General features: G+C 69.4%; 107 protein-coding genes and 1 pseudogene (1 of these 108 running past the window's edge). 62 read left to right on the forward strand and 46 right to left on the reverse strand.

All coding sequences use genetic code 11. The annotated features are described in order from the left end of the window. From KXR53_RS05310 to queC, 13 genes and pseudogenes are all read left to right on the forward strand, one after another. Nucleotides 1–270, forward strand: a pseudogene (locus KXR53_RS05310) (succinate--CoA ligase subunit alpha); the annotation flags it as partial. A 306-nt stretch (nucleotides 271–576) separates the two neighbouring features. Continuing rightward, nucleotides 577–3,483: a 2-oxoglutarate dehydrogenase E1 component gene (locus KXR53_RS05315; protein ID WP_437374374.1), complete on the forward strand. Its 2,907-nt coding sequence runs from the start codon at nucleotides 577–579 to the stop codon at nucleotides 3,481–3,483. 66 nt (nucleotides 3,484–3,549) lie between these two features. After that, nucleotides 3,550–4,815, forward strand: a complete 1,266-nt coding sequence (gene odhB, locus KXR53_RS05320) for a 2-oxoglutarate dehydrogenase complex dihydrolipoyllysine-residue succinyltransferase (RefSeq protein WP_437374057.1) — start codon at nucleotides 3,550–3,552, stop codon at nucleotides 4,813–4,815. Nucleotides 4,816–4,860: 45 nt separating this feature from the next. After that, on the forward strand, nucleotides 4,861–5,370 hold the full coding sequence (locus tag KXR53_RS05325) for a hypothetical protein (protein WP_437374058.1): 510 nt from the start codon (nucleotides 4,861–4,863) through the stop codon (nucleotides 5,368–5,370). Nucleotides 5,371–5,380: 10 nt separating this feature from the next. Continuing rightward, nucleotides 5,381–6,226, forward strand: coding sequence for a nucleotidyltransferase domain-containing protein (locus KXR53_RS05330; RefSeq protein WP_437374059.1), 846 nt, complete (start codon nucleotides 5,381–5,383; stop codon nucleotides 6,224–6,226). Between the two features lie 81 nt (nucleotides 6,227–6,307). Beyond that, nucleotides 6,308–6,889 carry a TetR/AcrR family transcriptional regulator gene (locus tag KXR53_RS05335; protein ID WP_437374060.1) on the forward strand — a complete coding sequence of 194 codons (582 nt, stop codon included), beginning with the start codon at nucleotides 6,308–6,310 and terminating at the stop codon, nucleotides 6,887–6,889. Between the two features lie 125 nt (nucleotides 6,890–7,014). After that, on the forward strand, nucleotides 7,015–7,470 hold the full coding sequence (locus KXR53_RS05340) for a (2Fe-2S)-binding protein (protein ID WP_437374061.1): 456 nt from the start codon (nucleotides 7,015–7,017) through the stop codon (nucleotides 7,468–7,470). A 17-nt stretch (nucleotides 7,471–7,487) separates the two neighbouring features. Further along, nucleotides 7,488–9,692, forward strand: a complete 2,205-nt coding sequence (locus tag KXR53_RS05345; RefSeq protein WP_437374062.1) for a molybdopterin cofactor-binding domain-containing protein — start codon at nucleotides 7,488–7,490, stop codon at nucleotides 9,690–9,692. Between the two features lie 157 nt (nucleotides 9,693–9,849). Further along, a complete protein-coding gene (locus KXR53_RS05350; RefSeq protein ID WP_437374063.1) occupies nucleotides 9,850–10,935 on the forward strand; it encodes a multicopper oxidase domain-containing protein in 1,086 nt (361 codons plus the stop codon). Next, the gene (locus tag KXR53_RS05355) at nucleotides 10,932–12,080 is read left to right on the forward strand and encodes a ZIP family metal transporter (protein WP_437374064.1); all 1,149 of its coding nucleotides are present in this window, start codon (nucleotides 10,932–10,934) and stop codon (nucleotides 12,078–12,080) included. The genes KXR53_RS05350 and KXR53_RS05355 overlap by 4 nt, the downstream gene beginning before the upstream one ends. A 110-nt stretch (nucleotides 12,081–12,190) precedes the next feature. Further along, nucleotides 12,191–12,823: a 7-carboxy-7-deazaguanine synthase gene (gene queE / locus KXR53_RS05360; RefSeq protein ID WP_437374065.1), complete on the forward strand. Its 633-nt coding sequence runs from the start codon at nucleotides 12,191–12,193 to the stop codon at nucleotides 12,821–12,823. Nucleotides 12,824–12,836: 13 nt separating this feature from the next. Further along, the gene (gene queD, locus KXR53_RS05365; protein ID WP_026872988.1) at nucleotides 12,837–13,193 is read left to right on the forward strand and encodes a 6-carboxytetrahydropterin synthase QueD; all 357 of its coding nucleotides are present in this window, start codon (nucleotides 12,837–12,839) and stop codon (nucleotides 13,191–13,193) included. A gap of 13 nt (nucleotides 13,194–13,206) precedes the next feature. Continuing rightward, the gene (queC, locus tag KXR53_RS05370; protein ID WP_437374066.1) at nucleotides 13,207–13,902 is read left to right on the forward strand and encodes a 7-cyano-7-deazaguanine synthase QueC; all 696 of its coding nucleotides are present in this window, start codon (nucleotides 13,207–13,209) and stop codon (nucleotides 13,900–13,902) included. On the opposite strand, the gene KXR53_RS05375 is transcribed toward queC, so the two are convergent. Further along, a complete protein-coding gene (locus KXR53_RS05375) occupies nucleotides 13,899–14,825 on the reverse strand; it encodes a choline sulfate utilization transcriptional regulator (RefSeq protein WP_437374067.1) in 927 nt (308 codons plus the stop codon). The two genes, queC and KXR53_RS05375, sit on opposite strands and share 4 nt — an antisense overlap. A gap of 116 nt (nucleotides 14,826–14,941) precedes the next feature. Between KXR53_RS05375 and betC the strand changes: the two genes are divergently transcribed. Together betC and KXR53_RS05385 are read left to right on the forward strand one after the other, a co-directional pair. Then, on the forward strand, nucleotides 14,942–16,531 hold the full coding sequence (gene betC, locus KXR53_RS05380) for a choline-sulfatase (protein ID WP_437374068.1): 1,590 nt from the start codon (nucleotides 14,942–14,944) through the stop codon (nucleotides 16,529–16,531). Then, nucleotides 16,498–17,445: a choline ABC transporter substrate-binding protein gene (locus KXR53_RS05385; RefSeq protein ID WP_437374069.1), complete on the forward strand. Its 948-nt coding sequence runs from the start codon at nucleotides 16,498–16,500 to the stop codon at nucleotides 17,443–17,445. The genes betC and KXR53_RS05385 overlap by 34 nt, the downstream gene beginning before the upstream one ends. Nucleotides 17,446–17,710: 265 nt before the next feature. On the opposite strand, the gene KXR53_RS05390 is transcribed toward KXR53_RS05385, so the two are convergent. Further along, complete coding sequence (locus tag KXR53_RS05390; protein ID WP_437374070.1) at nucleotides 17,711–18,550, reverse strand: alpha/beta fold hydrolase; 840 nt, start codon at nucleotides 18,548–18,550, stop codon at nucleotides 17,711–17,713. Between the two features lie 292 nt (nucleotides 18,551–18,842). Between KXR53_RS05390 and KXR53_RS05395 the strand changes: the two genes are divergently transcribed. The 4 genes from KXR53_RS05395 (at nucleotide 18,843) to thpR (ending at nucleotide 22,433) form a co-directional block, all read left to right on the forward strand. Further along, nucleotides 18,843–19,325 (forward strand): MarR family winged helix-turn-helix transcriptional regulator, encoded by a 483-nt coding sequence (locus KXR53_RS05395; protein WP_437374071.1) that lies wholly within the window; start codon nucleotides 18,843–18,845, stop codon nucleotides 19,323–19,325. A gap of 104 nt (nucleotides 19,326–19,429) precedes the next feature. Beyond that, the gene (lpdA, locus tag KXR53_RS05400; RefSeq protein WP_437374072.1) at nucleotides 19,430–20,830 is read left to right on the forward strand and encodes a dihydrolipoyl dehydrogenase; all 1,401 of its coding nucleotides are present in this window, start codon (nucleotides 19,430–19,432) and stop codon (nucleotides 20,828–20,830) included. Between the two features lie 71 nt (nucleotides 20,831–20,901). After that, nucleotides 20,902–21,876 carry a transcriptional regulator FtrA gene (ftrA, locus tag KXR53_RS05405; protein ID WP_437374073.1) on the forward strand — a complete coding sequence of 325 codons (975 nt, stop codon included), beginning with the start codon at nucleotides 20,902–20,904 and terminating at the stop codon, nucleotides 21,874–21,876. 11 nt (nucleotides 21,877–21,887) lie between these two features. After that, nucleotides 21,888–22,433 carry an RNA 2',3'-cyclic phosphodiesterase gene (gene thpR, locus KXR53_RS05410; RefSeq protein WP_437374074.1) on the forward strand — a complete coding sequence of 182 codons (546 nt, stop codon included), beginning with the start codon at nucleotides 21,888–21,890 and terminating at the stop codon, nucleotides 22,431–22,433. 150 nt (nucleotides 22,434–22,583) lie between these two features. Here thpR and KXR53_RS05415 read toward each other — a convergent pair whose 3' ends face one another. Next, nucleotides 22,584–23,900, reverse strand: a complete 1,317-nt coding sequence (locus tag KXR53_RS05415) for a UbiH/UbiF/VisC/COQ6 family ubiquinone biosynthesis hydroxylase (protein ID WP_437374075.1) — start codon at nucleotides 23,898–23,900, stop codon at nucleotides 22,584–22,586. Between KXR53_RS05415 and KXR53_RS05420 the strand changes: the two genes are divergently transcribed. The 5 genes from KXR53_RS05420 (at nucleotide 23,899) to KXR53_RS05440 (ending at nucleotide 29,471) form a co-directional block, all read left to right on the forward strand. Next, entirely contained in the window at nucleotides 23,899–24,045 is a 147-nt protein-coding gene (locus KXR53_RS05420; protein WP_437374076.1) for a hypothetical protein, read from the forward strand. The genes KXR53_RS05415 and KXR53_RS05420 overlap by 2 nt on opposite strands. Nucleotides 24,046–24,311: 266 nt before the next feature. Continuing rightward, nucleotides 24,312–25,538, forward strand: a complete 1,227-nt coding sequence (locus tag KXR53_RS05425) for an aminotransferase class I/II-fold pyridoxal phosphate-dependent enzyme (protein ID WP_437374077.1) — start codon at nucleotides 24,312–24,314, stop codon at nucleotides 25,536–25,538. Continuing rightward, nucleotides 25,535–28,186 carry a DNA translocase FtsK gene (locus tag KXR53_RS05430; protein WP_437374078.1) on the forward strand — a complete coding sequence of 884 codons (2,652 nt, stop codon included), beginning with the start codon at nucleotides 25,535–25,537 and terminating at the stop codon, nucleotides 28,184–28,186. The genes KXR53_RS05425 and KXR53_RS05430 overlap by 4 nt, the downstream gene beginning before the upstream one ends. A 290-nt stretch (nucleotides 28,187–28,476) precedes the next feature. After that, on the forward strand, nucleotides 28,477–28,719 hold the full coding sequence (locus KXR53_RS05435) for a hypothetical protein (protein ID WP_437374079.1): 243 nt from the start codon (nucleotides 28,477–28,479) through the stop codon (nucleotides 28,717–28,719). A gap of 281 nt (nucleotides 28,720–29,000) precedes the next feature. Further along, nucleotides 29,001–29,471 carry a hypothetical protein gene (locus tag KXR53_RS05440; protein WP_437374080.1) on the forward strand — a complete coding sequence of 157 codons (471 nt, stop codon included), beginning with the start codon at nucleotides 29,001–29,003 and terminating at the stop codon, nucleotides 29,469–29,471. A gap of 72 nt (nucleotides 29,472–29,543) precedes the next feature. On the opposite strand, the gene KXR53_RS05445 is transcribed toward KXR53_RS05440, so the two are convergent. Beyond that, nucleotides 29,544–30,452, reverse strand: a complete 909-nt coding sequence (locus KXR53_RS05445; protein ID WP_437374081.1) for a LysR substrate-binding domain-containing protein — start codon at nucleotides 30,450–30,452, stop codon at nucleotides 29,544–29,546. A 107-nt stretch (nucleotides 30,453–30,559) separates the two neighbouring features. Between KXR53_RS05445 and KXR53_RS05450 the strand changes: the two genes are divergently transcribed. The 6 genes from KXR53_RS05450 (at nucleotide 30,560) to KXR53_RS05475 (ending at nucleotide 36,928) form a co-directional block, all read left to right on the forward strand. Then, complete coding sequence (locus KXR53_RS05450; protein ID WP_437374082.1) at nucleotides 30,560–31,849, forward strand: CitMHS family transporter; 1,290 nt, start codon at nucleotides 30,560–30,562, stop codon at nucleotides 31,847–31,849. Continuing rightward, nucleotides 31,850–33,178, forward strand: a complete 1,329-nt coding sequence (locus KXR53_RS05455) for an acyclic terpene utilization AtuA family protein (RefSeq protein ID WP_437374083.1) — start codon at nucleotides 31,850–31,852, stop codon at nucleotides 33,176–33,178. Continuing rightward, nucleotides 33,175–33,507 carry an AtuA-related protein gene (locus KXR53_RS05460; protein WP_437374084.1) on the forward strand — a complete coding sequence of 111 codons (333 nt, stop codon included), beginning with the start codon at nucleotides 33,175–33,177 and terminating at the stop codon, nucleotides 33,505–33,507. Before KXR53_RS05455 ends, KXR53_RS05460 begins: the two co-directional genes overlap by 4 nt. Nucleotides 33,508–33,535: 28 nt before the next feature. After that, nucleotides 33,536–35,536 carry an alpha/beta hydrolase domain-containing protein gene (locus tag KXR53_RS05465; protein WP_437374085.1) on the forward strand — a complete coding sequence of 667 codons (2,001 nt, stop codon included), beginning with the start codon at nucleotides 33,536–33,538 and terminating at the stop codon, nucleotides 35,534–35,536. Nucleotides 35,537–35,751: 215 nt separating this feature from the next. Continuing rightward, nucleotides 35,752–36,378 carry a LolA family protein gene (locus KXR53_RS05470; protein WP_437374086.1) on the forward strand — a complete coding sequence of 209 codons (627 nt, stop codon included), beginning with the start codon at nucleotides 35,752–35,754 and terminating at the stop codon, nucleotides 36,376–36,378. A gap of 148 nt (nucleotides 36,379–36,526) precedes the next feature. Further along, nucleotides 36,527–36,928, forward strand: coding sequence for a GNAT family N-acetyltransferase (locus KXR53_RS05475; RefSeq protein ID WP_437374087.1), 402 nt, complete (start codon nucleotides 36,527–36,529; stop codon nucleotides 36,926–36,928). 22 nt (nucleotides 36,929–36,950) lie between these two features. On the opposite strand, the gene KXR53_RS05480 is transcribed toward KXR53_RS05475, so the two are convergent. Next, the gene (locus KXR53_RS05480; protein ID WP_437374088.1) at nucleotides 36,951–37,847 is read right to left on the reverse strand and encodes a hypothetical protein; all 897 of its coding nucleotides are present in this window, start codon (nucleotides 37,845–37,847) and stop codon (nucleotides 36,951–36,953) included. Nucleotides 37,848–38,835: 988 nt separating this feature from the next. Here KXR53_RS05480 and KXR53_RS05485 point away from each other — a divergent pair. The 4 genes from KXR53_RS05485 to KXR53_RS05500 all read left to right on the forward strand — a co-directional run bounded on the left by KXR53_RS05485 (nucleotide 38,836) and on the right by KXR53_RS05500 (nucleotide 42,968). Continuing rightward, complete coding sequence (locus KXR53_RS05485) at nucleotides 38,836–40,827, forward strand: hypothetical protein (RefSeq protein WP_437374089.1); 1,992 nt, start codon at nucleotides 38,836–38,838, stop codon at nucleotides 40,825–40,827. A 349-nt stretch (nucleotides 40,828–41,176) separates the two neighbouring features. Then, complete coding sequence (locus KXR53_RS05490; RefSeq protein WP_437374090.1) at nucleotides 41,177–41,560, forward strand: hypothetical protein; 384 nt, start codon at nucleotides 41,177–41,179, stop codon at nucleotides 41,558–41,560. An 86-nt stretch (nucleotides 41,561–41,646) separates the two neighbouring features. After that, nucleotides 41,647–42,141: a GNAT family N-acetyltransferase gene (locus tag KXR53_RS05495; protein ID WP_437374091.1), complete on the forward strand. Its 495-nt coding sequence runs from the start codon at nucleotides 41,647–41,649 to the stop codon at nucleotides 42,139–42,141. A 69-nt stretch (nucleotides 42,142–42,210) separates the two neighbouring features. Continuing rightward, nucleotides 42,211–42,968, forward strand: a protein-coding gene (locus tag KXR53_RS05500; RefSeq protein WP_437374092.1) for an IS5 family transposase whose coding sequence is annotated in 2 segments (ribosomal slippage) — nucleotides 42,211–42,544 and nucleotides 42,544–42,968 — 759 coding nt in all. Because the reading frame shifts where the segments join, the coding sequence is not laid out codon by codon here. Here KXR53_RS05500 and KXR53_RS05505 read toward each other — a convergent pair. The 6 genes from KXR53_RS05505 to KXR53_RS05530 all read right to left on the reverse strand — a co-directional run bounded on the left by KXR53_RS05505 (nucleotide 42,952) and on the right by KXR53_RS05530 (nucleotide 47,899). Continuing rightward, the gene (locus KXR53_RS05505) at nucleotides 42,952–43,872 is read right to left on the reverse strand and encodes a phenylacetaldoxime dehydratase family protein (RefSeq protein WP_437374093.1); all 921 of its coding nucleotides are present in this window, start codon (nucleotides 43,870–43,872) and stop codon (nucleotides 42,952–42,954) included. The two genes, KXR53_RS05500 and KXR53_RS05505, sit on opposite strands and share 17 nt — an antisense overlap. A 171-nt stretch (nucleotides 43,873–44,043) precedes the next feature. After that, nucleotides 44,044–45,564, reverse strand: a complete 1,521-nt coding sequence (locus KXR53_RS05510) for an FAD/NAD(P)-binding protein (protein ID WP_437374094.1) — start codon at nucleotides 45,562–45,564, stop codon at nucleotides 44,044–44,046. Between the two features lie 414 nt (nucleotides 45,565–45,978). After that, a complete protein-coding gene (locus tag KXR53_RS05515) occupies nucleotides 45,979–46,320 on the reverse strand; it encodes a hypothetical protein (protein WP_437374095.1) in 342 nt (113 codons plus the stop codon). A 427-nt stretch (nucleotides 46,321–46,747) separates the two neighbouring features. After that, nucleotides 46,748–47,239, reverse strand: a complete 492-nt coding sequence (locus KXR53_RS05520; protein ID WP_437374096.1) for a GNAT family N-acetyltransferase — start codon at nucleotides 47,237–47,239, stop codon at nucleotides 46,748–46,750. Continuing rightward, a complete protein-coding gene (locus KXR53_RS05525; RefSeq protein WP_437374097.1) occupies nucleotides 47,236–47,637 on the reverse strand; it encodes an SET domain-containing protein in 402 nt (133 codons plus the stop codon). The genes KXR53_RS05520 and KXR53_RS05525 overlap by 4 nt, the downstream gene beginning before the upstream one ends. 133 nt (nucleotides 47,638–47,770) lie before the next feature. Continuing rightward, nucleotides 47,771–47,899, reverse strand: coding sequence for a hypothetical protein (locus tag KXR53_RS05530; RefSeq protein ID WP_281171505.1), 129 nt, complete (start codon nucleotides 47,897–47,899; stop codon nucleotides 47,771–47,773). Between the two features lie 71 nt (nucleotides 47,900–47,970). Between KXR53_RS05530 and KXR53_RS05535 the strand changes: the two genes are divergently transcribed. Further along, nucleotides 47,971–48,750, forward strand: coding sequence for a gamma-glutamyl-gamma-aminobutyrate hydrolase family protein (locus KXR53_RS05535; RefSeq protein WP_437374098.1), 780 nt, complete (start codon nucleotides 47,971–47,973; stop codon nucleotides 48,748–48,750). Between the two features lie 98 nt (nucleotides 48,751–48,848). Here KXR53_RS05535 and KXR53_RS05540 read toward each other — a convergent pair whose 3' ends face one another. Then, nucleotides 48,849–50,684 carry a chloride channel protein gene (locus tag KXR53_RS05540; protein ID WP_437374099.1) on the reverse strand — a complete coding sequence of 612 codons (1,836 nt, stop codon included), beginning with the start codon at nucleotides 50,682–50,684 and terminating at the stop codon, nucleotides 48,849–48,851. 248 nt (nucleotides 50,685–50,932) lie between these two features. Here KXR53_RS05540 and KXR53_RS05545 point away from each other — a divergent pair, with 248 nt between their 5' ends. Both KXR53_RS05545 and KXR53_RS05550 read left to right on the forward strand, forming a co-directional pair. Then, nucleotides 50,933–51,349 (forward strand): MarR family winged helix-turn-helix transcriptional regulator, encoded by a 417-nt coding sequence (locus KXR53_RS05545; RefSeq protein ID WP_437374100.1) that lies wholly within the window; start codon nucleotides 50,933–50,935, stop codon nucleotides 51,347–51,349. 105 nt (nucleotides 51,350–51,454) lie between these two features. Beyond that, nucleotides 51,455–52,735, forward strand: a complete 1,281-nt coding sequence (locus tag KXR53_RS05550; RefSeq protein ID WP_437374101.1) for an adenylate/guanylate cyclase domain-containing protein — start codon at nucleotides 51,455–51,457, stop codon at nucleotides 52,733–52,735. A 31-nt stretch (nucleotides 52,736–52,766) separates the two neighbouring features. Here KXR53_RS05550 and KXR53_RS05555 read toward each other — a convergent pair whose 3' ends face one another. Next, entirely contained in the window at nucleotides 52,767–53,063 is a 297-nt protein-coding gene (locus KXR53_RS05555) for a GYD domain-containing protein (RefSeq protein WP_437374102.1), read from the reverse strand. A gap of 382 nt (nucleotides 53,064–53,445) precedes the next feature. Further along, nucleotides 53,446–53,985 (reverse strand): glutathione peroxidase, encoded by a 540-nt coding sequence (locus KXR53_RS05560; RefSeq protein ID WP_437374103.1) that lies wholly within the window; start codon nucleotides 53,983–53,985, stop codon nucleotides 53,446–53,448. A 128-nt stretch (nucleotides 53,986–54,113) separates the two neighbouring features. Between KXR53_RS05560 and KXR53_RS05565 the strand changes: the two genes are divergently transcribed. Together KXR53_RS05565 and KXR53_RS05570 are read left to right on the forward strand one after the other, a co-directional pair. Continuing rightward, entirely contained in the window at nucleotides 54,114–55,058 is a 945-nt protein-coding gene (locus KXR53_RS05565; protein WP_437374104.1) for a 2-hydroxyacid dehydrogenase, read from the forward strand. A gap of 42 nt (nucleotides 55,059–55,100) precedes the next feature. Further along, on the forward strand, nucleotides 55,101–55,799 hold the full coding sequence (locus KXR53_RS05570) for a haloacid dehalogenase type II (RefSeq protein ID WP_437374105.1): 699 nt from the start codon (nucleotides 55,101–55,103) through the stop codon (nucleotides 55,797–55,799). A gap of 7 nt (nucleotides 55,800–55,806) precedes the next feature. Here the strand turns inward: KXR53_RS05570 and KXR53_RS05575 are convergent, their stop codons facing one another. Both KXR53_RS05575 and KXR53_RS05580 read right to left on the reverse strand, forming a co-directional pair. Further along, a complete protein-coding gene (locus KXR53_RS05575) occupies nucleotides 55,807–56,097 on the reverse strand; it encodes a hypothetical protein (RefSeq protein ID WP_437374106.1) in 291 nt (96 codons plus the stop codon). A gap of 65 nt (nucleotides 56,098–56,162) precedes the next feature. Beyond that, the gene (locus KXR53_RS05580; protein ID WP_437374107.1) at nucleotides 56,163–57,263 is read right to left on the reverse strand and encodes a LacI family DNA-binding transcriptional regulator; all 1,101 of its coding nucleotides are present in this window, start codon (nucleotides 57,261–57,263) and stop codon (nucleotides 56,163–56,165) included. Between the two features lie 108 nt (nucleotides 57,264–57,371). On the opposite strand from KXR53_RS05580, the gene KXR53_RS05585 reads away from it, so the two are divergent. After that, a complete protein-coding gene (locus KXR53_RS05585) occupies nucleotides 57,372–57,590 on the forward strand; it encodes a hypothetical protein (RefSeq protein ID WP_437374108.1) in 219 nt (72 codons plus the stop codon). Between the two features lie 168 nt (nucleotides 57,591–57,758). Here the strand turns inward: KXR53_RS05585 and KXR53_RS05590 are convergent, their stop codons facing one another. The 4 genes from KXR53_RS05590 to KXR53_RS05605 are packed head-to-tail and all read right to left on the reverse strand — an operon-like array spanning nucleotide 57,759 to nucleotide 62,770. Then, nucleotides 57,759–58,805, reverse strand: coding sequence for an adenylate/guanylate cyclase domain-containing protein (locus tag KXR53_RS05590; protein ID WP_437374109.1), 1,047 nt, complete (start codon nucleotides 58,803–58,805; stop codon nucleotides 57,759–57,761). Next, the gene (locus tag KXR53_RS05595) at nucleotides 58,798–59,178 is read right to left on the reverse strand and encodes a response regulator (RefSeq protein WP_437374110.1); all 381 of its coding nucleotides are present in this window, start codon (nucleotides 59,176–59,178) and stop codon (nucleotides 58,798–58,800) included. Before KXR53_RS05595 ends, KXR53_RS05590 begins: the two co-directional genes overlap by 8 nt. Before the next feature lie 2 nt (nucleotides 59,179–59,180). Then, a complete protein-coding gene (locus KXR53_RS05600; protein ID WP_437374111.1) occupies nucleotides 59,181–61,949 on the reverse strand; it encodes a response regulator in 2,769 nt (922 codons plus the stop codon). 38 nt (nucleotides 61,950–61,987) lie between these two features. Next, nucleotides 61,988–62,770, reverse strand: coding sequence for a Tll0287-like domain-containing protein (locus tag KXR53_RS05605; RefSeq protein WP_437374112.1), 783 nt, complete (start codon nucleotides 62,768–62,770; stop codon nucleotides 61,988–61,990). A gap of 374 nt (nucleotides 62,771–63,144) precedes the next feature. Here KXR53_RS05605 and KXR53_RS05610 point away from each other — a divergent pair, with 374 nt between their 5' ends. From KXR53_RS05610 to KXR53_RS05620, 3 genes are all read left to right on the forward strand, one after another. Then, the gene (locus tag KXR53_RS05610) at nucleotides 63,145–64,365 is read left to right on the forward strand and encodes a PLP-dependent aminotransferase family protein (protein ID WP_437374113.1); all 1,221 of its coding nucleotides are present in this window, start codon (nucleotides 63,145–63,147) and stop codon (nucleotides 64,363–64,365) included. A gap of 92 nt (nucleotides 64,366–64,457) precedes the next feature. Continuing rightward, entirely contained in the window at nucleotides 64,458–64,910 is a 453-nt protein-coding gene (locus tag KXR53_RS05615; RefSeq protein ID WP_437374114.1) for a very short patch repair endonuclease, read from the forward strand. Then, nucleotides 64,901–65,491 carry an aspartate/glutamate racemase family protein gene (locus KXR53_RS05620; protein WP_437374115.1) on the forward strand — a complete coding sequence of 197 codons (591 nt, stop codon included), beginning with the start codon at nucleotides 64,901–64,903 and terminating at the stop codon, nucleotides 65,489–65,491. The genes KXR53_RS05615 and KXR53_RS05620 overlap by 10 nt, the downstream gene beginning before the upstream one ends. Here KXR53_RS05620 and KXR53_RS05625 read toward each other — a convergent pair. Further along, nucleotides 65,461–65,712, reverse strand: coding sequence for a DUF3297 family protein (locus tag KXR53_RS05625; RefSeq protein ID WP_437374116.1), 252 nt, complete (start codon nucleotides 65,710–65,712; stop codon nucleotides 65,461–65,463). The two genes, KXR53_RS05620 and KXR53_RS05625, sit on opposite strands and share 31 nt — an antisense overlap. 125 nt (nucleotides 65,713–65,837) lie before the next feature. Here KXR53_RS05625 and KXR53_RS05630 point away from each other — a divergent pair, with 125 nt between their 5' ends. Continuing rightward, complete coding sequence (locus KXR53_RS05630; protein WP_437374117.1) at nucleotides 65,838–66,932, forward strand: lactonase family protein; 1,095 nt, start codon at nucleotides 65,838–65,840, stop codon at nucleotides 66,930–66,932. Between the two features lie 13 nt (nucleotides 66,933–66,945). Here KXR53_RS05630 and KXR53_RS05635 read toward each other — a convergent pair whose 3' ends face one another. Together KXR53_RS05635 and KXR53_RS05640 are read right to left on the reverse strand one after the other, a co-directional pair. Then, complete coding sequence (locus tag KXR53_RS05635) at nucleotides 66,946–67,395, reverse strand: DUF4279 domain-containing protein (protein WP_437374118.1); 450 nt, start codon at nucleotides 67,393–67,395, stop codon at nucleotides 66,946–66,948. Between the two features lie 177 nt (nucleotides 67,396–67,572). Further along, the gene (locus tag KXR53_RS05640) at nucleotides 67,573–68,346 is read right to left on the reverse strand and encodes an SDR family NAD(P)-dependent oxidoreductase (protein ID WP_437374119.1); all 774 of its coding nucleotides are present in this window, start codon (nucleotides 68,344–68,346) and stop codon (nucleotides 67,573–67,575) included. A 149-nt stretch (nucleotides 68,347–68,495) separates the two neighbouring features. On the opposite strand from KXR53_RS05640, the gene KXR53_RS05645 reads away from it, so the two are divergent. Then, complete coding sequence (locus tag KXR53_RS05645; protein ID WP_437374120.1) at nucleotides 68,496–68,816, forward strand: hypothetical protein; 321 nt, start codon at nucleotides 68,496–68,498, stop codon at nucleotides 68,814–68,816. A 72-nt stretch (nucleotides 68,817–68,888) separates the two neighbouring features. Here the strand turns inward: KXR53_RS05645 and KXR53_RS05650 are convergent, their stop codons facing one another. Beyond that, the gene (locus KXR53_RS05650) at nucleotides 68,889–69,794 is read right to left on the reverse strand and encodes a GNAT family N-acetyltransferase (protein WP_437374121.1); all 906 of its coding nucleotides are present in this window, start codon (nucleotides 69,792–69,794) and stop codon (nucleotides 68,889–68,891) included. A gap of 29 nt (nucleotides 69,795–69,823) precedes the next feature. Beyond that, a complete protein-coding gene (locus KXR53_RS05655) occupies nucleotides 69,824–70,831 on the reverse strand; it encodes a response regulator transcription factor (RefSeq protein ID WP_437374122.1) in 1,008 nt (335 codons plus the stop codon). Between the two features lie 154 nt (nucleotides 70,832–70,985). Between KXR53_RS05655 and KXR53_RS05660 the strand changes: the two genes are divergently transcribed. From KXR53_RS05660 to KXR53_RS05670, 3 genes are read left to right on the forward strand one after another with little or no spacing between them, the layout of a single operon-like run. Continuing rightward, on the forward strand, nucleotides 70,986–72,083 hold the full coding sequence (locus tag KXR53_RS05660; RefSeq protein WP_437374123.1) for a class II histone deacetylase: 1,098 nt from the start codon (nucleotides 70,986–70,988) through the stop codon (nucleotides 72,081–72,083). 50 nt (nucleotides 72,084–72,133) lie between these two features. After that, nucleotides 72,134–72,337 (forward strand): hypothetical protein, encoded by a 204-nt coding sequence (locus KXR53_RS05665; protein WP_437374124.1) that lies wholly within the window; start codon nucleotides 72,134–72,136, stop codon nucleotides 72,335–72,337. Nucleotides 72,338–72,340: 3 nt separating this feature from the next. Next, nucleotides 72,341–73,867 (forward strand): sodium:solute symporter family protein, encoded by a 1,527-nt coding sequence (locus tag KXR53_RS05670; protein ID WP_437374125.1) that lies wholly within the window; start codon nucleotides 72,341–72,343, stop codon nucleotides 73,865–73,867. Here KXR53_RS05670 and KXR53_RS05675 read toward each other — a convergent pair. Then, the gene (locus KXR53_RS05675) at nucleotides 73,864–74,142 is read right to left on the reverse strand and encodes a BolA family protein (RefSeq protein WP_437374126.1); all 279 of its coding nucleotides are present in this window, start codon (nucleotides 74,140–74,142) and stop codon (nucleotides 73,864–73,866) included. The two genes, KXR53_RS05670 and KXR53_RS05675, sit on opposite strands and share 4 nt — an antisense overlap. Nucleotides 74,143–74,311: 169 nt before the next feature. On the opposite strand from KXR53_RS05675, the gene KXR53_RS05680 reads away from it, so the two are divergent. From KXR53_RS05680 to KXR53_RS05705, 6 genes are all read left to right on the forward strand, one after another. Continuing rightward, a complete protein-coding gene (locus tag KXR53_RS05680) occupies nucleotides 74,312–74,893 on the forward strand; it encodes a J domain-containing protein (RefSeq protein ID WP_437374127.1) in 582 nt (193 codons plus the stop codon). Nucleotides 74,894–74,926: 33 nt separating this feature from the next. Then, nucleotides 74,927–75,907, forward strand: coding sequence for a cobaltochelatase subunit CobS (gene cobS, locus KXR53_RS05685; RefSeq protein WP_437374128.1), 981 nt, complete (start codon nucleotides 74,927–74,929; stop codon nucleotides 75,905–75,907). Between the two features lie 141 nt (nucleotides 75,908–76,048). Next, on the forward strand, nucleotides 76,049–77,902 hold the full coding sequence (gene cobT, locus KXR53_RS05690) for a cobaltochelatase subunit CobT (protein ID WP_437374129.1): 1,854 nt from the start codon (nucleotides 76,049–76,051) through the stop codon (nucleotides 77,900–77,902). Nucleotides 77,903–78,264: 362 nt separating this feature from the next. Continuing rightward, a complete protein-coding gene (locus tag KXR53_RS05695; protein ID WP_437374130.1) occupies nucleotides 78,265–79,440 on the forward strand; it encodes a helix-turn-helix transcriptional regulator in 1,176 nt (391 codons plus the stop codon). A 65-nt stretch (nucleotides 79,441–79,505) separates the two neighbouring features. Then, complete coding sequence (locus tag KXR53_RS05700; protein WP_437374131.1) at nucleotides 79,506–80,066, forward strand: GNAT family N-acetyltransferase; 561 nt, start codon at nucleotides 79,506–79,508, stop codon at nucleotides 80,064–80,066. After that, complete coding sequence (locus tag KXR53_RS05705; RefSeq protein WP_437374132.1) at nucleotides 80,063–80,509, forward strand: acetyltransferase; 447 nt, start codon at nucleotides 80,063–80,065, stop codon at nucleotides 80,507–80,509. Before KXR53_RS05700 ends, KXR53_RS05705 begins: the two co-directional genes overlap by 4 nt. A gap of 142 nt (nucleotides 80,510–80,651) precedes the next feature. On the opposite strand, the gene KXR53_RS05710 is transcribed toward KXR53_RS05705, so the two are convergent. The 3 genes from KXR53_RS05710 to KXR53_RS05720 form a co-directional block, all read right to left on the reverse strand. After that, on the reverse strand, nucleotides 80,652–81,140 hold the full coding sequence (locus tag KXR53_RS05710; protein WP_437374133.1) for an N-acetyltransferase family protein: 489 nt from the start codon (nucleotides 81,138–81,140) through the stop codon (nucleotides 80,652–80,654). Between the two features lie 207 nt (nucleotides 81,141–81,347). Next, nucleotides 81,348–81,947, reverse strand: a complete 600-nt coding sequence (gene wrbA / locus KXR53_RS05715) for an NAD(P)H:quinone oxidoreductase (protein ID WP_437374134.1) — start codon at nucleotides 81,945–81,947, stop codon at nucleotides 81,348–81,350. A gap of 123 nt (nucleotides 81,948–82,070) precedes the next feature. Next, entirely contained in the window at nucleotides 82,071–82,970 is a 900-nt protein-coding gene (locus KXR53_RS05720) for a LysR substrate-binding domain-containing protein (protein WP_437374135.1), read from the reverse strand. 118 nt (nucleotides 82,971–83,088) lie between these two features. Between KXR53_RS05720 and KXR53_RS05725 the strand changes: the two genes are divergently transcribed. Then, complete coding sequence (locus KXR53_RS05725) at nucleotides 83,089–83,598, forward strand: DUF2165 family protein (RefSeq protein WP_437374136.1); 510 nt, start codon at nucleotides 83,089–83,091, stop codon at nucleotides 83,596–83,598. Nucleotides 83,599–83,632: 34 nt separating this feature from the next. Here KXR53_RS05725 and KXR53_RS05730 read toward each other — a convergent pair whose 3' ends face one another. Genes KXR53_RS05730 through KXR53_RS05740 form a run of 3 tightly spaced genes read right to left on the reverse strand, consistent with a single transcriptional unit; the run spans nucleotide 83,633 to nucleotide 84,986 of the window. Beyond that, the gene (locus tag KXR53_RS05730; protein ID WP_437374137.1) at nucleotides 83,633–84,151 is read right to left on the reverse strand and encodes a hypothetical protein; all 519 of its coding nucleotides are present in this window, start codon (nucleotides 84,149–84,151) and stop codon (nucleotides 83,633–83,635) included. Nucleotides 84,152–84,204: 53 nt separating this feature from the next. Further along, a complete protein-coding gene (locus KXR53_RS05735; protein ID WP_437374138.1) occupies nucleotides 84,205–84,657 on the reverse strand; it encodes an SRPBCC family protein in 453 nt (150 codons plus the stop codon). Continuing rightward, nucleotides 84,654–84,986, reverse strand: coding sequence for an ArsR/SmtB family transcription factor (locus KXR53_RS05740; protein ID WP_437374139.1), 333 nt, complete (start codon nucleotides 84,984–84,986; stop codon nucleotides 84,654–84,656). Before KXR53_RS05740 ends, KXR53_RS05735 begins: the two co-directional genes overlap by 4 nt. 113 nt (nucleotides 84,987–85,099) lie before the next feature. Between KXR53_RS05740 and KXR53_RS05745 the strand changes: the two genes are divergently transcribed. Further along, nucleotides 85,100–86,014: a glutamate racemase gene (locus KXR53_RS05745; protein WP_437374140.1), complete on the forward strand. Its 915-nt coding sequence runs from the start codon at nucleotides 85,100–85,102 to the stop codon at nucleotides 86,012–86,014. Nucleotides 86,015–86,038: 24 nt separating this feature from the next. Here the strand turns inward: KXR53_RS05745 and KXR53_RS05750 are convergent, their stop codons facing one another. Beyond that, nucleotides 86,039–86,614 carry a dihydrofolate reductase family protein gene (locus tag KXR53_RS05750; protein WP_437374141.1) on the reverse strand — a complete coding sequence of 192 codons (576 nt, stop codon included), beginning with the start codon at nucleotides 86,612–86,614 and terminating at the stop codon, nucleotides 86,039–86,041. A 117-nt stretch (nucleotides 86,615–86,731) separates the two neighbouring features. On the opposite strand from KXR53_RS05750, the gene KXR53_RS05755 reads away from it, so the two are divergent. After that, on the forward strand, nucleotides 86,732–87,781 hold the full coding sequence (locus tag KXR53_RS05755; protein ID WP_437374142.1) for a LacI family DNA-binding transcriptional regulator: 1,050 nt from the start codon (nucleotides 86,732–86,734) through the stop codon (nucleotides 87,779–87,781). Here the strand turns inward: KXR53_RS05755 and KXR53_RS05760 are convergent. The 4 genes from KXR53_RS05760 to KXR53_RS05775 form a co-directional block, all read right to left on the reverse strand. Next, a complete protein-coding gene (locus KXR53_RS05760; RefSeq protein ID WP_437374143.1) occupies nucleotides 87,728–88,195 on the reverse strand; it encodes a fosfomycin resistance glutathione transferase in 468 nt (155 codons plus the stop codon). The genes KXR53_RS05755 and KXR53_RS05760 overlap by 54 nt on opposite strands. Nucleotides 88,196–88,208: 13 nt before the next feature. Next, nucleotides 88,209–89,132 carry an SMP-30/gluconolactonase/LRE family protein gene (locus tag KXR53_RS05765; RefSeq protein WP_437374144.1) on the reverse strand — a complete coding sequence of 308 codons (924 nt, stop codon included), beginning with the start codon at nucleotides 89,130–89,132 and terminating at the stop codon, nucleotides 88,209–88,211. A gap of 101 nt (nucleotides 89,133–89,233) precedes the next feature. Further along, nucleotides 89,234–90,133: an SDR family oxidoreductase gene (locus KXR53_RS05770; protein WP_437374145.1), complete on the reverse strand. Its 900-nt coding sequence runs from the start codon at nucleotides 90,131–90,133 to the stop codon at nucleotides 89,234–89,236. Nucleotides 90,134–90,161: 28 nt separating this feature from the next. Then, nucleotides 90,162–90,917: an SDR family oxidoreductase gene (locus tag KXR53_RS05775; RefSeq protein ID WP_437374146.1), complete on the reverse strand. Its 756-nt coding sequence runs from the start codon at nucleotides 90,915–90,917 to the stop codon at nucleotides 90,162–90,164. A gap of 112 nt (nucleotides 90,918–91,029) precedes the next feature. Here KXR53_RS05775 and KXR53_RS05780 point away from each other — a divergent pair, with 112 nt between their 5' ends. Continuing rightward, nucleotides 91,030–91,938 carry a LysR family transcriptional regulator gene (locus KXR53_RS05780; RefSeq protein ID WP_437374147.1) on the forward strand — a complete coding sequence of 303 codons (909 nt, stop codon included), beginning with the start codon at nucleotides 91,030–91,032 and terminating at the stop codon, nucleotides 91,936–91,938. An 18-nt stretch (nucleotides 91,939–91,956) separates the two neighbouring features. Here the strand turns inward: KXR53_RS05780 and KXR53_RS05785 are convergent, their stop codons facing one another. The 4 genes from KXR53_RS05785 to KXR53_RS05800 all read right to left on the reverse strand — a co-directional run bounded on the left by KXR53_RS05785 (nucleotide 91,957) and on the right by KXR53_RS05800 (nucleotide 95,836). Further along, entirely contained in the window at nucleotides 91,957–93,753 is a 1,797-nt protein-coding gene (locus KXR53_RS05785; RefSeq protein WP_437374148.1) for an ABC transporter ATP-binding protein, read from the reverse strand. A 416-nt stretch (nucleotides 93,754–94,169) separates the two neighbouring features. Continuing rightward, complete coding sequence (locus tag KXR53_RS05790; protein WP_437374149.1) at nucleotides 94,170–94,775, reverse strand: hypothetical protein; 606 nt, start codon at nucleotides 94,773–94,775, stop codon at nucleotides 94,170–94,172. 140 nt (nucleotides 94,776–94,915) lie between these two features. Next, the gene (locus KXR53_RS05795) at nucleotides 94,916–95,161 is read right to left on the reverse strand and encodes a hypothetical protein (protein ID WP_437374150.1); all 246 of its coding nucleotides are present in this window, start codon (nucleotides 95,159–95,161) and stop codon (nucleotides 94,916–94,918) included. 21 nt (nucleotides 95,162–95,182) lie between these two features. Next, entirely contained in the window at nucleotides 95,183–95,836 is a 654-nt protein-coding gene (locus KXR53_RS05800; RefSeq protein WP_437374151.1) for a peroxiredoxin, read from the reverse strand. Between the two features lie 151 nt (nucleotides 95,837–95,987). On the opposite strand from KXR53_RS05800, the gene KXR53_RS05805 reads away from it, so the two are divergent. Next, nucleotides 95,988–96,545, forward strand: a complete 558-nt coding sequence (locus tag KXR53_RS05805) for an ankyrin repeat domain-containing protein (RefSeq protein WP_437374152.1) — start codon at nucleotides 95,988–95,990, stop codon at nucleotides 96,543–96,545. 121 nt (nucleotides 96,546–96,666) lie between these two features. Here the strand turns inward: KXR53_RS05805 and KXR53_RS05810 are convergent, their stop codons facing one another. After that, complete coding sequence (locus KXR53_RS05810; RefSeq protein WP_437374153.1) at nucleotides 96,667–99,813, reverse strand: efflux RND transporter permease subunit; 3,147 nt, start codon at nucleotides 99,811–99,813, stop codon at nucleotides 96,667–96,669. Then, the gene (locus KXR53_RS05815) at nucleotides 99,810–100,838 is read right to left on the reverse strand and encodes an efflux RND transporter periplasmic adaptor subunit (RefSeq protein ID WP_437374154.1); all 1,029 of its coding nucleotides are present in this window, start codon (nucleotides 100,836–100,838) and stop codon (nucleotides 99,810–99,812) included. Before KXR53_RS05815 ends, KXR53_RS05810 begins: the two co-directional genes overlap by 4 nt. Nucleotides 100,839–101,420: 582 nt before the next feature. On the opposite strand from KXR53_RS05815, the gene KXR53_RS05820 reads away from it, so the two are divergent. The 3 genes from KXR53_RS05820 (at nucleotide 101,421) to KXR53_RS05830 (ending at nucleotide 106,754) form a co-directional block, all read left to right on the forward strand. After that, nucleotides 101,421–102,056 (forward strand): TetR family transcriptional regulator, encoded by a 636-nt coding sequence (locus KXR53_RS05820; protein ID WP_026872501.1) that lies wholly within the window; start codon nucleotides 101,421–101,423, stop codon nucleotides 102,054–102,056. Between the two features lie 205 nt (nucleotides 102,057–102,261). Continuing rightward, complete coding sequence (locus KXR53_RS05825) at nucleotides 102,262–104,508, forward strand: adenylate/guanylate cyclase domain-containing protein (protein ID WP_437374155.1); 2,247 nt, start codon at nucleotides 102,262–102,264, stop codon at nucleotides 104,506–104,508. An 11-nt stretch (nucleotides 104,509–104,519) separates the two neighbouring features. Continuing rightward, complete coding sequence (locus KXR53_RS05830; RefSeq protein WP_437374156.1) at nucleotides 104,520–106,754, forward strand: adenylate/guanylate cyclase domain-containing protein; 2,235 nt, start codon at nucleotides 104,520–104,522, stop codon at nucleotides 106,752–106,754. A 31-nt stretch (nucleotides 106,755–106,785) separates the two neighbouring features. Here KXR53_RS05830 and KXR53_RS05835 read toward each other — a convergent pair whose 3' ends face one another. The 3 genes from KXR53_RS05835 to KXR53_RS05845 all read right to left on the reverse strand — a co-directional run. After that, nucleotides 106,786–107,901, reverse strand: coding sequence for a glycosyltransferase (locus KXR53_RS05835; protein ID WP_437374375.1), 1,116 nt, complete (start codon nucleotides 107,899–107,901; stop codon nucleotides 106,786–106,788). Further along, nucleotides 107,901–109,511: a glycosyltransferase family 39 protein gene (locus KXR53_RS05840; protein ID WP_437374157.1), complete on the reverse strand. Its 1,611-nt coding sequence runs from the start codon at nucleotides 109,509–109,511 to the stop codon at nucleotides 107,901–107,903. Before KXR53_RS05840 ends, KXR53_RS05835 begins: the two co-directional genes overlap by 1 nt. 135 nt (nucleotides 109,512–109,646) lie before the next feature. Continuing rightward, nucleotides 109,647–110,219, reverse strand: the 3' portion of a protein-coding gene (locus KXR53_RS05845) for a 4-(cytidine 5'-diphospho)-2-C-methyl-D-erythritol kinase (protein ID WP_437374158.1). 291 nt of this gene lie beyond the right edge of the window; the window shows 573 of its 864 coding nt (coding positions 292–864); its start codon lies off the right edge, out of view; the stop codon is at nucleotides 109,647–109,649.

Here is a 110,219-nt window from a genome sequence, read left to right on the forward strand (position 1 = left end):
GGCATCATCATGATCGGCGAGATCGGCGGCGACGCCGAGGTGATGGGCGCCGAGTTCCTCCGCGCGAGCGGCACCAAGAAGCCGGTGGTCGGCTTCATCGCCGGCCGCACCGCGCCGCCCGGCCGCCGCATGGGCCATGCCGGCGCCGTGATCTCCGGCGGCCACGACACCGCCGACCACAAGATCGACGCCCTCAAGGCCGCCGGCATCACCGTCGCCGACTCCCCCGCCGCGCTCGGCCAGACCATGCTCGCGGCGATGAAGGGCTGATCCCTTCCGCGGACGATGCGAAGCCCCGACCGGTGCTGCCGGTCGGGGCTTTTTCATGTCCGGATACCGCCGATTCGGACCGTCCGTTTCCGTTCTGATGTCGCGTTTGCGTTCTTTGCGTGGGAGATCTGTCGTAATGGCGTCGGAAATTGCTCGTTTCGCGCCCGACATATCTTTCATCTCTTGGACTTTCGGCGTAGGTTGCGCGCGCCAAATTGGACCCCGTCCCGCGAGGGACCGCCCGGCCGCGGCGTCACGCGGCCGCCGACCGCCAGGGAAACGGCCGGAGACCGGCCGTTGAGAATGATGGGTAGCCCGTCGGAACAGAGTTCCTTCCTGTTCGCCCCGAATGCCGATTTCATCGCCGAGCTGCACGAGCGTTACCGGGCTGATCCAGCCTCGGTCGACGAGAGCTGGCGCGCCTTCTTCGCCGGACTCGGCGACGGCGAGGCGGAGGCCGAGACCGGCCCGTCCTGGAGCCCGCAGAACGGCGCCGTCGCCGCGGTCCGGCTGAACGGCCTGGGCGAGGCCTTCGGCCTCGAGGCGCCGGCCGAGGCGCCCGCCAAGGGCGCGAAGCCCGGCAAGGCGCCGGCCACGCCCGCCGCCGTCGATGCGGACGCGATCCGGCGCGCCGCCCATGACACGCTGCGGGCGATGCAGCTGATCCGCGCCTACCGCGTGCGCGGGCATCTACTGGCCGATCTCGACCCGCTCGGCCTGACCGTCCACAAGTCGCACCCCGACCTCGACCCCGCCACCTACGGCTTCACCGAAGCCGACATGGACCGGCCGATCTACGTCGCCGGGCAGCTTGGCCTCGACACGCCGACGCTGCGCCAGATCGTGGCCCGACTGCGCGCCACCTATTGCGGCCATATCGGCGTCGAATACATGCACATCCAGGATCCGGCGATCCGCGCCTGGATCCAGGAGCGGATCGAGACGATCGAGAACCGCACCGAGTTCACCCCGGAAGGCAAGCGCGCCATCTATGAGCGGCTGACCGCGGCCGAGACCTTCGAGCGCTTCCTCAACGTCAAATACACCGGCACCAAGCGCTTCGGCCTGGACGGCGGCGAGGCGATGATCCCGGCGCTGGAGCAGGTGCTGAAGCGCGGCGGCCAGCTGGGTCTCGAGGAGATCGTGATCGGCATGGCCCATCGCGGCCGCCTGAACACGCTGGCCAACTTCCTGGGCAAGCCCTTCGCCGCGATCTTCTCGGAGTTCCAGGGCAATCCGGCCAATCCGGACGACGTCCAGGGCTCGGCCGACGTCAAGTACCATCTCGGCACCTCGTCGGACCGCGAGTTCGACGGCCACACCGTGCACCTGTCGCTGACCGCGAACCCGTCGCATCTCGAATGCGTCAACCCGGTCGTGATCGGCAAGGTCCGCGCCAAGCAGACCCAGCGGCGCGACGAGGACCGCAGCAAGGTCCTGCCGCTGCTGATCCACGGCGACGCCGCCTTCGCCGGCCAGGGCGTGGTGGCCGAGACGCTGATGATGTCCGACCTCAAGGGCTATCGGGTCGGCGGCACCGTCCATTTCGTCATCAACAACCAGATCGGCTTCACCACCGCGCCGGTCTATTCCCGATCGGGCCCCTACTGCACCGACGTGGCCCGGACCGTCCAGGCGCCGGTCTTCCACGTCAACGGCGACGACGCCGAGGCGGTGGTGCATGTCTCGCGCATCGCCATCGAGTTCCGGCAGCGCTTCGGCCACGACGTGGTGGTCGACATGTTCTGCTACCGCCGCTTCGGCCACAACGAGGGCGACGAGCCGGCCTTCACCCAACCGCTGATGTACAAGACCATCGCCAAGCACCCGCCGGTACGCGAGCTCTATGCCAATCAGCTGGTCGGCGAAGGCCTGCTGACGGCCGAGCAGGCCGACGGCGTCGTGCGCGATTTCCAGAAGCATCTGGAAGAGGCGTTCGAGGGCTCGACCACCTACAAGCCGAACAAGGCGGACTGGCTGGGCGGCGCCTGGTCGGGCCTGGTCCCGGCCGAGGGCGAGGAGCGCCGCGGCACCACTGCGGCGCCGGAGGCGCTGCTGCACGAGGTCGGCCGTGCCATCAGCACCGTGCCGCAGGGCATCAACGTCAATTCCAAGGTCGTGCGCCAGCTCAAGGCCAAGGCGCAGATGCTCGAGACCGGCCGCGACATCGACTGGGCCACGGCCGAGGCGCTGGCCTTCGGCACGCTGGTGGCCGAGGGCATCCCGGTGCGGCTGTCCGGTCAGGATTCCGGCCGCGGCACCTTCAGCCAGCGCCATTCGGTGATCGTCGACCAGGAGACCGAGGAGCGCTACGTCCCGTTGAACCACGTCCGCGACGGCCAGGCGCCCTTCGAGGTGCATGACAGCCCGCTGTCGGAATTCGCGGTGCTGGGCTTCGAATACGGCTATTCGCTGGCCGAGCCGCGGGCCCTGACGCTGTGGGAGGCGCAGTTCGGCGACTTCGCCAACGGCGCCCAGACCATCATCGACCAGTTCATCTCCTCCGGTGAGCAGAAGTGGCTGCGCATGTCCGGCCTGGTGATGCTGCTGCCGCACGGCTATGAGGGCCAGGGGCCGGAGCATTCCTCGGCCCGCATCGAGCGCTATCTGCAGCAATCGGCCGAAGACAACTGGCAGGTGGTGAACCTGACCACCCCGGCCAACTACTTCCACGCGCTGCGGCGGCAGATCCACCGCGACTTCCGCAAGCCGCTGGTGGTGTTCACGCCGAAGTCGCTGCTGCGCCACAAGGAGTGCGTCTCGACCCTGGCCGACTTCACCAACGGCTCGACCTTCCACCGCGTGCTGCCGGAGACGGCTGAGCTGGTGGCGGGCGAAGCGGTGCGGCGGGTCGTGATCTGCTCCGGCAAGGTCTATTACGACCTGAAGAAGGAGCGCGAGGAGCGCGGCCTGAAGGACGTCGCCATCATCCGGCTGGAGCAGATGTTCCCGTTCCCGCGCAAGACGCTGGGCGCGGAGCTGGCGAAGTATCCGAACGCCGAGATGGTGTGGTGCCAGGAGGAGCCCGAGAACCAGGGCGCCTGGTACTTCGTCGACCGCAAGATCGAGGCGACGCTGGCCGAGATCGGCCACCGCAGCACCCGGCCGCGCTATGCCGGCCGGCCCGAGGCCGCGGCCCCGGCCACTGGCCTGCTGCGCCGTCACAACCAAGAACAGGCCAAGCTGGTCGACGAGGCCCTGTCGGCCGGCTGATTCCCGGCCAACCTATTCCAAAGGGGCCGAGCCCGCACGGACAGGCCGGAAGGAAATGGAGACTCTATGAGCGTCGAGATCAAGGTGCCCGCGCTGGGCGAATCGGTGACCGAGGCCACCGTCGCCCGCTGGCTGAAGAAGCCGGGAGAGGCCGTGGCCCTGGATGAACCGCTGGTCGAGCTCGAGACCGACAAGGTGACGCTCGAGGTCAACGCCACCGCGGCCGGCGTGCTGGAATCGGTGGTGGCCGAGGAAGGCGCCAATGTCGAGGTCGGCGCGCTGCTGGGCAGCATCGGCGAGGGCGCCGGCGCCCCCGCCGCCAAGCCGGCGGCCAAGGCCGAGGCCCCGGCGGCGAAGCCGGCCGAACCCGCCGCGGCCGCGCTGACCCCTGCCGCCAAGGCCGGCAATGGCGAGGCGCCGATCGCCATGCCGTCGGCGGCCAAGATCATCGCCGAGAACAATCTCGACGCCAGTGCCATCGCCGGCAGCGGCAAGGGCGGGCGCATCCTGAAGGAGGACGCGCAGGCCGCCCTGGCCGGCGGCGTCAAGCCGGCCGCCGCCCCCGCCGGCGGTGCCGCGGTGATCGAGATCCCCGCCTTCACCCGTCCCGAGACCGGCCCGCGGCCGAAGAAGGACCGGGAGGAGCGGGTGCGCATGACCAAGCTGCGCAAGACCATCGCCACCCGGCTGAAGCAGGCGCAGAACAACGCCGCCATGCTGACGACCTTCAACGAGGTCGACATGTCGGCGCTGATGGCGCTGCGCAACCAGTACAAGGACAGCTTCGAGAAGAAGCACGGCGTGAAGCTGGGCTTCATGTCCTTCTTCGTGAAGGCCTGCATCGTCGCGCTGAAGGAGCTGCCGGCGGTCAACGCCGAGATCGATGGCGACGATCTGGTCTACAAGAACTATTACGACATTGGCGTCGCGGTCGGCACGCCGACGGGCCTGGTCGTGCCGGTGGTGCGAGACGCCGACATGCTGTCCTTCGCCGAGGTCGAGAAGACGATTGGCGAGCTCGGCCGCAAGGCGCGCGACGGCAAGCTGTCGATGGCCGAGCTGACCGGCGGCACCTTCACCATCTCGAACGGCGGCGTCTACGGCTCGCTGATGTCGACGCCGATCCTGAACCCGCCGCAGTCGGGTATCCTGGGCATGCACAAGATCCAGGAGCGGCCGGTGGCGGTCGGCGGCAAGGTCGAGATCCGGCCGATGATGTATCTGGCCCTGTCCTACGACCACCGCATCATCGACGGGCGCGAGGCCGTGACCTTCCTGGTCCGGGTCAAGGAGTGCCTGGAGGACCCGCAGCGCATCCTGCTCGACATGTGATCGACCCGAAGGGCGCGGCAACGCGCCCTTCTTCGCTTCCGGACGATGCCGCCGATCCGCCCCGCCCTTCTCGCCCTGCCGCTCCTCCTCGCCGCTGCCGCCCCGGCCGGGGCGCAGGAGGCTGAGGGCTGGGGCACCGGCACCCACATGGGCACCGACTATGCCGGGCTGACCAACCCCGACGGCGCCCATCTCGGCGTCTACTGCGCCGAGAACATCGGACCGCAGGGCAGCGCGCCCCGCATCGGCCCCTATGTGCTGTTCTCGGTGCCGCGCAAGCTGAACCTGCCGGCGCTGACTGCCACCGTGACCTTCACCGTCGACGGCAAGGCCACGCCGGTGCCAATGACGGTCGAGATCGGCGAGGCCACGACCGGATTCGAGTGGCGCCCGGGCCGGGACTTCCCCACCGAGAAGATGAAGGTGCTGGTCGAGGCGATGCGCCGCGGCAAGGCGCTGACCGTCGGCCTGGCGGATCCGGCGATCTCCGAGCCCTTCACCCTCGCCGGCTCCGGCGCCGCACTCGAGAACATCTTCGACTGCGGCAAGCGCTGACCGGGCCGCCATGAACGACGCCATCCTCGACCGGCTCACCAACGCCCTGCGGCCGGTCGGCGGGCTGGCCGCCCTCGTCCTCGGCGGCTCCCGGGCCCGGGGCACCGCCGGCCCCGAGTCCGACTACGATCTGGGCCTGTACTACGAGGCCGATGCGCCGCTGGACATCGGCCAGCTGGCGGCGGCGGTCGCGTCGGTGGTCGATGATCCCGCAACCACCTCGGTGACGCGGTTGGGCGAATGGGGACCCTGGATCAATGGCGGCGGCTGGCTCACCGTCGCCGGGCGAAAGGTCGACCTCCTGTACCGCGATCTGGCGCGGATCCGCGCCGTCACCGCCGACTGCGCGGCGGGACGGATCTCGATGGACTATCAGCCGGGCCATCCGCACGGCTTCTGTTCGGCCATCTGGATGGGCGAGATCGCGCTGTGCCGGCCGATCCTCGATCCCCGCGGCGTGATCGCCGGCCTCAAGGCGCGGACCTCGCCCTTCCCGCTGGCCCTCCGGGCCGCGCTGATCGCCCGGTTCCATTGGGAGGTGGCGTTCAGCATCGAGATCGCCGAGAAGGCGCTCGCCCGCGGCGATCAGACCTATATTGCCGGCTGCGCCTACCGGGCGCTGTGCTGCGTCGCCCAGGTCCTGTTCGCCTTGAACGACCGATACCTGATCAACGAGAAGGGCGCGCTGGCCGAGGCGGAGACCTTCCCGATCACCATCCCCGAGGCCAGCCGGACGGCCGGGCTGATCTGGGCCGATATCGGGGCGGCGAAATATCGGTCCGCCTTTCAGCGCCTGCGGGCCATGGCCGGATCGCTGGACGACATCGTCCGACGGGCGGGAGCCTCCCCCGCGTGAACCGGCCCTGGGCCGGCGGTCATCCTTGACAGCCCCACCCCGCGCCCGATATTAGAACGAACGTTCGATCGAGTTCGGTTCGTGTTTCCAGACGTCGACAGCAAGCGGTGCGCGATCCTGAAGGCCACGCTGGAGCTGGTGGCGGAGCGCGGCTTCCACGATACGCCCATGTCCCAGATCGCCAAGCGGTCGGGCGCCAGCCCCGGCGTGATCTATCACTATTTCGCCAGCAAGGAAGAGTTGATCCGCGATCTCTACAAGGAGGTCAAGGCAGTGAAGGCCAGGGCCATGCTGCAGGGCGATTTCGACGGCGCGTCTCCCAAGGAGGCGTTCAAGCGCACCTGGTGCAACGCCTATCACTTCTACCGGACCCATCGGCTGGAGGCGCGGTTCCTCGAGCAGTACGAGAACTCGCCCTATCACTGCCCGACCGACCTGCAGGAACTGGCCAAGGAGGACCAGAACTTCGCCGTCCTGGCCCGGCGGTTGGGCTTCGTCGACGGCGGCAGCCCGTTCAAGCCGCTGCCGACGGAGATCGTCTACGACCTGTCCTTCGGCGTCGCCGCACGGCTGGCACGACGGGCCCCGGATACGCCGCTGGACGATGCGACGCTGGACGACATCGCCGAGGGGTGCTGGCGCGCCGTCGCCCGCCATCCCTAAATTTTTGATCGAATTAGATCGAACATTCGATCTAGACCCGAGATCCTAGATCCGTGGCCAACGCGGACGTCGTTCCCGGCGCGGTGCCCGGTTCCCCGCACCGCATCCAAATTGGGACATCGACCATGGTGAAGCTGAACATCAACGGCGCGGAGCACGAGCTCGACATCGATCCGCAGATGCCGCTGCTCTGGGCACTGCGCGACCATCTCAACCTGACCGGCACCAAGTTCGGCTGTGGCCAGGCGCTGTGCGGCGCCTGCACCGTGCATCTCGACGGCCAGCCGGTGCGGTCCTGCCAGACCTTCGTCGGCGATGTCGGCGACAGCAAGATCACCACGATCGAGGGCGTGTCCGGCAAGGTCGCCGAGGCGGTACGGGCCGCCTGGACCAAACTGGACGTGGTGCAGTGCGGCTACTGCCAGTCCGGCCAGATCATGTCGGCGATCGGCCTTTTGAGCCAGACGCCGAAGCCGACCGACGACGACATCGTCGCCGCCATGGACGGCAACATCTGCCGCTGCGGCACCTATCAGCGCATCCGCGCCGCGATCCGCGACGCCGCGACGTCGCTGGCCTGAACCGGAGAGACGACCCCATGTTTGCTCAGCCAATCGTCGCCCCCGTCGCGTCCGGGACTGCCGACGGTCTCGCCAGGCCGAACCGCCGATCCTTCCTGAAGGGCGCCGGCGCCCTGGGCGGCGCGCTGGTGATCGCCGCGCATCTGCCCCTCGCTCGCCGCGCCATGGCCGCGGCCGGGGACCTCGCCCCCAACGCCTTCGTCCGCGTCGCCCCCGACGACACCGTCACCGTGCTGATCAAGCACTGCGAGATGGGCCAGGGCGTGACCACCGGCCTGACCACCATCGTGGCCGAGGAGCTGGACGCCGACTGGGGCCAGATGCGTTTCGAATTCGCCCCGGCCGACGCCAAGATCTACAACAATCTCGCCTTCGGCCCGATCCAGGGCACCGGCGGGTCGACCTCGATCGCCAATTCCTGGGATCAGCTGCGCCGCGCCGGCGCCACGGCCCGGGCCATGCTGGTGCAGGCGGCCGCCGCGGAATGGCAGGTCCCGGCCGGCGAGATCACGGTCGACAAGGGCGTGCTGCGCCACGCCTCCGGCAAGTCCGCCCGCTTCGGTGACCTCGCGGCCAATGCGGCGGCGCTGACGCCGCCCGCCGAGGTGGTGCTGAAGGACCCGAAGGCCTTCACCCTGGTCGGCGCGCATGTGCCGCGGCTGGACACGCCGGCCAAAATCACCGGCAAGGCCGGCTTCTCGATCGATGTCCGCCGGCCCGGCCAGCTGACCGCGCTGGTCGCCCATCCGCCGCGCTTCGGCGGCGCGGTGAAGAGCGTCGACGCCGCCGCGGCGAAGCAGGTGCCGGGCGTGGTCGACGTGGTCACCATCCCGACCGGCGTCGCCGTCGTGGCCCGCGACACCTGGTCGGCGATCAAGGGCCGCGAGGCCCTCCAGGTTGAGTGGGACTTCGGCAAGGCCGAGAGCCAGTCCAGCGACGCGCTGATGGCCGGCTACAAGGCCACGGCGCAGACATCCGGCCTGACCGCGGCCAAGCGCGGCGACGCCGCGGCGGCGCTGCAGAAGGCGGCCAAGCTGGTGGAGGCGGAGTTCGAGTTCCCCTACCTGGCCCATGCGCCGATGGAGCCGCTGAACGGCGTGCTGGAGCCGACGGCCGATGGCGCCGTGTGGTGGGCCGGGTCGCAGTTCCAGACCATCGAGCAGGCGACCATCGCCGCCATCCTAGGCCTGAAGCCGGAGCAGGTGACGATCAACTCGGCCTACACCGGCGGCTCCTTCGGCCGGCGCGCCACGCCGAACGCCGACTATGCGGCCGAGGCGGCGATGATCCTCAAGGCCACCGGCATGAAGGCGCCGATCCACCTGATGCGGACCCGCGAGGACGACATGAAGGCCGGCTACTACCGGCCGATGGTCTACCACAAGGTCCGCGCCGGGCTGGACGCGGCCGGCAAGGTCAGCGGCTGGGAGCATGTGGTGGTTGCCAAGTCGCTGCTGATCGGCACGCCCTTCGAGGCCTTCGCCGTGAAGGACGGCATCGACGCCTCCAGCATCGAGGGCGCCTCCGACACCGCTTATGCGGTGCCTGACCTGACCGCGACGGTGCACAACGCCAAGGAGGGCGTGCCGGTGCTGTGGTGGCGCTCGGTCGGCCACACCCACACCGCCCATGCGATGGAGACGGTGATCGACGAGCTGGCCCATGCCGCCGGCCAGGACCCGGTCGCCTTCCGCCTGGCGCTGCTGCGCGACCAGCCGCGCCATACCGGTGTGCTGTCGCTGGTGGCGGAGAAGGCGGGCTGGGGCCAGCCCCTGCCGGCCGGCAGGGGCCGCGGCGTCGCCGTGCACAAGTCGTTCGAGACCTATGTCGCCACCGTGGCCGAGGTCTCGGTCGAGGGCGGCGCACTGAAGGTCGACCGGGTGGTGGCGGCGGTCGATTGCGGCATCGCGGTCAACCCCGACGTGATCCGGGCCCAGGTCGAGGGGTCGGTCGGCTTCGCCCTCTCCGTCGTCCTGCGAAACAAGATCACGCTCCAGGACGGCGAGGTGGAGCAGGCCAATTTCGATACCTATGAGCCGACCCGGATGTCGGAGATGCCGAAGGTCGAGGTGCATATCGTGCCGTCGGCCGAGCCGCCGACCGGCATCGGCGAGCCAGGCGTGCCCGGGCTGGCGCCGGCGATCGGCAACGCGGTCTTCGCCGCGACCGGCCAGCGCCTGCGCTCGCTGCCGCTCGACCTGTCGAAACTGACCAGCACCTGAGTCGCATTTTGGCGGACGCACATCGGCTTCGCCTCGGCGAGCCCGATGTGCGGCCCGGACCGAAAGAAGAGGGAGGCTGGCGCCCAGATTGTAGCTTGTGCTAAACTCTGACGCTGGACGTCAATGAATGGGCACGGGCTCAAAGCCTGGAGGATTGATGAAATTCCCAGGTGACGGCGCCATCACGCGTCGGGACGTGATCGTCGGAAGCGCAGCGCTGGGGAGCACGGCGCTGGCGCAGCTGGATGTCGCCCAAGCCGATCAGCCGCACGCCGGACACGGGACGTCGGCGACGCATGGCGATCACGGCGGCATGACCACGGTCGGGACCGTCGACAGCGCTCGGAACGGGTTCGATCCCCACGCCATGCTGACCGACTGGGACACCGGCACGGTCAGCCGGGACGGCGCCGGCCGCACCGTGCGCGAGTTCCAGGTCACCGCCGAGGACAAGGAGATCGAGATCGCCCCGGGACTGATGTTCCCGGCCTGGACCTATAACGGCCGCGTGCCGGGCCCGGCGCTCCGGGTCACCGAGGGCGACCGCGTGCGGATCCGGTTCCTGAACCGCGGCTCGCATCCGCACACCATGCATTTCCACGGCATCCATTCGGCGCGGATGGACGGGGTCCCCGGCGCGGGCGTGGCCCAGCCCGGCGGCGAGTTCGTCTACGAGTTCGACGCCTTCCCCTTCGGCTGCCATCTCTATCACTGCCATTTCGTTCCGCTGCGCCGCCACATCCACAAGGGCATGTACGGCGCCTTCGTCATCGACCCAGATCCGGCCCGGCATCCCGACCAGGCCGAAGCCGCGCGCGGCCGGCTGCTCGGCACGCCCGAGAACGCCGGTTGGCAGGAGCTGGTGATGGTGATGAACGCCTTCGACACCAATTTCGACGACGAGAACGAGGTCTACGCCGTCAACACGGTGGCGCACGCCTATGCCAAGCGGCCCATCCCGATCGACCGCGCCAGGCCGGTGCGGGTCTATCTCGTCAACATCACCGAATTCGACCCGATCAACTCCTTCCACCTGCACGCGAACTTCTTCGACTACTACGACCATGGCACGACACTGACCCCGACGCTGCGAATGGTCGACACGATCATGCAGTGCCAGGCCCAGCGCGGGATCATCGAGTTCAGCTTCAAGGACCACGAGCCGGGCCTCTACATGTTCCACGCCCACCAGTCCGAGTTCGCCGAGCTCGGCTGGATGGGCAACTTCGAGGTGCGGGCATGATGCGCGCCCTGAGCTGGACGGTGCTGCCGCTGCTGCTGATTGCGGCCGTCGCCGCCGCGTTCCTCGCCGCCGATCCGCTGCGGAGCTTCTCCGCAGGCGTGCCGCCGGCCGAACAGCTGACGGTCGAACGCACGGTGCTCGACGGCGGCGGCCTCTCGGTCCTGGTCCGCGCCGGCGGGACCGAGCCGATGGAGATCGCGCAGATCCAGGTCGACGGCGCCTATTGGAGCTTCACGCAGGATCCGCCGGGGCCGATCGACCGCCTCGGCACCGCCCGGCTGCGGATCCCCTATCCCTGGGTGCTGGGCGAGACGCACCATCTCACCCTCCTCACCCGCACCGGCATCGCCTTCGAGCACACCATCGATATCGCCGTCGCCACGCCCCCGGCCTCCGCAGGCATGCTCGGCCGGTTCGGGCTGATCGGCCTGTTCGTCGGCGTCGTGCCGGTCGCGCTGGGGATGCTGTTCTTCCCCGCCCTCAGGGCCGGCGGCGCCCGCGGGCTGACCTTCGCGCTGGCGCTGACGGTCGGCCTGCTGGTGTTCCTGCTGGTCGACACGATCGGCGAGGCCTTGGAGCTGGCCGCGCAGTCGGCGCCCGAGCTGCACGCGCCCGTGCTGGTGTGGCTGATCGCCGGCCTGACCTTCGCCCTCCTGATGGCCATCGGCCGGCGCGGCGGCCGCAGGCTCGGCGGCGTCGGCCTGGCCGCGTCGATCGCGCTGGGCATCGGCCTGCACAATCTCGGCGAGGGGCTGGCGATCGGTTCGGCCTTCGCCACCGGCGCGGCCGCCCTCGGCTCCTTCCTCGTGCTCGGCTTCACCCTGCACAACATCACCGAAGGGGTCGGCATCGTCGCGCCGCTGCTGGACCGCCGGCCCGGCTGGCTGCTCCTCTCCGGCCTGGCGCTGTTGGCTGGCCTGCCGGCCGTGCTGGGCATCTGGATCGGCAGCTACGCCTATGCGGCGCATTGGGCGGCCTTCGCCCTGGCGGTGGGCGCTGGTGCCATCCTGCAGGTGGTCGTCGAGGTGACCTTGCTGATGCTGCGGCGGGCGGACGAGGGAACGCATGCCCGGGCAACGGCGATGGCCGGCATGATCGCCGGGATCGCCGTGATGTACGGGACAGCCTTGCTGGTGCAGGCCTAGGGCCGCCCGCGGCAATTCGCACCTGACCGGCGCGGCAAAAAGGTCTAAAACCGCGCCGCGCGGCAACGGCCCACCCATGGGACCGCCGGGAGCCGCGCCGGACCAGCGTGATGGGCTACGTCGTCAAAGAGATCTTCAAGACCCTGCAGGGCGAAGGACGCCATGCCGGGCGTACCTCGGTGTTCTGCCGTTTCGTCGGCTGCAACCTGTGGAGCGGCCGCGAGCAGGACCGCGCCGAGGCGGTCTGCCAGTTCTGCGATACCGACTTCCTGGGCACGGACGGGCCGGGCGGCGGCCGCTTCGACACGGCGGAGGCGCTGGCCGCGGCGATCGAGGCGTGCTGGGCCGGCACGGCCGCGGACCGCTTCGTCGTCTTCACCGGCGGCGAGCCGCTGCTGCAGCTGGACTGCGCCCTGCTGGACGCCGTGCATGCGCGCGGCTTCACCGCGGCGGTCGAAACCAACGGCACGATCGAGCCGCCGGCGGAGCTGGACTGGGTCTGCGTCAGCCCGAAGGCCGGCGCCCCCCTGGTCGCACGGCGGGGCGACGAGCTGAAGCTGGTCTACCCGCAGCCCGAGCTGCCGCCCGAGGCGGTGGCGGATCTCGACTTCACCCATTTCTGGCTGCAGCCGATGGACGGGCCGGACCGCATCGCCAACACCGAGGCCGCGGTCGCCTATTGCCTGTCCCACCCGAAATGGCGGCTGAGCCTGCAGACCCACAAGCTGATTGGCATTCCATGAAAGTTGTCTGGCCATGAGGATCACCCAGGCCTTCACCTTCGAGGCGGCGCACCGACTGCCGAACGTGCCGGCGACGCATCGCTGCCACCGGATGCACGGCCATTCCTACCGCGTCGAGCTGCGGCTCGAGGGCCCGGTCGACCCCGAGACCGGCTTCGTGGTCGACTTCTTCGACGTCGAGGCCGCCTTCGCCCCGATCCTGGCCCGGCTGGACCATTACTGCCTGAACGAGGTCGAGGGGCTGGAGAACCCGACGGCCGAGCACATCGCCGTCTGGATCTGGGACCGGGTCCGGCCGGCGCTGCCGCTGCTGGCCGCCGTCACGGTGTACGAGACCCCGAACTGCTGGGCCGAGTACGATGGCCGCTGAAAAAGGGGCCGCGATGGACGGTACGCTGGTGCTGTTCTCCGGCGGGCAGGATTCGACCACCTGCCTGGCCTGGGCGCTGGACCGCTTCGAAAGGGTCGAGACGGTCGGCTTCGACTACGGCCAGCGGCACCGGGTCGAGCTCGATGTCCGCCCGCGCATCCTGGACGCGGTCCGCGACCGCTTCCCGGCCTGGGCCAGGCGGCTCGGTGCCGACCACATGCTCGACCTCGCCGTGCTCGGCCAGGTCAGCGAGACGGCGCTGACCCGCGACGTCGAGATCGCGATGCAGGACAACGGCCTGCCGAACACCTTCGTGCCCGGCCGCAACCTGGTGTTCGTGACCTTCGCCGCCGCCCTGGCCTATCGCCGCGGCCTGCGCCACCTGGTCGCCGGCGTCTGCGAGACCGACTATTCCGGCTATCCGGACTGCCGCGACGACACGATGAAGGCGATGCAGCTGGCGCTCAATCTCGGCATGGAGAGCCGCTTCGTCGTGCACACCCCGCTGATGTGGATCGACAAGGCCGAGACCTGGCGCCTGGCCGCGTCGCTGGGCGGCGAGGCGCTGGTCGAGCTGATCCGTGACGAGACCCACAGCTGCTACCGCGGCGACCGCGGCCAGTCCCATGAGTGGGGTTACGGCTGCGGCGAATGCCCGGCCTGCGCCCTGCGCGCCGAGGGCTGGCGCCGGTTCCGGGACGCCGGCTAACCACCACGGGCGCCGCGCCCCGCGGCCTCGGCCACCAGCCAGTCGCGGAAGGCGGCGCGCAGCGGGTCGGGCCGGTCGGCCAGCGGCTGCGCCAGGAAATAGCCGCGTTGGGTGCGGAAGGGCGTGGGCAGGCAGGCGACGAGCTGGCCGGCGGCGAGCAGATCGTCGACCAGCGGCCGCCAGCCCAGCGCCACACCCTGCCCGGCGAGGGCCGCCTGCAGCACCAGCGGATAGTTGTTGAAGCGCAGCGACCGGCCGCGCGGCGCCCCCTCCACCCCCTGGCCGCGGAACCAGCCGGCCCAGTCGAGCCAGCGCGCCGGATCCGGGCTGTCGAGATGCAGGAGCGGCTGGTCCAGCAGGTCGGCCGGCGCGGCCAGCCGGGGGAGGCGCGCCGCCATCTCCGGGCTGCAGATCGGCAGCACGCTTTCCGGGAACAGCCGGTCGACGGTGCAGCCCGGCCAGCGCCCGGCCCCGAAGGCGATCACCGCGTCGACAGCGCGGTCGCGCGGGTCCAGCACATCCTGGCTGGCCAGGATGCGGATCTCGACCCCGCCCAGCGCCGCCCGCAGCCGCGCCAGCCGCGGCAGCAGCCAGTAGGTGGCGAAGCCGAAATCGGTGGCGACGGTCAGCCCGCCCGGGTCGCGCGCCTGGCGGATTTCCGCCGCCGTGTCGGCGATGGCGTCGAGCGACCGGGTCACCACCTGCAGCAGCCGCTCACCCTCTGGCGTCAGGGCGACGCCGCGGTGCAGCCGCCGGAACAGGGCGGTGCCCAGCCGCGCCTCCAATGCGGCGATCTGATGGGAAACGGCCGGCTGGGTGGCCCCGAGCTCACGCGCCGCGGCGCTGAAATTCGACAGCCGCCCCGCGGCCTCGAAGGCCAGGAGTGCCGGCATCGGCGGCAGGTCGCGACGGCGGGTTGCCATAAACCGGGATAATACCTCCATGAACGGCGCCGGTCTTCACGATCCTGCCGGCTACGCCCCACCCTGTTGTTGAACCGAGGCACGGTGCCCGTCGTTGCACAGGGGAGAGGCTGATCGTGAAGACCGAGGCGCGGCGCCCGAACATCCTGATCCTGATGGCGGACCAGCTGACGCCTTTCGCCCTGCCGGCCTATGGCAACGCGGTGGTGCAGGCGCCGGTGATGACGGCGCTGGCGCGGGACGGGGTGGTGTTCGACGCCGCCTACTGCAACAGCCCTCTGTGCGGGCCCTCCCGCGCCGTGTTCATGTCGGGCCGGCTGCCCTCGGCGATCGGCGCCTATGACAACGCCGCCGAGTTCCCCGCCGACGTGCCGACCTTCGCCCATGTGCTGCGTGCGCTGGGCTACCGCACCATCCTGGCCGGCAAGATGCATTTCTGTGGCCCCGACCAGCTGCACGGCTTCGAGGAGCGGCTGACCACCGACATCTACCCGGCGGATTTCGGCTGGACCCCGGACTGGGACCGGCCGGAGGCGCGGCCGAGCTGGTACCACAACATGTCGTCGGTGATCGATGCCGGCCCCTGCATCCGCACCAACCAGCTCGACTTCGACGACGAGGTGGTGTTCGCGGCCGAGCGCCGGCTGTACGACCTGGCGCGCGGCAGCGGCGCTGCCGACGGCCGGCCCTTCTGCCTGACCGTGTCGCTGACTCATCCGCACGACCCCTTCGCCGTGCCGGAGCGGTACTGGAACCTGTACCGCGACGAGGACATCCCGCTGCCCGAGGACACGCCGGCCGACGACCCGCATTCGCGCCGGCTGCGCCGGGTGTGCGAGCTGGACCGCACGCCGGTGACGGCGGAGCAGACCCGCCGGGCCCGCCGGGCCTATTACGGCGCCATCGCCTATGTCGACGAGCAGTTCGGCCGGGTGATGGCGGCGCTGCGCCACGCCGGCCTGGCCGAGGACACGGTCACCATCCTCCTGTCCGACCACGGCGAGTTCCTGGGCGAGCGCGGCCTCTGGTACAAGATGAGCTTCCTGGAAGGCGGCTGCCGCATACCGCTGGTGGTGCACGCCCCCGGCCGCTTCGCCCCGCGCCGGGTCGGCGCCGCCGTGTCCTCCGCCGACCTGCTGCCGACCCTGGTCGACCTCGCAGCGACGGAGGGCGCGCCGCCGCACCCGACGCCGCTGGACGGGCGCAGCCTGCTGCCACATCTGACCGGGGCGGGCGGGCACGACCTGGTCCTGGGCGAATACCTGGCCGAGGGCGCGGTGGCGCCGATCGTGATGATCCGCCGCGGCCCCTGGAAGTTCATCCACAGCCCGGCCGACCCGGACCAGCTCTACGATCTCTCGACCGATCCGGGCGAGCGGGTGAACCGCGCGGCGGACTCGGCCGAGGCCGCGCGCGTCGCCGCCTTCCGGGCAGAGGTGGCGGCACGCTGGGACCTGCCGCGGCTGCGCGAGCAGGTGCTCGAAAGCCAGCGGCGGCGGCGCTTCGTGGATGCGGCGTTGCGCCAGGGCGAACCGCATGGCTGGGACTGGCAGCCGCGGCAGGATGCCACCCGGCAATACATCCGCAACCACATGGATCTCGACGATCTGGAAGCCGCCGCCCGGTTCCCGCGCGTCACGCGCGGCCAACACACAAACGGGGAGACTCAATCATGTCCGGAGCGCGCCTCATCGCCCTCGCCCTGACCGGGCTGCTGCTGGCGGCCACGCCCGCCGCAGCGGCCGATCCCGACAGCTGCGCCACCGTGCGCATGTCGGACCCGGGCTGGACCGACATCACTTCGACCAACGGCATCATCGGCACGCTGCTGGAGCCGCTGGGCTACACCCAGAAGGTGGAGACCCTGGCCGTGCCGGTCACCTTCGAAAGCCTGAAGAATGGCCAGATCGACGTCTTCCTCGGCAACTGGATGCCGGCGCAGAGTCGATTTATCGAACCGCTCGTGGCCGAAAAGGCAATCGAGGTGATCCGCCCGAATCTTGACGGCATCCGCTTCACTTTGGCGGTCCCGGCCTATGTCGCCGAGGCCGGGGTGAAGGATTTCGCCGATCTGGCCAAGCATGCGGACCAGTTCGACCGCAAGATCTACGGCATCGAATCCGGGGCGTCGGCCAACCAGAACATCCAGAGGATGATCGACGCCAAGGATTTCGGCCTGGAGGGCTGGTCCCTGGTCGAATCGAGCGAGCAGGGCATGCTGAGCCAGGTGGAGCGGGCGGTGCGGCGGCAGGAATGGATCGCCTTCCTGGCCTGGGAGCCGCATCCGATGAACACCAAGTTCCAGATCGCCTATCTCAGCGGCGGCGACGCCTATTTCGGCCCGAATTACGGCGGCGCCACCGTTTACACCGTGACGAAGCGAGACTTGTCGAAGAATTGCCCGAATCTCGCCCGGCTGCTGTCACAGCTGGCATTCACGGTCGACATGGAGAACCAGATCATGGGGACGATCCTGGACGAGGGGGCGGACGGCCGCGCGGCCGCCGCGCAGTACCTCAAGGCTCACCCCGATCTCCTGTCCGGCTGGCTGGCCGGCGTGACCACCCGCGACGGACAGGACGGCCTCGCCGCCGTCCGCGCCGCACTGAACCGGGGCTGAAGGAGGCCCGCGACGCATGTGGACCGTGATCCGGGGTTGGATCGAACAGCTGTTCAAGCCGCGCTACCACCCGGAGCGGCACTATATGCGCGGACGGCAGTCCGGCGGCACCTCGCGCTGAGTCGTCTGTCGCCCCAGCGATAGCTCAGAACAAACCGTCATCGCGAGCCCCGAAGGGGCGTGGCGATCCAGCGATACCGTCCCCTGGATCGCCACGGCGCTGCGCGCCTCGCGATGACGGCTCACATCACGACGGGACCGATGGTCAACCCCTGATGAAGGCCAGCAGGTCGGGGTTGATGACGTCGGCATGGGTCGTGCACATGCCGTGCGGGAAGCCCTTGTAGACCTTCAGCGTGCCGCGCTTCAGCAGCTTGACCGAGAGCAGCGCCGAGTCCTCGATCGGCACGATCTGGTCGTCGTCGCCATGCATTACGAGCGTCGGCACGTCGATCGCCTTCAGATCCTCGGTGAAGTCGGTCTCCGAGAAGGCCTTGATGCAGTCGTAATGAGCCTTGGCGCCGCCCACCATGCCCTGGCGCCACCAATTGTCGATCACGCCCGGATAGACCTTCGCGCCCTCGCGGTTGAAGCCGTAGAACGGGCCGGTCGGGACATCGCGGAAGAACTGGGCCCGGTTATCGGCCAGCGCCTTGCGGAAGCCGTCGAACACCTCGATCGGCAGGCCGCCCGGGTTCTTCTCCGACTTCACCATCACCGGGGGCACGGCGCCGATCAGCACTGCCTTGGCGACGCGGCCGTTGCCGCCGTGCCGGGCGACGTAGCGCGCCACCTCGCCGCCGCCGGTCGAATGGCCGATATGGACGGCGTTCTTCAGGTCGAGATGCGCGGCCAGCTCGGCGACGTCGGCGGCGTAGGTGTCCATCTCGTTGCCGGTATCGGTCTGGCTCGACCGGCCGTGGCCGCGCCGATCATGGGCGACGACGCGGTAGCCCTGCGCCAGGAAGAACAGCAGCTGGGCGTCCCAGTCGTCGCTGCTGAGCGGCCAGCCGTGGTGGAAGACGATCGGCTGCGCGTCGCGCGGGCCCCAGTCCTTGTAGAAGATCTGGGTGCCGTCCTTGGTGCTGAGGAATCCGCTGCTCATGGTGCTGTCTCCGGAGGTTTGAGGTGAAGGCGCGGCGGCAGCCTGCGCCGGGAAAGCATGCGGCAGGGCCGCCACGGCGGCGAGTCCGACTCCCGCGGTCAGGACGAGCCGGCGCGAAATCCCGTCCGTCTCGTGCTCGCTATGATCCATCTGCGGCTCCATTGATATCGCGATAACTGTTGTCGCGATAATTATTCGATATCCCATCGCCGCGGCCGCGTCCACAAAAATCTTATCGCGATACCGATTATCGTGATAAATGTGATCGGAGAGTTATCGATAGGATCGTCCCGTGCCCGCACAGAAGGACCGCCCCCTCCCCCTGGACCAGCAGATCTGCTTCACGCTGTACCGCACCAGCATGGCCATCAACCGGACCTATAAGCCGATGCTGGACGAGATGGGCATCACCTATCCGCAGTACCTCGTGCTCAACGTGCTCGGCGAGGAGGACGGCCGCACGATCGGCGCCATCGCCGCCCGCCTCGCCCTCGAATCGAGCACGATCACGCCGCTGGTGAAGCGGATGGAGGCGGCCGGGCTGGTCAGCCGGCGGCGCAGCCCGGACAGTGAGCGGGAGGTCCAGGTCCGGCTGACAGAGGCGGGCCGCCAACTGTTCGCCCGCAGCCAGTGCCTGGGCGAGGCGCTGCTGCGGCGCTCCGGCCTGACCATGCCGCAGCTCGAGGCCCTCAACCGCCAGGTCCAGGGGCTGGCGGCAGCCCTGGACGGCCAGCTCGGCGGCCGGAGTGACGCCGACGCCGGACGACGACCCTAGGCCCGCATATCATCCTCGGATGGCAGCCGCCCGCTCGACGCAGTTGCGGCAGCGCCTCGCCTCATGCAGTTTGCGGCCACCTTTCCGCAAGCTGAGTGCGAGCGATGACTGACCCCGTTGCCACCTATGACGTGATCGTGATCGGCGCCGGCCCCGGCGGCTATGTCGCCGCCATCCGGGCCGCCCAGCTCGGGCTCAAGACCGCCTGCGTCGAGAAGATGCCGACCCTGGGCGGCACCTGCCTGAATGTCGGCTGCATCCCGTCCAAGGCGCTGCTGCAGGCGTCGGAGAAGTTCGAGGAGGCCAAGCACGCTCTGGCCGGCTTCGGCGTCAAGGTGGCGGGGGTCGAGCTCGACCTGCCCGGCATGCTGGGCCACAAGGACAAAGTGGTGAAGGCGAATGTCGACGGCATCGACTTCCTGTTCAAGAAGAACAAGATCGACCGGCTGCTCGGCCACGCCCGCTTCACCGCAAAGGACCGGATCGAGGTCGAGGGCAAGACCTACGCCGCCAAGAACTTCATCATCGCCACCGGTTCCGACTCGATGCCGCTGAACGGTGTCGAGGTCGACGAGAAGCGGATCGTCACCTCGACCGGCGCGCTGTCGCTGCCGGAGGTGCCGAAGCACCTGGTGGTGATCGGCGGCGGCGTCATCGGGCTCGAGCTCGGCTCGGTCTGGGCCCGGCTCGGCGCCAAGGTGACGGTGGTGGAGTTCCTCGACCGCATCCTGCCGACCAATGACGGCGAGGTGTCGAAGCAGATGCAGCGCATCCTGGCCAAGCAGGGCATGGCGTTCAAGCTGAGCTCGAAGGTCACCGGTGCGACCCAGACCAACAGGGGCGTGACCCTGACCGTCGAGCCGGCCAAGGGCGGCGATGTCGAGACCATCGAGGCCGACTATGTGCTGGTCTCGATCGGCCGCCGACCCTACACCAACGGCCTCGGCCTGGAGGCCGCGGGGGTGGAGCTGGACGAGCGCGGCCGGATCAAGACCGACAAGCATTTCCGCACCAATGTCGAGGGCATCTACGCCATCGGCGACGTCATCGCCGGGGCGATGCTGGCGCACAAGGCCGAGGATGAGGGCGTGGCCGTGGCCGAGATCCTGGCCGGCCAGGCGGGCCATGTGAACTACGATGCGATCCCCAACGTGGTCTACACCTGGCCGGAGGTGGCCTCGGTCGGCCGCAGCGAGGAGGAGCTGAAGCAGGCCGGCGTGGCCTACAAGGCCGGCAAGTTCCCGTTCCTGGCCAATGGCCGGGCCCGCGCCATGAACGCCACCGATGGCTTCGTCAAGATCCTGGCCGACGCCAAGACCGACCGGGTGCTGGGCGTCCACATCGTCGGCGCGGAAGCCGGCACCATCATCGCCGAATGCGCGATGGCGATGGAGTTCGGCGCCTCGGCCGAGGACATCGCCCGCACCTGCCACGCCCACCCGACCTTGAACGAGGTGGTCAAGGAAGCGGCCCTCGCGGTCGACGGGCGGCCGATCCACATCTGAGGCGCATGCCGGAGCGTCGGGACGCCCGTCCTTGACGCTCCGACCGCGATGGCGTTCCCATCGCCTTAGCCATGCCTGCGTCCCGCCCGATTCCGCCGCCGAACCGCACCGTCGCCGTCCTCGCCTATGACGGGCTGTGCACCTTTGAGTTCGGCGTCGCGGTCGAGGTGTTCGGCCTGCCGCGACCGGAATTCCAGGACTGGTACGGTTTCACCGTCTGCGCCGCCGAGGCCGGCCCGCTGCGCGCCATCGGCGGCGTCCAGGTCCAGGCCGGGGCCGGGCTGGAGGCGCTGGAGGCGGCCGGCACCATCGTCGTGCCGGGCTGGCGCGACATCCGCGAGACCCCGCCCGAGTCGCTGCTGGCCGCCCTGAAACGGGCCCATGACCGCGGCGCCCGGCTGGTCTCGATCTGCTCCGGCGTGTTCGTGCTGGCGGCCGCGGGCGTGCTGGCCGGCCGGCGCGTCACCACCCATTGGCGCTACGCCGAGGCGCTGGCCGCGCGCCACCCCGAGCTGCGGGTGGTGCCGGACGTGCTCTATGTCGACGAGGGCACGGTGCTGACCTCCGCCGGCAGCGCCGCCGGGCTCGACCTGTGCCTGCACATCGTGCGGCGCGACTGGGGCGCGCGGATCGCCAACCAGGTGGCGCGGCGCCTGGTGGTGCCGCCGCACCGGGAGGGTGGTCAGGCCCAGTATGTCGACCGGCCGGTGCAGGTCGAGGAGCGGCCGCGGCTGGCTGCGCTGTTCGACTGGGCCCGCCGCCACCTGGCCGAGGACCTGCCGTTGGAGCGGCTGGCCGATCAGGCTGGGATGAGCCTGCGCACCTTCCTCCGCCGCTTCCGCGAGGCCACCGGCACCACGCCGGGCGAATGGCTGGTCGGCGAGCGGCTGGCGCTGGCCCGAGAACTGCTGGAGACCACGGCCCTGCCGATCGAGCGCATCGCCACCGAATGCGGCTTCGGCTCGGCTGACACGCTGCGCCACCATTTCCGCCGCCGCCTCGCCACCAGCCCGGCCCGCTACCGCGCCGGATTCGCTCACGGCTGAGAGGGCCCGCCATGCTGCGCCTGTTCGTCGCCATCGCCATCCCCGCCGCGCTGCGGCCCCGCCTGTCCATGCTGCAGGGCGGCGTACCGGGGGCGCGTTGGACCGACCCGGCCGATTTCCACCTGACCCTGCGCTTCATCGGCGAGGTCGACACGCTGGAGGCGGAGGAGATCGACGAGGCGCTGCACGCCATCGCCGCGCCCGGCTTCAGCCTGGCGCTGGACGGCGTCGGCCAGTTCGGCAGCCGGCGCGCCGCCTCGACCCTGTGGGCCGGGGTGGCGACGGAGCCGGCGCTGCACTTCCTGCACGCCAAGGTCGACCGCGCCCTGGTCGCCGCCGGCCAGCCGCCGGACGACCGCGCCTATGCCCCGCACGTCACCCTGGCCCGGCTGCGCGATGCGCCGGTCGAGCGGATCGGCCGCTGGCTGCAGGAGCACGGGCTGTTCCGCGCCGATCCCTTCCCGGTCGACGCCTTCCACCTGTACCAGAGCCATGTCGGCCGCGAGGGTGCGGTGTACGAGATCCTGGAGAGCTATCCGCTCATCCCAACGGCGTGAAATATTGACCCGTCATGGCGAGCCCCGAAGGGGCGTGGCCATCCAGGGCAGCTCGCACCGGCCCCTGGATGGCCACGGCGCTGCGCGCCTCGCCATGACGGGGAAGGGACCGAAGAGTCGATCTCAAAGACCGCCGGTATCACGTAGACTTCACCGCGCCCGCGAGCCCAGCCCCATCGCCTGGCGCATGAAGAAGCGCTTCACCGGCGGCAGGCGGCCCACAGCGGCGAGGCCGAGGTCGCGGGCGATCTGCACCGGGGCAAGGTCGGTCGAGAACAGCCGGTTCAGCCCGTCGGTCGCCAGGATCATGGCGAGGTTGTCCGGCCGCCGCAGTTGCTCGTAGCGCTGCAGCAGCGCCGGGTCGCCGAGGTCGAGGCCGAGCCGGCTGCGCTCGACCAGCAGCTCGGACAGTACGGCGATGTCGCGCAGGCCGAGATTGAGCCCCTGGCCGGCGATCGGGTGGATGCCGTGCGCGGCCTCGCCGATCAGCGCCGCCCGGCGGGCGCCGTAGCGCCGGGCATGGACCACGCCGAGCGGATAGGTGAAGCGCTTGCCGACCGCCCGCACCGGCCCCAGCCAGTCGCCGACCTTGGCCTGCAGCGCCGCGTCGAAGGCGGCGGGCCGGTGCACCAGGTCGTCGGCGGTGTCCGGATGCTCGGTCCACACGATCGAGGAGCGGTGGTTGCCGTCGGCATCGTCCTTCATCGGCAGCACGGCGAAGGGGCCGGCCGGCAGGAAATGCTCGACCGCGACGCCGTCATGCGGCTCGGCATGGGCCATGACGCAGACCACCGCCTTCTGCCGGTAGGCGAAGCTGCGCGCCGGGATGCCCAGCTGCTGGCGGGTGAAGGAGGCGCGGCCGTCGGCGCCGATCACCAGATCGGCCCGCACCACCCGGCCGTCGGCCAGGGTCACGGCGGCGTGGCCGGTGCCGGTCTCGATGCCGACGACCTTGGCCGGGGCGATGTGGCGCACCGCCGGCAGGGCGTCCAGCCGCTCGAACTGCGCCAGCCGCAGCAGCCGGTTCTCGACGATATGGCCGAAGGGCGCGCCGTCCGACTCGCCGGCCATCTCCTGATGATCGAAATGCAGGAACACCGGGGCACGGCCGTCGGCGATGCGGATGTCGAGGATCGGCTCGGCCTGGTCCGCCACCGGATCCCACAGCCCGGCCGAGGCGACGATGCGGCGGGAGCCGTAGGAGAGCGCGGTGGTGCGGCCGTCGAATTCCGGCAGGGTGCGGGTCGCCGCCGGCTCCTGGTCCAGGATGACGGTGTCGATGCCGGCCTGGCCGAGCGCCGCCGCCATGGTCGCCCCGGCGAGGCCGCCGCCGACCACCACGACCTGGCTGCGCAAAGAAGTGCTGTCGTTCATGGCGCGCAGCATCGGAGGGCGGTGCCGCGCTGTCCAGTGGCGCTGTGTCACGGCGGAATCGCCAACCGCCATTCCATGATAGGATGTCACCATGATCCGGATTCTCTTCCTCTCCCTCCTGGTCCTGGCCGCGGGGTGTTCCGAGCGGCGGGGCGTCGGCGTCGCCGCCGGCGGCAGCTGGGGCGATTCCGGCCGCGGCGGCAGCATGATGTCGCTGTCGATCCCGTTCGGACCGTGACCCGGCAATTTCGCGTCGCGAACCGATCCTGATTCGTTCGTGATTCGTCCGGGTGTTCTGCAGGGCGTGCCGGACCGGCCACACCGTGACCGGAAAAGCGCGCCGGGCTGGCCGGCGGGCGACGCTGGATTTGACAGGAGAGGTCAGAAGACCGGATAAAGTGATTGGAATCTAAGAGCTGTTTCGCGGCGGCACCGGCCGCCGGAAGCGAGGGGAGAGGCCGGCGGCAGCCGGCCCGACGCGGAATCAGGGTGTTGCAGGAGAGCATGCGAGGCGGCCGACTCAACGAGGCATTGGAACGGCTCGCGGACTATCCGTTCGCGCGGCTGGCGGCGCTGTTGTCCGGGGTGACGCCCCCGGAGGGGGTGACGCCGCTGGCCATGTCGGTCGGCGAGCCGCAGCACGCGCCGCCGGCCTTCCTGGCCGAGATCCTGGCCGCCAATGCCGACAGCTGGAACCGCTACCCGCCGGTGGCCGGCACCCCGGCCTTCCGCGAGGCCTGCGCCGCCTGGCTGCAGCGCCGCTTCCATCTGCCCGACGGGCTGGTCGACCCGGCCCATATCCTGCCCTTGTCCGGCACGCGCGAGGCGCTGTTCCTGGTGGCGGAGCTGGCGGTCGACCACCGGCCGGGTGCCAACCAGGTGCCGGCGGTGGCGCTTCCCGACCCGTTCTACGCCCCCTACGAGGGCGCCGCGGTGATGGCCGGGGCCGAGCCGGTGTTCCTGCCGGCCGGGCCGGCCACCGGCTTCCTGCCCGATCTCGACGCGCTGGAGGCCGACACGGCGCTGCTGGCGCGGCTGAAGCTGCTGTATCTGTGCAACCCGACCAATCCGCAGGGCGCTGTCGCCAGCCCGGCCTATCTCGACCGCGCCATCGGCCTGGCCCGGTCGCACGGCTTCATCCTGGCGGCCGATGAGTGCTACGCCGAGATCTACGACCGCGAGCCGCCGGTCGGCGTGCTGGAGGTCGCCGCCGGCCGCGACGGCGGGTCGCTGGACAACCTCCTCGTCTTCCATTCGCTGTCGAAGCGGTCGAACGCGGCCGGGCTGCGCAGCGGCTTCGTCGCCGGCGACCCGGCGCTGGTGGCCGCCTTCCTGCGGCTGCGCAGCCATTCCGCCGCCGGCATGCCGCTGCCGATCCAGGCGGCCTCCGCCGCGCTGTGGGCCGATGACGCACATGTCGTCGCCAACCGGGCGCTGTACGGGGCCAAGTTCGACGCCGCCGAGGCAGCGCTGGGCGGGCGCTTCGGCTTCCGCCGGCCGGAGGGCGGCTTTTTCCTGTGGCTCGACGTCGGCGACGGCGAGGCCGCCGCCCGCCGGCTGTGGGCCGAGGCCGGGATCCGCACCCTGCCCGGCGGCTACATCACGCGCCTGGACCGGCCGGAGATCGGCCGGCGCTGGCTGCGCGTCGCCGTGGTCCACGACGCCGAGACGGTCGGGCGCGCCCTGACCCGGCTCGGCGAGGTCCTGTCCCGAGCCGAGGCGACGGAATGACGATGGCCGGAACCCCGTCCCGCGGCAGCCGCACCGCCGTGACCCGCAGCTCTGGGCGCGGCGCCTCGAACAAGCGCTCCTTCCTGCCCCCGGTGGTGCGGGAATTCCTGCGCAACCGGGTGCGCGAGCTGAGTGGCCTCAGCATCGCCGTGTTCGGCTGTGGCCTCCTGGTTGCCCTGGTCAGCTACGACCCGACCGACCCGTCCTGGAACACCGCCAAGGCCGGGCCCGCCGCCAACCTGCTGGGCCGGCCCGGCGCCCATCTTGCCGACCTCTTGATCCAGACGCTCGGCATCGGCGCCTTCCTGCTGGCCGTGCTGCCGCTGTTCTGGGCCTGGCGGCTGATGCGGCACCACGCCCTTGACCGGGTGTGGTGGCGGGTCACCAGCCTGCTGTTCGGCGTGCTGTTCCTGGCCGCCGGCCTGTCGCCGCTGCCGGCGATCGAGGGCTGGGCCGAGCGCGGCTCGCTGGGCGGCGCCGTCGGCTCGATGATCCTGCGGCGGATCTCCGATACCGTCATCCTCTCGGCCGGGCCGGTCGCCACCTTCTGGCTGGCGCTGGCCACCGGCGCCTTCGGCCTGCTGCTGGTGCTGATCGCGCTGGGCCTGTCCTCGGCCGAATGGCAGCGCGTCGGCGCCGTGACCGGCGCCGGCGCCCGCACCGGCGCGTCGATCACGGGATCCCTGCTGCGGGCGCTGGGCCGGCTGCTGCAATGGCTCGGTCTGCGCACGCTGCATGGCGCCGGCACCGTCGCCGCCAGCATGATGCGGCGCGAGCCCGCCCCCGCGGCGCCGCCGGCCTTCGCCATGCCGGAGGCCGGGCCGACCGCGCGGCCGCGCTTCGCCCGCGCCAACCCGCCCGGCCCGCGGATCGCCGATCCGGGCGCCGAGCCCGGCGAGGCGCCGCGCCCGCCGCTCATCATCGGCGGCGGCCGCACCGAGCCTGAGGACGACCTGCCAGAGGAGGAGGACGAGGATCTGATCGATCTGCCCTCGCTTCGCCCGGTCGAGGAGCCGCGTCGCCCGGCCACGCCGCCGCCCCCCGGCTCGCTTCAACGCGTCGCGCCCGCGGCGATCGAGCCGGCGCCGCGCCGCCCGGCGACCCCGCCGCCGCGGCAGACCAGCTTCGAGCTGGCGCCGCCCGACACCTACGAGCTGCCGCCGCTCGACCTCCTGACCCTGCCGGACCCGAGCAAGCGCCCGGCCGTGGCCGACCCGCGGGTGCTGGAGCAGAACGCCGCGGCGCTGGAGCAGGTGCTGAGCGATTTCGGCGTCCGCGGCTCGATCGTGAAGGTCAATCCCGGCCCGGTGGTGACGCTGTACGAGCTGGAGCCGGCGCCCGGCACCAAGTCCAGCCGCGTCATCGGCCTGGCCGACGATATCGCCCGGTCGATGAGCGCCGTGTCGGTCCGCGTCGCCGTGGTGCCCGGCCGCAACGTCATCGGCATCGAGCTGCCGAACCAGAAGCGCGAGATGGTGCTGCTGCGCGAGCTGCTCGGCTCCGACCAGATGGAGAAGGCGGGGTCGAAGCTGGGCCTGGTGCTGGGCAAGGACATCGGCGGCGGCCCGATCATCGCCGACCTGGCCCGCATGCCGCACCTGCTGGTGGCCGGCACCACCGGCTCGGGCAAGTCCGTCGCCATCAACACCATGATCCTGTCGCTCCTGTTCCGGCTGCCGCCGGACAAGGTGCGCTTCATCATGGTCGACCCGAAGATGCTCGAGCTGTCGATCTACGAGGGCATCCCGCACCTGCTGGCCCCGGTCGTCACCGACCCGAAGAAGTCGGTGGTGGCGCTGAAATGGGCGGTGCGCGAGATGGAGGACCGCTACCGGTCCATGTCCAAGGTCGGCGTCCGCAACATCGAGGGCTACAACCAGCGGCTGCGCGAGGCCAAGGCCAAGGGCGAGGTGCTGACCCGACGGGTACAGACCGGCTTCGACCCCGACACCGGCAAGCCGATCTTCGAGGACCAGCCGATCGACCTGACCGAGCTGCCCTACATCGTCATCATCGTCGATGAGATGGCCGACCTGATGCTGGTGGCGGGCAAGGACATCGAGGCCCTGATCCAGCGCCTGGCGCAGATGGCGCGCGCCGCCGGCATCCATCTGATCATGGCGACGCAACGCCCCTCGGTCGACGTCATCACCGGCACGATCAAGGCCAACTTCCCGACCCGCATCAGCTTCCAGGTCACCTCCAAGATCGACAGCCGCACCATCCTGGGCGAAGGCGGGGCGGAGCAGCTGCTGGGCCAGGGCGACATGCTGTACATGGCCGGCGGCGGCCGCATCACCCGCGTGCACGGCCCCTTCGTCTCCGACGGCGAGGTCGAGGAGGTGGTGCGCCACCTCAAGGCCCAGGGCGAGCCCGCCTACAACGACGCGGTGCTGGAGGATCAGGAGGACGGTGGCGGCTTCGATTCGCTCGGCCTCGACGGCGAGGGCGGCTCCGGCGACGATCTCTACGACCAGGCGGTGGCGCTGGTGGCGCGCGAGCGCAAGGCGTCGACCAGCTTTATCCAGCGCCATCTGCAGATCGGCTACAACCGCGCGGCGCGGCTGATCGAGCGCATGGAGCAGGAGGGCGTGGTCAGCCCGGCCAACCATGTCGGCAAGCGCGAAGTGCTGGCGGGCAACCATTGATCCGGGCGGGATAGCCGCTCCCCTCACCGTCATGGCGAGCCCCGAAGGGGCGTGGCCATCCAGGGCCGCTCGCACCGGCCCCCTGGATGGCCACGTCGGCTTCGCCTCCTCGCCATGACGGCTCAGAGGGAGAGTCCGCCGCTTCGCCCCGCCCCGATCGTTACGCCGATTTCATCTCCCGCCCACCGGGGCGTTAGCTGCGGCGACGTAGGGTGCGTGCGTCGGAGCCAAGACGTGGCCTCCCGCCCGCCTCTCCTCCGATCTTCGTTGTCCCCTCGATGGAGATCGTCATGCGCAGGAGCCTTCTGTTCGCCGTCCTCACGGTGCCCGCCCTGGCCCTCGCCCCCGCCCTGGCGATGGCGCAGACCCCCGCCCAGCCCGCCGGGACGGCGCCGGCCGTCACCGCGCCGCACAAGATGAAGACCCATCACACGGCCCGGGTGCATCACCGCAAGGTCGCGCACAGCAGCGCGACCAGCGAACAGGACCAGACCCGCAAGCTGAACGAGGAGCAGCTGAACAAGGCGAAGTAGCGCGTTCGGGCCGCAACAGAACCTCGCTCCCACCCCCCTTCCGAGGCGAGGTTCGCGGTCCCGCGAGGCCCGGCCGCCCAGGCGGCCGGGCTTTTTTTCGTTCGTCGCAGGATTCGTCGCCGGGCCAACAGACGACATCCGGCGAACATGAAATATCGTTCATGAAGGCATTTTCTTCGGATCGGTATCGCGCCCCCGTCGTTAGGGAGACGATCGGCTCACGCGCCGCGGCCGCCGCCGCCGTCCCACCGATCTTCAGGCATCCCTCGATGGAGACCTTCATGCGCAGGAGTTTTGTCTTTGCCGCCTTCGCCGTGTCGGCACTTGCCGCCGCGCCCGCCCTGGCCCAGACCGGGACCGAGCCGGCGATGCCCGAGACGACGACGCCGTCGGTCGAGGCTCCCGCGGCGAACATGCCGGCGGAGCCGGCCCAGAATCCCCAGCATCAGCAGCGCAAGCGCATCCAATCCTCCGGCGCCGAGGAGCAGACCCAGGCTCCGCGCCGCCGCACCAGCAAGAGCGCGCAGAACCAGGCGGAGGAGGAGCAGACCCGCCAGCTGAACCAGCAGCAGCTGAGCGCCGGGGCCACGCCGGTACCCTCGCAGCAGATTCTGCCCGGCCAGGGCGTGCCGGGCCAGATGGCCCCCGCCCAGCCCATGCAGCCCGAGACCATGCAGCCGGGGACGATGATGGAACAGGCTCCCTCGATGGAGCAGACCGCCCCGATGGATCAGATGCCGCCGACCGAATAATTCCGGGGGAGTCCGCCGCAGTCTCTGCGATGGACACACGGGGCCCGGCCGCATGGGCGGCCGGGCCCTTTTTCATGCCGGACGATCGCTGCCCGAGGCGATGACCGCGTCGCGGAAGGCGGCGGCTGCGGGCGACAGCGTCCGGCCCGCCCGGGTCAGGACCCCGATGTCGCGGGTCACCTCCGGCCCCTGCAGCAGGCGCGTCGTCAGGGCCGGATGGGCCAGCACCGGCAGGGTCAGCACCGGCAGCGCCGTCACCCCGAGGCCGGCCGCCACCAGCGCGCCGGCGGTGGCGAGATGCGACACCTCGAATTCCGGCTCGACCGCCGCCCCGGCCTGGGCGAAGCCGCGGTCGGTCAGCGGGCGGACGCTGGTGATCCGCGACATGGCGACGAAGGGAAAGCCCGCCAGATCGGCCCAGGTCACGGCGGAGGACCGCGCCAGCGGGTGGTCCTGGCGCAGGATGGCGACGAAGCGGTCGGACATGATGCGGGTGAAATCCACCTTGCCGTCGGCGGCCGGGCGGCCGGCGATGCCGAGATCGGCCTCGCCGCTCAGCACCGCGCCGACCACGCCGTCGAGCAAGGTATCGATGACGCCGACCGACACCCCCGGATGGCTGCGGCGGAACCGGTCGATCACCGGCGGCAGCAGCCCGGCCGTCACCGAGGGCAGCCCGGCGACGGCGACGCGGCCGCGCGCCGAGCGGAAATAGTCGCCGAGATCGTCGAGCGAGGTCCGGAGGTCGCCGATCAGCCGGCCGGCAATGGCGGCGAATTCCCGTCCCTGCGGCGTCGGCTCGACCGTCCGGGTGTTGCGGTCGAACAGCCGCACGCCCAGCCGCGTCTCGGCCCGCGCCACCGCCCGGCTGACCGCCGGCTGCGACATGCCCAGCGCCTCGGCCGCGGCACGGAAGCTGCGCAGCCGGTCGACCTCCAGGAACACCTCGATCTCGAACAGCGACAGGTTGATGCGCTTCATGCATCAATCGATGACACAAATTCACTTCCAGATCCACCGCCCGCCGTGGCGTGCTGAGGCCCGAGCGGTCGCCGAGGGAAGAACGACCGCCGCAGCGGGAGGACGGCATGCTGGCGGCTTTGGGGTTCCTGATCATCGCGGTGTTCCTGGCGCTGATCATCAGCGGCCGCGTCTCGGTGCTGGTCGCGCTGGTCCTGGTGCCGCTGGCCGGCGGCCTCCTCGGCGGCTTCGGCGCCGATCTCGGCCAGATGATGCTGGACGGCGTCGTCAAGGTGGCGCCGGTCGGCATCATGATCATGTTCGCGGTGCTGTATTTCGGGCTGATGATCGACGCAGGCATCTTCGACAGGCCGATCAAGTTTCTGCTGTCCCTGGTGCAGGGCGACCCGGTGCGGCTGTGCCTGATCACGGCGCTGCTGACCATGCTGGTCGCGCTGGACGGCGACGGCGCCACCACCTTCCTGATCACGGTCACGGCGCTGCTGCCGGTGCACCGCCGTCTCGGCCTCAACCCGCTGGTGCTGCCCGGCATCATCTGCCTCGCCGCCGGCACCATGAACCTGCTGCCCTGGGGCGGGCCGACGGCCAGGGCGATGGCCGTCCTGAAGACCGACGCCTCAGCCCTGTTCAACCCGGTGATCCCGGCCATGATCGCCGGCCTGGCCTGGGTCTTCGTCGCCGCCTGGCTGATCGGCCGCGGCGAGCGCAAGCGGCTGGGCGTGGCCGACGGCGTCGACGCGGTGGCGCTGGTCGAGCCGACCGAGGCCGAGCGGTCGGCGCGCCGACCGCATCTGGCCTGGTTCAACGGCGCCCTGACCATCGCCCTGATCGTGGCCCTCCTGGCCGGGCTGGCGCCGCTGCCGGTGCTGTTCATCGGCGCCTTCGCCATCGCCCTCGTGGTCAACTATCCGCGCTGGGAGCAGCAGCGCGAGCGGCTGGTGAAGCACGCCGACAGCGTCGTCACCGTCACCACGATGATCTTCGCCGCCGGCATCTTCACCGGCATCCTGGGCGGCACCAAGATGATCGGGGCGATGGCCGAGGCGCTGGTGGCGGTGGTGCCGCCGGGCCTGGCGCCGTACCTGTCGCAGATCGTGGCGGTGACGGGCATGCCGCTGAGCCTCGTCTTCACGCCGGATGCCTACTACTACGGCATCCTGCCGGTTTTCGCCGGCACCGCCGGCGCGCTGGGCCAGGACCCGCTGGCGATCGGCCGGGCCGCGATCCTGGGCCAGATGACTACGGGCTTCCCCTTGAGCCCCCTGACCGCCTCGACCTTCATCCTGGTCGGGCTGACCGGGGTGCAGCTCGGCGCCCATCAGCGCTTCATCTTCAAATGGGCCTTCGCCTCGACCCTCGTCATGACGGCCGTCGCCTGGGCCACGGGAGCCATCTGAATGCCGGGTCGGACGATGCGGATCGGGGCCGGCGCCGGTTTCGCCGGCGACCGGCTGGAACCGGCGGTGGATTTGGTGGCGCGCGGCGGGCTGGACGCGCTGGTGTTCGAATGCCTGGCCGAGCGCACCATCGCGCTGGCCCATCGCCGCCGCCGGGCCGACCCGGAGGCCGGCTTCGACCCGCTGCTGGAGCGCCGGCTGCGGCCGGTGCTGCCGGGCGTTGCCGCCCAGGGCATCCGGGTGCTGACCAATATGGGCGCGGCCGACCCCGAGGGCGCCGGCCGCCGCGCCGCCGCGCTGTGCCGGGAGCTGGGTGTCAAGATGCGGATCGGGGTGGTGACCGGCGACGACGTGCTGGACCGCATCGACCCGGCCGCCCCGGCCCTCGAGGACGGACGGCCGCTGGCCGATCACGGCCCGCTGATCGCCGCCAACGCCTATCTCGGCGCCGGCGCGATGCTGCCGGCGCTGGAGGCCGGGGCACAGCTGGTGATCACCGGCCGGGTCGCCGACCCGTCGCTGTTCGTGGCGCCGCTGGCCTGGCGCCTGGGCTGGGCGCTGGACGACGCGAGCCGCATCGCCACCGCCACCCTGGCCGGGCATCTGATGGAATGCGCGGGCCAGGTCACCGGCGGCTATTTCGTCGATGCCGACGGCAGCGACGTGCCGGGCCTGGCCGATCTCGGCTTCCCGATCGCCGAGGTGACGGCGGGCGGCGCGATCACCATCACCAAGCTGCCCGGCACCGGCGGGCGGGTCAGCCGCGCCACGGTGACCGAGCAGCTGCTGTACGAGGTCACCGACCCCGGCGCCTATGTCACGCCCGACGTGGTGCTGGACGTCACCGGCGTGTCGGTGGCGGAGCAGGGCGCCGACCGCGTCGCCGTCGCCGGGGCCCGCGGCCGGCCACGGCCGGAGTCGCTGAAGGTCAGCGTCGCCTATGAGGCGGGGTGGGAGGCGGAGGCCGGCATCTCCTACGGCGGCGGCGGCGCGGTCGAGCGCGGCCGGCGCGCGGCCGAGATCGTCCGCACCCGCCTGGACCGGCGCGGCGACATCACCGACCTGCGGCTCGACCTGGTCGGGGTCGATTCGCTGCTGCCGGGCCGGCTGCGGGGCGGGTCGCCGTCGGAGGTCCGGCTGCGCCTCTGCGCCCGCGCCGCCACCGCCGAGGCCGCAGCGGATGCCGCGCACGAGGTCGAGAGCCTCTACACCAACGGCCCGGCGGCGGGGGGCGGGGTCCGCAGCACGCTCCGCCCCGTGATCGGCATCGTCTCGACCCTGATCGACCGCCGGGCCGTCAGCCCCGCGGTCGAGATCCTGGAGGCATGATGGTCCGCCTCGGCACGCTCGCCCATGCCCGCGCCGGCGACAAGGGCGACACCACCACGCTGAGCGTGATCGCCCGCGACCCGGCCGATTTCGAACGGCTGCGCCGCACGGTGACGGCGGAGTGGGTGGAGGCGCATCTCTGCGGCGCCGCGACCGGCCGCTTCACCCGCTTCGAGCTGCCCGGCCTCTCGGCGCTGCACTTCGTCGGCCGCGGCGTGCTGGGCAGCGGCGTCACCACCTCGCTGGCGCTGGACAGCCACGGCAAGACGCTGGCCTCCGCCCTGCTCGACCTGGAGCTGCCGGAGTTGGAGCTGCCTGGGGACGGCTGAACGACCATAACAACGGGGGGAAGACGCCATGAGAGGTTGCATCATCCGCGCCGCGGCGCTGTCGGTCCTGGCGCTCGGCCTGGCGGACGCGGCGCAGGCCCGGCTCGTCAGCTTCACCGTGGAGCGGCAGGACTCCGCGGCGCCGGCCAAGCCCGGCGCCCCGGCCTACGAGATCCTGCGCGGCCGCTTCCGGGGCGAGCTGGACCCGGCCGACCCGGCCAACGCCATCATCACCGACATCCGGCAGGCGCCGCGCAACGCCCGTGGCAAGGTGGAGTATTCCGCCACCTTTGCCATCGCCCTGCCGGCCGACCCGAAGCAGGCCAGCGGCATGCTGGTCTACGACGTGCCCAACCGCGGCAATGGCGGCGTCGCCGCCGATCCGGACGGGCATGTCCGCGTCGTCAGCGGCTGGCAGGGCGACATCCCGGCCGCGGACGGGCTGCAGACGGCGGAGGTGCCGGTGGCGGCCGGGCTGACCGGGCCGGCCTTCGCCCGCTTCACCAACATGAAGGCCGGGACGAGGAGCCTGCCGATCCTGGTCGGCTTCGCCCGCACCGGCCCGGGCCCCGTGCCGGTGACGCTGGACACCCGCCGGGCGCGGCTGTTCCGGCAATCGGCCGACGACCGGCCGGCGATCCCGATCCCGCCGCGCGACTGGGCCTTCGGCAACTGCAGCGACAGCCCCTTCCCCGGCACGCCCGACCCCGGCTGGATCTGCCTGCGCGGCGGCTTCGACCCGCGCTTCGCCTATGGCCTCGCCTATACCGGCAAGGACCCGAAGGTGCTGGGCATCGGCTTCGCCGCCACCCGCGACCTGACCGCCTTCCTGCGCCACGCCACGGCGGATTCGGCCGGCGCGCCCAACCCGGTGGCCGGGCTGGTTCGGTGGACAGTGGCGTCCGGCACCTCGCAATCCGGCAACTTCCTGAAGAGCTTCCTCAATCTCGGCTTCAACGCGGACGAGCAGAGCCGGATCGTCTTCGACGGCATGAACCCCAATATCGCCGCGCGGCAGCTGCCGATGAACATCCGCTTCGGCGTGCCCGGCGGCGCCGCCACGCTGTACGAGCTGGGCAGCGAGGGCACTCTGTGGTGGGCGCGCTATGACGACCGGGCCCGCCGGCGCGGCACCACCAGCCTGCTGGACCGGTGCGAGGCGACGGGCACCTGCCCGAAGATCGTCGAGACCTTCGGCGCGGCGGAGCTGTGGGGCCTGCGCATGTCGCCGAACCTGGTCGGCACGGATGCGCGCTTCGACCTGCCGCTGCCGGCGAATGTGCGCCGCTACTACTTCCCCGGCGTGACCCATGGCGGGTCGCGCAACGGCGGCTTCTCGACCACCGGTGATCCCGCCCTTCCCGGCTCTCCGGCCTGCGTCCTGCCCGGCAACCCGAACCCGTCGTCCATGACCCTGCGGGCGCTGCAGAAGGCGCTGGTCGAGTGGGTCCGGTCGGGCAAGGAGCCGCCGGCCAGCCGCTATCCGACCCTGGCCGCCGGCGACCTGGTCGAGCCGACGGCGCGGGCGATGGGCTGGCCCGCGATCCCGGACGCGCCGCGGCCGGACGGCAAGATCAACATCTTCCTCGATTACGATGTCGGCCGCGGCTTCGACTATCCCGACCTCAGCGGCGTTCCCGACGTCCTGCCGCCGCGGATCCGGCAGGTGCTGCCGTCGCGGGTCGTGCGCGTCGACGGCGACGGCAACGAGGTCGCCGGCGTGCCCTCGGTGCAGGCGCTGGTGCCGCTCGGCACCTATACCGGCTGGAACGTGCTGGCCCAGGGCTACGGCGCGGGCGGCGGCTGCTCCTTCCTCGGCGGCTTCATCCCCTTCGCCCGGACGAAGGCGGAGCGGATCGCCGCGCGCGACCCGCGCCCGTCGCTGCAGGAGCGCTATCGCGACCATGCCGGCTTCGTGGCGCGGGTGAAGGCGGCCGCGGCGCAGCAGGTCGCCGCCGGCTGGCTGCTGCCGGACGACGCCGCGACCCTCGCGGCCCAGGCGGAGGCCAGCGACGTGCTGAAGGACTGAGTGGAACGAGTGGGCTCAGGCCAGCTGCCAGAATGGTGAGCGTCTTTGCGTTGCCTCTCCCGCGTGGCGGGAGAGGCACACCTCACCGCCTCGATACCATCGGACGACCCGATCCGGACCAAACTCATCCGCACAGGCCGGCGGCAAGACGCCGCCCTGGATATCGCGGGGTCCGTGCCCTACTTGGAACACAGACCCCGTGTATCCGGACCGACATGACCATCATCCGTTTCATCGCCGCGGCCCTGGCCGCGCTGTTCATCGCCGCCGGGCCTGCCACGGCCGCGGTCCGGCAGGCCCCGCTGACCGCCCAGGACCGGGCCGACCTGCAGCGGGTGGAGCAGTATCTCAGCAGCCTGACCACGGTGCAGGCGGACTTCGTCCAGACCACCAACAACACCGACCTGTATCGCGGCCGCTTCTACCTGAAGCGGCCGGGCAAGATGCGGCTCGAATACGACCCGCCGATCGACTTCATGTATGTCGCCGACGGCACCTGGCTGACCTATTACGACGCCGAGCTGCATCAGCGGAAGGACGTGCCGCTGGGCTCGACCATCGCCGACTTCATCACCCGGGAAAACGTCAGGCTGTCGGGCGACGTCACCGTCACCAAGGTCAGCCGCGGCCCCAACCTGTTGAGCGTCCAGCTGGTGCAGACCGACAAGCCGGAGGACGGCAGCCTGACCCTGAACTTCAGCACCAGCCCGATGATCCTGCAGAGCTGGGTCGCGGTCGACGCCCAGGGCACCGTCACCCAGGTCGACCTGACCGGCATCCAGCCGGGAGTGCAGCTGGACAACAAGCTGTTCGTCGTGCCGCGCAGCCGGAAAGACCGCTGAGCCCCATGTGGAAATGCTACTGGCGCGGCCGTCTGACGGCGGTTTCTGCGCTTCCGGTGCTCACGGACCTCCATGTCCGCTGCGCGCCGGTTCTCGAAACCACCGCCAGCCGACTCACGCCAGCGCATTTCCAAAGGGGCTCTGAGCGGTGACCGGGCCGACCGTCGAATGGCGCGGCGCGTTCGAGAACGGAGAGCTGAACGCCCTGCATGCCGAGTGCTTCGGGCACGCCGTGCTCGACGACGACTGGTGGGGCCAGGTCAACCGCTTCAGCCTGGGCTGGGCATGCCTGCGCCAAGCCGGCCGGCTGGTCGGCTTCGTCAACGTCGCCTGGGACGGGGGCGTGCACGCCTTCCTGCTCGACACCGCGGTGACGGCGTCGCTGCGGCGCCAGGGCCACGCGACGCGGCTGGTGCGGGAAGCGATCGCGCAGGCGCGCGCGGCCGGCTGCGAGTGGCTGCATGTCGATTTCGACCCGCATCTCCGCGGCTTCTATCTCGACGCCTGCGGCTTCGCGCCGACAGAGGCCGGCCTCGTCCGGCTGCGGTGACGCCGGCCGGCGCCGCGGCCGCTCAGCTGCTGTCGAGGGCGGGCTTCGGGTCGTCGACATAGAGGCCGAGGCCGAGGGAGCGGCAGAGGCGGTCGGCGGTGGTGGCGGTGGTCTCGGTGTCGAGCCACTCGATCACGTCGGGCTCCTGCAGCCGGACCGCCAGTCCGGCCCGGAGCCCCGGCACCCGGGTCGGATCGCGCACCTCGGCGAAGGCCCGCTCCATGGCGGCGGTGACCGCATCCCGGCGCCGGGCCCGCTCGGCCTCGATCGCGGCCGGGTCGCCGGCCGGCCGGGCCGGCCGCGGCGTGGCCGGCCAGCCGGGAGCCCAGCGGCGCCATTCCTCGGTGAGGCCGAGGCCGCAGGCGAGGCCGGCCATCACCGCGCCGACCGGCCGGTCCTCGACCCGGACCGCCTCGTCCTCGTAGAGATCCTCGATCCGCTCGTCGAGCTCGTTGGACAGGGCGTCGGCGCGGTCGAAATCCTGGACCTCGTCCCAGATCATGCACTTCATGACGTGCTCGACCTCGTCGCGGTGGCGGTCGCGGCGGGCCGGGCGGCCGGCCTCGCGCTCGGCGGACCGGGCCTTGTCGTCGGCACAGAGGTCCTTCACGGCGCGGGCGCGCTGGGCCAGGGTCTGGCGCACCAGATGGGCGTAGCGGGCGAAGGCGAGACCGGGGTCTCCGGCCGGGGCCGCAGCCTGGGGCTGAGCCTCCGGAGCCTCGGCCGGCGCGGCCGCAGCCGAGGGCTGGGCCTGAGCCGAAGCCTCGGGCTCCGGGGCCTGGGCGGCGAGGGCGCGGGCGCCGGCCGCCTCGGCCAGCTGCATGCTGATCTCGGCCAGGCGCGTGAGCATCTCGCACTGCTGCAGCGCGCAGCCGCGGCCATAGGCCTGGACATCGAAATCGGCGGGCACGTCCTTCATAGAACATATCATGAACGAGGCGCTTGGAGTTAAGCAATGAACATTGCGTTAACTACGATCCGCCCCTCCATCCGGCTTCGCCGGGCGCCGCCACGGATGCAGCGAATGCATCGCTGTCGGGCTATAGCCGAGCACACGCTCGGGCACGACAGGGTGGTCGGCTCGGCAGACGGCCGATGGGGCCGCAAGGGTGGCAAGCGGAACTTACGGCGGCACTGCAGGCGCGTCCGGTCCGCGCCATGACCAGACACTCCGACACCGATCTGATTCCGGACATCGGTCGACGCGGCGGCGCCCGGCCCTTTCCCACCCACCTCGACTAGAGTCGGATGCCGAAACCGGCCATTGCATTCGACACCCGAAACCGGACTTGTCCAACTCCGGCTTGCTCGGGCAAAACCGGTACGGGTGAAGGAGGTGTACCCGGACATAGACAAAGCTCCTAGCGAGCGGACGCTCACTGGCGGCAGACGTCGGCGCTTGCCAACCCTGTTATTGCGCTTGGCTCGCAGGACGGAATGTAGAGGGCGATGTCTAGGAATATCGCCCCTTGAACCGCGGCGCTGCCATGTTATCGTATGACAATAGTTTGCACCACATTGTCGCTTTTCATCAACCTTCTTGGAAGTACATCTTGGCCCAATTTCAAACTTGAAGCCTGATCGTTGGCGGGAGGCGGACCAGCATAGGCTGGAGGCTCATATAGTCCGCGATGAAAGAGATCATCGAGAGGGAGGATGTCGCGTTCAACGCCCCGATAGAGGTTGTTGTCGCAGCGCCGCAGGGTAGCCTTCTCTGCGCCTCAGAATTCGGTCGGATTCGAGCGCAGGACTAGCTACCTCAAACAAGACGCGCCATTCGAAGCAGTCGATCTGGCCCGCACTGGTCCTATCAGCTGCGGTCATTTGGATTAGTTGATTCAGACTTTGCCGCATCTGATCCGGGTGGACATTCAGACCTGGGCGGAGCCGGCGGAAGGGGAAACACCATGGCGATCATCAACGGTACTCCTGGGGACGACGTCTTTTCCGGAACGAACGGGAATGACACCATCATCGGCAACGGCGGGGATGACCTGCTTCATGGCGGCGGCGGCAGTGACAGGCTCGAAGGGGGTGTCGGTTCCGATAGCCTCTACGGCGACGCTGGCGACGACATCCTCCATGACGCCTCGACCGGAGACGACCTAAATGAGCTTCTGGACGGCGGAGACGGCACCGACACCGCTGATTACAGCTCGCACGGTCAGCACATCCTGCTCGACATTGAGCTGGGCGTCGGCGGCCTCACAGGTGGGGTGATTTTGGTGTCGATCGAGAACCTGATCGGCACAAAGTTCGACAACGACATGTTGTTTGGCAACGCCGGCAACAACGTCATCGACGGTCTTGCCGGAGCCGACCTTTTGCACGGAGGGGGCGGCGACGACGTGCTTCGCGGCGGAGCAGGGGCCGATAGCTTGAACGGCGGCGATGGCATCGACACTGCCAGCTATTACGACAGCAGCGCTGGCGTGATCGTCGATCTCACGTTGGGGACGAGCGGATCGGGCGGCGACGCCCAAGGTGATGATCTGGTGCGGATCGAGAATGTCAACGGCAGTCAGTGGAACGACACGCTGGGTGGTGATGCCGGCGCCAATGTCCTCGCCGGTTTGGGGGGTAACGACGTGCTTCGAGGCGGGAGGGGCGCTGACCGGCTTGACGGCGGCGTTGGCAGCGACACCGCTAGCTACTACGCCAGCGCTACCGGGGTGGCGGTTGATCTTGCGGTCGGCACCGGCATGGATGGCGACGCCCAAGGTGACGTGCTGGTGTCGATCGAGAACGTCGATGGCGGCCAGGGCAACGACACTCTCGCCGGAACCATTGGCGCAAACATCCTGGCCGGCTGGGGCGGCGACGACGTGCTCCGCGGCGGAGCGGGTGCGGACCGGCTCGACGGCGGCATCGGAAGGGACACAGCCAGCTATCTCACCAGCGCAGGAGGCGTGACAGCCGATCTGTCCTCGGGCACCGGCACTGGCGGCGACGCCCAGGGTGACACCTTGATTGGAATCGAGAACGTCACCGGCAGTCAAGGCAACGACAGGCTGACAGGAGATGACGGCAGCAATGTCCTGGCCGGCCTGGGCGGTAACGATGTGCTCCGAGGCGGGGCCGGGGCGGACCAGTTGGATGGCGGCCTCGGCATCGACACCGTCAGCTACTTTGAGGGCACGGTCGGGGTCTCGGTCAGTCTCATCACCGGCCAGGGCAGCGGCGGCAACGCACAGGGCGATGTTCTGACGGGGGTTGAGAACATTTCCGGCAGCCAGGGCGATGATGTCCTAGCGGGGGACGCCAGTGCCAACACGCTGCAGGGCTGGAACGGCAACGATGTGCTCCGCGGTGGGGCTGGGGCCGACGCGATGGACGGCGGCGCCGGCATCGATACAGTCAGCTACTTCGACAGCTCGATCGCGATCTCCGTCAGCCTCATCACCGGCCTGGGGGGCGGCGGCGCCGCCGCGGGCGACGCCCTAAGCGGGATCGAGAATCTCTCCGGCAGCCAGGGTAATGACGGCCTCGCTGGCGACGCCGGCGCCAACACGCTGCAGGGCTGGAACGGCAACGACGCCCTCGTCGGAGGAGCCGGCAGGGATATTCTGACAGGCGGCGCTGGGGCGGATCGCTATCACTTCACCGCCCTCAGCGACAGCGTGGTCGGGGCCAATGCCGACTTAATCACCGACTTCAGCCAAGCCCAAGTCGACCGAATCGACCTGCATCTGATCGATGCCAATACCGGCGTCGCCGGCGACCAGGCCTTCGTCTTTATCGGCTCGGGCCTCTACACCGGTGTTGCCGGCCAACTGCGCTACGCGACATCCAGCGGCGCCACCACCATTGCCGGTGATGTCGACGGCGACGGCGCCTCCGACTTCCACATCCAGCTCACCGGCGCCATCGGCCTCGTCGCCATCGACTTCGTGCTATAGCCCCGGGCCATCTCGACTGACGGCAGATCTCGGGTCGGACAAAAGGCCGGCATCGACGTAGCAGTGTCGATGCCGGCTGGAGGGCGCCAGAAGCGGCCGTTCTGGCAGCGCCCCGGAAGCGGACACTCGCCATTTGACAGAGACGACTGTTGGGGCTCTCCCGGCTTCCTGGGCGTCTCCGGTGCACACGTTCCCGACCGGAGCCGCCGAATTCCATTCCGGATCTAGAACGCAAGTCGTCCATTCGCGGTATTGGCACAGCGTGGCGACAAGGAGACTATGGAGCAGAAGGCCGACAGAGAATTCAGAAGACGCCGTAAATCGGCGCAACCAAACAGGAGGAGAGGCGATGATGGAAATCAGCATGGATGGCAGCGATCCCGCGACATGGGACCCCGCCCTGGATGCAGTCTTGGCAGCGCCGGAGAACCACGCGGTGCTCTACGAAGACGACCTGATCCGCGTTATTGCCGTCAGCATCGCACCCGGCGCGATCGAGAAACCGCATCACCATCGCTGGCCTTCGGTATTCGTGGTCGACCGCATGGTGAAGTTGCGCGATTTCAACGGCGTCTCCATCGAGGAAATCCCGCTGCCAGTCCCGAAAGATGCCGTCTTCCCAATCACTCTTAGATTCCCGCCGCAGCCGCTGCACTACGTGGAGAATGTCGACACTGAGCCGTTCCACGCCACCAGAATCGAGTTCAAGCAAGGCTTTCGGACCAGGATCTAGGGTCGGGACCCATAAACAGAGTGAAACATTCAGGTGACGGCTCCGGGCTCATGGCGGCGATTTGAGCGGCGACCTAGAGTGCTCGAATGACAGAGATTGCGCGCTATCGCTTCCGTGCTGCGACGATGGCCGACCTCGGCCTTTTGGCAGGTTGGCAAAAGGCTCCGCATGTTAGCCTTTGGTGGAATAGCGACGCTCCCTTTGACGAAGAGAAACTGGCTGACCCCCGCGTGTCGCGCTGGATCGTCTCGTTTGGTGAAAGGCCATTTGCCTATATGCAGGATTACGCCGTGCATGGGTGGCCACAGCATCATTTCGACTATCTTCCCGACCAATCCCGGGGGATCGACCAATACATCGGCGAACTCGACATGATTGGAAAAGGTCACGGCACGGGGTTTATCCGGCAGCGTATGCAAGAATTGTTTGGACAGGGGGTTCCGGCCCTGGCGACCGACCCGAGCCCAAAAAACAAGAGGGCGATCTCGGTATACGAGAAGCTGGGATTCCGTGTCGTGGGGCCAGCCAAAGAAACGCAATGGGGCACCGTCCTACCGATGGAGGCATGGGCCGTGTCCTAGGCGCGGCCTCAGGAAGGGGATTCCGTTTGCGGTGGGTTTGTGATTCACGGTCTCTGAAGGGAGACTGCGATGAATCGCAATTGTTTCTGGCTCACCAAGGAGCAGTTCGCTCGGCTGCGGCCGCTCTTGCCTACCGACACACGCGGAAAGCCGCGCGTCGATGACCGTCGCGTAATCAGCGGCATCGTACACGTGCTGAAGTCGGGCGGTCGTTGGGTTGATGCGCCACCGATCTACGGGCCTCGCAAGACCCTGTACAACCGCTTCGTCCGATGGGCCGCCAAAGGTGTTTGGGTCGACATCTTCCATGCCTTGGCCTCGGCCGGGGGGCCACCGGCACAGGTTCTGATCGACTCCTCGGCGGTGAAGGCGCATCGCTGCGCATCCGGCGGAAAAGGGGGGAGCGCAATCAAGCGATCGGCCGTTTACGGGGCGGCCGCACCACCAAGATCCACGCCCTGACCGATGGCTTGTGCCGCCCCATCGCTTTCCTTCTGAGGGGTGGCCAGGTCGCTGACTGCACGGCCGCAGACCTGCTGCTGGAACGGATGCCAAAGAGCCCGATCCTGCTCGGCGACAAGGGCTATGACAGCAACGCGATCCGTCACAAGGTCGAGGAGAAAGGGACGATGCCCAACATCCCACCGAAGGCCAACCGACGTTGGAAGAGTTGCTTCTCGTCGGTCCTTTACCGCGATCGCAACGCCATCGAGCGCATGTTTGGCAGGCTCAAGGACTTTCGCCGAATCGCCACGCGATATGACCGGTCGGCGACCAACTTCCTCGCCGCCGTCTGTCTCGCCGCCACTATCAGCTACTGGTTATGAGTCCGGACCCTAGCAGGCCAGTTTTTGGGTGACAGTTCCTATACTCGAAAAACTGCTGATCAGCGGCCGCGACCGTTACCTCGTGATAGAGGCGCAGTTTGGCGGCCGGCCCCAGCTTGGACAGGTACTTCATGGCCGCTCCGAAGATTGCGACATGGCTAGGATGGGATTCGGCCCATCGCTCCAGCGCCGCGAGGCTCTTCCACCAGCTCATGCCGAAGGATTTCTCGACCAGCCGGCCTTCAGCGTCGATGACCTGCATGTAGCGGTTGGCAAAGCAGCCGCAGGAGAGCCCCTCGTCGCTCAGGAAGTCCATTCCAGCCCTAAGCACCGGCTCGACCTCCTCCAGATACAGGCGCCTCTCCTCCGGTTCCGTGTCTGTCCAGTCCTGGCCGGAGCGGATGAGGCAGATATTCTCGTGCGGGATGACGCGAAGACGGCCGCCCTCCGCGAGGATGCGCGGCTCGCCTGCGGGGTCCATCGCGTCGGTCTGCGAGAGCGGGATGCGATCACGCATGCCACCCCAATAAGCGTGTTCGCGTATGGTGCCGCTCATGCCGTCGGCGACCACCGCCATGCCCTCGGCCCGGTCGGGAGCCGAGAACAGTGTCTCGTAGCGTTCGACAGCGGGCTTCAGGATTTCGGTGAAGAAGCCGAGCTTTTCACCCGCCGGTTTCTCGCCCGTCCAGTTTGCTCCGTGGAAGGCGAACCAGGGCTCGAAGCGTGCCGGATCGTCCCAATAAGCGATGGAGAGGACGTTGATGAAACCTTCCGCGTCGTCGCAGCGGGCGCGGTCCCAGTGGCCGGGTCCGTTTTCAGCCGCGAAGGCTTCGGCGATGGCTGCAAGCGGTGCGACGGAGGCAACCTTGTTCTCGGGGCGGAACTGCAAGCCGAAATAGGCCATCACCACGCTTCTGACCGAGGGCCGGTGCCGCGCGATGTAACACGGGTATGGCGGCTCGTAGTCGGCTCCTACGCGAGGATGGCGCGTGCGCGTGGTGACGAGGTGGCCGGGGATTGCCGGTTCCATCATGCCGCCTCCTCTTGATCACCCTTCCACGCCAGCTCGATATACTTAGTCAGTTGCACCAGCGATCACCCGGCCGGTAGCACGGGTCAGAACGAGGCGAGGACGGGGATCGTATCTTGCCCGGTGGTGGGCCAATATCGAGTCGGCTATCTGGACCGCATAGCGCCTGAGCACGATGTATCCGTTCAGGGCTTGAAACGCTCCGATCGTCGTCGTGCCCACCGCGTACAGCCGCGGCTGCGGGTGGTTACGAGCATCCAGCAATCGGCTCGTGGTGCGTTCGACGTCGAGACCGCCAAAGGGATGGGCGCGTGCCTGCCCGGATCGCAGCAACCCGTTGATGATTGGCTCAGCCATGGGATCGATCGCGTTCAACTCGGACGCCGCAGAAAAGACTCTGTCGAAGTGAAGCGGCTGAGGGTTCGCGGAAATAGCGACAAAACGGCCATCCGGCCCCTTGGCCACCGACTGCAGGCCTCGCACGACCTCGAGTTGGCCCGAGCCGGCAAGATCGAGTATGTCCGCTGCGCGGTGCCTCGGCATCGGACAGCACAGGCTGCTGTAGATGTGTCGGAATCTGGAAACAACGTCCCTACCGGCAGTGTCGAGGAGGTACCAGGCGTCCTGGCAGGCCACGATCGATTTGAGCGCGATCGAATAGGCAGTCTCGCCATCGTCGACGCACGCCAGCTGACGGCGCAGTCGGTCCAGGCCGTAGTCCGCTGGAAATATCTCGTCGACCAGGGCACGCCTGGATGCCCCGGCATGGTCGAGATCTTCATAGAGGAGCCGGACGAGATCCTGCAGAGTTACTTTGCCCTTTGCAGCGGCTATGCCTTCGATATTGCTCACCGTAAAATGCCGGAGGCTGTACCTCACCGGCGATGGACGAACTGCAGGCAGAAGGCCGCGCCGGGACAAGAGCGTGATGCGCCCGCGATGCCTGTCGGCCTTCAATGCGGCAATGAGATCCACTGCCGTCAGTCCGCAGCCGATGATCCCAATGTGCTCGTCGGGGTCCACCTCACCGAGCGTGTCCTGTAGGGGATAGGGCGAGACACGGAACTTCTCCTGCCCCGCCAGGCCGTAGGGATCGTGGACCGTCGCACGTCCCATGGACAGAACGGCGTAGTCAAAGACGTCATGACCTGTCGGCGTATCGACGCGGACGCGTTCGCCGGTAAGCGTCACTCCGGTGACCGGCTCGCGCACGAATGCGAAGGCGTCCATTCGCGCTGCCGCTTGCCGCGCGGCATCCTGGAGATATCGACCGATCAGGGAACGCGGGGCGAAGTTCTCACCTGCGAACTCCGCATAGCCGTTCGCCCTGCACCAATCATTGACGTGCTCCGGTTCCCAATGACGCACCGACAGGTCGGGCGTGTAGGTATTGGTCAGGGCCTCAGGTCGATCTGGCGCAAAGCTTTGGCCGCACCACGGGTGTGGCGTCGGATCGAAAACCGTCACGTCCAAGAACGCGCCTGGATCGACAGTGCCTCGCGCGCGGGCAAGGCCCTCCATCAGCGCGACCGCCGTCGGTCCCGCCCCTACGACTGCGACCCTCATCGGAATCGAACTCCCGGAGAGCAGCAAGCAACGGCAGCCAAGCCGCCAGGCCGTTGCCGCCTCGCGATTCCCCGCGTCCGACCAGTCCTGTCCATGGATGCGCCTCCGATCCGAGCGAAGCCCGTCGGGCCGACCGCGCACGGGGCGACCCGCCCGTCTTCCGCCTGAATTCCTGGCTCTGGAGCATCACCGGCGCGGCGAGCGGCCTGCTACAGCCTGGACCGCAGCCGATATGCCTCAGTGGTTCTGAATCGGATATTATGATTCGGCACAATATGTCAATGCGCAATACGGTTACGGTTCAGTAATACTGCAATTTTATCCAATACATCTCCAAATTTTGATTTGATTCTACTTTACATCAACTAATTGAGTCTCTTGGCGCCCCTTCCAATTCACAAGCGAAGGCATACCTCACCGCTCCGGGCCACCTCTTCCCGGATCATGCGCGCGCACTCTGGCGCTCCCGGCGAAGTTGCCTCGGAACATGTGCTGCCCGAAATGCCCGAGATCGGAGTTCAGATCGGCATAGACATTGCCGCCGATGTCCCGCCACCGGCGGCAGAAGGCGTAGTCCTCCGACAGAGAGCGCCTGGTGTCCGGATCGACCATGCAGTCAAAGAACAGCGAGTAGTAGGGCGCCTCCGGATTGTTCGGCGGCCCGTCCGGAACGTCGTTGAGCTCGGGACAGCTTTCCATCAGACGGCTGAACACGTGCCGCTTAATGACCATGAAGCCGGGGCGCCTCGGCGACATCGACAAAACCGTCCTCCGTACGAAACCTTGTGCACTTATTCACATCCTTCCGGTCTCACGGCGCAAATCCTGCGATATCCGAATCCCTGCAATCCGAGTCTCAGTTTCCGCTACGTTGTGTCGCTGACCTGAAATCCAGCGCTGCAGGCCGCGTGAAGAAATCCTCGCGCCCTGCCTCATCCCCGCGCGGCTTCGCGCCGATCGGAGGGGAGGGCGCCAAAAACCCCACATGGCGTCGGTCTTCGAAGAGTGGACGTTCTTCAGTGTCGGCTGCCAACGGCCGCAGGTGGAGGCGCGTGCGAATGTCCACTCTGGAGGAACCCGACAAGCCTCCGAACGTCCGCAATGGGGACGGAACGGACCTGCGGCCAGCATCGGCTGCCACGTCCGCACCGAGCAGAATCCGGTCCTCGCATCGCCCCGCCCCTCAGCCCTTGACCATGATCACCGTCGGCAGGGCGACGCCCGCGGCCGTCGGCATCTCCTCGCGCCGGACGGGGCGGTAGCCGAGCCTGGCGTAGAACGCCTCGGCATTGGCGTTGGCGCGCACCCGGAAGCGGCGGAAGCCGGCGGCGCGGGCGGCGGCTTCCGCCGCCTCGACCATGCGGCGGCCGAGGCCCTGGCCGGCCCGGTCCGGGGCGACGAAGACCTTGCGCAGCCGCGCCGCGGCCGGGTCGTCCGGCACCCGGCACCAGCCGGCGGTGGCGACCAGACGCCCGTCCGGCGCCTCCGCCACCAGGATGTTGTTCGACAAGAGCTCGCCCGCATAGTCCGGCGCCATGATCAGCGCCACATGCGCCGCGATCTGCGCCGGGCTGTGCATGTCGCCGGCCAGGGCAGCGAAGGAGTCGGCCTGCAGCCGGCGCACGGCGTCGAGATCGGCCTCACGGATCGGCCGCAGGACCAGCCCGTCGGTCACGACTCCGCCGGTTCCAGCCGGCGCGCCAGCGGGCCGTCCCGCTCCTCCAGGCAGCAGACCGTGTAGTCGCAGGTGATCTCCTCGCCCGCCGCGATGTCGCGCGCCGCCAGGGTCACCGGGCCGGAATTGTCGGTGTTCGGGTCGTCGTCGTGGTTCAGGAAGCGGGCGTCGTCGCCGTTGACGACATAGCCGCCCGGGATGTCCGGCGACAGATAGGCGTAGGTCTCGAAGAAGCGGCGCGGCACCTCGGGCAGCGCGGCCACGACATCCTGCGGCACCACCTTGTCGATCGCCGGGTCGAACCGCCAGATCGGCGTGCCCTTGGCGATCGGCGCCGCGGCGAAGACGCCCAGGCCGTGGATCGCGCTGGGCGCGACGTAGGTCGGAACCAGGAACATGGTGCCCCCCGCTTTCCGAGACCGTTTGGAAACGCTACTGCTGTGGCCGTCTGACGGCGGGCTCGAGCGCTTCCGGTGCTCACGGACCTCCATGTCCGCTGCGCTCCGGTTCTCGAAACCACCGCCAGCCGACTCACATCAGCGCATTTCCAAACGGTCTCTCCTTCTTGAATCGCTTATAACCACGGTTGGTGGTCGGCCGGAAGGGGGCAAACAACGCCTTGTTGCCGAACGCCGAGCCATGCGCCAGCCGCAGGGCCATTCCCGCCCCTGCGTGGCTGGTCGAACCGGCCCCGCGCGGCGAAATATGGCGTATCGGTCCAGGAGCTCGACATGTCCGCATCCCGCCCCGTCGTCGGCATCCCCGCCTGCGTCAAGCAGACCGGGGCCCATCCCTTCCACGTCGTCGGCGACAAATACATCCGGGCGGTGTCGGAGGGGGCGGACTGCCTGCCCTTCCTGATCCCGGCGCTGGGCGACTGGCACGATATCGACGCGGTGCTGGACCGGGTGGACGGCCTCCTGATCACCGGCAGCCTGTCCAACGTCGAGCCGAAGCATTACGCCGGCGAGGCCAGCGAGCCCGGCACGCTGCACGACCCGGACCGCGACGCCACCACCCTGCCGCTGATCCGCCGCGCGGTCGAGCGCGGCATCCCGCTGCTGGCGATCTGCCGCGGCCTGCAGGAGTTGAACGTGGTCTGCGGCGGCACTCTGTACCAGCATGTCGAGCGCGTGCCCGGCCGCACCGACCACCGCGCCGACGAGACCAAGCCGGTCGAGGCGCAGTACGGCCCGGCCCATCCGGTGAGCCTGACCGAGAACGGCGCACTGGCGGCGCTGTTCGGCAAGGCCGAGACCACGGTCAACACCATCCACGCCCAGGGCATCGACCGGCTGGGCGCCGGCCTCGCGGTCGAGGCGGTGGCGCCGGACGGGCAGATCGAGGCGGTGCGGATCGAGGCCGCGCCCTATTTCGGCCTTGCCACCCAGTGGCACCCGGAATGGAAGTTCCGGGAGAACCCGGATTCGACGGCGCTGTTCGAGGCCTTCGGCAAGGCGGTCCGCCGCTACGCTGCCGACCGCGACGGCCGCCGCGCCGCGGCGGAGTAGTTTCCACCAGCTCTGTCACCGCGAGACTGCGAAGGCGTTGCCTCTCCCGCCAGGCGGGAGAGGCAACGCAAAACGCTCGGTATTCTGTCGGCGTCGTTCTACCGTTGCCCGCCAGGCCGCAGGAGCCGGGCGCGGTCGATCTCCTCGGCCCGCAGCTTCGCCCGCACCCGCAGCAGGTCCTTGCGGGCCACGATGCCGATCAGCACCCCGTCCTCGCGCCGGGTGACCGGGACGCGGCCGGCATCGGCCTCCGCCATCCGGTCGGCGAGGCGCCCCGCCAGCTCGTCCGGATGGCCCAGCACCAGCGGACCGCCGGCGACGGCGTCGGCGAGGGTGGTGCCGCGCGGCCAGCCGGAGACGGTCCAGCGCAGCACATCCGCCCGCGCCACCATGCCGACCGGCTGGCCGGCGGCGTCGACCACCGGATAGCTCTTGTGCCGGGGACCCGCGGATTCGTCGGTGAAGAAGGCGATCGCCTGCTCCACCGGCATCGCCGCCGGCAGCGTGTCGACCCGGGGCACCATGACATCGGCCACCCGGGTCAGCTCGAACGGGTCGACGATGTATTCGCGCAGGATGTGGTGACCGCGCCGGGCGATCTTCTCGGTCAGGATCGACCGCTTCAGCAGCAGCACGGTGACGGCATAGGCGGCGATGCAGGCGGCCAGCAGGGCTGGCAGCATCCCGAGATTGCCGGTCAGCTCGACCGCGAAGACCGCGGCGGTCAGCGGCGAGCGCATGGTGCCGCCCATCATCGCCGCCATGCCGAGCAGGGCCCAGACGCCGCTGCCGCCGGGCAGAACCGTGCCTTCCAGCGCGCCCAGCGCCCCGCCCATGATCAGCAGCGGCGCCAGCACGCCGCCCGAGGTGCCGGAGCCGAGCGCGATCGACCAGATCAGCGCCTTCACCACCAGCAGGCGCAGCACCTCGCCCGCGGCCAGATGGCCGGCCAGGAGCGCGCGGATCGAATCGTAGCCGACGCCGAGCGCCGCGGGATCGACGAGGCCGCCCAGGCCGATGGCGACGCCGCCCAGCACCGGCCACCACATCCAGTGGATCGGCAGCCGCTCGAACAGGTCCTCGAAGCCGTAGACCAGCGCGGTCAGGAGGCCGGAGCCGAAGCCGGCGGCGATGCCCACGCCGATCACCGCGGCGAGGGCCGGGCCGGACAGGTCGACCATGCCTGCGAAGGGGAACAGCGGCCCGGCCTCGAACAGCAGGGGGCGCCAGGCCGCGGCGATGATGGCGGCGGCCGCGACCGGGATCAGGCTGCGCGGCTTCCATTCGAACAGCAGCAGCTCGACCGCCAGCAGCACCGCCGCGACCGGGGTGCCGAAGATCGCGGTCATGCCGGCGGCGGCGCCGGCGACCAGCAGGGTCTTCCGCTCCGCCGCCGTCAGGTGGAACAGCTGGGCGAACAGCGACCCCAGCGCGCCGCCGGTCATGATGATCGGGCCCTCGGCGCCGAACGGCCCGCCGGTGCCGATCGACACGGCGGAGGACAGCGGTTTCAGCACCGCCACCTTGGGCTGGATCCGGCTGCTGCCGATCAGGATCGCCTCGATCGCCTCCGGGATGCCGTGACCGCGGATCTTCTCCGACCCATAGCGGGCCATCAGGCCGATGATCAGGCAGCCGACCGGCGGCACCAGCACCGCGGCGAGGCCGAGCGGCGACCGGCCGAGATCGACCGATGCGGTCGAGAACCGGCCGAACCAGGCGAGGTTGGTGACCAGCGCGATCAGCTGCAGCAGCGCCCAGGCGGCGGCGGTCCCGGCGGTGCCGACCACCGGCGCCATGGCGATCAGCCGGAGCGCGCCGCGATCGATGGTGAAGTCGCCCAGCTTGACGGAGGGCCTGGCGGCGGAACGGGTCGGGGCGGGGGCGCGGCCAAGGGGAGCTTGGGCCGCCGCCGGGTCTGCGGGTCTCGACATCGGGCCGGGTTCCGGAGGATCAAGGGGCATCCGGCGCTGAGAGACCGCTTGGAAATGCTACTGGTGCGGCCGTCTGACGGCGGTTTCTGCGCTTCCGGTGCTCATGGACCCAAACGTCCGCTGCGCGCCGGTTCTCGAAACCACCGCCAGCCGACTCACACCAGCGCATTTCCGAGCGGTCTCTGAGCCCGGACGCCGGATAAATATCGTAATACGATATATTTTCAAGAGCGAGGATGCGCGGCCCGATGACCCAGGCCCTGAGCAAGGCGGATTACGAGGCGCTGGCGGCGTTCCGCCACGCGCTGCGGCGCTTCCTCGACTTCAGCGGCGAGGCGGCGAAGGCGGCCGGGCTGACGCCGCAGCAGCACCAGGCGCTGCTGGCGATCAAGGGGTTCCCGGGGCGCGACCGGGTGACGATCGGCGAGCTGGCGGAGCGGCTGGTGCAGCGCCACCACAGCACGGTCGGGCTGGTCGACCGGCTGGAGGCTCTGGGCCTGGTGCGGCGCGAGACCGACCCGGCGGACCGCCGCCGTGCCCTGGTCGGCCTCACCGACCGGGCCGAGGAGGTGCTGGCAGGCCTGTCAGCCAGCCATCGCGACGAGCTGCGCCGCCTCGGCCCCACCCTGGCCGCGCTGCTGCAGCGGCTGGGGACAGACGGCTAGGGGGACGGGCTCCAGGCCGGACATCGCCGTGCCGCCAGGGCCGGATCGGAGTATACTCGACGGCAAGACCCGCCCATGACGGCGGGCGTTCAGGGAGGTCCGACGATGTCGGTCTTCACTCCGGTCCCGACTCCGCTCGCGGCGGTGGACGAGGCATCGCGCGTGGCCGCGCTCCGCCAGTACGACATCCTGGATACGATGCCGGAATTCGCCTATGACGCGCTGACCGAGCTCGCGGCCCAGATCTGCGGCTGCCCCGTCGCCCTCCTGGGGCTGATCGACGAGCGGCGCGACTTCATCAAGGCGAAGTACGGGCTTCCGCCCGAGATCACGGAGTGCCCGCGCGACGTCACGATCTGCGCCCAGACGCTGTTCTTCAACGACCTCCTCTACGTGCCCGACACGACCAAGGACGAGCGGTTCAACCAGCTCGGCACGGTGGTGGGCGAGCCCTATGTCCGGGTCTATTGCGGCATGCCGCTGATCAATCCGGAAGGCTATGCGCTGGGCACGCTCTGCGTCGTCGATTTCGAGCCGCACGAGATCACCCCGCAGCAGCAGGAGGCGGTGCGCCGCCTCGCCCGCCAGGCGATGGCGCAGCTCGAGCTGCGGCGCCGGCTGATCGAGCGCGAGCGCATGGTGCGGGAGCTGACCGAGGCGCGCGCGGCGCTGGTCGCCGAGAAGGAGAAGTCGGACCGGCTGCTGCTCGACATCCTGCCGGCGTCGATCGCGGCCGAACTGCGGGAGAACCAGCGGGTCCGGCCCAGCTACTACGAATCGGCGACGGTCCTCTTCGCCGATTTCAAGGGCTTCACCCGGCTGACCGAGCGGTTCGAGCCGGCCGGGCTGATCGAGCAGCTCGACCGCCATTTCGCCGCCTTCGACGACATCGCCGGCGAGCACCGGCTGGAGAAGCTCAAGACCATCGGCGACGCGTATCTCTGCGTCGGTGGGCTGCCCGAGACGAACCGCACCCATGCCGTCGACGCCTGCCTCGCGGCGCTGCGGATGCAGGCGGTCACCGCCCGGCTGAACCGCCAGCGCGAGGCGCTGCACCTCCCGCCCTGGGAGCTGCGCATCGGCATCAACACCGGCCCGCTAGTCGCCGGCGTGGTCGGCAAGCGGAAGTTCACCTACGACGTCTGGGGGAACTCGGTGAACGTGGCCGAGCGCATGGAGGCGGCCTGCGAACCCGGCCTCGTCAACATCTCGGCCTCGACCGAGATGCATGTCCGCCACCTCTTCGAGACCGAGCCACGCGGGACGGTGGAGGTGAAACACATGGGCCACATGCCGATGGCCTTCCTCCGCCGCATCCGCCCGGAATTCTCGACCGACCCGGCGGGGATGTTGCCGAACGAGGCGTTCTGGCGGGCCGTCGGCTAGGGTGGCGGGACGAGGCCGGACGCAAGCCTCGCTATTCCGGAAGGTTGCCCAGCATCTTCCGGTATTCCTGCTCCGTGAACGTCTTCATCGTGGTGGTCCGGACGTTTCCGCGCGAGCCGACGGCGAGCACGAATGTCGCGACGGCCTCGTCGTTCGGAGCATTCAGGTGGACCATGACATCGTATGGTCCCATGCAGAGGAACAGTTCCTTCAACTCGACGCCGAGGCCTTGGGCGAGTTCCCGCGCGGCATCGATGCGCTTGGCGCCATCACGGATCGTCCGGATTCCCTGATCCGTGAAGTTGATGAGCATACAATAGGCAGCCATCTTGACCTCCCACGCAACGCTGGTTGCAGCGAAAGACTGAGATGTGCCGGAGAAGATCGCAGCAGGTGAACTTTTGACCGGCCGAAGAATATAGAAAATGACCGACGCCGGCCACATCCCACACCAAGCGGCCGAGAAAGATCCTAAGATCCTTTCGGGCGCGTCGACTGATCTACCCTGAAGATGATTGTCATGGAATACCTCCCCAGGATGAGATTTTCTACTTTTTATCTATTGGAATATTACCCTTAACGTGCACAAAAGTCACATAAAACCATCACCGTCGACCGAAAACGCCTGCAGACGGCGAGCATGGGCGCATGGAGCGCCCGCATCGATCTGGGGACGTCGTGCCGGATGCAAACCTCCGGCCCGCCACCCCTCAGCGCGCCAACGCCGCGTCGACGGCCTTCGTCACCTCCGCCCCGGTCGGCTCGGCGGCGCTCGGGAAGGCGGCCAGCAGGCTGCCGTCGCGGCCGATCAGCAGCTTGTGGAAGTTCCATTTCGGCACGGCCGCCGCATCCTGCTGCGCCGCCCAGAGGTACAGCGGATGGGCGTCGGCGCCGACCACCGGCTGCTTCGCCAGCATCGGGAAGTCGATGCCGAAATTGGTCTCGCAGAATTCCTTGATCTCGCCGGCCGAGCCCGGCTCCTGCGCCCCGAAATCGTTCGACGGCACGCCGAGCAGCACGAAGTCGCGGTCGCGGTTGCGGGCCCACAGCTCCTGCAGGCCGGAATACTGCCGGGTGAAGCCGCAGAAGGAGGCGGTGTTGACCACCAGCACCACCTTGCCGGCGAAGGCGTCCGGGGCGAAGGCGCCGCCCTCCAGCTTCGGCAGCGGCACGGCGGACCAGTCGAGCGGCCGGGCCGCGGCGGGAGTCGCGATCATGATCAGCACCAGGACGATGAATCGGGCCAGCATCGGGAGACCTCCGACGGGATGCCCCACGCTGCGCCGCCGCGCCGCGGGGTGCAAGACCCTGATGCCCCAGCGGCGAATCCCGTGCTAGGACCAGGACCCGCCCGATCCCCGGCGATGGAACCCCGCCCGTGCCCGAAACCGTCCTGCACCTCCACCCCGGCATGCCGGAGGCCTCGCTGCGCGCCATGCGCGAGCGCTTCGACCTGGTCGAGCATTCCCGCGCCAGCGCCGCCGCCGACCCGCTGCCGGAGACCGACCGCATCCGCGGCGTGGTCACGATCGGCGTGATCGGCATCGACCGGGCGCTGATCGAGCGGCTGCCCCATCTCGGCATCATCGCCTGCTACGGTTCGGGCTATGAGCGGATCGACGTCGCCGCGGCGCGGGAGCGCGGCGTGGTGGTCACCAGCAACACCGGCGCCAACGCCGCCTGCGTTGCCGACATGGCGCTGGCCCTGCTGCTGGCCAGCGTGCGCCGGCTGGGCGAGGGCGACCGCTTCATCCGCGCCGGGCGCTGGACCCGCGCGGCCGCGCCGCCGGAGCTGATCTCGACCGGCCTGGCCGGGCGCCGGGTCGGCATCCTCGGTCTCGGCGCGATCGGCGAGAAGATCGCCCGCCGCGCCGCCGCCTTCGACATGGAGGTGGCCTATCACAACCGCCGGCCGAAGCCGGGCGTGCCCTGGACCTATAATCCCACCCTGGCCTCCCTGGCGGAATGGGCGGACATCCTGGTCGTCTCCTGCCGCTCGGACGAGAGCACCCGCGGCATCGTCGACCGCTCGGTGCTGGCGGCGCTGGGGCCGCGGGGCCATGTCGTCAACATCGCCCGCGGTGAGGTGGTGGACGAGGCGGCCCTGATCGCGGCGCTCGAATCCGGCGCCATCGCCGGCGCCGGCCTCGACGGGTTCGAGCACGAGCCCGAGGTGCCGGAGGCGCTGAAGCGGCTGGAGAACGTGGTGCTGGCGCCGCACATCGCCAGCCTGACCGAGGCCGCCCATCGCGAGATGTGCCGGATGACGATCGAGAGCCTTGAGAATTTCTTCGCCGGCCGTCCGCTGCCGAACGCGGTGTAGCGCTATGATGGCCCGCCCGATGCCGATGAAACGAGGCGAGCCATGACACCTTTGACCGGGGTTCAGGCCTGCGTCTTCGACGCCTATGGCACGCTGTTCGACACCGCCTCCGCCGCCCGGCGCAGCGCCGACCTCTTGGGCGACAACGCCGCCCCGCTGGCCGCCCTGTGGCGCGAAAAGCAGCTGGCCTACACCTGGCTGCGGGCGGCGCAGGGCCGCCACGCCGATTTCTGGCAGGTGACCGGCGACGCGCTGGATTTCGCGCTGGAGACGCTGGCGATCGGCCGGCCCGGCCCGCGGGACCGGCTCGGTCTGCGCGACCGGCTGATGCAGCTGTACCTGACGCTCGATCCCTATCCGGAGGTGCCCGAGGTGCTGCGCCGGCTGCGCGCCGCCGGGCTGAAGACGGCGATCCTGTCGAACGGCACGCCGCGCATGCTCGAGGCCCTGGTCGCCGGGGCCGGGCTGGAGGGGCTGTTCGATGCCGTGCTGTCGGTGGAGCAGGCCGGCGTCTACAAGCCGCATCCCAAGGTCTACCAGATGGCGCTCGACGCGCTCGGCCTGCCGGCGCAGGCGATCGCCTTCCAGTCATCGAATGGCTGGGACGCCTATGCCGCCTCGGCCTTCGGCATGCGGGTGGTCTGGTGCAACCGCAGCCGGCAGCGGCCGGAGCGCCTGCCCGGCGCGCCGGACCGCGAGGTCTCTACGCTGGAAGCGCTGCCGGCCCTGGTCGGGGCCTGACCTTCGTTCAGACCGCGGGCTTCCCCGGCACCGGCGAATAGGCCAGGCCGATATCGGCGACGCAGGCCAGGCCGCCGGGGGTGACAATCAGGATGGTGTAGGTCTCGCCGCCGGGGCTGGCCAGGATCTCGATCACATGCCCCTGAGTCGAGAGCATCCGGGCGACCGGAACTTCCCTGGCCTGATCACGGAGGGCGGCGGCGAAGGCGTCGTATGGCGCACAGACCGGAGCCGCCGGACCGGCCTGCGCCATGTCGGCCGCCAGCGCGATGCCGGCGGCCAGAAGCAGGGTCCTCATGGCGACCTCCGCACAATATATGGGGTGCCACGAGGCCGCGGCCAAGGCCGCTCCGTCCCGCCGCGCTATTCCTTCGCCGGGCCGGTCGAGGCGCGCAGCACCAGCTCGGTGCCGAAATGGATCTCGTTGCGGCCGCGCGGGTCGATCAGCAGCTCCGCCGCCGCCCGCCCCTTCTCGACCAGCGGCTGGCGGATCGTGGTCAGCGGCGGATTGGAGGTCGCGGCCGCGGCGATATCGTCGAAGCCGATCACCGAGATGTCGCCCGGCACCGACAGGCCCTGCCGCGCCAGCCAGTCCATGGCCCACAGCGCCAGCCGGTCGCAGGTGGCGAGGATCGCGGTCATCCCCGGCTGGCGCCGCAGCAACCGCGGCATGCTGCGCTCGATCGACTCCGCCTCGAACAGGCACTCCTCGATCGCGACCTGGCCGGCCGGGATGCCGGCCTCGGCCAGCACCTCGAGATAGCCGTAGAGCCGCTGCTGGCAGGCGGCGTAGATCGAGTCGCGGATGCGGCGCAGCGACACCGCGCCCTCGCGCGAATCCGGCATCAGCTCCATCGACAGCACGCCGATGCGGCGGTGGCCGAGGCCGAGCAGGTGCCGGGCCGCCGCCGCCGCGCCGCTGCGGTCGTCCACAGTGACGGTGCGGCAGCCCTCGACCAGCGGCTGGTCGACCGTCACCACCGGCAGGCCGCGGCTCTTGATGATGTCGAGGACCCCCGGCTCCTCCTCCATGCAGTACATGATGAAGCCGTCGACCGCGGCCGAGCCGAGGGCCCGGCGCGCCGCGTCCACATCCGCGGCGGCATAGACCGAGATGCCCCGCCCGGTGTCGTCGCACACCGCGGCGACGCCCTGGATCAGGGCCAGCGCCGCCGGGTCGCCGAAGGCGTAGCTCAGCCCCTCCGGAATCATCACCGCGACGGTGCCGATATGGCCGGTGCGCAGCATGCGGGCCAGCGGGTCCGGGCCCTGGTAGCCGAGCGCCGCGGCCGCCTCCATCACCTTCTCGCGGATCGCGTCGCTGACCCGCTCGGGATGGTTGAACACGTTCGACACGGTGCCCTGCGCCACCCCCGCCGCGGCGGCGATGTCGCGCAGCCGGGCCTTGGGCTTCGGGATCTCGGGCGGAGCGTCGGGCGTCGCGGTCGGGGCGTCCTCGGGCATGGCCCTACCCTAGCGCCGGTTTTGAACCGATTCAAATTTCACTTGACGTCTGTCTCGGGGCCAGGCATTTATGAATCGATTCAAAAAATCGATTCAAAGGAGGCCGTCATGAGCTTCATGACCGGATTCCCACTGGTCGCGCATCTGATGCAGATCCGGCTGGGCAGCCGCTTCCGGGACCTGCCGCCATCGGTGGCGGCGGAACTGGAAGCCTTCGCCGCCGAGCAGGACGCCGCGCCGCGGCCGGCCGCACCGCAGCCATGCAGCAGGCGGAGCTCATCGGTGCCGTCGCCGGCGCCGTCCTTCGCCCTGCGCAAGGCCTGCTGAGGGCGCGATGCCCCAGGCTCTCATACCAATGACCCGAAATATTAACCCGTCATGGCGAGCCCCGAAGGGGCGTGGCCATCCAGCGATACCGGCGCCTGGATGGCCACGGCGCTGCGCGCCTCGCCATGACGAAAAAGGCCGGAGAGCCGATTTCGAAGGCTTCCGGTATCAATCGATCCCCTCGCACTCGACCAGCTCGAGCGGCCCCTTGCCCTTGAGCTCGTAGAAGCCGCGGCTGCGCGCCCGGCAGCGGTCCTGGATGCGCCGCCACAACGCGGCGCTCAGGAACACCGAATTGGAATGGGCGCAGGCGGTGATCCGTGCCGCCGTGTTCACCGTGTCGCCCCAGAGGTCGAACAGGAACTGCCGCCGGCCGATGATGCCCGCCACCACCGGGCCGTGATGGATGCCGATGCGGACACCCCAGCCAGGCTGGGTCTGCCGGGTCGCCGCCACCAGGTCGAGGCCGCAGCGGATGGCGGCCGGCAGCGGATCCTCCACCCGTTCCAGCAGGCCCGCCGTCGCCATCAGGGCGTCGCCGATGGTCTTGATCTTCTCCAGCCCATGGCAGGCGACGACCTGCTCGAACGCCTCCATCAGCGTCTGCAGCTCGGCCACCACCTGCTCCGGCGGGTTGCGGTCGCAATAGGCGGTGAAGTCGACGATGTCGCAGAACAGCACCGCCACGTCGTCGTAGCGGCGTGGCGTGACCTTGTCGGTCGCCTTGAGCTCGCTGATCGCACCGGGCGGCAGGATGGCGCGCAGCAGACGATCGCTGCGCTCCTTCTCGCGCTCGATCTGGTCGAGATAGGCCGCCTCCTGGTCGCGCAGCCGCTTCTTGTCCAGCGAGGCGCCGACCCGTGCCCGCAGCAGGGTGGGGTTGAACGGCTTAGGCAGGTAGTCCTCGGCCCCCAGCTCGATGCAGCGCACCACGCTGTCGATCGCGTCGAGCGCCGAGATCATGATCACCGGAATATCGCTCAGCGCCGGGTCCAGTTTCAGCGTCCGCAGCACCTCGTAGCCATCCATGCCCGGCATCATGATGTCGAGCAGCACGAGGTCGAACCGGCGGCTGCGCAGCAGCGCCAGCGCCGCGGCGCCGTCCGCGGCCTCGGTCAGGTCCTCGTATCCCTCGCGGCGCAGGCGGCGGGCCAGGGTGTAGCGGTTGGTCTCGTCGTCGTCGACGATCAGGATCGCGGCCGCCGGGTCAGCCATCGCGCCGCACCCTGCCGAGGAGAGCCTCGATCTTCCCCAGGAGCCGCGGCATGTCGACCGGCTTGGTGTCGTAGTCGTCGCACCCCGCGGCCAGGGCCTTTTCCCGGTCGCCCGCCATGGCATGGGCCGACAGGGCGATCACCGGGATGCCGCTCGTATCGGCCGCCGCCTTGATCCGGCGCGTCGCCTCCCAGCCGTCGATCACCGGCAGGCTGAGATCCATCAGGATCAGGTCCGGGCGCTCGCGGCCCGCCGCCTCGACCCCTTCCGCCCCGTCGCGGGCGGCGACGACGTCGAAGCCGCGGCGCTTCAGACGGGCCGACAGCATGTAGATGTTGTCCTCGTTGTCCTCGACATAGAGGATCGTCGCCATGGTCATGCCCTCCGCAGGGTCGCGGCCGTCGCGTAGCGGCCGACCAGCTGCCGGATCTGCGCCAGCAGCTCGTGCTGCTCGAAGGCGGCCTTCTGCAGGATGTGCTCGACGCCGCCGTTGAGGCGGCGATGGTCATGCTCAGTCAGGTCGGCGGCGGTGACGATGATGACCGGGATGCCGGCATAATCCGGCACCTTGCGGCAGGCGGCGAGGAACTCGAAGCCGTCCATCTCCGGCATCATCAGGTCGAGCAGGATCAGGTCCGGCCGCTCGCGGCCCATCCGCTCCAGCGCCTCGCGGCCGTCGCCCGCCTCGACGACCTGCCAGCCCTCGGCGACCAGCAGGCGGCGCATCATCGCGCGGGTCGCGGCATCGTCCTCGACCACCAGCACCCGCCGCGCCGCCCCGACCGAGGACCGGAAGCGGGCCAGGATCGCGGCCAGGCGGCCGCGGTCGATCGGCTTGTTGAGGAAGTCGGAGGCGCCGAGGGCGATGCCCTTCTGCTTCTCGTCGACGATCGTCACCATGATCACCGGAATGCCCGCCAGCTCCGGATCCGACTTCATCTCCTGCAGCACGCTCCAGCCGTCCATGCCGGGCATCAGGACGTCGAGGGTGACGACCGAGGGGCGCAGCGTGCGGACGGCCACCAGCGCTTCGGCGCCATTCTCAGCGGTGAAGACGTCGAAGCCCTCGCGGTTGAGGAAGCGGCGCATCAGGTCGCGCACCGTGGCGTCGTCATCGACCACCAGGACACGGTCGGCGCCGCCGCGCGCGGGGGCTGGCGCCGGCGGACCGGCGATGCTGACGGCTGCGGGGGCGGGTCCCGGGATCACCTCCGCCTTCGCGGTGCCGCCCGCCGGCAGGCGGACGGTGAAGCTGGTGCCGACGCCCGGCTCGCTCTCGACCGCGATGGTGCCGCCCATCAGCGCCGCCAGCCGCTGGCAGATGGCCAGCCCCAGCCCGGTGCCGCCGTATTTCCGGGTGGTCGAGCTGTCGGCCTGGGTGAATTCCTGGAACAGCCGGCCGAGCTGCTCCCTGGTCATGCCGATGCCGGTGTCCGAGACGCGGAAGCGGACCCAATCGCCACCGGCATCCGGGTCGCGCGCCACCGCCAGCGTCACCGTTCCGCCTTCGGTGAACTTGCAGGCATTGCTGAGCAGGTTGAGGATGATCTGCCTGAGGCGGGTCAGGTCGGCCCGCATGGCGCCGAGCTCAGCCGGCCGCTCCACAACCAGACGGTTGCGGTTGCGCTCGGCCAGCGGCTGCGCCGCCCCGGCCACGTCGGCGACGAGGGTGGAGAGATCGATCTCCTCCTCGTGCAGCTCCAGGCGGCCGGCCTCGATCTTCGACAGGTCGAGCACGTCGTTGATCAGGGTCAGAAGGTGCCGGCCGGCACGCAGGATGCGATCGAGCGGCTCGCGGAACTCCTCCAGCTTCTGGTCTTCCGCGTCTTCCGACAACATCTCCGCCAGGCCGATGATGGCGTTGAGCGGGGTCCGCAGCTCGTGGCTCATATTGGCCAGGAAGCGGCTCTTGGCCAGGGTCGCCTGGGTCGCCTGGTCGCGCGCATCGGCGAGCCGGTCGACCAGCTCTCCGAGCTGCGCCTCCCGCGCCTTCAGCTCGGTGATGTCGGTGAACACGCCGACGCAGCCGCCATCGGCGGTGACGCGCTCGCTGATCTTCAGCCAGCGCCCCCCGGCCCGCCGCTGCTCATAGGCGCCGCCCGGATGGTGATGGCGGTCGAGCCGCGCCGAGAGCCAGGCGTCGAGATGCTCGGCGGCGTCGGGGATCAGCCCGGCCTCGCCCGCGGCGCGGATCACCTCCTCGTAGCGCACGCCCGGGCGGATCTCGACATCGAGCCCGGCATACATCTCGCGATAGCGGCTGTTGCAGATCACCAGCCGGTCATCGGCATCGTAGAGCGCGAAACCCTCGGAGATCGTCTCGATCGCCTCGCCGAGCTGGCGCTGGGCCCGCTGCGCCTCGGCCTCGGCCTCGCGGTGCTGCCGCTCCAGCCGGTCGCGCTCGATCAGGCTCCGCTGCAGCAGGCCGAGGGTCCGGGTCATCGCGCCGATCTCGTCATGCCCGGCCGGCGGCAGCTCGACGTCGAGCCGGCCGCCGGTGATCGCCGCCATGGCCTCTTCGAGCTGACGCAGCGGTCCGATGATCGAGCGGACGATGACCGCGGTCAGCACCGCCGCCAGGAGGAAGGCGAGGACGCCGGTGGCCAATGACAGCCGGACCGCTGTCTCCGCGTTCCGGACCGCCGCGTCGCGCATGGCGACGGCCTCGCTCTCCAGCCGGTCGACCATCGCGGCCAGGGCGGCATCGACAGCCTGGATGTGGTTGCGGGTCAGCGCCATCAGGGCGTTGCCGACGACGCGCTGGTCGTTGGTGTAGGCGTCGACGGCCTTGAGCGCCTGGTCCATCAGCGGCCCGATCTCGGCCTGGATCGCCCGCACGCCGTCGGGATCGTAGGGGGCCAGCGCGGCGAGGTCGGCCGCCAGCTGGTCCCGCGCGGCGAGGGCGTTCTGTTCCGACCGCACCAGCAGGCTGACGGCTAGGTCGGTCAGCCAGTATTTGAGGTCGCCGAAATCCTTGTTCGCCTTGTTCGCCGTCTTCAGCACCGTCACCAGCCGCGCCTCCTCGGCCAGCGCCGCCGCCTCGGCCGAGACCTGGCGGTTCAGGTAGAGCGTGGAGAGGGTCAGGATCGCCAGCAGCACGATCGCCAGGAAGACGAGACGGGCGCGAATCGAGAACTGCGACATGCCGCTCCTCGGGACCGGCGGCTCATCGCCGGTCGGGATCAGTCGAACAGGGTGATGCTGATGACGCCGCCCAGATCTCCCAGGCTCGCGCCCTCCTTCGGATAGCCGGTGATGTCGATCTCGCCCTTCGGCGAGCCGTGGCAGACGAGGCAGTCGGCGCCGTAATATTCCGGCATCAGGACGCGGGTGGCCGGCCGCCCGGCGACGGTGGTCGTCTCGGCGTAGATGTCGCCCTTGGCCCAGCCCGGCGACTGGAACTTGCTGCGGATGATCTCGGTCTCGAACGCGTCGGGCGAGGCCTTGCGGTTGCGCACCAGCTCCGGCGGCGCCGTCACCTTGATCTCGGCCCGGCCGCTCTGGTCGCGGCGGAACTGCTCGGTCACCATCCGGGCGAAGACGGCGGGCACGAAGCCCTTGAAGCCAACGCCCTTCTGATTGATCAGCGCCTGGTTCGCGTCCACCACCTCCTTGACCGCGCGCGCCATGGCGGCCAGCAGGCGCCCCTTCTCGGAAGCGGGATCGAGCTTGCGCGGGTCGGTGCCGGTCGCCTTGGCCATGGCCTGGGCCGCCTGCTCGACGACGGCATCGCCCGTCAGCCCCTTGTCGGCCAGGGCGGGATCGTTGATCCGGCGCTGTTGGGCCGAGATCACGACGCGTGCGCTGCCCAGGAACTCGGCGAGGCGGAGGGCGTTGTCGACGTCGTCCTGCGCCGCGGCCAGAACCGGCGGCAGGCCCGCCGCGAGCACGCCCAGCAGAACGAGGGACGCGAGCGTCTTCCTCGCCCCGATAGTCCTAAACGGCAGGCGACCGTCCCAATTCATCAGAATCCCTAGGCAAAAGCCTCAGTATTCATCAAGGATAGGAAAAGAAGTAACGCAGTTTTCAGGATATCGGCATTGCCGCCGGAACGCAAGATTGACCAAAACGGCTGATGGCGATGACTTCCCCATTACTCGGGCGGGAGGGGGCCTAACTCCTTTGGAGTATGGCGCCCGCGGCATCAGACGGCCAGTCCCGTGGGCATGCGGCACCCCTGCCGAGAGCACCTCCCGTCTGGAAACAAAGTATCCTTTTGCCCCGCGGCTTGCGCAACTCTGGCATGAAATAGGTCAGCCTCATTGACATAAATCAACCCCCCATGGTTCGGTCGGGACACGGCGCCGGAGCGCGCCGGCCCAGGAAGACCGAGGATTTCATGAGCATCGGCGAGAGCCATTACGCCACCCGCGCCGCGCGGATGCGCGCCTCCGAAATCCGCGAGCTGCTGAAGCTCTTGGACCGGCCGGGCGTGATCTCCTTCGCCGGCGGCATCCCCGACCCGGCGCTGTTCCCGGCCGACGCCATCCGCGGCGGCTACGAGGCCGCGCTCGCCGCCGGCGGCACCGCGCTGCAGTACTCGGTCAGCGAGGGCTATGCCCCGCTGCGGCAGTGGATCGCCCGGCACATGGCGTCGATCGGCGTGCCCTGCGGCATCGACAACATCGTGATCACCTCCGGCTCGCAGCAGGCGCTCGATTATCTCGGCAAGCTGTTCCTGTCGCCCGGTGACACGGCACTGGTGGCCTGGCCGACCTATCTCGGCGCGCTGCAGGCCTTCAACCCCTACGAGCCGCGCTACGACCGGCTGGATCCTGCGCACGGCAACGCCACGCCCGACGCTTATCGCATGGCGGCCGAGGCGGCCGGCAGCCGGGTGCGGCTGGCCTATCTGACGCCGGATTTCGCCAACCCCTCGGGCGAGACGCTGTGCCGGGCGGCCCGCGAGCGCGCCCTGGTCCTGGCGGAGGAGCTGGACATTCCGCTGATCGAGGATTCGGCCTATCAGGCGCTGCGCTACGACGGCGAGGACGTGCCGCCGCTGCTGGCCCTCGACGTCGCGGCCAGGGGCGACATCGACCGCAGCCGCGTGATCCATTGCGGCAGCTTCTCCAAGACCCTGGCGCCGGGCCTGCGCATCGGCTGGATCTGCGCCGCGCGCGCGGTGGTGCAGAAGCTGGTTCTGACCAAGCAGGCGGCCGATCTGCACACCCCCACCATCAACCAGATGGTGATGCATCACGCCGCCGAGCACGCCTATCCGGCCCAGCTGGCCAAGATCCGCGCCGCCTATCGCGACCGGCGCGACCGCATGTTGGCGGCGCTGCAGCGGCACATGCCGGCGGGGGTGGGCTGGACCCGGCCCGAGGGCGGCATGTTCATCTGGGTGACCCTGCCCGAAGGGCTCGACGGCGCCGACCTCCTGGCCCGCGCGGTCGACCAGGGCGTCGCCTTCGTCCCCGGCCGGGCCTTCCACGCCGACGGCACCGGCGGCAACACGCTGCGCCTGTCCTTCTCCCTGGCCGACCAGGCCGCGATCGAGGAGGGCATCGCCCGGCTCGGCCGCCTGATCGCCGGCGCGGAGCGGGTGGCGGCCTGAGGCGGGCAGCCGCCCGACACACCCGCAAGAACCGGATTGGCCCGGCCGGGCCGGTGGCGGACAAGGCAGGCCCGCCACCCAGGAGACCCGGCATGGCCGACCGGCTGACGCCCGAAGAGAGATCCCGGCTGATGGCCCGGATCAAGGGCAAGGACACCACGCCCGAGCGCCGCGCCCGCCGGGCCGCGCACGCCCTGGGGCTGCGCTTCCGGCTGCACCGGCGCGACCTGCCCGGCACGCCCGACATGGTGCTGCCGAGGCGGCGTGTCGCCCTGTTCGTGCATGGCTGCTTCTGGCACCAGCACGCCGGCTGCCGCAAGGCGCGGCGGCCGCGGACCCGGCCCGACTACTGGGCCGAGAAGTTCCGGGCCAATGCCGAGCGGGACGCCCGGGCCGCCGCAGCGCTGGCCGCCGCCGGCTGGCGTGTCGTGGTGCTGTGGGAATGCGAGACCGAGGACACCGGGGAGCTGCGGCGGCTGATCGGTGAGCGCGTCTGCCGCCTTCCCTTCCCGCCCGATCCGGCCCACCCTGCGGCATGGTCCTGAAGATCCGGCTGGTCGCGCCGACGACCGACCCGCGGCCGGAGACGCTGGCGGCGATCCGCGACGACCTCGCCCGGCTGGCCCGGCCGGGGGTGACGCTGAGCCATGTTCAGAACCAGGACGGCCCGCTGGCGGTGCGCAGCGACGCCGATATCGAGGCCGCCCGGCCGGGCGTGCTGCGCCGGATCGAGGAGGCCGAGCGCGACGGCATCGACGCCGTGATCATCGACTGCACCTCCGATGTCGGCCTGGCCGAGGCGCGGGCGGCGGTGGCGGCGATCCCGGTGATCGGCCCGGGCGAGGAGATGCGCCGCCTGGCCGGCCGCCGCAAGCGCGCCTGGCTTGATGCCGACATGCTGGCGCAGGATCCGCTGGCCCATGCCCTGGCCGCCGTCGAGGCCGGCGCGACCGTGCTGCTGGTCGGTAGCACCGGCCGGGCCGAGGTCGCGGCGCGGCTGCGGTCGGAGCTGACGGCGCGCGGCCATGCCGTCACCGTGATCGAGCCGCTGGAGGCGGCGCTGGACGCGGCGCTGCGGTCCCTCGGCGCCGGCGCTCAGCCCTTCGGCGGCTCGTCCCGGAAATAGGGCTCGACCGTGCCGGTCTGCTTCAGGGTCAGCGGGTTGCCGCGGCGGTCCAGCGCCTTGCCCATGGCCAGGCGGACCCAGCCCTCGCTGACGCAGTACTCCTCGACATTGGTGCGTTCGGTGCCGTTGAAGCGCACCCCGACGCCGCGGCGGAGCACGGCCTCGTCGTAATGCGGGCTGTTCGGGTTGCTCGACAGGCGGTCGGGCGGGGTGTCGCTCATCGGTTCGGCTCCCGGCAGAGGCGGCGGATCGGCGCGTGATAGCCGCGCGCGGCGACGCTGACAATGCGTGAGACGGATGGTATCGAGGTCTGCAAGACCCCGAGACGACAGGGATAGGCTGGGCGATGCTGTTTTACATCTGCAGCTACACCGGCGCGTCCGGCAACGGCGAAGGCATCACCCTGGCCCGGCTGGAAGCGGAGACGGGCGGGCTGGAGGCGCTGAAGAGCGTCGCCGGGCCGAGCCCGTCCTGGCTGGCCTTCGCCCCGGACGGGCGGCACGCCTACGCCGTCAACGAGATCGACAGCTTCGAGGGCGCGGCGCAGGGCGCGGTCACCGCCTACCGGGTGGACCGGGAGAGCGGCGCGCTGACGGCGCTGAACACCGTCGGCTCCGGCGGCACCGTTCCGGCGCATGGCAGCGTCCATCCCGGCGGGCGGCACCTGCTGGTGGCGAATTACGGCGACGGCCGGCTGACGGTGCTGCCGATCGCGGCGGACGGGTCGCTGGGCGCCGCCACCGATGTGCAGGCGCCCGAGGGCCCGGTCGGGCCGGACCGGGCCGAGGCCGCGCCGCCTGGCAGCTTCGCCATCAGCGGCCATGACGGCCCGCACGCCCATATCATCGAGACCGCAGGCCGCTTCGTGCTGAGCACCGATCTCGGCCAGGACCGGATCCATGTCTGGATCCTGGACGAGGCCGCCGGGGCGCTGCGCCCGGCCACCTTCTTCCCCGCCGCCTCGGCCGGGGCCGGGCCGCGGCACCTCGCCTTCCACCCGAACGGCCGCGTGCTCTACACGGTCTATGAGGAGGCGTCGCAGCTGGCCGTGCACGACTGGGACCCGGCGATCGGCCGCGCCGCCTTCCGGCAGCAGCTGAGCGCGCTGCCGCCGGGCTTCGCCGGCTCCAGCTTCGCCTCGGCGCTGGCGATCAGCCGCGACGGCCGCTTCCTCTATTCCGGCAACCGGCTGCACAACAGTATCGCCATCTTCGCGATCGGGCCCGACGGCGCGCTGCGCTGGCTGGACGCGGAATGGACCCGCGGCGACTACCCGAACCACGTGGCGCTGGACCCGACCGGCCGGTTCCTGTTCGCCTGCAACCGGCGCAGCGACAACGTCACCCTGTTCCGGGTCGACCCGCAGTCCGGCCGGCTGGAATTCACCGGCCGATACCTGCCCATCGGCAGCCCGAACATGGTGGTGTTTCCGCCGGGGTGAGCACGGGTGCTGATCAGGGCGACTGCGGGACGGTGTAGACCTCAAGGCCCAAGTCCAGTTGCAGGTCGATCAGCCTGGACATGAGGCTCAGGGGCAATACGTCCCCGAAATACCCGTCGCCGAGGAACTGCACGATCAGCATTGCCTCACCCCCGGTGGCCCGAAGCTCCGCAAGGAATGACTTGCGCGAGCCAAGTTGATCGAGCAGGGCGGCGACCTGATGCCGGAAATGCTGGCCCCGGATATCGTGGCGGATGCCGTATCGCCATCGCGTGTCGCGATACTGCCCCGGCAGAGGCGTTCCCTTGGGCGTCTTCCGATCATCCCCGACGCGGTGGACGTGCGAAGGCTCCAGCCCCAGTGCGGCCGTGATGTCGACCGGGTCCATGGTCGGATGAACGATGAACAGTTCGACGTCGAGCCGCTTCGGGTCGTCGTCTTCGGTCTCGACATTCGCCGCCACCGCGCACCTCCCGCTGGTCTGGCCCGAGATTATACCAGCAGCCCGAAATATTGACCCGTCATTGCGAGCCCCGAAGGGGCGTGGCAATCCAGGGATCGAGCCGCTGGATGGCCACGGCGCTGCGCGCCTCGCCATGACGGAAAGGGATATGATCAGCACCAGCGCCGGCGGGACAGCTCAGCCCCGATACACCGGCGCCCCCGCGGGCGAGCCGGTGGTGCCGCCGTCGACGAAGAGCTCCGCCCCCTGGACGTTGCTCGATTCGTCCGAGGCCAGGAACAGCACGGTCTTCGCCACCTCCTCCGGCCGGCCGAAGCGGGCGAGCGGGATGGCCTGGCTGAGGCGCTGCACCAGGCCCGCACGGGCCTCCGGCGTCGGCGCCGCGGCAGACCAGATGTCGGTGTCGGTGGCGCCGGGCGAGACCACGTTCACCCGGATGCCGCGCGGCGACAGTTCCGACGCCAGCACCCGGCCCATCGCGCGCACCCCGCCCTTGGCCGCGGCATAGGCGGAATAGCCCGGCACTCCGAGCAGGCTGTGCACCGAGCCGTTGAGGATGACCGACGCCCCGTCCTTCAGATGTGGCAGCGCCGCCTGCACCGTGAAGAACACGCCGGTCAGGTTGGTGCGGATGATCTGCTCGAACGCCGCCAGCCCGGTCTGGCCCAGCGGCGTGGCGCCGCCGATGCCGGCATTGGCGAAGACGATGTCGAGCGGGCCGAAGCGCCGCGCCGCCTCGGCCGCCGCCCGTTCCAGCGCCTCGACATCCGTGGCGTCGGCCTGCAGCGCCAGGGCGGCGTCGCCCAGCTCGCGCGCCGCGGCGTCCAGCGTCTCGCGGTTGCGCCCGGTGATCGCCACCTTCGCGCCCTCGGCCACGAACAGCCGCGCCGTCGCCAGGCCGATGCCGGCATTGCCGCCAGTGATCAGCGCCACCTTGTCCTTCAACCTCATCTCGGTCTCCTGCGCCCCACCGGGCGCCGAATGGGAAGCGCCGCCCGGCTTCTCCCGGCGGCCTGCGGACGACGATCTTTATATGATGATCATCATCTGAACCAGAGATGATAACCGTCATCCCGATTGTCAATCGGGGGGTCGGCGCCATGATCGATTGGGAGATCTTCGCCCTGGGCTGTCTCGGCGGCGCGCTGCCGGACCTGCTGCGGCTGATCAAGGGCCGTCACGACGGCGCGCCACAGTTCCTGCGCGACTGGTTCTTCTGGCTGATGTTCGCCGGCCTGGTGCTGCTGGGCGGGCTGGCGGCGCTGCTGGGCCAGGCCGACGAGGCCAAGGAGGCGGTGGCCTTCGGCTTCACCGCGCCGGAGGTCGTGTCCCGCGCCTTCGGCGGCGGCCGGGCCGAGCTGCTGCCGCGCCCGGTCGGCCCCGGCCTGCTGCGCCGGCTGCGCTGGTGGTGGGCGATCTGAGAGGAAGCGCCCCTCTGACGTGGCTCGCCGACCATACCGCGGGCGCGATGCGGAGCAGACGCGGGATGTAATCTATCTCCAGGCCTTGATCTGCGGCAGGTCCCGGGTCAATGCGCGAAAGCCGACGCCGGTGTACAGGTTCCGGGCGGCCGGGTGCGCCGGCGCGCCGAGACAGGCGACCAGCATCCGGTTCGCGCCGGCCGCCCTGGCCAGATGCATGCCGTGCAGCTGCAACGCGGTGCCCAACCCCCGTCGCCGGAAGTCCCGGTGTGTGCCGACGGGCTCGAATTCAGCGGTTCGCGTCGACTCGTCCAGCCAGATGATCGCGGTCGCGGCCAAGGTGCCGTCCGGTGCCTCGATCAGCGCATGCAGATCGGCCCGATACGGCCAGGTCCGCCGGACCCGCTCGAACGCCGCCTCGGTGAGGCTGGACGGATGCCACGCCTCCCGATGCGCCTTGACCGCGTCCGCCACCGAGACGTCCCCGGCCGCCAGAAACCGGAATCCCTCGGGCAGCACCGGATCCGGCACATCCGTCAGCTCCCGTACGTTGAACTGCACCCAGGATCCGTCATCCGAACCGGCTTCCGCGTCGAACGCGTAACCGTGCGCGGCGACGGTGGCCTGCGCCTGGACATCCGCGGACTGGACCGTCAGCAACCGGTCGACGTCGCCCGCCACATCGTCGTACCAGTCGAGGATCCCGGTCAGCAGCTCCGGCCGGTCCGGATGCGCCTGCCAAAGCAGGTTGGCCGCCTTGGCCTCGCGGAACGTCCCATCGCTGCGCGGGACCCGGTAAGGCAGATGCACCCACCCCCAGGCGGCCAGCCGGCCGTCGACGAACCACAGCCGGTGCCGCCAGAACGGGCTGAGCGCGTCGAAATCCTTGGCCCAGACCCAGGCCAGTTCACCAACGGTCGCGTCGGCGTTCAGCAGGTCCGGCCGCAGCGCGGTCACCTGTTGGGCCAGGCCCTGCATCAGCCGGAGTTCGGTTGGGCCAAGATTCATCACCGGGCGAGCCCCCGCTCCTTCGCCACCCGGCCGTGGACCACGCCGGCCAGCTCGGCGCGGGAGCGGATGCCGAGCTTCTCGTAGATCGATTGCGTCTGGTTCCGGATGGTGGCGGGCGCGGAGCCCAGCGCCTGCGCCGCCTGCTTGTGCGTCGCCCCGGCGGCGAGCAGGAGGGCGACCTCGCACTCGCGTCGGGTGAGACGATCGAGGCCGGCGATCGAGCTGAGCCGCAGCCGGATCAGCTCCGACTGGTCGCCGGCGTCGCCGGCGCGCTCGCAGGAGACGACGACGCCGTCGCCCTTCAGCGTGACGGTCCCGGGGCGCTGCAGCAGCCGGCGCAGGGGAACCGGCAGCCGCTCCCCGGTCCAGCCCGGCCACACGGTCTTCAGAAGCCCCTCCGAGGCCTCGAGCCCGAGATAGGCGAAGCCGGACGGGTCGACCAGCAGGGAGGCCCCGTCCGCGGATGCGGGCTCCGCCCCGCGCCACGCCGACGCCTGGACCGCCAGGAAGATGTGGTCGACCGCGCCTTGCAGGAAGTGCAGGTCCTCGGCCTCCCAGTCCGGGGGACGGGCGTCGCCGCGATAGATCGAGGCGAAGAAGACGGTGGTGCGGTTCGGCCGGCTGTGCATGGCGCTGGCCCATTTCCGGATCCGGTAACGCTCGGCCAGCTCGATCATCCCATCGGTCTGCACCGGCTGGTTGCGGTCGTAGATCTGCACCCCGCCGCGGGTCTCGCGCAGGCTGCGGGCGACGAGATCCTGGTTCTCGATCGTCGTCCAGAAGCGGGCGAAGTCGCCGGGCAGATTCACGGTCGACGAGGCGTGCACGACCGTCCGCCCCGGCTCGAACCGCGCCCAGCCGTACCAGGCGCAGTCGAAGCCGAGAATGGACCGGAGGCGGTCGAAGCCCCAGGCCGGGATGCTGCCGTCGCCCTCGCGCCCGATCCTGTGCAGGTCGGTCACGAACTGGGAGAACAGGGGCAGCTTCGAGGTCACGCGCGCCATCCCGGGATGTCTCCCGGAACGCTAGCGTCGCCGCGAATGGCCGACAAGCGGCCCGCAGCGCCCCGGACGCCCTCCGCCATAGTGCATCTGCACCATTCTGGACCGCGCCCGGACGGCTAGACTCGACCGACATCCATCATGGGAGGGGCCGGGAATGGCGACGGGGTGGCTGTGGCACGAGCGGTTCGGCTGGCATGACACGGGAACCGCCGGCGGCTTCCTGAAGGGCGAGTTCATCCAGCCGCTGCAGCACCTCGAATCGCCCGAATCCAAGGCCCGCTTCGCGTCGCTGGTCGAGGTCTCCGGCATCGCCAGGGCGCTGAAGCGCATCGACTGCGTCGCCGCGGCCGAGGAGGACCTGCTGCGCATCCACACCCGCGGCCATATCGAGGCGATGAAGGCGCTGAGCCGCGACATCCGCGGCGGCGACATGGGCGACGGCGTCTCGCCCTTCGGCTTCGGCGGCTTCGAGCTGGCCTGCCTGGCGGCCGGCGGCACGATCAGCGCGCTGCGCGCCGTGGTCGGCGGCGAGGTGCGCAACGCCTATGCCCTGGTGCGGCCCCCCGGACACCACGCCCGACCGGAGACGGGGATGGGCTTCTGCATGTTCGCCAATGTGGCCGTCGCCATCGCCCATGCCCGGGCCAAGCTCGGCATCGGCCGGGTCGCGGTGGTCGACTGGGACGTCCATCACGGCAACGGCACCGAGGCCTGCTTCGAGACCGACCGGGACGTCCTGACCATCTCGCTGCACCAGGACGGCAACTTCCCGGCCGATACCGGCAAGGTCACGGATCGCGGCAGGGGCGCCGGCGACGGGTCGGCGATCAACATCCCGCTGCCGGCGGGGTCCGGCGAGGGCGCCTACTTCCATGCCTTCGACCGCGTCGTCCTGCCCGCGATCGAACGGTTCCGGCCCGACCTGATCATGGTCGCCAGCGGCTTCGATTCCAGCAACGCCGACCCGCTGGGGCGGATGCTGCTGGTCTCCACCTCCTACGCCGTGATGACCCGCCGGCTGATGGACCTCGCCGATGCGGTCTGCGGCGGCCGGCTGGTGATCAGCCACGAGGGCGGCTATTCGCCCTTCTACGTGCCGTTCTGCGGCCTCGCGGTGGTGGAGACGCTGAGCGGCGTCAGCACCGGCGTGACCGACCCCTATCTGGCGGCCTGGGCCGGGCTGCCGGGGCAGGAGCTGCAGGACCATCAGAAGGCGCTGGTGGCGCGGGTGGCGGAGAGCGTCGGGCTCTAGCGCCCCGGCCGGCGGCCGGGATCTCAAGAACAACCAAACAGGGGGCGATGATGAACGGACAGAGAGCCGGCAGGGCGCGGGGCACCCTGCTGATCTGGGTCAACCTGATCGTGGTGCTGTTCCCGCCGATCCACCTGGCCTTCGCGGCGGGCAACCTGGCGATGGCCCTGGCCTTCTTCCTGGGCAGCAGCCTGCTGCTGACCGCCACCGTGATCCACCTGAACCGCGCCAACCATGATGCGGGGAAGGAGTAGGCGATGGACATCCTCATCGGCTACGGCACCCTGGCGGCGTTCTTCGCCGGCGTGATCCTGGTCCTCGAACGCACCCGGCGGGCCAGCGGCGGCGACTTCACCGACTACGCGGTCGCCGGGCGGTCCTTCGGGTCCTGGTTCCAGGCGATGGCGTTCCTGAACACCTGGCTGCCCGGCACCATCTTCATCGCCTTCGCCGGCCTCGCCGCCTCGGCCGGGGTGATCGGCTACTACGTCGTCTCCTATTCCCTTCTGGCCGTGCTGTTCATGCTGTTCATGGCCCAGAAGGTGTTCGACTGGGGCCGGGCTTTCAACCTGCGCACCCAGGCCGATTTCGTCGGCATGCGCTATAACTCCAAGGCCGTGCGCATCGTCGCGGCGCTGATCGGGGTGGTGGCCAGCTTCCCCTGGCTGATCCTGGGCTTCCAGTCGCTGGGGCTGGTGTTCTCCTATCTCTCCTTCGGCGCGGTCTCGCCGACGCTGGCGGTGTTCGCCGGCATCGCCGTGCTCGGCATCCGGCAGATCTGGACCGTCCGGCTGGGCATGCGGGGGATCGTCATCTCCGACATGGTCCAGGGCATCTTCGCCTATGGCGTCGGCGGCCTCGTCGCCCTCGGCCTGATCGTCTGGCTGATGTCGCAAGGGCTGGGCTTCGCCGCCCTGCCGCCGGAATTCGCCGCTTTGCCGGGCCCCGGCAGCGATCTCGGCCCGCTGTACTATCTCTCGATCGTCGCCACCGGGGCGCTGGGGTCCTGGTGCTGGCCGGACATCTTCGTCCGGCTGTTCACGGCCAGAAGCGCCCAGGCCGTGCGCAACTCCGCCGTCAAGGCGGCGCCGATCATGTTCCTGTTCCTCGCCATCCTGCTGACCATGAGCATGCTGGCCCATCAGCTGCCCGAGGTCGCCGCCGCCCCCGACAATGTCTGGTTCCTGACCGCGGCGCATGGCGGGCCCTTCGTCCTGGCCCTCGCCGGGACGGCCGTCTTCGCCGCCACGGCCGGCAACGTCAACGCGCTGACCGCGGCGATCGGCACCCACACCGCGCAGGACGTGATCCATATCGGCGGCGCCGACGAGGCGACGACCACGCGGACCGCGCGGGCGGCGATCGTGGCCGCGACCGTGCTGGCCGTGATCGGCGCCGTGCTGACGGTGAACGTCACGGCCGGGCTGCTGACCCTGGCGCTGGCCTCCTACCAGGGCATCGTCCAGCTGGCCCCAGCGCTCTATCTCGGCATCTTCTGGCGCCGGGGCAACGCCGCGGCCGCCCTGGCCGGAATGCTGACCGGCTTCGCCGTCGCCGTGGTGCTGCAGCTCATCTACCCGGTGTCGATCCGCGAGCTCGGCGGCCTGACCTCCGGCGTCGTCGGCCTCGCCGTCAACACGCTGGTCTATGTCGCCCTGTCCTACGCCCTGCCGCAGGACGCGGCGGAGCGCGCCCGCATCGACCGGCTGTTCCGGGAGCTCGGGCAGGCGGGGCCGGACAGCGCGGCGGTACCGGCGGGCGACCTCGCCCCGGTGCGCGACTAGGCCCGCTCCGCCTCTTCGGGCGTCTGGGTGGTCAGCGAAAGGGCGTGCACCCGGTCCTTCAGCTCGGCCGACAGCAGGTCGTAGACCAGGCGCTGCCGCTCGACCCGCGACTTGCCGGCGAAGGCCTCGGAGACGATCAGCACCCGGAAATGGCTTTCGCCGCGCCCGTCATGGCCGGCGTGGCCGGCATGGCGGTGGCTGTCGTCGATGATCTCGAGCTGGGCTGGGGCCAGCGCCTCCTCGAGCTTGCGGCGCATGCGGTCGGCGATCTGCATCGGGTCCGTCCTCCATCCAGCCTCCGGTGATAGCAGAGACAGCACCGGGACGGGAGACCTGCATCCTATATTCCCATATGAAGCAAGCGCCGATGCTGCGACACGAGGGCAAGGCAGATTTCCGCCGCCTCGGCTTGTCAGGCGAATGTGCCCTCCCCATACTCGCAGCATGGCCACCGCGAACCGCAGAGAGTACCGGGCATTCGAGGAGCCGGCGCCGGCAACGCGCCGCTGCGACCACCCGGGCTGCGCCTGCGCCGGGGAGTTCCGGGCACCGAAATCGCGGCAGCGGCTGAACGACTATTGGTGGTTCTGCCTGGAGCATGTGCGGGAATACAACCGCGCCTGGAACTATTACCAAGGCATGACCCCGGACCAGATCGAGCGCGAGGCGCGGCGCGACACGGTGTGGGACCGGCCGACCTGGCCGATGGGAAGCTGGCGGGCCGAGCAGCGGCTGCGCGCCCGGATCTATGAGAGCTTCGCCAATGGCGCGGGCGACAACCCGTTCCACGCCGGCCGCGAGGCGCAGGACGAGGCGAAGCAGGGCCGCCCCCTGACCGAGCAGGAGAGCGCGATGAAGACGCTCCAGCTCGTTCCTCCTTTCGATCTGAAAACCCTCAAGGCGCGCTACAAGACGCTTGTCAAACTGCATCACCCGGACGCCAATGGCGGCAGCCGCGACGCCGAGGAGAAGTTCAAGTCCATCAACCACGCCTACAGCGTGCTGAAGGCCGGCTTCGCCTCGTGAACCATACTCTGGAATTTGGACTTCGACTGGATCATGAGCGCTGACACCTCCACGACGCTGCCCGACATCAAGGTGTCCGTGCGGCAGACCTTCGGCATCGACAGCGACCTGCAGGTGCCGGCCTTCTCGTCCGCGACGCAGCACGTGCCGGAGGTCGACAGCGCCTACCGCTTCGACCGCGACACCACCATGGCCATCCTGGCCGGCTTCGCCCACAACCGGCGGGTGATGATCCAGGGCTATCACGGCACCGGCAAGTCGACCCATATCGAGCAGGTGGCGGCCCGCCTGAACTGGCCCTGCATCCGCGTCAACCTGGACAGCCACATCAGCCGCATCGACCTGGTCGGCAAGGACGCCATCGTGCTGCGCGAGGGCAAGCAGGTGACCGAGTTCCGCGAGGGCATCCTGCCCTGGGCGCTGCAGAACCCCTGCGCCATCGTGTTCGACGAATACGACGCCGGCCGGCCGGACGTGATGTTCGTGATCCAGCGCGTGCTGGAGGTCGAGGGCAAGCTGACCCTCCTGGACCAGAACCGGGTGATCCGCCCGCACCCGGCCTTCCGCATCTTCGCCACCGCCAACACCGTCGGCCTGGGCGACACCACCGGCCTCTATCACGGCACCCAGCAGATCAACCAGGGCCAGATGGACCGCTGGTCGATCGTCGCCACGCTGAACTACCTGCCGCACGACGCCGAGGTCGGGATCGTGCTGGCCAAGGTGCCGGATTTCGACACGGAGGAGGGACGGGCCAAAGTCAACGCCATGGTCCGCCTGGCCGACCTGACCCGCGCCGGCTTCATCGGCGGCGACATCTCGACCGTGATGTCGCCGCGCACGGTGATCACCTGGGCCGAGAATGCGCGCATCTTCGGCGATGTCGGCTTCGCCTTCCGCCTGACCTTCCTGAACAAGTGCGACGAGGTCGAGCGGTCGACCGTGGCCGAGTACTACCAGCGCTGCTTCGGCACCGAGCTGCCGGAAAGCGGCGTCCGCGCCCATCTGGCGTAAGCCGGTCGGGTCGTAGGTTTGCTGTCATTGCCGGGCTTGACCCGGCAATCCAGAAGGTCTCGACAGCCTCTGGATGCCCGGGTCAAGCCCGGGCATGACAGATGAGGGAGAACGGCGAAAGCCGTAGAGACGAAGCAGGCGATGCCCCAGGACGACAGCCCGATCGAGGTGTTCAAGCGCGCCACCACGGCGACGGTGCGGGCCATCGCCGAGCGGCCCGAGATCACCGTGGCCTATTCCAGCGAGCCGCCCGGCGTCGCCGGCACCCGCGCCCGCCTGCCGCAGCCCTCGCGCCTCTTGACCTCGGCCGAGGTGGCCAAGGTGCGCGGCGCCGCCGACGCCGTGGCCCTGCGCCTGAAGCACCACAACCCCAGGCTGCACGCCGCCCGCATGCCGCAGGGCGAGACCGCCCGCGCCGCCTTCGAGGCGCTGGAGCAGGCGCGCTGCGAGGCGATCGGCGCCACCCAGATGGCCGGCGTCGCCGGCAATCTGGCGGCGGCGCTGGACGACCGCTTCAAGCGCCAGGGGCTGGACCGGGTGACCGAGCGCGAGCAGGTGCCGCTGGCCGAGGCGGTGCGGCTGGCCGCGCGCGAGGCGATGACCGGCGAGAAGCCGCCGCCCAACGCCCGCCACGCCGCCGATCTGTGGCGGTCCTGGCTGGAGAGCCGGATCGGCCGGTCGCTGCATGAGCTGGGCGAGACGATGGAGGACCAGGAGGCCTATGCCCGCTGCGCCCGCCATTTGCTGGCCGAGCTCGACCTCGATGTCGGCCAGGAGGACGAGGCCCAGGAGGACGAGGAAGGCGAGGACGAGGACAAGTCCCAGGGCGAGGAGCCGGAGGAGCAGGGCCGCGAGGGCGAGCAGGTCAGCGCCACCGCCGACGACAGCGAAAGCGACCCGGAGAGCGGCGACGAGACCGACGCCGAGGGGGCGGAGCAGGAGGCGTCCGAGGACGCCGAGGAGTACGCCACCGAGGACAGCGAGACGCCCGGCCAGCCCTGGCGCGACGAGCAGACCGGCGCGCTCGACCCGAACGGGCTGAACTACAAGGCCTTCACCACCCAGTTCGACGAGGTGGTGCCGGCCGAGGAGCTGTGCGACGCCGACGAGCTGGCGCGGCTGCGCCTGATGCTGGACCAGCAGCTGCAGCACCTGCAGGGCGTGATCGCCAAGCTGGCCAACCGGCTGCAGCGCAAGCTGATGGCGAAGCAGACCCGGTCCTGGGATTTCGACCTGGAGGAAGGCCTCCTCGACGCCGCCCGGCTGGCCCGGGTGGTGATCAACCCGCTGACGCCGCTGTCCTTCAAGCAGGAGAAGGACACCGATTTCCGCGACACCGTCGTGACCCTGCTGATCGACAATTCCGGGTCGATGCGCGGCCGGCCGATCACCATCGCCGCGATCGCCGCCGACATCCTGGCGCGGACGCTGGAGCGCTGCGGCGTCAAGGTCGAGATCCTCGGCTTCACCACCCGCGCCTGGAAGGGCGGCATGGCGCGCGAGCGCTGGATCCAGCAGAGCAAGCCGCAGAATCCCGGCCGGCTGAACGACCTGCGCCACATCATCTACAAGGCCGCCGACGCGCCCTGGCGCCGGGCCCGCAAGAATCTCGGCCTGATGCTGCGCGAGGGCGTGCTGAAGGAGAACATCGACGGCGAGGCGCTGCTCTGGGCCCACAACCGCATCGTCGGGCGGCCGGAGCAGCGGCGCATCATGATGGTGATCTCCGACGGCGCCCCGGTCGACGACTCCACCCTGTCGGTCAACCCCGGCAACTATCTCGAGCGGCACCTGAAGCAGGTGATCGAATACATCGAGCGCTGGTCCCCGGTGGAGCTGGTGGCGATCGGCATCGGCCACGACGTCACCCGCTACTACCGCCGTGCCGTGACCATCGTCGACGCCGAGCAGCTGGGCGGCACCATGATCGACAAGCTGGCCGAGCTGTTCGACGAGGAGCCGAAGCGGACGGTGGCGCTGCGCCGCGCCAGCTGACACCAACACCTCGCCGTCACCGCAGGCTTGGAGGCGAAGCGATCCGGCGCCGCGCCCCGGCTTCGCCGTCTCGGCTCCATATCGATGCCACAATAAAACTGTTCATAATGGCTTCGAAGGGACATTATATGCCCCTCCGAGCGAAGAGGACTTCTGTGGTTTAACCGGACGTCGATCTCACGAGATCGGCGGTTATTTCAGGAACCGGGTGGTTCCATATTGGCCTATTTTCCTGTTCTAGGATATCGGAGTACAGGAATGCCGGCATGCCATGATCGACTTGGGGGCGAGGCGCATGCGGCGGTTCGTTTCAACGGGACATGCCGTTCCGCCGGGGCGGGCCATGGAGAAGGGGCGACCGGGTGACCGCGGGCGCGCAGGCGATCCTCCGGACCGTGCAGCGGATCTACGACGCGGCGATGGAGCCGGAGGCATGGCCGCACTGCCTGGACGCCGTGCGCGACCTGGTCGGCGGCTCGCACGCCGTGTTCACCACGACGAGCCCGGACGGCGTCCAACTGTCCACATGCTCGCGGATGGATGTGCGGCAGCACGGCGAGCGCTGCGACCGGATCCTGCACAGCGATTTCTGGACCGAGCAGATGCAGCGGTTCCCGACCGGCACCGCCCGCACCCAGTCCTCGATGGTGCCGGTGCGGGTCTATGAGCGGACCGATTTTTACCAGCAGCTGATCCGGCCGATCGGCGGCGGGCTGGCGGCGGTGGCGGTGCCGTGGCGCGGTCCGTCCGGCTGGTCGGCCGTCCGCGTCTGCCGGCCGCTGCACGAGCGCGATTTTGGTGCTGAAGAGGTGAGCCGGCTGCAGGTCCTGGTGCCGCATCTGGCCAAGGCCGGCAAGCTGAACCGCCGCCTGGCCAGCGCCGACCCGCGCGCGACCGGCGCCCTGGCCGCGATCGACGCGCTGGGCCTGGGCCTGATCCTCTTGGACCGGCATGGCCGGCCGGTCTACCGCAACGAGCGGGCGGAAGCCGTGATCGCGGCGCGCGACGGGCTGCTGGCCGATGCCTACGGCCTGGCCACCACCCTGCCGGCGCAGACCCGGGCGCTGCACCAGGCGATCGCCGCGGCGATGCTGCTGGCCGGCCCGGATGGGGCCGACGCCGCGCTCGGCCGCGCCGCCGCCGCGGTGCTGCGCATCCCGGTGTCGCGCCGGCCGCCGAACCGGCCGTTGATCCTGACCGTGGTGCCGGCGCCCGGCCCTGGCCGCGGCCCGGCTCCTGAAGAGCCCGGCGCGGTGGCGGTGCTGATCTCCGACCCAGACCGCTGCAGCCGCATCGACACCGCCGGCCTGGCCAGCGCCTATGGCCTGACCCGGCGCGAATCCGCCGTGGCGGCGCTGATCGCCGACGGCCTCGGCCCGGCCGAGGCGGCCGAGAGCCTGGGCATCTCGATCGGCACCGCCCGCCACTATCTGAAGCAGGTGTTCGAGAAGACCGAGACGCATCGGCAGGCCGAGCTGGTGCGCCTGCTGCTGCACAGCTTCGCCGCCCCCGACGCCGGCGCCGCGGCCGGGCGCTGAGCGGCCCGCCGCTTGACCGCCCGGCCGGGATCGGGCCTGCTGCCCTCCGCGATTGAGGAGGCGCCATGCCGACCCCGGAGACCCCGCCGGTGCTGGAGACCGCCCGGCTGATCCTGCGCCCGACCCGGTCCGAGGATTTCGACGGCTGGGCCGAGATGATGGCCGACCCGGAGGCCGCGCGCTTCCTCGGCGGCGCGGTGCCGCGCCCGGCGGCCTGGCGCGGCTTCGTCATGGTCGCCGGGGCCTGGGCGATGCAGGGCTTCGCCATGTTCTCGGTGATCGAGAAGGCGACCGGGCAGTGGATCGGCCGGCTCGGCCCCTGGCAGCCGGAGGGCTGGCCCGGCACCGAGATCGGCTGGGGCCTGTGCCGCGCCGCCTGGGGCCAGGGCTATGCCACCGAGGGCGCCGCCGCGACGATCGACTGGGTCTTCGACCGCCTCGGCTGGACCGAAGTGATCCACTGCATCGCGCCGGAGAACGAGCCGTCCAAGGCGGTGGCGCGCCGGCTGGGCTCACGCTTCCGACGCAACAGCCTGCTGCCGCCGCCTTTCGACAGCTTCGAGGTCGAGATCTGGGGCCAGACCCGCGAGGAATGGCACAGCCGGGCCGGAGGCGGCCGGCCGTGACCGTCGCGATCCGCCCCGGCCGGCCGGAGGACCATCCGGCCCTGCTGGACATCTGGCTGCGCGCCGTGCGCGCCACCCATCATTTCCTGACCGAGGCCGACGTCCAGGCCATGCTGCCGCTGCTGCGCGACCAGTATCTGGCGGCGGTCGAGCTGTGGGTCGCGGCCGGGCCGGACGGTGCGCCGGAAGGCTTCATGGGGCTGGACGGCGCCAAGGTCGAGATGCTGTTCGTCGATCCGGATCGGCACGGGCGGGGCATCGGCCGGGCTCTGCTGGCCCATGCCGCGGCGCTGAACGGCGACCTGACGCTGGACGTGAATGAGCAGAATCCGGGCGCCCTGGCCTTCTACCGCAGATGCGGCTTCCGCGAGACCGGCCGGTCGCCGCTGGACAGCCTGGGCCAGCCCTTCCCGCTAATTCACATAACCTCGGCACCCGGCTAAGAGACCGCCTGGAACTGCTACTGGCGCGGCCGTCTGACGGCGGTTTCTGCGCTTCCGGTGCTCACGGACTTGAACGTCCGCTGCGCGCCGGTTCTCGAAACCACCGCCAGCCGACTCGCGCCAGCGCATTTCCAAACGGTCTCTAAGGTGGCGCGACCGGCTTGCCGAGGCGGCGGGTGGTCGGGGTGAAGCCGGCCGCCGCGTAGCAGGCGACCGCCCCGGCGTTGAACTCCCAGACGCTGAGTTCGAGTCTGCTGAGACCCCGGCTGCGCGCCCAGTCCTCGGCATGGCGGAGCAGCAGCCCGGCGACGCCGCGCCGGCGATGGCCCGGCATCACCACCAGATTGTCGATCTCGACGAAGCGGCGCTCCGGCCGGACCGGATTGGCCGCGACCGTCTTCTCGATCAAAGTGGCCAGCCCCGCCAGCTCGCCGTCCACATCGGCGACCAGGATGGTGCTGCCGGGCCCGGCGAGCAGCTCGGCGATCAGCTCCGGGCTGCGCGCGGGCCCGTCCGGCTCGACGAAGACGTCAGGCCGGACCTCGCGGTGGAACCGGTCGAGCTCGGCGAACAGGGCGCAGAGCGCGGGATGCTCGTCCGGCCGGGCCGGGCGGATGATGACGGGCGGCATGTCGGGTCTCCTGGTGGCGCCGCGCAGCCCCGGGGACCTCACACAAGAATGCCGCCGGAACCGGCGGCATGGGTGGGCATGGTTCGTCTCCCCGCCGCCTCAGATGGGCGGGGCACCGTATCGCGGAGCGGGGCGATGCTGACGAACCATGCCGGCAGGCTATCGGCGGGCCGGGCGATGGTCAACGGCCGGCCGCCTCTTACAAGATCAGGCTGCGAGCCGAGCCGCGATTGCCGCGACATGCCGCCCCTGATGGCGCGCGCCTTCGAGCTCACCCTCCGATGGCCGGCGACGGTCATCACTGCCCGAAAGGGTGGATGCACCGTAGGGCGATCCGCCGGTGATCTCATCCATCCGCGTCTGGCCGGCGAAGCTGTAGGGCAGGCCGACAATGATCATCCCGAGATGCAGCAGCACGGTATGGAAGTTCAGGATCGTCGATTCCTGGCCGCCGTGCTGGGACCCCGTCGAGGTGAAGGCGGCGCCGACCTTTCCGACCAGCCGGTTCTCGAACCACAAGCCGCCGGTCTGGTCGAGGAAGTTCTTCATCTGGGCCGCCATCATGCCGTAGCGCGTCGGCGTGCCGAAGATGATCGCGTCATAGCCGGGAAGCTCGTCGATGGTGGCGAACGGTGCGGGCTGATCGGTCTTGTAGCCGGCTTCCCGGGCCACGTCGGCCGGGACGAGCTCGGGCACGCGTTTGACCGTAACCTCGGCGCCGGCCTCTCGCACGCCGTCCGCAACAGCCTGTGCCATCATCTCGATATGCCCATAGGCCGAATAGTAGAGGACCAGGATCTTTGTCATGGGGGTTCTCCTGTTGACGCCCCCAGACCTATCCAGTTCCACAGATTGACTGTAGCCCGCTGAATGCCACCACGGTGTTGCCATTTCCACAACAGCAACCGGGAAGGCCGCCCAGGCCCGATGCTAGACGCGAAGCACCCTCTGGAAGTGCCCGGCGAGGTGTTCCAGCACCGCCCGAGCCCGCCCGGGGAGCCGGGCGCTCGACGGGAACAGGGCGAAGAGCCCGACCTCGGGCAGGGGAAAGTCCTCGAGCACGCGAACCAGCCGGCCGGCCGCGACGGCCTCGTCGGTGATGAAGCGCGGCAGCCCGACCAGCCCGCGTCCCGCGATGGCCGCCGCCAACAGGGCACTGCCGTCATTCGTCTTCAGCCGCCCGCGCGTGCGGATGGTCTTCCATTCGCCGCGGACCAGGAACCGCCATTGCTCCGCCGGATTCATGTTGGCGTAGGTCAGGCACTCGTGCCTTTCCAGATCCTCCGGCACGACCGGCGTTCCCTTTTCGGAAAGGTAGCCGGGGCTGCCCACCACAGCACGGCCGATCCTCCCGAGCTTGCGCGATACCAGCACGGAATCCTTGGGATCGCCGATGCGGATCGCGAGATCGAAGCCGCCGAGGGTGATATCGACATAGCGGTCATTGAGATCGAGGTCGATCTCGAGGGCCTCGTGGAGGGCCATGAGTTGCGTGACGGCGGGCAGCACGTGCAGCGTCCCGAGATTCGTCGGCGCCGTGATCCGGACCAGGCCGCGGATAACCTTCGCGCCCAATCCGACGGCTTCCACCGCCTCGTCCAGATCCTCCAGGGACCGCCGCGCCCGCTCGTGAAATCCCGCGCCCAGCTCAGTCAGGGTCACGGCGTGGGTCGTCCGGCTGACCAGCAGCGCACCCAGGCGCCGCTCCAGCCCACTCACGCGTCGGCTGATCACCGACTTCGAGATCCCCAGCCGCTGTGCCGCTTTGGTGAAGCTGCCGGTTTCAGCCACATGCAGGAAGGCTTCGAGCTCTTCCAGACTCGGACGCATCGGTACACCGCGGTTGCTGTTGCAGTTCAGGCAACATGTTTTTCGCAAAACGCTCGTTACAAGTGCAACACGCAACACGCCACATCCGGGGTCAGAGCAATGCCATCACGAGATTCCGATGACAGTCACAACCAGCATCTGGCTTTTCCAACTGGTCACGGCGGCGAGCCTGACACTCTGGATGATCGTCTCCGTCCTCAACAATCTGCAGGGATTCCGTGCGTCGACGGCCGCAATCGGCCAGACCATGGGAATGACGCTTCTGCGTGACCCGCCGTTCGACACGCTGCCGTTCCTGAAACGCGCGATGTGCAGCCCGCATGTTCATCGGGCTGCGCTGGTCGGGGTCATCCTTGCCCAGGGCGCCAGTGCGCTGCTTCTCCTCGCGGGCACGATCGCCCTCGCAGGAACCCCTGCCGACGTCGCCACAGGTTCGGGCGCCATGCTGCTCAACCTCGGCCTGGCGGCCTTCATCCTTTGCTGGAGCTCCATGTTCACGGCCGGGCTCTGGTTCGGATACTGGATCAAGCAGGAAGGGCTGCTCCTGACCCAGCTGCTGCTGACGGGCTGGGGCCTCGCCAGCTTCCTGGTCTTCAATCTTCCGGTGTCTGCCGCCGCTTCCGCCTGAGCAGCCGCCCGCGTGCGGGACGACGGCATTGCCCTCAGGCTGGTCGCAGGGCGCCCGCGTCGCGGTCAGACATGCGCCCGCGGGCCACTTCGCCGGCAATGATCCGCGCGGCCTCGCCCGGGGTCAGGGCCCCATTGTCGATGACGACGTCGGAAAAGGGCGGGCCGGCATAGCCTTCCGCGTACATCTCGACGATCCGCCCGCGTTCCTCCTCCGACAGCGGCCGGCCGCCGCGGTCGGCCAGGGCGACGGCCATGGGCGGAGCCAGCGTGGCCACGAACAGCCGTGCCCCTCGCCGGCCGGCGGCAGCGGCGAGGCGGGCGTGATCCTCCACCCGCAGCGGGTAGGCGACCACCAGGTCGCCTGCGGCGGAGGCGATCAGCGCCTCGATCCGGGCCAGGGCCGTGGCGATGATGGTGTCGAGGTCGGCGTCGTTCGGCGCGGCATGATCGTCGCCCTCGACGAAGGCGGCGCCGGGCAGGAGGCCGCTCAGGTGCCGCCCCACCGTCGACTTGCCGGAATTGATCGGCCCGTTGATGCAGATGATGTCCACGGCCTGTCCCGTCCTGTCGCGGAGCGCTGTCTTAGCCCCGCGAAAGGTTCTTGTCAGGCGAACAGCTTCTCCAGCTCGTCCAGGCATTCCGCCCAGCCGCCGCGCACGCTGTCGGCATACTCCCGGCTCGGGGTCCGGCTGTGGTGGACGGTGACTTCGGTGCGGCCGGGCGCGACCTCGCGGAACTCGACCGTCACCTCGGTCTCGGCGCCGCGGAACTGGGCGAAGGGTCCGTCATAGATCCAGCTCTTGACGATGCGTCGGCCGGGCACGAGCTCGCGGTAGACGCCGGTGGTGCTGTGCCGTTCGCCGCTGCCGCCGACCACGTCGATGCGCCAGCGGCCGCCGACCTGCGGGTCGGTCTCGGCCAGGGCGCAGGTGTAGGGCGGCGGCGCCAGCCAGCGACGCAGCTTCGCCGGGTCGGTCCAGGCCTCGTAGGCCTGCTGCGGCGTGGCGTTGATGATGCGGCTCTGGGTGACCGTCTCGACCGGGGCCATGGCTCTCATTCCTTCTCCGGTGGCGGGAACAGGGCGTCGAGCGCATCGAGGCGCCCGGCCCAGAAGCGTTCGGCGAAGCGCAGCCAGTCCTGCGCCTCGGCCAGCGGCTGCGGGTCGAGGCGGCAGAGATGGGTCCGGCCGCGGATGGTGCGGCGCACCAGACCGGCGCGCTCCAGCACCTTGACGTGCTTGGAGGCGGCGGCCAGCGACATCCGGAACGGCGCCGCCAGGTCGCCGACCGTCCGTTCGCCCTCCGCCAGCCGGCGCAGCATCTGCCGGCGGGTGGGGTCGGCCAGGGCGTGGAACACACGGTCGAGCGCGACCCGATTCTCAACCATTTAGTTTAGAATAGATAGGCCGATCCGAACCATCAACCGATCGGTTGAATGACGCTCGTCTTGAGAATGCCCCGAAGATCCGCTACCGCCAGGATGGGATCGTGGGGGCGCGGATGATCGGGGTTTTCGATTCGGGACATGGTGGGCTGACGGTGCTTCGGGCCCTGACGCGGCACCTGCGGCAGCAGCGCTTCCTCTATCTCGGCGACCACGGCCATGCCCCCTACGGCAACCGCGAGCCCGAGGAAATCTACCGCCTGACCGTGGCGGCGGTGGAGCGGCTGTTCGGCCTGGGCTGCCGGCTGGTGGTCCTGGCCTGCAACACCGCGGCCGCCACCGGGCTGCGCCGGCTGCAACAGACCTGGCTGCCGCACCACCATCCCGACCGCCGCGTGATCGGCGTGCTGGTGCCGATGGTGGAGGCGATCACCGGCGTGCCCTGGATGGCCGATATCCGCACCGGCCGGCACCGCGGCGAGCCGCGCACCGTCGCCATCTTCGCCACCCGCCACACGGTGCGGACCGGCGCCTTCGTCGAGGAGATCGGCAAGCGGGCGCCGGAGATCACGGTGGTGCAGCAGGCCTGCCCGGTGCTGGTGACGCTGATCGAGCGTGCGGCGCCGGAGGCGGTGCTGCGCCGCGCTGTGCGGCGCTATGCGGCCCTGCTGATGCGACAGCTCGAAGGCGTGCCGCCGGATGCGGTGATCCTGGGCTGCACCCACTATCCGCTGGTCGCGGATCTTTTCGCCGAGGCGCTACCGCCGGGGGTGGAGGTGCTGTCCCAACCCGACATCACCGCCCGCAGCCTGAAGGCCTATCTGGGACGACACCCGGAATTCGACACCGCCGACGGGGCAGAGACGCCGCCCCTGTTCTTCACCACCGGGGATGCCGGCCAAATCTCCGCCCTCGCCACCCGCTTCTACGGCCGCCCGGCGCTGTTCCGGCCGGTTGGGATGGAGGTGCTGGTCGAAGCGCAGAGCCGATCTGCGATTTCAGAGTCCCGTGCCGGCGGGACGCCGCTGTGATGTCGCCCGCAGAACGGCCGGATCTCAAGCAGCCTTTGGAAGGTACTCGGCATGGACGATGCCAGAGCCGAGCCGCCTGAGGTCCCCGAGCTCGAGGATCGAGGCGTAGCCTGCCGGAAAGAGCCGGGTGCCGCGCCCAAGAACTGTCGGGTAGATCGTCATGTGCACCTTGTCGACGAGCCCGTGCGGCAGCAGCGAATGGACGAGCCCGGGGCTGCCATAGATGACGATGTCGCCGCCGCGCTCAGCCTTGAGAGCACGGACGGCGCCGACCACGCCCCCTGAAAGCACGGACGTATTCGTCCACGTCGCCTCCTTGAGCGTGTTCGACGCGACGTATTTGCGCATGCTGTTCAGCTTGCGCGCGAAGCCCGCCGGATCGTCGATGTCGGGCCAGGTGCTGGCGAAAGCCTCGTAGGTGACGCGGCCCAGAAGCACGATATCAGCAGCCCAAAGCTCTTCATGCACGATGGTGTCGCCCTCGGGCCCACGGTCGAAGGGGCCGGTCCAGTTGCCGAGACCGGAATTCTCCATGCCGACAGGGTCCTGCACGACACCGTCGAGGGACGTGTAGACACTGACCACCAGCTTGCGGGGCATTTCCATCTCCCTTATGACGAGATACGGATTTGAACCGGTTCAATCGAGCATGAACCGGTTCAAATCGACAGTCAAGCCGGATTTGAACCGGTCCAAAGAATGTGCCATAAGGCTTCCATGCAGAAACCCACCCTCATGGATGTGGCGCGAGTCGCAGGCGTATCGAAGGGGACGGCGTCCAACGTCTTCAATCACCCCTCGCTCGTGCGCCCGGTCTTGCGCGAGCGCGTGGAGGCGGCCGCGCGGCAAATCGGCTATCTCGGTCCCGATCCGATGGGGCGGATGCTGAGCGCCGGCAAGGTGAATGCCATCGGCGTCGCCACGGCCGAGCCGATGGATTTCTTTTTCGAGGATCCGTTCGCCCGCGCCATCATGGCCGTGGTCGCCCGCGAAGCGGACGCCCGAGGCTCCGGGATTGCGCTGATTTCGGCAGCCAGCGACAGGACTCTCGCCTGGAATATCGGCAGCGCCACCGTCGACGGCTTCATCCTGTTCTGCATCGAGGGTGGCGTCCGGCTCGTCGAGCTCACACGAAAACGGCGTCTGCCATTCGTGGCGCTGGAGCTCGGCGTGGATGACGAGACCATTCCGGCGGTGGGCGTCGACAACGTATTCGGGGCGAGGCTCGCGGCGGAGCATGTCGTCGCCCTCGGCCATCGCCGCGTCATGGTGCTGTCGATGCCCTATGGCGACCGGACCGGGAGCGGCTGGTCCACCCGAGGAGATGGCGAGCGGGCGGAGTATTCATCGACCGCCGACCGCGTCATGGGCTATTTCGACGCGCTGGCCGAGGTCGGGCTGCAGCCGCCGATGTACCAGACGCGCAACGACGAACCGACCGTGACGGCCGCGCTCGAGGCAGCCTTCGAGGGCGAGGCGAGGCCGACGGCTCTCCTGTGCATGTCGGACAAGATTGCGCTCATTGCGATCGATTGGCTCACGGCGCGGGGTCTGCGTGTGCCAGCGGACGTATCCGTCATCGGTTTCGATGACATTCCCGCGGCGTCACAGGCCCGGCCGCCGTTGACGACTGTCGCTCAGCCCATCGCCGAGATCGGTCGGCTCGCGGTCGAGGCCATACTCAAGCCGGACGTGCAAAATCGGCGTCAGAAACTACCGGTGACACTTGTCGTCCGCGCCTCGACGGGGCCTGCGAGTCGGGGATGACAAGCCAATTGGGAAAAACTCGATCCCGGCCTCCCATGGATTGTCCCGCATCGACTGCAGGCGCGTCCGCCAGTCGCCGTCGTGGATTTCCAGCTTATGGCCGTCCGGGTCGAGGAAATACACCGAAGGTCCTTCGGTCTGGTTCAGGCGCCAGATGACGGTGCCATGGGCCGACAGCCGGCTCGAACACGCATCGAAATCGGCCACGCTGAACGCGATGTGGGTGTAGTCGGGATGGGGCGACGACCTCGTCTTCTCGTCGAAGCTGAGGCAGAGCCAGAGATCTCCGGCCAGCAGATAGGCGCCACGGCTCCATTTCGCCAAAGGCTTCAGCCCCAGCACGTCGACATAGAACCGGAACGATCTCTCGACGTCGCTGACCGCAAGGGTGACGTGGTTGATGCCGGTGACCATCGGGCGCCACCTTCTATCGGGAATAGGCCAGAGCGTGCCCGGGCTCCGGCCAGTCCATCGCCACCAGCCGGCCCGTGCCGGACAGGGTGATATAGGCGGTCCTCCGATCGGCCCCACCGAAGCAGATGTTGGTTACGATCGGGTCCGGCAGCATCACCTGTCGCAGGACGGTGCCCTCCGAGGAGATCACGGTGATGCAGCCGGTGATCAGCGTGGCGACGCAGATGTTGCCCCGGGCGTCGACCGCCAAGCTGTCGAAGCGCTGATATCCGGGCAGGCCGCAGACCAGCCGGCCGCCATGCGGCGACGGGAACGGATGCTTCCGCGCCCGCCCCGGTTCCTCCAGGTCGAAGGCCCAGAGCCGCCCGGTCTCCGTCTCCGACACATAGACCACCGATTCGTCCGGCGACAGGCCGACACCGTTCGGCGTCTCCATCGGATAGGCGACTTCGACGATCCGAGAGCCGTCGGCCAGGGCATAGTACAGCCCGCCATAGTCCCGGTCGCGCTCGCGGTGCTTGCCGAAATCGGTGAAGTAGAAGCCGCCGGAGCGGTCGAAGACGATGTCGTTCGGGCCGCACAGCCGATGGTCGCCGCAGCGGTCGTAGAGGGTGCGGACCTCGCCGGTGGCGAGGTCGAGCCGCTCAATCCTCCCGCTGGTGTAGTGCGGATGGACGCCGCGGCGCATGCGGTTGAAGCCGCCGTCGAGATGGAACAGGAAGCCGCCATTGTTGCAGACATAGAGCGCGCCGTCCGGCCCGACCGCCAAGCCGTTCGGCCCGCCGCCGAGCTGCGCCACCACCTCGACCGTGCCGTCGGGCCGGACGCGGCTGACGGTCTCGCGCTGGATTTCGACGATCAGGAGGGAGCCGTCGGCCTCCGCCACCGGCCCTTCCGGGAACAGGAGTCCGCTGGCGACGACGCGGATGTCGGGCATGGTCTTCCTCCGGCGGATGGCCTGGATCGGGCCGCGGCCTTCTTGCGTGCTTCCGCACGATAGCGTCGCCGCGGGTCCCGTCCAGGCCGATCCGGGCGCCCTCAGCCGATCGTCCGCGGCTTCAGGATGTCCTCGAGGCCGATCCGGCGCAGCAGCTCGGCCCGGACCCGGTCGGCGACGCCGTTGACGATCTCGGCGCCGTCCTGCGACGGGTCGATATGGACGCGGAACGGCCGCTTGCCGAAGGGCGTGTCGACCACCCGGACGATGGCGTCCGCCACCGCCTGCGGGTCGGCGTCCGGCGGCTCGAGCGCCGCCAGGCCCTTGAAGGCGACCTCGCTGAAATCCGCGGTCGGGCCCTTCGCATATTCCTCCGCCCGCGCCGTGTCGGCCGGGGTGCCGGAATGGGCGAAGTGGTTGGTGCCCTTGGTGAAGGCGCCGGGGACGATGATCGAGGTCTCGATGCCCCAGCGCGCCAGCTCGCCGGCATAGCTGACCGCCAGCGCGTCCATCCCGGCCTTGGCGGCGAAATACGGCGCCAGATAGGGCGGGGTGCCGCCGCGCGTGCTGCTGGAGGACACCCAGACCAGCAGCCCCCGGCGCTGCTTGCGCAGCTGCGGCAGGGCGGCGCGGTTGACCCGCTGCGTGCTCAGCACGTTGATATCATAAAGCTGGGCCAGCTGCTCCGGCGTGAAGGCCTCGGCCGGGCCGTAGACCATGTGGCCGGCATTGTGCACGACGACGTCGAGCCGGCCGTGTTCGGCGATGATCTGCGCGATCGCGGCATCGACCGAGGGCTGCGAGGCGACGTCGAGCTCGACCGTGCGCAGGTCGATACCGTGCTGCTTCGCATAGGCCTCGACCTCGGCCACCTGCGGCGCATTGCGGCCGGCGGTCTCGCGCATGCTGGCATAGACGGTGTGGCCGGCATGGGCCAGGGCGCGGGCGGCCATCAGGCCGAAGCCGCTCGACGCGCCGGTGACGACGATGACATGGCTCATGGCTTGCTCTCCTCGAATTCAGGCCTGGTCAGACGAGGCCGCCATTGGCCCGCAATACCTGGCCGTTGACCCAGCCGCCGTCCGGCCCGGCGAGGAAGGATATGGCAGCGGCGACGTCTTCCGGCGTGCCCAGCCGCTCCAGCGGCACGGCCTTGGCGAAGCGCTCGACCAGCTCGGGCGACTTGCCGTGGAAGAACAGCTCGGTGCCGATCGGGCCCGGGGCCACGGCGTTGACGGTGATATTGCGGCCGCGCAGCTCCTTCGCCAGCACGCCGGTCAGCGTCTCCACGGCCGCCTTGGTCGCGGCATAGACGCCATAGGTCTCCAGCTTCGTGCCGACGACGCTGGTCGACACGTTGATGATCCGGCCGCTGTCGCGCAGCCGCCTCGCGGCCTCGCGCAGCACGTTGAAGGTGCCTTTCAGGTTGATCGCGACCGTCCGGTCGAACAGCGCGTCGTCGCTGTCGGCGATCCGCGCCAGCTGCATGATGCCGGCATTGTTCACCACCACGTCGACGCCGCCGAAGGCCGTCTCGGCCGCTTCGAACATGCGGCGCACTGCGATCGCGTCCGTGACGTCGGCCTGGGCGATCAAGGCCCGTCCGCCCGCCTGCTCGATCTTGCGGGCCAGGGTCTCGGCAGCCTCCGCATTGCCGGCGTAGTTGATCACGACGGTGCAGCCGTCGCGGGCGAGCCGTTCGGCGACCGCGGCGCCGATGCCGCGGGACGCGCCGGTGACGATGGCCACCTTGTTGGGCGCGACCTTGCTGCTGTCTTCGCTCATCTTGTCCTCCAAACCCCGACATCGTGTCGGTGAGAGGAAGATGGACCCTTATCATCTGCCGGATAATCTGCTATGATCCGGCATCATCATTCGGATATCCGGAACAATACCCATGGATCGGTTGGACGCGATGCGGCTGTTCCTGCGGGTGGTGGAGCGGCGCAGCTTCTCGCTCGCGGCGCAGGATCTCGGCCTGCCCCGCTCCACCGCCACCGAAGGGGTGAAGCAGCTGGAGGCACGGCTGGGCGTCCGGCTGCTGCAGCGGACCACCCGGCAGGTCCGGCCGACGCTGGACGGCGAGGCCTATTACCAGCGCTGCCTGTCGATCCTGGCCGATATCGAGGAGGCCGAGGCCGCCTTCACCGGGGCGAAGCCGAAGGGGCTGCTGCGGGTGAATGTGCACGGCATCCTGGCCCGGTCCTTCATGATGCCCGGCCTGCCGCGGTTCCTGGCAGAATACCCCGAGATCCAGCTGCATTTCGGCGAGGGCGACCGCTTCGTCGACCTGGTCCGCGAGGGCGTGGACTGCGTGCTGCGGGTGGGCCAGCCCGCCGACAGCTCGCTGATCGGCCGACGGATCGCGGTGCTGCAGGAGGGCACCTTCGCCAGCCCGGCCTATCTCGAGCGGTTCGGCACGCCGCGTACGCCGGACGACCTGGACGGCCACCGGATGGTCGGCTTCCTGTCCTCCGCCACCGGTGCCCTGCTGCCGCTGGAGTTCACGGTCGGCGGCGCGCGGCGCGAGGTGACGCTGCCGGTGACGGTGTCGGCGGCGGGCGCCGAGATCTACTTCGCCTCGGGCCGGCTGGGGCTGGGTCTGATCCAGCTGCCGCGCTACCGCCTGGCGGAGGACCTGGCGGCCGGCACCATGGTCGAGGTGCTGGCCGACACGCCGCCCTCCCCCTCGCCGGTCTATGTGCTGTACCCGCACAGCCGGCAGCTCTCGCCCCGCGTCCGGGTGTTCATCGACTGGCTGGCGGCGGAGTTCGCCGCCCGCCTGCCGCCAGTCGAGGGCGGCTGAGGACCGCAGGAGGCGGCGTTACGCCGCCTCCTCCTCCCCATCGATCAGCCCCATCGCCTGGTGCTCGAACAGGGTGCGGTAGTGGCCGCCCTCGCGCTTCACCAGCTCGGCATGGGTGCCCTGCTCGACGATCCGGCCGCGGTCGAACACCAGGATGCGGTCGACCTTCTGCACGGTCGACAGCCGGTGCGCGACGATGATCGTGGTGCGGCCCACGATCAGCTTCTCCACCGCCTGCTGGATCAGCGATTCCGACACGCTGTCCAGGCTGGACGTCGCCTCGTCCAGGATCAGCACCGGAGCGTCGGCCAGGATGGCGCGGGCCAAGGCCACGCGCTGGCGCTCGCCGCCCGACAGCTTCACCCCGCGCTCACCGACCAGCGTGTCGTAGCCCTGCGGCAGGCGGGAGATGAAGTCGTGGGCATAGGCCTGCTTCGCCGCCTCGACGATCTGCTCCATCGTCGCGTCGGGCCGGCCGTAGGCGATGTTCTCCGCCAGGGTACGGTGGAACAGCACCGGCTCCTGCGGCACCAGCGCGATCTGGCGGCGCAGGCTCTCCTGCGTCACCTCGGCGACGTCCTGGCTGTCGATGCGGATGGCGCCGCCGTTCAGATCGTAAAGGCGCTGCACCAGCTTGACGAAGGTGCTCTTGCCGCTGCCGGAATGGCCGACCAGCCCGATCCGCTCGCCCGGGGCGATGGTCAGGGTGAAGCCGTCATAGATCGGCTGCTGCTGGCCCTGGTAGCGGAAGGTGACGGCGTCGAAGTCGATCCGGCCGGCCTCGACCTTGATCGCAGACGCGCCCGGCCGGTCCTCCACCCCGAGCGGCTGGTCCATGAAGTCGACCAGTTCCTCCATGTCGTTGACCGCGCGCTGCAGGTTGCGGACATGCATGCCGACGCCGCGCAGGTAGCCGTGGATCAGAGCGTAGGTGCCGAGGACATAGGTGATGTCGCCCGGCGTCGCCAGGCCGCGCTGCCACAGCCACAGGCCGATGCCCAGCACCATGCCGTTCAGCGCCACCATGATCAGGTTCTGGGTGGTGCCGGAGTTGGTGCCGCGGTGCCAGGTGCGGCTGGTGCGCTGGCGCCAGATCTCGACCGTGCGGGCGATGAAAGCGTCCTCGCGCCGCTCCGCCCCGAAGGTCTTCACCACGGCGTTGCAGCCGATCGAATCGGCCAGGTTGCCGCCCAGCTTCGAATCCATCTCATTGGCCAGCCGCGCCACCGGGGCGACGTAGCGCAGCACCAGGACCAGGCTGACCAGCAGGAACAAGGCGACGCCCACCGCCACCGCCGCCCCCATCAGCGGCCAGCGCGCCGCCAGCAGGGCGGTGGCGCCGAGCAGGACGAGGATGGAGGGCAGCAGCTCGACCAGGATCACGTCGTTCAGCAGATCCATCGCCCAGGTGCCGCGGCTGATCTTGCGCACCGTGGATCCGGCGAAGCTGTTGGCGTGCCAATCGGTGGAGAAGCGCTGGACGCGCCAGAACGCCTCCTGCGTCATCGCCTGCATGATCCGGGTGGTCAGCCGTATGATGGCGCGGAACACCTGGTCGCGCAGCGCCACATAGACGATGCCGAGCCCGACGATGGTCAGCAGCGCCCGGAGGGCCGTATCGTAGCCGCCGGGGCCGGAGGCGATGGCGTCGACCATGCGGCCGGCGAAGACCGGCAGCACGACGTCGATCGCGGTCGACGCCAGCACGCCGCCGACTGCGAGCGCGACCGGCAGCGGATGACGGCGCCAATGGCCGAAGCTGAAGCGCAGCACGCGCAGCAGAGGATTCTGGTGGGTGGTCTGGTCTAGCGCCACGGTCGTTCCGACACCGCCGAAACGGTGTCCTCCCGGCTGAACGGTTCAGGCGAGTCGGCGAGGGCTCGGGGCCCGGCGCCGACGGCGATCTGAGGGTTTCGGGATGGGACGCCCGGCTGTATCGGCGCGTCCTCGGCGAGGGTCCGGCGGCCCCCGGGGCCAGACCAGCCGGGGGCGCGGAGGCGGACCTACCTAATGACGGAGGTCCGGGGAGCTGACGATGCGTGGCGATGTCACTGCAACTCCCCCTCTGCCGTTTCGTGGATGCCGTTCAACCCGCCGCGACGGGCAGGACGACCTTGATACCAGCGACAGAATGTTTCGGCAAGCCGTGATGGGAACACACACCCGCCGGAGACAAAAAGGGCCGCTCGCGCGGCCCTTTCCGGATGGATCGGCAAAAGAGAAGCTGGACCTTACGGCTTCTTCGGCTTCTGGGCCGGGGCCGCCGCCTTGTCGGCCGGCGCCGCCGCGGTCTGCGTCTTCCCGGCCTCGTTGTAGCGCGCGTGCAGCAGCTCGTAGGACTTGCTCAGATACTCGTCCAGCTGCTGCGGGGTGTACTTGACCACCTCGGCGAACTGGTCCTTGCGCGCCAGGCAATAGGCCACCTGGGTCATCCGCTGCATGCGCTGGGATTCGTCATTCGCCATCTTGGTGCGATAGGTGTCGAACAGACGCGCGCCGTTGCCCTTGTTGTACTTGGCCAACAGCTTGCCCAGCTTGTCCTGAGTATCCAGGATCCGGTCGTCGTTGTTGACCGTCCACTGATTGAAGGCGCGCCAGATGGCCGGATCGTTGTATTCTTCCTTGCAGCTCAGGCCGGTGACCATCATCTCGGTCTGCAGCTTGATCAGCAGGTCGTAGCGCACCTCGGTCGGCGTCAGCTGCGCCTTCGCCGGCAGGTTCACCGGCTGGTAGTTGCCGACGTCGGGGAAGAGCCCCCCCGTCTGCGGCTTCGGCGGCGCCTCCTGGCAGGCCGCCAGCGCCGTGGCGGCCAACGCGGCCGCGACAAAACCCTTCATCATCCTCATCGGTACCCCCGCAGATCCATCGCCCGCACTTTAGCGCAGAAGCCCCGCCGACAGAATCCGAAATACGACCCAGCTCATATGGTGCTTCAAGGGAGACCCTTATCCCATTGTGATGCATCAGTAAAGCGCGATCAATCCCGGCTCAGTTCCAGGGCTTCGTGGCCGAGTTCCGTGAGCTGCCAGGACGGGTCGTCGGCGTCCGGGTTGAGGCAGGCGATCAGCTTCGCCCGGCTGGTCTCGCGCAGCGTGGCGCGCACCCGCCAGACCGGCAGGCCGGCGGCCTCGGCCAGCTGCGCCGCGGTGTGCGGGACGGCGAGCAAGGTGAGGCTGCGCTTCGCCACCTCGGTCAGCGTGCCGTCGGGATTGATACAGGCCATGATATCAATGCGGTGGGCGGGTCAGCCCTTCACCTCGGTCTGGCAGTACCACCAGTCGGTGTAGTCGTAGCCGCCCTTGGCCCGGGCCTCGGCATCCTCGATCGTCCGCGGCGCCGGCACGATCACCTTGTCGCCAGGGCGCCAGTCGGCGGGCGTCGCGACCTTGTGCTCGTCGGTGGTCTGCAGCGCGTCGATCAGGCGCAGGATCTCGTCGATATTCCGGCCGGTGGTCAGCGGATAATAGATCATCGCCCGCACCACCCCGGCCGGGTCGATGACGAAGACGCAGCGGCTGGTCTCGGTGCCCGACTGCTCCGGCATGATCATGCCGTACAGCGTCGCCACCTTGCGGTCGCTGTCGGCGATCACCGGGAATGGGATCCGGGTGCCGAACAGCTCCTCGATCCGCTTGGTCCAGGCGAGATGGGCGTAGATGCTGTCGATCGACAGGCCGAGCAGCTCGACTCCGCGCTCCTTCAGCGCTGGGGCGATCCGGGCGAAGGCGACGAATTCGGTGGTGCAGACCGGAGTGAAGTCGGCCGGGTGCGAGAAGAACACGACCCAGCTGCCGCGGAAATCCTCGAGCGCGAGGCGCCCATGCGTGGTCTCGGCTTCGAAGGGCGGAGCCACCTGCCCGAGGCGGGGCAGGCTGGGCAGAGGGGATGATTCGGTCATGGCGGGACCCATTGGTGACGTCGATAGCGTCGGCGACGTTACAGGATAGTCCAGCTTCGCCGCGGTGGCCAACCGGCTGGCCCGGCTGTGGACCGCGGTATAAGCTCGCGCCCGAGCCCGCCGGGCCGGCGGGCCTGCCGGAGGATCGGAGATGAGACGCATCGCGGCGGCCGCGGCACTGCTTCTCGCCCTCAGCGGCCCGGCTGCAGCCGAGATCGACGTGCTGCGCCGGGCCCCGGAGCTGATCCGGGCGGTCGACGCCAACGATCTCGATCAGGTCCGCACGCTTCTGCTGAGCGGGGCGTCGCCCAATGCGACCGACCTCAACGGCCGCACCCCGCTGGTGATCGCCGCCCGCGACGGCCGTGCGGCGCTGGTACGCGAGCTGCTGCGCTTCGGCGCCCAGCCGGACCAGCCCGATTCCCTGGGCAACACGCCGCTGTTCTGGGCGGCAGACACCGGCGACACCGGTGTCGTCCGCGCGCTGCTGGACGGCAAGGCCAACCCGAACCGCGCCAACCGGCAGGGCATCACGCCGCTGATGGCGGCCGCCCGCAGCGGCAGCCTGCCGGTGGTGGAGGCGCTGCTGGCGGGCGGCGCCAACCCGCAGCTGCGCGACTTCACCGGCCGCTCCGCCCTGGGCTGGGCGGAGACCAGCCGGTCCCGGTCGGTCGCGGCGCGGCTGCGCAAGGCGGGCGTGTCGGACTGACTGACAGGATGCGACGGACGGGGCGCGGTTGCGGTCCGCGCCCCGTCCAGTTAGGAGTCCCGGTCGTCGAGGGGCAGCAATGACGACCGGGACCGAGGCGGGGCCGTGGGGCGGCCCCGTCTCACGGGTGCTCCGCCTGGGGGAAGGCGGGACCCGCTTCGGTGGCCGGCTTCTTGCGATCGCGCCAGGCGATCAGCCGGTAGAACATCGGGATGAAGAAGGTGGCGATGACGGTGGCGGCGAGCATGCCGCCGATCACCCCGGTGCCGATCGAATGGCGGCTGGCCGAGCCGGCACCGCTGGCGATCGCCAGCGGCAGACAGCCCAGGATGAAGGCCAGCGAGGTCATCACGATCGGCCGGAAGCGCAGCTTCGCCGCCTCCAACGCCGCCTCGACCGCGCTCATCCCCTCCTCGCGCTTCAGCACCGCGAACTCGACGATCAGGATCGCGTTCTTGGCGGCGAGGCCGATCAGGGTGACGAGGCCGATCTGGAAGTAGACGTCGTTCTGCAGCCCACGCAGCCACACCGCGACCAGCGCCCCGAACAGGGCGAAGGGCACGGCCGTCAGCACCGCGATCGGCAGCGACCAGCGCTCGTACTGCGCCGCCAGGATCAGGAAGACCATGACGAGGCCGAACAGCAGCGCCTGGTTGCCGGAGCCGCCGGCCGACTGCTCCTGGAAGGCGGAGCCGGTCCAGGCCAGGGCATAGCCCTGGGGCAGCACCTCCTTGGCCAGCTGCTCCATCGCCGCGATCGCCTGGCCCGAGGAGAAGCCCGGGGCCGGGCCGCCCATGATCTTCGCCGCCGGGAAGATGTTGAAGCGCTCGACCTGGTCGGGGCCGGTGATCCGGCGGGCCTTCACCAGCGCGTCGATCGGGATCATGGCGCCGCTGTCGGCGCGGACGAAGACCTGCTTCAGGTCCTCCGGCCGCTGGCGGAAGTTGCCTTCCGAGGCCAGGCTGACGCGGTAGTTGCGGCCGTAGAGGGTGAAGTCGTTGACGTAGAGGCTGCCGAAGGTGGCCTGCATCGCGTCGAAGATCGATGAGATCGGCACGCCCAGCGCCCGCGCCTTCTCGCGGTCGACGTCGAGCTTGTATTGCGGGATGGCGATGTTGAACATCGACCGCACCCCCGCCAGGTCCGGCCGCTTCGCCGCAGCCTCGACCAGCCGCTGCGTCACCTGGGCCAGGGCCGGATAGCCAGCGCCGGTGCGGTCCTGAACATAGGCCTCGAAGCCGCCGGTCGTGCTCATGCCCATGATCGGCGGCGGGTTGAAGGCCAGCACCATCGCATCCTTGATGCCGGCGTTCATGCCCATGAAGGGGCCCGGCAGGTTGCGCGCATCCAGCGCCGGGTCGGTGCGCTGCGACCAGTTCTTGAGCGGCACGAAGACGACGCCGCCATAGGTCTTCTGCGCCGCCGACAGCAGGTCGAAGCCGGGCACGTCGATGCTTTCGCTGACCGCCGGGTGCTTCAGGATGTTCTGCGTCGCCTCGGCCAGCGCCTTCTCCGTCCGCTCCAGCGAGGCGGCGGGCGGCAGGAAGGCGGCGACGATCAGGTAACCCTGGTCCTCGTCCGGCACCAGCGAGCCCGGGATCTTCAGGAACAGGTAGCCCGCCACGCCGGCAAAGCCGGCGAAGAGCAAGAGGCCGATGGCGAAGCGCTTGAGGAAGAAGCGCACGCCGGCGGTGTAGGTCGCGGTGATCCCGTCGAACACCCGGTTGAACCAGCGGAACGGCAGGGCCGGTTCGTGATGGCCGGGCTTCAGGATCAGGGCGCAGAGCGCCGGGGTCAGGGTCAGCGCGACGATGCCGGAGATGGTGACCGACACCGCGATGGTGACCGCGAACTGGCGGTACATCTCGCCCGCGAGGCCGCCCATGAAGGCGACCGGCACGAACACGGCGCAGAGCACCAGCACGATGGCGATGACCGGGCCCGACACCTCGTCCATCGCCTTCCGCGCCGCCTCCTTCGGCGGCAGCTTCTCGGTGCGCATGATGCGCTCGACATTCTCGAGCACGACGATCGCGTCGTCGACGACGATGCCGATGGCGAGGATCAGGCCGAACAGGGTCAGCAGGTTGATCGAGAAGCCGAGCATGTACATGCCGGCGAAGGTGCCGAGGATCGAGATCGGCACGGCGATCACCGGGATCAGCGTCGCCCGCACATTCTGCAGGAAGACGAAGACCACCAGCACGACCAGCACCATCGCCTCGATGAAGGTCTTGATCACCTCGTCGATCGAGACCTGGACGAAACGGGTGGTGTCGTAAGGGATGGCGTAGGTGATGCCGTCGGGGAAGGCCTGCTTCAGCTCCTCCATCCGCGCCTTCACCCCCTCCGCCGTCTCCAGCGCGTTGGCGCCGGGCTGCAGGTAGATGCCGATCGCGGCGGCCGGCTTGCCGTTGTAATTGGCGGCGGAGTTGTAGGCCTGGGCGCCGAGCTCGACCCGCGCCACGTCCTTCAGCCGCAGCGTCGCCGCGTTGCTGTCGGACTTCAGGATGATGTTCTCGAAGGCCTCGGCGTTCGGCAGGCGGCCGTCGGTCGTCGCCGAATAGGTGAAGGCGAGGCCGTTCGCGTCCGGCTCCTCGCCGAAGCGGCCGGCGGCGAACTGGGCGTTCTGCTCCCGGATCGCGGCGGCGACGTCGCTCGGCGTCAGGTCGTACTGCGCCAGCTTGTCCGGCCGCAGCCAGATCCGCATCGAATAGTCCTTGCCGGCGCCGAACAGCGAGGCGTCGCCGACGCCGGGCACGCGCTTGAGGTCGTCGATGACATTCAGCAGCGCGTAGTTGTTCAGGTAGATCGGGTCGTACTTCCCGCTCTCGTCGTGCAGGATCACGGCCTGCAGGATCGAGCTGGAGCGCTTGTCGACGCGGACGCCGGTGCGCTGCACCTCCTGCGGCAGGGTCGGCAGCACGCGCTGGACGCGGTTGTTGACGTTGATCGTCGCCTGATCGGGATCGGTGCCGATCTTGAAGGTGACGGTCAGCGTCATGGTGCCGTCGCCGGTGTTCGTCGACCGCATGTACAGCATGTCGTCGACGCCGTTGATCTGCTGCTCGAGCGGCGCCGCCACGGTCTGGGCCACGGTCTCGGCGCTGGCGCCGGAATAGGTCGCGGTGACCGACACCTCGGGCGGCACGATCTCCGGATACTGCGCGATCGGCAGCACGCGCATCGCCACCAGCCCGGCCAGGGTGATGACGATCGAGAGAACGGCCGCGAAGACCGGCCGGTCGATGAAGAAGCGGGAGATCACGGGGTCACCTGCGCGACCTTGGCGGCCGACGGCCGCACCGGGCTGCCCGGCTGGACCTTGATGACGCCCTCGGTGATGATCCGCTCACCGCCCTTGAGGCCGCTCTCGACCAGCCAGCCGCCCTCGACCTCGCGGCCGAGCGTCAGCGGCCGCGCCTCGGCCTTGTCGCCCTCGCCCAGGGCGTAGACGAACGGCCCCTGCGGGCCCTGCATCACCGCCACCTGCGGCACCACGATGCCCTGCTTCAGCGTCAGGCCGCCGACGGTGACCCGGACGAACTGGTTCGGCATCAACAGGCCCTGGGCGTTCGGCAGCACCGCGCGGGCACGGACCGTGCCGGTCGCGCCGTCGACGATGCTGTCGGTGAAGTTGATGGTGCCGCCCTGGTCGTAGACCCGCCCGTCGCCCAGCTTCACCGTCACCGGGAAGCGGCGGTCCTGCGGCCCGTCGACCTTGCCCTGGTCGAGCAGCCGCCGGATCTCGGCGAAGTCGGCGTCGCTGAAGGAGAAGGTGACATAGGCGGGGTCGAGCTGGGTGATCCGGGTCAACAGGCCGTTGACGCTGATCAGGCTGCCCTCCGGCACCTCCTCGATGCTGGTCATGCCGCCGAGCGGCGCCGTCACCGTCGTGTAGTCGAGGTTGAGCTGCGCCGCCTTGAGCTGCGCCTCGGCCGCGGCCACCGCCGCCTCGTCGGTGCGGACCTGGGCCGCGGTGTCGTCGCGGTCCTTCTCCGAGCCGGCGCGGCTGGCGAACAGACGGGCGGCGCGCTCGGCATTGACGCGGTCGTTGGCGAGCTGGGCCTGGGCCTGCTGCAGCTGCGCCTTGGCGCGCGCCACCTCGGCCTCGTAGGTCGCGGGGTCGATGCGGAACAGCTCCTGCCCCTCGGTCACCCGCGCGCCCTCGGTGTATTCGCGCTTCAGGAGGATGCCGCCGACGCGGGCGCGCACCTCGATCTCGCGGAAGGCCGAGACGCGGCCGGCATAGGTGTAGGTCAGCGGCACGGGCCCGGCCGACACCTCCTGCACCGTCACCTCCGGCGGCGGGGGCGCGGATTGCGTCTGGGCCTGGGCTTCACCGGCATTTTCGTTGCAAGATGCGAGAATCGGCGCGGCGGCCACGGTAAGGGCCAACGCGACGGCGCGAAGTGAAGACGACTTGCTCACGGTGACCGCCCCTTTGCCTGAGAGTTTTTTGCACTGCACAATATATTCCACCAGCAGAGCGCAGTGCGGGATTGATTTATATACATTCCCGAATGTATGTATGGAGAGCATGAACCGCTCCCGCAATCCACCATTCGGCCCCCACGCTGCCATGTCGGCACTTCCCCAGAATGCCTGCCCTTCATCGCCGGAGCAACGGCGGACGCCGAGCGGACGCAACGACACCGTCTATCGGGTGAGGAGCGGCAGCCGATCCCGCAGGGGGCGACATCGCGCCGGACGGCGCCCCGAATCCGGAATGGCTGAGTTCACGACAACCCCTTCCCGCTGCCGGAATTCTCGCACTGCACAACGGCCAAGTCCAGCTGGACCGCTGCGCTTGGACGGTCTTATATACATACTTGCACGTATGTAAAGAGGAAAAAGGGGGAGAGGAGAAGAAACATGGCACGCCGCACCAAGGCCGAGGCTGAGGAGACCCGGCAGAAGATCCTGGACGCTGCGGAGCGGCTGTTCTTCGTCGACGGGGTGTCGCGCACCTCGCTGGAGCTGATCGCCAATGCCGCCGGGGTGACCCGGGGCGCCATCTACTGGCACTTCAAGAACAAGGTCGAGCTGTTCGAGGCGCTGCACGAGCGGGTGAAGCTGCCGGCGGAGGACATCGTCGAGCGGGCGGTGGCCGACGGCCATCCCGACCCGCTGGGCCTGATCGAGCAGGCGATGATGGAGTGCTTCGTCGCCCTGACCGAGGACGAGCAGCGCCAGCGCGTCTTCACCATCCTGACCTGCCGCTGCGAATATGTCGGCGAGATGCTGGCGGCGCTGGCGCGCCAGCGCGAGGCGCACGACCACATGCGCGCGACGATGAACCGGGCCTTCACCAAGGCGCAGGAATCGGGGCAGCTGAACCCGGCCTGGCCGCCCGAGGTGGCGGCCAGCACCCTGACCTGCCTGATGGTCGGGCTGATGGTCGACTGGATCCGCTTCGGCCGCCGCTTCGACCTGGTCGAGACCGGCACCCGCAGCGTCGGCGAGCTGTTCCGCGCCTTCCGCCGGGAGACGGAGCCGGCGGTCTGCTGAGGCCTCGTCTCGACGATTCGGATCTGCCGGCACCCGAACCGTCGCGACGACGGAGAAGCACCCGAAGCCCGGCCCTGGCTGCGCGCACGACGGCGAGGAGTGCGCGGCCAGGAAACAAAACCGGATTTCCCCGTCTGACGGCGCAAGCCATACTCGCGGGTACCTGACCTGAGGCTCATCTCCTGGTCAGTGCGGGACAGGTGGCATGGAGCGCAGGCTCGCCGCCGTCATGATCGCCGATGTCGTCGGCTACAGCCGCCACAGTCAAGCCGACGAGGAAGGGACGCGCGCCCGGTTCCAGGCCGACCTGCACGAGGTCTTCGAGCCACAGATCGCCAGGCACCACGGCCGGCTGGTCAAGACCATGGGCGATGCGCTGCTGGTCGAGTTCCACAGCGTGGTCGATGCGGTGCGATGCGCGGTCGAGATGCAGCGCAACAAGAAGGAGCGCAACGCCGCGGTCCCCGAGCGCGAGCGCCTCGTCTACCGCATCGGCGTCAATCTCGGCGACGTCATCGTCGAGGGCGACGACATCCATGGCGACGGCGTCAACATCGCCGACCGGCTGCAGGGACTGGCCGATCCGGGCGGCATCGCCGTCGCCGGCACCGCCTACGACCACGTCAAGGCGAAACTCTCCATCGGCTTCGGATTCCTGGGCGATCAGCGGGTCAAGAACATCGTCGAGCCGGTGCGGGTCTACCGGGTGCTGATGGACCCGAAGCACGCCGGCAGGACCATCGACACCGCAGGATGGTCTGCCCGGCGGCGGCTCCTGGCGGCGGCCGCAGTGGCGCTGGCGTGCGCCGCCGTCCTGGGCGTGGCCGTCTGGCAGCCGTGGCGGCCGGGGCCCGAGACCGCAGCGGCTGCGAGCTCCGTGCTCCCTCTGTCCGACAGGCCGTCCATCGCCGTGCTGCCGTTCGCGAATATGAGCGGTGATGCCGAGCAGGGCTATCTCGCCGACGGCCTCACGGAAGACATGACGACCGATCTGGCGCGTGTCCCCGGTCTGCTCGTGATCTCGCGCAATGCCGCATTCCAGTACAAGGACAGGAATGTCGCCCCGGCACAGGTCGCGGCCGAGTTGAGGGTCCGCTACATCCTGGCGGGAAGCGTGCGGCGCGTCGGCGATGAACTGCGGATCAACGCCCAGCTGATCGATGCCACAACGGGCCTGCACAAATGGGCCGAGCGTTTCGAGGGCGCCTGGACCGACGTGTTCTCGCTGCAGGACGACGTCATCCGGAGCGTCGTCAATTCACTGGAGCTGCGGCTGGCGCCCGCCAAGGGAACGGAGCACGCGGCGGGAGGCACGGATAGTCCTGCCGCCTATGACGCGTTCCTGCAGGGCCTCGAGCTCATTCGGCGCGATACACCGGCCGATCTGGCGAAGGCGGTTCCGCATCTGGAGAAGGCGATCCTGCTCGATCCGAACTATGGCGAAGCCCATGCTGCGCTCGCACAGATCTACAAACGCGCCGGCACATCGAGCGAATGGGAGCGAGCCGTGGGCGCTTCCTCCTATGCGGACACGCGGGCCAGGATGGTGGCACATCTGCAGGAGGCCATGAAGCACCCGTCGCCGCGAGCCTTCCGGATCAAGGCGGATCTGCTCCTGAATGTCGAGCAGCACGACGAGGCCATCGCCGACCTCGAGCACGCCATCGCGCTCAACCCCAGCGACTACGAGACGTATGTGTGGATGGCGTACGCGATGAATCTGGCGGGCCGGCCGACAGACGCGCAGCGCTCCATCGATGCGGCCCTGCGCCTCGACCCTCGCGCGTCGGCATGGCTTGGCGCTGACATCGGGTTCACGCAATTTTGTGCCGGCCGCTTCGAGGAAGCCGCGGCAACCCTGGAGAAGCGGGTCGCCGCTCACCCCGAGGATGATTGGTCCGCAGCGCTCCTCGCCGCCGCATATGGCCATCTTGGCCGGGACGCCGGATCGCTCCGCGTGAAGCTGGATGCGTTGGCGGCCAAGACCGGCCATCCTGCATGGACGCTGCTGCTGGCGAATGTGCGGTTCCCGTTCAAGGAGCGCGTCGATGCCGAACGTCTCGGCAGCGGCCTGCGCAAAGTCGGCGTGCCGGAGCTGCCATTCGGCTACGACCCGATGTCGAAGGACCGGCTGTCGGACGACGAGATCGAGTCCGCGCTCTTCGGCCATACACTCCATGGGTACGACGTCGATTCCGGCGCGTCCTGGATTCTCACCTTTGCATCGGATGGGTCCTTCATGTTCTTGAGCGACAGCCGCGCTGCCAGCGCCTCGTCGGAATCGGGGCGCATCGTCAGCATTCACGATCGTGTCATGTGCTGGGGCTACCCGACCACGGGCAGCAGAGGATGCGGCACTCTCTTCCGGGTGCCTGAAGACGCTGTCGGGCGAAGCAACGACCTGTTGTGGATCGCCCATGTGGACCGGATTCACTTCTCGGTCGTCGAGTGAGACGGATCGCCATGGAGCGCAGGCTCGCCGCCGTCATAATCGCCGATGTCGTCGGCTACAGCCGCCATAGTCAAGCCGACGAGGAAGGGACGCGCGCCCGCTTCCAGGCCGACCTGCGCGAGGTTTTCGAGCCGAAAATCGCCGAGCACCACGGCCGACTGGTCAAGACCATGGGCGATGCGCTGCTGGTCGAGTTCCACAGCGTGGTCGATGCGGTGCGATGCGCGGTCAAGATGCAGCGCGCCAAGGAGGAGCGCAACGCCGCGGTCCCCGAGCGCGAGCGCCTCGTCTACCGCATCGGCGTCAATCTCGGCGACGTCATCGTCGAGGGCGACGACATTCATGGTGTCGGCGTCAACATCGCCGACCGGCTGCAGGGCCTGGCCGATCCGGGCGGGATCGCAATCTCCGGCCCGGTTTACGATCAGGTCGGGACGAAGCTGGACGTCGGCTACCATTTCCTCGGCGAGAAGCCGGTGAAGAATGTCGACGCGCCAGTGCGCGTCTATCGGGTGCTGTCGAATCCGGATGCCGCCGGCAAGACGATCGTCGCTGGCGAGCGGCCGATCCGATCATGGCGTCGGCCAGCAGCGGTGGCAGTGGCCGTCATCGTGATCGTCGCCGCAGGAGCGGCCGCATGGTGGCGCCCCGGGGAGCCGCAGCCTGAAGCCGCGATCGCCATGGCCTCCTCGCCCGACAAGCCATCGATCGCCGTGCTGCCGTTCGGCAACCTGAGCACGGATGCAGAGCAGGGCTATCTCGCCGACGGCCTCACGGAGGATCTGACGACGGAACTCGCGCGGATTCCCGGCCTGTTCGTCATCTCCCGCAACGCCGCCTTCACCTACAAGGGAAGGGATGCCGAGCCCGCCCAGGTCGCGGCGAAGCTGGGCGTCCGCTACATCCTCGAAGGCAGCATCCGCCGGGTCGGCGACGACATGCGGATCAACGCCCAGCTCATTGACGCCAAGACCAGCGGCCATCTCTGGGCCGAACGCTACGACGCCGCCTGGAGCGACGTGTTCGAGCTCCAGGACCGGATGATCGAGCAGATCGCCACGGCGCTGAAGCTGCGGCTGATCGACGGTCCGCGCGCTGCTGAAGCTGCAGGCGGCACGAGCGTGCCAGCCGCGTACGAGGCCTATCTTAGGGGATTGGAACAGGAATACCGTGGTACTCCGGACGCTGTCGGGAAAGCCGCTGGATACTACAAGCAGGCGATCGCACTCGATCCGAATTTCGGGCGCGGCTGGGCCCGCCTGGCATCGCTGCATTGGAACGCTCACGGCCAAGAAATGGACGAGGCGTTGCAAATCGTGCCGGATGAATTCTACTCGACGATCGACGGGTTCATGCGAGAGGCCGGAAAGCGTCCATCACCGGCCTATTATCAGGTTCTCGCCGATCTCCTGATTCACAGATGGGAGCCTCAGGAGGCCGTGGCCGCCGCGGAACGAGCGATCGCGCTCGATCCGAGCGATCCCGAGAGCTATCTGCAGATGAGCCTGGCATTGATCTTCAGCGGGCGGCCGGCGGATGGGAAGAGCTATCTCGATGCCGCATACCGCGTCGATCCGCGGCCGGAGGAATGGCGATATTTTCTGGAAGGGCTAGCCGCCTTCTCGATGGATCGTTTCGATGCTGCGGTCGCTTCGCTGATGAGGATCGACTCCAGATCCGGTGCCTTCTGGAGCCGCTTCCACAGCCGGATCGTACTGGCCGCAGCCTATGGGCATCTCGGCCGCCCCGATCTCGCGGCGGCGCTTCGAGGGGAGCTCGATGAACTTTCCAGGGAAGTGCACAGGAACCCCGCGACCGTCATGACGGCAATGATAAATCTTCCCTTCACGACACCGACCGATCGCCATCGGCTGCGCGACGGGCTGCGCAAGGCTGGCGTGCCGGACATCCCATACGGGTACGATCCGACGTCGAAGGATCGATTGACCGGAGAGGAGATCAGATCGCTGATCTTCGGTCATACCGCTCTCGCGCGAAACATTGATTCCGGCCGGGAATGCTCATACACACGGACCACGGACGGGACTCCTTCCATGTCATGTGGTTCGTGGTCGGACGCTGGAAGTACCCCTTGGTTCGACGAGAATGTCATCTGCTATTGGTGGAAGAAAACCGGCGCGGTTTGCGTGACCTACTTCCGAAATCCGGAAGGGTCTGCCGCGACGCGGAACGAATTCATCTCGGTGACCCCGTTCAACCGGTGGGAATTTTCGATCGTCGAGTGACCGAGCGCCGGGCCGGGATGGGGTTGGCACCCTACTCTCCGGCCGCCTGGGTCCGCGGACGGTGGCGCTTGGTCCAGGTGAAGGTCGAGGTGACGCCGAAGTTCCAGACCGAGGACAGGGCGGCGCCGAGGAAGCTGGCCAGGGCCCAGGGCACGTGCTGTTCGAACAGGAATTCCGCCACCTGCAGGTTGATGACGGCGCCGATGGCACAGGCGGCGTAGAAGGACAGGAGGCCGCGCAGGAAGTCGCGGCCGTGCAGTTGCTTGTCGCGGTAGGTGATGCGGTTGTTGAGGGCGAAGTTCGAGGTCATCGCCGCCACGGTCGCCAGCGCCTGGGCCCAGTAGAAGTCCCAGCCGAAGCCATGCAGGAACAGCCCGACGAAGGCGAGCTGCACCGCCACGCCGGACAGCCCGACCATGACGAACAGGATGAAGCGGGCCGGGATGGTGCCGCCCAGCAGCTTGTCGAAGATCAGCATCAGGAATTCCAGGCTCACGGCGAAGTCCAGCTTGCTTTCGCCGCTGAGCCGGCTGCGGAAGACGAAAGGCAGCTCGGCGAAGCGCAGCGGGCGCCCGGCCGAGGCGAAGATGTCGAGCAGGATCTTGAAGCCCTGCCCATTCAGCCGGTCCGCCACCTCCTCGATCAGCGGCCGGCGCAGCATGAAGAAGCCGCTGAGCGGGTCGCTCAGCTCGCGTGGCACCACCATGCGGGCGAGGCGGATGCCGAGGCCGGACAGGCGCTCGCGCTTCTCCGAGAAGCTGCCGAGGTCGCTGCCCGGCAGGAAACGGCTGGCGACGACGATGTCGAGCGTGTCGGCCTTCAGCCGCTCCAGCATCTTCGGCAGCAGCGTCTCGTCATGCTGCAGGTCGGCGTCCATCACCGCGAGATAAGGCGCGCCGGTGGCCATCATGCCCTCGACCGTGGCCGAGGCCAGGCCGCGCCGGCCGATCCGCTTCAGGCAGCGGACATTGTCGCGGGTCTCGGCGATCCTGTAGACCGCCTCGGCGGTGCCATCGGTCGAATCGTCGTCGACGAAGATCACCTCCCAGGCGATCCCGGCGAGCGCCTGGTCGAGCAGCTCGACCAGGCGGCCGACATTGCCGATCTCGTTCAGCGTCGGCACCACCACGGCGAGTTCGTAGCGCATCACTTGGCCATCACCCAGGGCGCGTTCGGCGGCAGCGGCAGCGGCCACGGCGCCTTGAAGCCGCGGGCGGTGAAGACGTGCAGGGTCAGCTCGGCCCGGCCGCCGCGATGGATGATGATGTCCGGCTGCGGCTCGACCGAGGCGAAATAGGGCCGCCAGCGCTCGTCGAACTTCCTCAGGAACTCGTCCTGGCCGATGATCACCGCGTCATGGCCGGCGAAATCCATCTGGTTCCAGCCGAAGGCCAGGTTGCGCGGATCCTGGCACAGGCACAGCACCGGCAGCCGGTCGCCGAGCTGAACGTCGATCTTGCCGGTCTGGTGCCATTGCGTGCCGACCACGAACAGGCCGGGCCGGTCGAACCAGCCCCGCTCCTGCGCCGCCGCGCGGAGATCGGTCCAGTCCAGGCCTTCCAGCGTCGGGTCCCAGATCTCGGTCGGGCCCAGCCCCGGCAACGCGCGCATCCAGCCGGTGGCCGCGTGACTGCCCAGCACCACCAGCACCGCCACGGTGGCGATGCCCGAGGCCTTGAGCCAGATGCGGGCGGCGCGGCTGCCAGCCGCCAGCCACCGCGCCGTGGCGGCGCCGAGCAGCGGGAACAGCAGCAGATAGCCCGGCGCCTGCCAGTGGAAATGGGCGCCGATCCTGGCCCAGGAGGCCACGGCGGTGAACAGCACGATCGGGATGATGGCGAGGCTGACCAGGAACCAGCCGCGCAGATCCTTCGGCCCACGCCACAGGCCGGCGACGAACACCCAGATCATCGGCAGCCAGACCCAGGGCAGAAGCCAGACCGCCTGGCCGGCGATGTTCTGGCCCAGCCAGTCGAGCCGGATGCGCCCGCCGGCGCTGCGGCCGCCCTGGAACAGGAAGGACACCCACTGGTTCTCGGCGTTCCAGATCAGCACCGGTGAGAAGATCGCGACCGCGATCACCACGGCGATCCACGGCGCCGGATGGGCCAGCCAGCGTCGCCGCCCCGGCGTGGTCAGGAGGAACAGCAGCAGCCCCGCCATGATCAGCACGGCGTGGTATTTCGACAGCAGCGCCAGGCCGAAGCAGACCCCGGCGCCGAGCCACCAGCCCCAGGCGGCGCCGGGCGACAACGTCTCCGGCTCCGGCACCACCACCCGGGCGGTGCAGTAGGCGGCCGCCAGGAGGAACAGGAACAGCGGCCCGTCCGGCTGCACCCAGCTGCCGACGCTGAGGAAGAACACGGCCGAGAGGTTGAGCAGCAGCGCCGCCCAGACCCCGGCCCAGGCGCCGAAGAGATAAGCCCCCAGCCGGTACATCAGCCAGGTCGAGACCCCGAACATCAGCACATAGGGCAGGCGCAGCCACAGCTCGGCGTCGCTGAGGCCGATCATGGCGTGGGTGATCCACAGGAACAGCGGCGGCTGGTCGAAATAGCTGAGGGCGAAGAAGCGGGCGGTCGCGACGTAATAAGATTCGCCGTTGCCGTAGCCGAGCGCCCAGGCCAAGGCGAGCCGCAGCAGCCCGCCCAGCACGATCAGCCAGAACATCGCCCCCGGGGGGGTGCCGAGCCGCAGCCCGCCGGCGGACCCCGTGGATCCGGGCCGGGCAGACGCGGCGGAAAGAGCGTCGGTCATCCGCATTCCCAGCAGCCGCCGCCGAGGCGGGCTGCACCTATCGATCTCGCGGATCGGTCGATCCTGCGCGACCGCGCTTCATACCAGCACGGGCCCCGGCCGGCCAGCGCGGATCATTCCGGCCACCGCGACGGATTAGAGCAGCGCGGCGGCGGCCGCCCACCAGCCGCGCCCGGCCAGGGCGGCTTCCGCCGCCTTCGCCGCGGCTGATGTGTCGAACAGGCCGAAGCAGGTGGCACCGCTGCCCGACATCCGGGCCAGGCGGCAGCCGGGCTGCGCCGCCAGCGCCGCCAGCACCTCGCCGACCACGGGCGCCAGCGACATCGCGGGCGCGGCCAGATCGTTGCCGCGCCCGGCCAGAAGGGTGCAGAGCCGCTCCGGCGTCGGCCGCGCCTCGGCGAAGCGGGCCTCGGCCGAGAAGCCGCCGCTGCGGGCCCGGAACACGTCGGGGGTCGACAGCGGCACGCCGGGATTGACCAGCAGGATCGGCATGCCGGCGAGGTCCGGCCCGGGGTCGAGCCGCTCGCCGATTCCGCCCAGCCAGGCGGTGCGGCCCGCGAGACAGACCGGGACGTCGGCGCCGAGCCCGGCCGCGACGTCGGCCAGCCGCGGATCATCCCGCGCCAGATCCCAGAGGGTGGCGAGGCCGCGCAGCACCGCCGCGGCGTCAGCCGAACCGCCGCCGATCCCAGCCGCCACCGGCAGCCT

The organism is Inquilinus limosus (genome assembly GCF_051487185.1).
GTDB lineage: Bacteria > Pseudomonadota > Alphaproteobacteria > DSM-16000 > Inquilinaceae > Inquilinus > Inquilinus limosus_F.

What these genes read in the sequence shown, in the direction of transcription:
- KXR53_RS05315 (WP_437374374.1), top strand. Translation starts at nt 577, where the DNA reads ATGGGTAGCCCGTCGGAACAGAGTTCCTTCCTGTTCGCCCCGAATGCC.
- odhB (WP_437374057.1), top strand. Translation starts at nt 3,550, where the DNA reads ATGAGCGTCGAGATCAAGGTGCCCGCGCTGGGCGAATCGGTGACCGAG.
- KXR53_RS05325 (WP_437374058.1), top strand. Translation starts at nt 4,861, where the DNA reads ATGCCGCCGATCCGCCCCGCCCTTCTCGCCCTGCCGCTCCTCCTCGCC.
- KXR53_RS05330 (WP_437374059.1), top strand. Translation starts at nt 5,381, where the DNA reads ATGAACGACGCCATCCTCGACCGGCTCACCAACGCCCTGCGGCCGGTC.
- KXR53_RS05340 (WP_437374061.1), top strand. Translation starts at nt 7,015, where the DNA reads ATGGTGAAGCTGAACATCAACGGCGCGGAGCACGAGCTCGACATCGAT.
- KXR53_RS05345 (WP_437374062.1), top strand. Translation starts at nt 7,488, where the DNA reads ATGTTTGCTCAGCCAATCGTCGCCCCCGTCGCGTCCGGGACTGCCGAC.
- KXR53_RS05350 (WP_437374063.1), top strand. Translation starts at nt 9,850, where the DNA reads ATGAAATTCCCAGGTGACGGCGCCATCACGCGTCGGGACGTGATCGTC.
- KXR53_RS05355 (WP_437374064.1), top strand. Translation starts at nt 10,932, where the DNA reads ATGATGCGCGCCCTGAGCTGGACGGTGCTGCCGCTGCTGCTGATTGCG.
- queE (WP_437374065.1), top strand. Translation starts at nt 12,191, where the DNA reads ATGGGCTACGTCGTCAAAGAGATCTTCAAGACCCTGCAGGGCGAAGGA.
- queD (WP_026872988.1), top strand. Translation starts at nt 12,837, where the DNA reads ATGAGGATCACCCAGGCCTTCACCTTCGAGGCGGCGCACCGACTGCCG.
- queC (WP_437374066.1), top strand. Translation starts at nt 13,207, where the DNA reads ATGGACGGTACGCTGGTGCTGTTCTCCGGCGGGCAGGATTCGACCACC.
- KXR53_RS05375 (WP_437374067.1), bottom strand. Translation starts at nt 14,825, where the DNA reads ATGGCAACCCGCCGTCGCGACCTGCCGCCGATGCCGGCACTCCTGGCC.
- KXR53_RS05385 (WP_437374069.1), top strand. Translation starts at nt 16,498, where the DNA reads ATGTCCGGAGCGCGCCTCATCGCCCTCGCCCTGACCGGGCTGCTGCTG.
- KXR53_RS05390 (WP_437374070.1), bottom strand. Translation starts at nt 18,550, where the DNA reads ATGAGCAGCGGATTCCTCAGCACCAAGGACGGCACCCAGATCTTCTAC.
- lpdA (WP_437374072.1), top strand. Translation starts at nt 19,430, where the DNA reads ATGACTGACCCCGTTGCCACCTATGACGTGATCGTGATCGGCGCCGGC.
- ftrA (WP_437374073.1), top strand. Translation starts at nt 20,902, where the DNA reads ATGCCTGCGTCCCGCCCGATTCCGCCGCCGAACCGCACCGTCGCCGTC.
- thpR (WP_437374074.1), top strand. Translation starts at nt 21,888, where the DNA reads ATGCTGCGCCTGTTCGTCGCCATCGCCATCCCCGCCGCGCTGCGGCCC.
- KXR53_RS05420 (WP_437374076.1), top strand. Translation starts at nt 23,899, where the DNA reads ATGATCCGGATTCTCTTCCTCTCCCTCCTGGTCCTGGCCGCGGGGTGT.
- KXR53_RS05415 (WP_437374075.1), bottom strand. Translation starts at nt 23,900, where the DNA reads ATGGTGACATCCTATCATGGAATGGCGGTTGGCGATTCCGCCGTGACA.
- KXR53_RS05425 (WP_437374077.1), top strand. Translation starts at nt 24,312, where the DNA reads ATGCGAGGCGGCCGACTCAACGAGGCATTGGAACGGCTCGCGGACTAT.
- KXR53_RS05430 (WP_437374078.1), top strand. Translation starts at nt 25,535, where the DNA reads ATGACGATGGCCGGAACCCCGTCCCGCGGCAGCCGCACCGCCGTGACC.
- KXR53_RS05435 (WP_437374079.1), top strand. Translation starts at nt 28,477, where the DNA reads ATGCGCAGGAGCCTTCTGTTCGCCGTCCTCACGGTGCCCGCCCTGGCC.
- KXR53_RS05440 (WP_437374080.1), top strand. Translation starts at nt 29,001, where the DNA reads ATGCGCAGGAGTTTTGTCTTTGCCGCCTTCGCCGTGTCGGCACTTGCC.
- KXR53_RS05445 (WP_437374081.1), bottom strand. Translation starts at nt 30,452, where the DNA reads ATGAAGCGCATCAACCTGTCGCTGTTCGAGATCGAGGTGTTCCTGGAG.
- KXR53_RS05450 (WP_437374082.1), top strand. Translation starts at nt 30,560, where the DNA reads ATGCTGGCGGCTTTGGGGTTCCTGATCATCGCGGTGTTCCTGGCGCTG.
- KXR53_RS05455 (WP_437374083.1), top strand. Translation starts at nt 31,850, where the DNA reads ATGCCGGGTCGGACGATGCGGATCGGGGCCGGCGCCGGTTTCGCCGGC.
- KXR53_RS05460 (WP_437374084.1), top strand. Translation starts at nt 33,175, where the DNA reads ATGATGGTCCGCCTCGGCACGCTCGCCCATGCCCGCGCCGGCGACAAG.
- KXR53_RS05465 (WP_437374085.1), top strand. Translation starts at nt 33,536, where the DNA reads ATGAGAGGTTGCATCATCCGCGCCGCGGCGCTGTCGGTCCTGGCGCTC.
- KXR53_RS05470 (WP_437374086.1), top strand. Translation starts at nt 35,752, where the DNA reads ATGACCATCATCCGTTTCATCGCCGCGGCCCTGGCCGCGCTGTTCATC.
- KXR53_RS05480 (WP_437374088.1), bottom strand. Translation starts at nt 37,847, where the DNA reads ATGAAGGACGTGCCCGCCGATTTCGATGTCCAGGCCTATGGCCGCGGC.
- KXR53_RS05485 (WP_437374089.1), top strand. Translation starts at nt 38,836, where the DNA reads ATGGCGATCATCAACGGTACTCCTGGGGACGACGTCTTTTCCGGAACG.
- KXR53_RS05490 (WP_437374090.1), top strand. Translation starts at nt 41,177, where the DNA reads ATGATGGAAATCAGCATGGATGGCAGCGATCCCGCGACATGGGACCCC.
- KXR53_RS05495 (WP_437374091.1), top strand. Translation starts at nt 41,647, where the DNA reads ATGACAGAGATTGCGCGCTATCGCTTCCGTGCTGCGACGATGGCCGAC.
- KXR53_RS05505 (WP_437374093.1), bottom strand. Translation starts at nt 43,872, where the DNA reads ATGGCCTATTTCGGCTTGCAGTTCCGCCCCGAGAACAAGGTTGCCTCC.
- KXR53_RS05510 (WP_437374094.1), bottom strand. Translation starts at nt 45,564, where the DNA reads ATGAGGGTCGCAGTCGTAGGGGCGGGACCGACGGCGGTCGCGCTGATG.
- KXR53_RS05515 (WP_437374095.1), bottom strand. Translation starts at nt 46,320, where the DNA reads ATGTCGCCGAGGCGCCCCGGCTTCATGGTCATTAAGCGGCACGTGTTC.
- KXR53_RS05525 (WP_437374097.1), bottom strand. Translation starts at nt 47,637, where the DNA reads ATGTTCCTGGTTCCGACCTACGTCGCGCCCAGCGCGATCCACGGCCTG.
- KXR53_RS05530 (WP_281171505.1), bottom strand. Translation starts at nt 47,899, where the DNA reads ATGGCCCTGCGGCTGGCGCATGGCTCGGCGTTCGGCAACAAGGCGTTG.
- KXR53_RS05535 (WP_437374098.1), top strand. Translation starts at nt 47,971, where the DNA reads ATGTCCGCATCCCGCCCCGTCGTCGGCATCCCCGCCTGCGTCAAGCAG.
- KXR53_RS05540 (WP_437374099.1), bottom strand. Translation starts at nt 50,684, where the DNA reads ATGTCGAGACCCGCAGACCCGGCGGCGGCCCAAGCTCCCCTTGGCCGC.
- KXR53_RS05545 (WP_437374100.1), top strand. Translation starts at nt 50,933, where the DNA reads ATGACCCAGGCCCTGAGCAAGGCGGATTACGAGGCGCTGGCGGCGTTC.
- KXR53_RS05550 (WP_437374101.1), top strand. Translation starts at nt 51,455, where the DNA reads ATGTCGGTCTTCACTCCGGTCCCGACTCCGCTCGCGGCGGTGGACGAG.
- KXR53_RS05555 (WP_437374102.1), bottom strand. Translation starts at nt 53,063, where the DNA reads ATGGCTGCCTATTGTATGCTCATCAACTTCACGGATCAGGGAATCCGG.
- KXR53_RS05560 (WP_437374103.1), bottom strand. Translation starts at nt 53,985, where the DNA reads ATGCTGGCCCGATTCATCGTCCTGGTGCTGATCATGATCGCGACTCCC.
- KXR53_RS05570 (WP_437374105.1), top strand. Translation starts at nt 55,101, where the DNA reads ATGACACCTTTGACCGGGGTTCAGGCCTGCGTCTTCGACGCCTATGGC.
- KXR53_RS05575 (WP_437374106.1), bottom strand. Translation starts at nt 56,097, where the DNA reads ATGAGGACCCTGCTTCTGGCCGCCGGCATCGCGCTGGCGGCCGACATG.
- KXR53_RS05580 (WP_437374107.1), bottom strand. Translation starts at nt 57,263, where the DNA reads ATGCCCGAGGACGCCCCGACCGCGACGCCCGACGCTCCGCCCGAGATC.
- KXR53_RS05585 (WP_437374108.1), top strand. Translation starts at nt 57,372, where the DNA reads ATGAGCTTCATGACCGGATTCCCACTGGTCGCGCATCTGATGCAGATC.
- KXR53_RS05590 (WP_437374109.1), bottom strand. Translation starts at nt 58,805, where the DNA reads ATGGCTGACCCGGCGGCCGCGATCCTGATCGTCGACGACGACGAGACC.
- KXR53_RS05595 (WP_437374110.1), bottom strand. Translation starts at nt 59,178, where the DNA reads ATGGCGACGATCCTCTATGTCGAGGACAACGAGGACAACATCTACATG.
- KXR53_RS05600 (WP_437374111.1), bottom strand. Translation starts at nt 61,949, where the DNA reads ATGTCGCAGTTCTCGATTCGCGCCCGTCTCGTCTTCCTGGCGATCGTG.
- KXR53_RS05605 (WP_437374112.1), bottom strand. Translation starts at nt 62,770, where the DNA reads ATGAATTGGGACGGTCGCCTGCCGTTTAGGACTATCGGGGCGAGGAAG.
- KXR53_RS05610 (WP_437374113.1), top strand. Translation starts at nt 63,145, where the DNA reads ATGAGCATCGGCGAGAGCCATTACGCCACCCGCGCCGCGCGGATGCGC.
- KXR53_RS05615 (WP_437374114.1), top strand. Translation starts at nt 64,458, where the DNA reads ATGGCCGACCGGCTGACGCCCGAAGAGAGATCCCGGCTGATGGCCCGG.
- KXR53_RS05620 (WP_437374115.1), top strand. Translation starts at nt 64,901, where the DNA reads ATGGTCCTGAAGATCCGGCTGGTCGCGCCGACGACCGACCCGCGGCCG.
- KXR53_RS05625 (WP_437374116.1), bottom strand. Translation starts at nt 65,712, where the DNA reads ATGAGCGACACCCCGCCCGACCGCCTGTCGAGCAACCCGAACAGCCCG.
- KXR53_RS05630 (WP_437374117.1), top strand. Translation starts at nt 65,838, where the DNA reads ATGCTGTTTTACATCTGCAGCTACACCGGCGCGTCCGGCAACGGCGAA.
- KXR53_RS05640 (WP_437374119.1), bottom strand. Translation starts at nt 68,346, where the DNA reads ATGAGGTTGAAGGACAAGGTGGCGCTGATCACTGGCGGCAATGCCGGC.
- KXR53_RS05645 (WP_437374120.1), top strand. Translation starts at nt 68,496, where the DNA reads ATGATCGATTGGGAGATCTTCGCCCTGGGCTGTCTCGGCGGCGCGCTG.
- KXR53_RS05650 (WP_437374121.1), bottom strand. Translation starts at nt 69,794, where the DNA reads ATGCAGGGCCTGGCCCAACAGGTGACCGCGCTGCGGCCGGACCTGCTG.
- KXR53_RS05655 (WP_437374122.1), bottom strand. Translation starts at nt 70,831, where the DNA reads ATGGCGCGCGTGACCTCGAAGCTGCCCCTGTTCTCCCAGTTCGTGACC.
- KXR53_RS05660 (WP_437374123.1), top strand. Translation starts at nt 70,986, where the DNA reads ATGGCGACGGGGTGGCTGTGGCACGAGCGGTTCGGCTGGCATGACACG.
- KXR53_RS05665 (WP_437374124.1), top strand. Translation starts at nt 72,134, where the DNA reads ATGAACGGACAGAGAGCCGGCAGGGCGCGGGGCACCCTGCTGATCTGG.
- KXR53_RS05670 (WP_437374125.1), top strand. Translation starts at nt 72,341, where the DNA reads ATGGACATCCTCATCGGCTACGGCACCCTGGCGGCGTTCTTCGCCGGC.
- KXR53_RS05675 (WP_437374126.1), bottom strand. Translation starts at nt 74,142, where the DNA reads ATGCAGATCGCCGACCGCATGCGCCGCAAGCTCGAGGAGGCGCTGGCC.
- KXR53_RS05680 (WP_437374127.1), top strand. Translation starts at nt 74,312, where the DNA reads ATGGCCACCGCGAACCGCAGAGAGTACCGGGCATTCGAGGAGCCGGCG.
- cobS (WP_437374128.1), top strand. Translation starts at nt 74,927, where the DNA reads ATGAGCGCTGACACCTCCACGACGCTGCCCGACATCAAGGTGTCCGTG.
- cobT (WP_437374129.1), top strand. Translation starts at nt 76,049, where the DNA reads ATGCCCCAGGACGACAGCCCGATCGAGGTGTTCAAGCGCGCCACCACG.
- KXR53_RS05700 (WP_437374131.1), top strand. Translation starts at nt 79,506, where the DNA reads ATGCCGACCCCGGAGACCCCGCCGGTGCTGGAGACCGCCCGGCTGATC.
- KXR53_RS05710 (WP_437374133.1), bottom strand. Translation starts at nt 81,140, where the DNA reads ATGCCGCCCGTCATCATCCGCCCGGCCCGGCCGGACGAGCATCCCGCG.
- wrbA (WP_437374134.1), bottom strand. Translation starts at nt 81,947, where the DNA reads ATGACAAAGATCCTGGTCCTCTACTATTCGGCCTATGGGCATATCGAG.
- KXR53_RS05720 (WP_437374135.1), bottom strand. Translation starts at nt 82,970, where the DNA reads ATGCGTCCGAGTCTGGAAGAGCTCGAAGCCTTCCTGCATGTGGCTGAA.
- KXR53_RS05725 (WP_437374136.1), top strand. Translation starts at nt 83,089, where the DNA reads ATGACAGTCACAACCAGCATCTGGCTTTTCCAACTGGTCACGGCGGCG.
- KXR53_RS05735 (WP_437374138.1), bottom strand. Translation starts at nt 84,657, where the DNA reads ATGAGAGCCATGGCCCCGGTCGAGACGGTCACCCAGAGCCGCATCATC.
- KXR53_RS05740 (WP_437374139.1), bottom strand. Translation starts at nt 84,986, where the DNA reads ATGGTTGAGAATCGGGTCGCGCTCGACCGTGTGTTCCACGCCCTGGCC.
- KXR53_RS05745 (WP_437374140.1), top strand. Translation starts at nt 85,100, where the DNA reads ATGATCGGGGTTTTCGATTCGGGACATGGTGGGCTGACGGTGCTTCGG.
- KXR53_RS05750 (WP_437374141.1), bottom strand. Translation starts at nt 86,614, where the DNA reads ATGCCCCGCAAGCTGGTGGTCAGTGTCTACACGTCCCTCGACGGTGTC.
- KXR53_RS05755 (WP_437374142.1), top strand. Translation starts at nt 86,732, where the DNA reads ATGCAGAAACCCACCCTCATGGATGTGGCGCGAGTCGCAGGCGTATCG.
- KXR53_RS05760 (WP_437374143.1), bottom strand. Translation starts at nt 88,195, where the DNA reads ATGGTCACCGGCATCAACCACGTCACCCTTGCGGTCAGCGACGTCGAG.
- KXR53_RS05765 (WP_437374144.1), bottom strand. Translation starts at nt 89,132, where the DNA reads ATGCCCGACATCCGCGTCGTCGCCAGCGGACTCCTGTTCCCGGAAGGG.
- KXR53_RS05770 (WP_437374145.1), bottom strand. Translation starts at nt 90,133, where the DNA reads ATGAGCCATGTCATCGTCGTCACCGGCGCGTCGAGCGGCTTCGGCCTG.
- KXR53_RS05775 (WP_437374146.1), bottom strand. Translation starts at nt 90,917, where the DNA reads ATGAGCGAAGACAGCAGCAAGGTCGCGCCCAACAAGGTGGCCATCGTC.
- KXR53_RS05780 (WP_437374147.1), top strand. Translation starts at nt 91,030, where the DNA reads ATGGATCGGTTGGACGCGATGCGGCTGTTCCTGCGGGTGGTGGAGCGG.
- KXR53_RS05790 (WP_437374149.1), bottom strand. Translation starts at nt 94,775, where the DNA reads ATGAAGGGTTTTGTCGCGGCCGCGTTGGCCGCCACGGCGCTGGCGGCC.
- KXR53_RS05795 (WP_437374150.1), bottom strand. Translation starts at nt 95,161, where the DNA reads ATGGCCTGTATCAATCCCGACGGCACGCTGACCGAGGTGGCGAAGCGC.
- KXR53_RS05800 (WP_437374151.1), bottom strand. Translation starts at nt 95,836, where the DNA reads ATGACCGAATCATCCCCTCTGCCCAGCCTGCCCCGCCTCGGGCAGGTG.
- KXR53_RS05805 (WP_437374152.1), top strand. Translation starts at nt 95,988, where the DNA reads ATGAGACGCATCGCGGCGGCCGCGGCACTGCTTCTCGCCCTCAGCGGC.
- KXR53_RS05820 (WP_026872501.1), top strand. Translation starts at nt 101,421, where the DNA reads ATGGCACGCCGCACCAAGGCCGAGGCTGAGGAGACCCGGCAGAAGATC.
- KXR53_RS05825 (WP_437374155.1), top strand. Translation starts at nt 102,262, where the DNA reads ATGGAGCGCAGGCTCGCCGCCGTCATGATCGCCGATGTCGTCGGCTAC.
- KXR53_RS05830 (WP_437374156.1), top strand. Translation starts at nt 104,520, where the DNA reads ATGGAGCGCAGGCTCGCCGCCGTCATAATCGCCGATGTCGTCGGCTAC.
- KXR53_RS05835 (WP_437374375.1), bottom strand. Translation starts at nt 107,901, where the DNA reads ATGCGCTACGAACTCGCCGTGGTGGTGCCGACGCTGAACGAGATCGGC.
- KXR53_RS05840 (WP_437374157.1), bottom strand. Translation starts at nt 109,511, where the DNA reads ATGACCGACGCTCTTTCCGCCGCGTCTGCCCGGCCCGGATCCACGGGG.